This window comes from Alteromonas sp. 5NS40-0096 (assembly GCF_057544385.1).
In genome coordinates this window covers 692059-807401 of the sequence record NZ_BAAJLQ010000001.1, presented here as the reverse complement: position 1 = coordinate 807401, position 115343 = coordinate 692059, and the positions used below count along the sequence as shown (strand labels likewise).

General features: G+C 44.8%; 121 protein-coding genes and 5 tRNA genes (2 of these 126 only partly in view). 68 read left to right on the top strand and 58 right to left on the bottom strand.

Annotated features, from left to right (window positions below; all coding sequences use genetic code 11):
• Positions 1-641, top strand: the 3' portion of a protein-coding gene (gene add, locus AC27G9_RS03715; RefSeq protein ID WP_487071151.1) for an adenosine deaminase. It extends 358 nt beyond the left edge of the window; 641 of the gene's 999 nt are visible here — the last part of the coding sequence; its start codon lies beyond the left edge, outside the window; its stop codon occupies positions 639-641.
• A 60-nt stretch (positions 642-701) separates the two neighbouring features.
• Here the strand turns inward: add and fadE are convergent, their stop codons facing one another.
• The 4 genes from fadE to purM all read right to left on the bottom strand — a co-directional run bounded on the left by fadE (position 702) and on the right by purM (position 5720).
• Positions 702-3164, bottom strand: coding sequence for an acyl-CoA dehydrogenase FadE (gene fadE, locus AC27G9_RS03710; protein WP_487071149.1), 2463 nt, complete (start codon positions 3162-3164; stop codon positions 702-704).
• 162 nt (positions 3165-3326) lie between these two features.
• Entirely contained in the window at positions 3327-4070 is a 744-nt protein-coding gene (locus AC27G9_RS03705) for a DUF3108 domain-containing protein (RefSeq protein WP_487071147.1), read from the bottom strand.
• A complete protein-coding gene (gene purN, locus AC27G9_RS03700) occupies positions 4030-4680 on the bottom strand; it encodes a phosphoribosylglycinamide formyltransferase (protein WP_487071145.1) in 651 nt (216 codons plus the stop codon). Before purN ends, AC27G9_RS03705 begins: the two co-directional genes overlap by 41 nt.
• Before the next feature lie 2 nt (positions 4681-4682).
• Positions 4683-5720 carry a phosphoribosylformylglycinamidine cyclo-ligase gene (gene purM, locus AC27G9_RS03695; RefSeq protein ID WP_487071143.1) on the bottom strand — a complete coding sequence of 346 codons (1038 nt, stop codon included), beginning with the start codon at positions 5718-5720 and terminating at the stop codon, positions 4683-4685.
• Between the two features lie 288 nt (positions 5721-6008).
• Between purM and AC27G9_RS03690 the strand changes: the two genes are divergently transcribed.
• Positions 6009-7319, top strand: coding sequence for a DUF2066 domain-containing protein (locus AC27G9_RS03690; protein ID WP_487071141.1), 1311 nt, complete (start codon positions 6009-6011; stop codon positions 7317-7319).
• 3 nt (positions 7320-7322) lie between these two features.
• On the top strand, positions 7323-8066 hold the full coding sequence (hda, locus tag AC27G9_RS03685; protein ID WP_487071139.1) for a DnaA regulatory inactivator Hda: 744 nt from the start codon (positions 7323-7325) through the stop codon (positions 8064-8066).
• Between the two features lie 3 nt (positions 8067-8069).
• Here the strand turns inward: hda and AC27G9_RS03680 are convergent, their stop codons facing one another.
• From AC27G9_RS03680 to arsC, 6 genes are all read right to left on the bottom strand, one after another.
• Positions 8070-9683 carry a mechanosensitive ion channel family protein gene (locus AC27G9_RS03680; protein WP_487071137.1) on the bottom strand — a complete coding sequence of 538 codons (1614 nt, stop codon included), beginning with the start codon at positions 9681-9683 and terminating at the stop codon, positions 8070-8072.
• 74 nt (positions 9684-9757) lie between these two features.
• Positions 9758-11098, bottom strand: a complete 1341-nt coding sequence (locus tag AC27G9_RS03675; RefSeq protein WP_487071135.1) for a serine hydrolase domain-containing protein — start codon at positions 11096-11098, stop codon at positions 9758-9760.
• Between the two features lie 102 nt (positions 11099-11200).
• Positions 11201-13159 carry a hypothetical protein gene (locus AC27G9_RS03670; RefSeq protein ID WP_487071133.1) on the bottom strand — a complete coding sequence of 653 codons (1959 nt, stop codon included), beginning with the start codon at positions 13157-13159 and terminating at the stop codon, positions 11201-11203.
• A gap of 2 nt (positions 13160-13161) precedes the next feature.
• The gene (locus tag AC27G9_RS03665; RefSeq protein ID WP_487071131.1) at positions 13162-13578 is read right to left on the bottom strand and encodes a DUF2069 domain-containing protein; all 417 of its coding nucleotides are present in this window, start codon (positions 13576-13578) and stop codon (positions 13162-13164) included.
• Positions 13579-13588: 10 nt separating this feature from the next.
• Positions 13589-14185, bottom strand: a complete 597-nt coding sequence (wrbA, locus tag AC27G9_RS03660) for an NAD(P)H:quinone oxidoreductase (protein WP_487071129.1) — start codon at positions 14183-14185, stop codon at positions 13589-13591.
• Positions 14185-14535: an arsenate reductase (glutaredoxin) gene (gene arsC, locus AC27G9_RS03655; protein WP_487071127.1), complete on the bottom strand. Its 351-nt coding sequence runs from the start codon at positions 14533-14535 to the stop codon at positions 14185-14187. Before arsC ends, wrbA begins: the two co-directional genes overlap by 1 nt.
• A gap of 63 nt (positions 14536-14598) precedes the next feature.
• On the opposite strand from arsC, the gene AC27G9_RS03650 reads away from it, so the two are divergent.
• The gene (locus AC27G9_RS03650; RefSeq protein WP_487071125.1) at positions 14599-15129 is read left to right on the top strand and encodes a TlpA family protein disulfide reductase; all 531 of its coding nucleotides are present in this window, start codon (positions 14599-14601) and stop codon (positions 15127-15129) included.
• On the opposite strand, the gene bepA is transcribed toward AC27G9_RS03650, so the two are convergent.
• Complete coding sequence (bepA, locus tag AC27G9_RS03645) at positions 15126-16589, bottom strand: beta-barrel assembly-enhancing protease (protein ID WP_487071123.1); 1464 nt, start codon at positions 16587-16589, stop codon at positions 15126-15128. The two genes, AC27G9_RS03650 and bepA, sit on opposite strands and share 4 nt — an antisense overlap.
• A gap of 405 nt (positions 16590-16994) precedes the next feature.
• Between bepA and AC27G9_RS03640 the strand changes: the two genes are divergently transcribed.
• The gene (locus tag AC27G9_RS03640) at positions 16995-18062 is read left to right on the top strand and encodes an AI-2E family transporter (RefSeq protein ID WP_487071121.1); all 1068 of its coding nucleotides are present in this window, start codon (positions 16995-16997) and stop codon (positions 18060-18062) included.
• Positions 18063-18137: 75 nt separating this feature from the next.
• On the top strand, positions 18138-18650 hold the full coding sequence (locus AC27G9_RS03635) for a M23 family metallopeptidase (protein WP_487071119.1): 513 nt from the start codon (positions 18138-18140) through the stop codon (positions 18648-18650).
• 60 nt (positions 18651-18710) lie between these two features.
• Here AC27G9_RS03635 and bcp read toward each other — a convergent pair whose 3' ends face one another.
• The gene (gene bcp, locus AC27G9_RS03630) at positions 18711-19175 is read right to left on the bottom strand and encodes a thioredoxin-dependent thiol peroxidase (protein WP_487071117.1); all 465 of its coding nucleotides are present in this window, start codon (positions 19173-19175) and stop codon (positions 18711-18713) included.
• On the bottom strand, positions 19153-19713 hold the full coding sequence (locus tag AC27G9_RS03625; RefSeq protein WP_487071115.1) for a glycine cleavage system transcriptional repressor: 561 nt from the start codon (positions 19711-19713) through the stop codon (positions 19153-19155). The genes bcp and AC27G9_RS03625 overlap by 23 nt, the downstream gene beginning before the upstream one ends.
• Positions 19714-20019: 306 nt before the next feature.
• Here AC27G9_RS03625 and dapA point away from each other — a divergent pair, with 306 nt between their 5' ends.
• The 3 genes from dapA to purC are packed head-to-tail and all read left to right on the top strand — an operon-like array spanning position 20020 to position 22754.
• On the top strand, positions 20020-20904 hold the full coding sequence (gene dapA, locus AC27G9_RS03620; RefSeq protein WP_487071113.1) for a 4-hydroxy-tetrahydrodipicolinate synthase: 885 nt from the start codon (positions 20020-20022) through the stop codon (positions 20902-20904).
• A 12-nt stretch (positions 20905-20916) separates the two neighbouring features.
• Positions 20917-22020 (top strand): NlpB/DapX family lipoprotein, encoded by a 1104-nt coding sequence (bamC, locus tag AC27G9_RS03615; protein WP_487071111.1) that lies wholly within the window; start codon positions 20917-20919, stop codon positions 22018-22020.
• A gap of 20 nt (positions 22021-22040) precedes the next feature.
• Positions 22041-22754, top strand: a complete 714-nt coding sequence (gene purC, locus AC27G9_RS03610; RefSeq protein WP_487071109.1) for a phosphoribosylaminoimidazolesuccinocarboxamide synthase — start codon at positions 22041-22043, stop codon at positions 22752-22754.
• Between the two features lie 67 nt (positions 22755-22821).
• Here the strand turns inward: purC and AC27G9_RS03605 are convergent, their stop codons facing one another.
• Positions 22822-23280 (bottom strand): MarR family winged helix-turn-helix transcriptional regulator, encoded by a 459-nt coding sequence (locus tag AC27G9_RS03605; protein WP_487071107.1) that lies wholly within the window; start codon positions 23278-23280, stop codon positions 22822-22824.
• A 150-nt stretch (positions 23281-23430) separates the two neighbouring features.
• On the opposite strand from AC27G9_RS03605, the gene hppD reads away from it, so the two are divergent.
• From hppD to AC27G9_RS03590, 3 genes are read left to right on the top strand one after another with little or no spacing between them, the layout of a single operon-like run.
• Entirely contained in the window at positions 23431-24522 is a 1092-nt protein-coding gene (gene hppD / locus AC27G9_RS03600; protein WP_487071105.1) for a 4-hydroxyphenylpyruvate dioxygenase, read from the top strand.
• Positions 24522-25070, top strand: coding sequence for a VOC family protein (locus AC27G9_RS03595; RefSeq protein ID WP_487071103.1), 549 nt, complete (start codon positions 24522-24524; stop codon positions 25068-25070). The genes hppD and AC27G9_RS03595 overlap by 1 nt, the downstream gene beginning before the upstream one ends.
• Positions 25067-26077, top strand: a complete 1011-nt coding sequence (locus tag AC27G9_RS03590; protein WP_487071101.1) for a fumarylacetoacetate hydrolase family protein — start codon at positions 25067-25069, stop codon at positions 26075-26077. Before AC27G9_RS03595 ends, AC27G9_RS03590 begins: the two co-directional genes overlap by 4 nt.
• Positions 26078-26232: 155 nt before the next feature.
• On the opposite strand, the gene AC27G9_RS03585 is transcribed toward AC27G9_RS03590, so the two are convergent.
• Both AC27G9_RS03585 and AC27G9_RS03580 read right to left on the bottom strand, forming a co-directional pair.
• Positions 26233-28050 carry a HEAT repeat domain-containing protein gene (locus tag AC27G9_RS03585; protein WP_487071099.1) on the bottom strand — a complete coding sequence of 606 codons (1818 nt, stop codon included), beginning with the start codon at positions 28048-28050 and terminating at the stop codon, positions 26233-26235.
• A gap of 222 nt (positions 28051-28272) precedes the next feature.
• Positions 28273-29145 carry a LysR family transcriptional regulator gene (locus AC27G9_RS03580; protein ID WP_487071097.1) on the bottom strand — a complete coding sequence of 291 codons (873 nt, stop codon included), beginning with the start codon at positions 29143-29145 and terminating at the stop codon, positions 28273-28275.
• A gap of 93 nt (positions 29146-29238) precedes the next feature.
• Here AC27G9_RS03580 and AC27G9_RS03575 point away from each other — a divergent pair, with 93 nt between their 5' ends.
• From AC27G9_RS03575 to AC27G9_RS03560, 4 genes are all read left to right on the top strand, one after another.
• Positions 29239-29739 (top strand): lactoylglutathione lyase family protein, encoded by a 501-nt coding sequence (locus tag AC27G9_RS03575; RefSeq protein WP_487071095.1) that lies wholly within the window; start codon positions 29239-29241, stop codon positions 29737-29739.
• A 143-nt stretch (positions 29740-29882) separates the two neighbouring features.
• Entirely contained in the window at positions 29883-30437 is a 555-nt protein-coding gene (locus AC27G9_RS03570) for a hypothetical protein (protein ID WP_487072049.1), read from the top strand.
• A 1-nt stretch (position 30438) separates the two neighbouring features.
• A complete protein-coding gene (locus tag AC27G9_RS03565; RefSeq protein WP_487071093.1) occupies positions 30439-30900 on the top strand; it encodes a YybH family protein in 462 nt (153 codons plus the stop codon).
• Positions 30901-31000: 100 nt separating this feature from the next.
• On the top strand, positions 31001-31873 hold the full coding sequence (locus AC27G9_RS03560) for a DMT family transporter (RefSeq protein WP_487071091.1): 873 nt from the start codon (positions 31001-31003) through the stop codon (positions 31871-31873).
• Between the two features lie 40 nt (positions 31874-31913).
• On the opposite strand, the gene AC27G9_RS03555 is transcribed toward AC27G9_RS03560, so the two are convergent.
• Together AC27G9_RS03555 and AC27G9_RS03550 are read right to left on the bottom strand one after the other, a co-directional pair.
• A complete protein-coding gene (locus tag AC27G9_RS03555; protein WP_487071089.1) occupies positions 31914-32609 on the bottom strand; it encodes a helix-turn-helix domain-containing protein in 696 nt (231 codons plus the stop codon).
• Positions 32610-32729: 120 nt separating this feature from the next.
• Positions 32730-33626: a helix-turn-helix domain-containing protein gene (locus AC27G9_RS03550; RefSeq protein ID WP_487071087.1), complete on the bottom strand. Its 897-nt coding sequence runs from the start codon at positions 33624-33626 to the stop codon at positions 32730-32732.
• 241 nt (positions 33627-33867) lie between these two features.
• On the opposite strand from AC27G9_RS03550, the gene AC27G9_RS03545 reads away from it, so the two are divergent.
• Positions 33868-34935, top strand: a complete 1068-nt coding sequence (locus tag AC27G9_RS03545; RefSeq protein WP_487071085.1) for a cytochrome-c peroxidase — start codon at positions 33868-33870, stop codon at positions 34933-34935.
• Positions 34936-34939: 4 nt separating this feature from the next.
• Here AC27G9_RS03545 and yfaE read toward each other — a convergent pair whose 3' ends face one another.
• From yfaE to ubiG, 4 genes are all read right to left on the bottom strand, one after another.
• On the bottom strand, positions 34940-35212 hold the full coding sequence (gene yfaE / locus AC27G9_RS03540) for a class I ribonucleotide reductase maintenance protein YfaE (protein ID WP_487071083.1): 273 nt from the start codon (positions 35210-35212) through the stop codon (positions 34940-34942).
• Positions 35213-35223: 11 nt separating this feature from the next.
• On the bottom strand, positions 35224-36354 hold the full coding sequence (gene nrdB, locus AC27G9_RS03535) for a class Ia ribonucleoside-diphosphate reductase subunit beta (RefSeq protein WP_487071081.1): 1131 nt from the start codon (positions 36352-36354) through the stop codon (positions 35224-35226).
• A 70-nt stretch (positions 36355-36424) separates the two neighbouring features.
• A complete protein-coding gene (nrdA, locus tag AC27G9_RS03530; RefSeq protein WP_487071079.1) occupies positions 36425-38746 on the bottom strand; it encodes a class 1a ribonucleoside-diphosphate reductase subunit alpha in 2322 nt (773 codons plus the stop codon).
• A 424-nt stretch (positions 38747-39170) separates the two neighbouring features.
• Positions 39171-39887, bottom strand: a complete 717-nt coding sequence (gene ubiG, locus AC27G9_RS03525) for a bifunctional 2-polyprenyl-6-hydroxyphenol methylase/3-demethylubiquinol 3-O-methyltransferase UbiG (protein WP_487071077.1) — start codon at positions 39885-39887, stop codon at positions 39171-39173.
• Positions 39888-40169: 282 nt separating this feature from the next.
• On the opposite strand from ubiG, the gene gyrA reads away from it, so the two are divergent.
• The 10 genes from gyrA to AC27G9_RS03475 all read left to right on the top strand — a co-directional run bounded on the left by gyrA (position 40170) and on the right by AC27G9_RS03475 (position 50920).
• Complete coding sequence (gene gyrA / locus AC27G9_RS03520) at positions 40170-42872, top strand: DNA topoisomerase (ATP-hydrolyzing) subunit A (protein WP_487071075.1); 2703 nt, start codon at positions 40170-40172, stop codon at positions 42870-42872.
• Positions 42873-42963: 91 nt separating this feature from the next.
• The gene (gene serC / locus AC27G9_RS03515; RefSeq protein ID WP_487071073.1) at positions 42964-44049 is read left to right on the top strand and encodes a 3-phosphoserine/phosphohydroxythreonine transaminase; all 1086 of its coding nucleotides are present in this window, start codon (positions 42964-42966) and stop codon (positions 44047-44049) included.
• Entirely contained in the window at positions 44050-45342 is a 1293-nt protein-coding gene (aroA, locus tag AC27G9_RS03510) for a 3-phosphoshikimate 1-carboxyvinyltransferase (RefSeq protein WP_487071071.1), read from the top strand.
• Positions 45343-45473: 131 nt separating this feature from the next.
• Positions 45474-46148 (top strand): (d)CMP kinase, encoded by a 675-nt coding sequence (gene cmk, locus AC27G9_RS03505; RefSeq protein ID WP_487071069.1) that lies wholly within the window; start codon positions 45474-45476, stop codon positions 46146-46148.
• Between the two features lie 129 nt (positions 46149-46277).
• Positions 46278-47948: a 30S ribosomal protein S1 gene (rpsA, locus tag AC27G9_RS03500; protein WP_487071067.1), complete on the top strand. Its 1671-nt coding sequence runs from the start codon at positions 46278-46280 to the stop codon at positions 47946-47948.
• Positions 47949-48026: 78 nt separating this feature from the next.
• Positions 48027-48314 carry an integration host factor subunit beta gene (gene ihfB / locus AC27G9_RS03495; RefSeq protein WP_487071065.1) on the top strand — a complete coding sequence of 96 codons (288 nt, stop codon included), beginning with the start codon at positions 48027-48029 and terminating at the stop codon, positions 48312-48314.
• A 73-nt stretch (positions 48315-48387) separates the two neighbouring features.
• Entirely contained in the window at positions 48388-48675 is a 288-nt protein-coding gene (locus tag AC27G9_RS03490; RefSeq protein ID WP_487071063.1) for a LapA family protein, read from the top strand.
• 2 nt (positions 48676-48677) lie between these two features.
• Positions 48678-49847 (top strand): lipopolysaccharide assembly protein LapB, encoded by a 1170-nt coding sequence (lapB, locus tag AC27G9_RS03485; protein WP_487071061.1) that lies wholly within the window; start codon positions 48678-48680, stop codon positions 49845-49847.
• Positions 49848-49854: 7 nt separating this feature from the next.
• On the top strand, positions 49855-50550 hold the full coding sequence (gene pyrF, locus AC27G9_RS03480; protein ID WP_487071059.1) for an orotidine-5'-phosphate decarboxylase: 696 nt from the start codon (positions 49855-49857) through the stop codon (positions 50548-50550).
• Positions 50551-50563: 13 nt separating this feature from the next.
• Positions 50564-50920, top strand: coding sequence for a nuclear transport factor 2 family protein (locus AC27G9_RS03475; protein ID WP_487071057.1), 357 nt, complete (start codon positions 50564-50566; stop codon positions 50918-50920).
• Positions 50921-50990: 70 nt separating this feature from the next.
• On the opposite strand, the gene ald is transcribed toward AC27G9_RS03475, so the two are convergent.
• Positions 50991-52121: an alanine dehydrogenase gene (gene ald / locus AC27G9_RS03470; protein WP_487071055.1), complete on the bottom strand. Its 1131-nt coding sequence runs from the start codon at positions 52119-52121 to the stop codon at positions 50991-50993.
• Positions 52122-52253: 132 nt separating this feature from the next.
• Here ald and lrp point away from each other — a divergent pair, with 132 nt between their 5' ends.
• The 6 genes from lrp (at position 52254) to serS (ending at position 58968) form a co-directional block, all read left to right on the top strand.
• Positions 52254-52739, top strand: coding sequence for a leucine-responsive transcriptional regulator Lrp (gene lrp / locus AC27G9_RS03465; RefSeq protein ID WP_487071053.1), 486 nt, complete (start codon positions 52254-52256; stop codon positions 52737-52739).
• 140 nt (positions 52740-52879) lie between these two features.
• A complete protein-coding gene (locus tag AC27G9_RS03460; RefSeq protein WP_487071051.1) occupies positions 52880-55342 on the top strand; it encodes a DNA translocase FtsK 4TM domain-containing protein in 2463 nt (820 codons plus the stop codon).
• A 4-nt stretch (positions 55343-55346) separates the two neighbouring features.
• On the top strand, positions 55347-55979 hold the full coding sequence (gene lolA, locus AC27G9_RS03455) for an outer membrane lipoprotein periplasmic chaperone LolA (RefSeq protein WP_487071049.1): 633 nt from the start codon (positions 55347-55349) through the stop codon (positions 55977-55979).
• A complete protein-coding gene (locus tag AC27G9_RS03450; RefSeq protein ID WP_487071047.1) occupies positions 55976-57277 on the top strand; it encodes a replication-associated recombination protein A in 1302 nt (433 codons plus the stop codon). Before lolA ends, AC27G9_RS03450 begins: the two co-directional genes overlap by 4 nt.
• Positions 57278-57281: 4 nt before the next feature.
• Positions 57282-57665, top strand: coding sequence for a fluoride efflux transporter CrcB (crcB, locus tag AC27G9_RS03445; RefSeq protein ID WP_487071045.1), 384 nt, complete (start codon positions 57282-57284; stop codon positions 57663-57665).
• A gap of 10 nt (positions 57666-57675) precedes the next feature.
• The gene (serS, locus tag AC27G9_RS03440; RefSeq protein WP_487071043.1) at positions 57676-58968 is read left to right on the top strand and encodes a serine--tRNA ligase; all 1293 of its coding nucleotides are present in this window, start codon (positions 57676-57678) and stop codon (positions 58966-58968) included.
• A 55-nt stretch (positions 58969-59023) separates the two neighbouring features.
• Here serS and AC27G9_RS03435 read toward each other — a convergent pair whose 3' ends face one another.
• The 5 genes from AC27G9_RS03435 to AC27G9_RS03415 are packed head-to-tail and all read right to left on the bottom strand — an operon-like array spanning position 59024 to position 61082.
• On the bottom strand, positions 59024-59368 hold the full coding sequence (locus AC27G9_RS03435) for a TusE/DsrC/DsvC family sulfur relay protein (protein ID WP_487071041.1): 345 nt from the start codon (positions 59366-59368) through the stop codon (positions 59024-59026).
• Positions 59369-59617, bottom strand: coding sequence for a DsrH/TusB family sulfur metabolism protein (locus tag AC27G9_RS03430; RefSeq protein WP_487071039.1), 249 nt, complete (start codon positions 59615-59617; stop codon positions 59369-59371).
• Positions 59617-59970, bottom strand: a complete 354-nt coding sequence (tusC, locus tag AC27G9_RS03425) for a sulfurtransferase complex subunit TusC (protein WP_487071037.1) — start codon at positions 59968-59970, stop codon at positions 59617-59619. Before tusC ends, AC27G9_RS03430 begins: the two co-directional genes overlap by 1 nt.
• A gap of 1 nt (position 59971) precedes the next feature.
• Positions 59972-60361: a sulfurtransferase complex subunit TusD gene (gene tusD / locus AC27G9_RS03420; protein ID WP_487071035.1), complete on the bottom strand. Its 390-nt coding sequence runs from the start codon at positions 60359-60361 to the stop codon at positions 59972-59974.
• 55 nt (positions 60362-60416) lie between these two features.
• On the bottom strand, positions 60417-61082 hold the full coding sequence (locus AC27G9_RS03415) for a Bax inhibitor-1/YccA family protein (protein WP_487071033.1): 666 nt from the start codon (positions 61080-61082) through the stop codon (positions 60417-60419).
• 239 nt (positions 61083-61321) lie between these two features.
• Here AC27G9_RS03415 and AC27G9_RS03410 point away from each other — a divergent pair.
• The 11 genes from AC27G9_RS03410 (at position 61322) to AC27G9_RS03360 (ending at position 69721) form a co-directional block, all read left to right on the top strand.
• Positions 61322-61413: transfer RNA gene (locus AC27G9_RS03410), tRNA-Ser, on the top strand.
• Positions 61414-61766: 353 nt separating this feature from the next.
• Positions 61767-61858: transfer RNA gene (locus AC27G9_RS03405), tRNA-Ser, on the top strand.
• Positions 61859-62193: 335 nt separating this feature from the next.
• Positions 62194-62835, top strand: a complete 642-nt coding sequence (gene uvrY, locus AC27G9_RS03400; protein WP_487071031.1) for a UvrY/SirA/GacA family response regulator transcription factor — start codon at positions 62194-62196, stop codon at positions 62833-62835.
• Positions 62836-62838: 3 nt separating this feature from the next.
• Positions 62839-64656, top strand: coding sequence for an excinuclease ABC subunit UvrC (uvrC, locus tag AC27G9_RS03395; RefSeq protein ID WP_487071029.1), 1818 nt, complete (start codon positions 62839-62841; stop codon positions 64654-64656).
• A 76-nt stretch (positions 64657-64732) separates the two neighbouring features.
• The gene (gene pgsA, locus AC27G9_RS03390) at positions 64733-65299 is read left to right on the top strand and encodes a CDP-diacylglycerol--glycerol-3-phosphate 3-phosphatidyltransferase (RefSeq protein WP_487071027.1); all 567 of its coding nucleotides are present in this window, start codon (positions 64733-64735) and stop codon (positions 65297-65299) included.
• A gap of 183 nt (positions 65300-65482) precedes the next feature.
• Positions 65483-65558, top strand: a tRNA-Gly gene (locus AC27G9_RS03385).
• Between the two features lie 29 nt (positions 65559-65587).
• Positions 65588-65661, top strand: a tRNA-Cys gene (locus tag AC27G9_RS03380).
• A gap of 56 nt (positions 65662-65717) precedes the next feature.
• Positions 65718-65804 (top strand) — tRNA-Leu (locus AC27G9_RS03375).
• Positions 65805-66439: 635 nt separating this feature from the next.
• Positions 66440-67105, top strand: a complete 666-nt coding sequence (locus AC27G9_RS03370) for a hypothetical protein (RefSeq protein WP_487071025.1) — start codon at positions 66440-66442, stop codon at positions 67103-67105.
• Positions 67106-67118: 13 nt separating this feature from the next.
• Positions 67119-67778: a hypothetical protein gene (locus AC27G9_RS03365; protein WP_487071023.1), complete on the top strand. Its 660-nt coding sequence runs from the start codon at positions 67119-67121 to the stop codon at positions 67776-67778.
• A 23-nt stretch (positions 67779-67801) separates the two neighbouring features.
• On the top strand, positions 67802-69721 hold the full coding sequence (locus AC27G9_RS03360) for a hypothetical protein (protein ID WP_487071021.1): 1920 nt from the start codon (positions 67802-67804) through the stop codon (positions 69719-69721).
• 679 nt (positions 69722-70400) lie between these two features.
• Here AC27G9_RS03360 and AC27G9_RS03355 read toward each other — a convergent pair.
• Positions 70401-71282, bottom strand: coding sequence for a dienelactone hydrolase family protein (locus AC27G9_RS03355; protein ID WP_487071019.1), 882 nt, complete (start codon positions 71280-71282; stop codon positions 70401-70403).
• A 198-nt stretch (positions 71283-71480) separates the two neighbouring features.
• Between AC27G9_RS03355 and AC27G9_RS03350 the strand changes: the two genes are divergently transcribed.
• The 5 genes from AC27G9_RS03350 (at position 71481) to AC27G9_RS03330 (ending at position 74656) form a co-directional block, all read left to right on the top strand.
• Positions 71481-71807 carry a DUF2185 domain-containing protein gene (locus AC27G9_RS03350; protein WP_487071017.1) on the top strand — a complete coding sequence of 109 codons (327 nt, stop codon included), beginning with the start codon at positions 71481-71483 and terminating at the stop codon, positions 71805-71807.
• Between the two features lie 101 nt (positions 71808-71908).
• On the top strand, positions 71909-72166 hold the full coding sequence (locus AC27G9_RS03345) for a hypothetical protein (protein ID WP_487071015.1): 258 nt from the start codon (positions 71909-71911) through the stop codon (positions 72164-72166).
• Between the two features lie 227 nt (positions 72167-72393).
• Entirely contained in the window at positions 72394-73245 is an 852-nt protein-coding gene (locus AC27G9_RS03340) for a TIGR02285 family protein (RefSeq protein ID WP_487071013.1), read from the top strand.
• 167 nt (positions 73246-73412) lie between these two features.
• Positions 73413-73916: a hypothetical protein gene (locus tag AC27G9_RS03335; protein WP_487071011.1), complete on the top strand. Its 504-nt coding sequence runs from the start codon at positions 73413-73415 to the stop codon at positions 73914-73916.
• Positions 73916-74656 (top strand): DNA alkylation repair protein, encoded by a 741-nt coding sequence (locus AC27G9_RS03330; protein ID WP_487071009.1) that lies wholly within the window; start codon positions 73916-73918, stop codon positions 74654-74656. The genes AC27G9_RS03335 and AC27G9_RS03330 overlap by 1 nt, the downstream gene beginning before the upstream one ends.
• Positions 74657-74670: 14 nt before the next feature.
• On the opposite strand, the gene AC27G9_RS03325 is transcribed toward AC27G9_RS03330, so the two are convergent.
• Positions 74671-75066: a hypothetical protein gene (locus tag AC27G9_RS03325; protein WP_487071007.1), complete on the bottom strand. Its 396-nt coding sequence runs from the start codon at positions 75064-75066 to the stop codon at positions 74671-74673.
• A 117-nt stretch (positions 75067-75183) separates the two neighbouring features.
• On the opposite strand from AC27G9_RS03325, the gene AC27G9_RS03320 reads away from it, so the two are divergent.
• From AC27G9_RS03320 to AC27G9_RS03285, 8 genes are all read left to right on the top strand, one after another.
• The gene (locus tag AC27G9_RS03320) at positions 75184-75828 is read left to right on the top strand and encodes a MarC family protein (RefSeq protein ID WP_487071005.1); all 645 of its coding nucleotides are present in this window, start codon (positions 75184-75186) and stop codon (positions 75826-75828) included.
• Between the two features lie 55 nt (positions 75829-75883).
• The gene (locus AC27G9_RS03315; RefSeq protein ID WP_487071003.1) at positions 75884-76723 is read left to right on the top strand and encodes a sulfurtransferase; all 840 of its coding nucleotides are present in this window, start codon (positions 75884-75886) and stop codon (positions 76721-76723) included.
• A complete protein-coding gene (cobB, locus tag AC27G9_RS03310; RefSeq protein WP_487071001.1) occupies positions 76716-77426 on the top strand; it encodes a Sir2 family NAD+-dependent deacetylase in 711 nt (236 codons plus the stop codon). Before AC27G9_RS03315 ends, cobB begins: the two co-directional genes overlap by 8 nt.
• Before the next feature lie 38 nt (positions 77427-77464).
• On the top strand, positions 77465-78061 hold the full coding sequence (locus AC27G9_RS03305; protein ID WP_487072047.1) for a LysE family translocator: 597 nt from the start codon (positions 77465-77467) through the stop codon (positions 78059-78061).
• A 67-nt stretch (positions 78062-78128) separates the two neighbouring features.
• Complete coding sequence (locus AC27G9_RS03300) at positions 78129-78842, top strand: hypothetical protein (protein ID WP_487070999.1); 714 nt, start codon at positions 78129-78131, stop codon at positions 78840-78842.
• A gap of 13 nt (positions 78843-78855) precedes the next feature.
• Complete coding sequence (locus AC27G9_RS03295) at positions 78856-79644, top strand: glucosaminidase domain-containing protein (RefSeq protein ID WP_487070997.1); 789 nt, start codon at positions 78856-78858, stop codon at positions 79642-79644.
• A gap of 8 nt (positions 79645-79652) precedes the next feature.
• Positions 79653-80285 carry a DUF2987 domain-containing protein gene (locus AC27G9_RS03290; RefSeq protein WP_487070995.1) on the top strand — a complete coding sequence of 211 codons (633 nt, stop codon included), beginning with the start codon at positions 79653-79655 and terminating at the stop codon, positions 80283-80285.
• A 136-nt stretch (positions 80286-80421) separates the two neighbouring features.
• Positions 80422-80766, top strand: a complete 345-nt coding sequence (locus AC27G9_RS03285) for a low molecular weight protein tyrosine phosphatase family protein (protein ID WP_487070993.1) — start codon at positions 80422-80424, stop codon at positions 80764-80766.
• Positions 80767-80811: 45 nt separating this feature from the next.
• Here AC27G9_RS03285 and AC27G9_RS03280 read toward each other — a convergent pair whose 3' ends face one another.
• Positions 80812-81789 carry an NAD(P)H-dependent oxidoreductase gene (locus AC27G9_RS03280; protein ID WP_487070991.1) on the bottom strand — a complete coding sequence of 326 codons (978 nt, stop codon included), beginning with the start codon at positions 81787-81789 and terminating at the stop codon, positions 80812-80814.
• Positions 81790-81905: 116 nt separating this feature from the next.
• Between AC27G9_RS03280 and AC27G9_RS03275 the strand changes: the two genes are divergently transcribed.
• The gene (locus tag AC27G9_RS03275; RefSeq protein ID WP_487070989.1) at positions 81906-82814 is read left to right on the top strand and encodes a LysR family transcriptional regulator; all 909 of its coding nucleotides are present in this window, start codon (positions 81906-81908) and stop codon (positions 82812-82814) included.
• Here the strand turns inward: AC27G9_RS03275 and rssA are convergent.
• From rssA to ccoN, 12 genes are all read right to left on the bottom strand, one after another.
• Entirely contained in the window at positions 82811-83710 is a 900-nt protein-coding gene (rssA, locus tag AC27G9_RS03270) for a patatin-like phospholipase RssA (protein ID WP_487070987.1), read from the bottom strand. The two genes, AC27G9_RS03275 and rssA, sit on opposite strands and share 4 nt — an antisense overlap.
• The gene (ttcA, locus tag AC27G9_RS03265) at positions 83710-84660 is read right to left on the bottom strand and encodes a tRNA 2-thiocytidine(32) synthetase TtcA (RefSeq protein WP_487070985.1); all 951 of its coding nucleotides are present in this window, start codon (positions 84658-84660) and stop codon (positions 83710-83712) included. Before ttcA ends, rssA begins: the two co-directional genes overlap by 1 nt.
• A 105-nt stretch (positions 84661-84765) precedes the next feature.
• Positions 84766-85689, bottom strand: coding sequence for a universal stress protein UspE (gene uspE / locus AC27G9_RS03260; RefSeq protein ID WP_487070983.1), 924 nt, complete (start codon positions 85687-85689; stop codon positions 84766-84768).
• 119 nt (positions 85690-85808) lie between these two features.
• Complete coding sequence (gene fnr, locus AC27G9_RS03255; protein WP_487070981.1) at positions 85809-86546, bottom strand: fumarate/nitrate reduction transcriptional regulator Fnr; 738 nt, start codon at positions 86544-86546, stop codon at positions 85809-85811.
• 20 nt (positions 86547-86566) lie between these two features.
• A complete protein-coding gene (locus AC27G9_RS03250) occupies positions 86567-87241 on the bottom strand; it encodes a sulfite exporter TauE/SafE family protein (RefSeq protein ID WP_487070979.1) in 675 nt (224 codons plus the stop codon).
• Positions 87234-87437: a cbb3-type cytochrome oxidase assembly protein CcoS gene (gene ccoS, locus AC27G9_RS03245; protein ID WP_487070977.1), complete on the bottom strand. Its 204-nt coding sequence runs from the start codon at positions 87435-87437 to the stop codon at positions 87234-87236. The genes AC27G9_RS03250 and ccoS overlap by 8 nt, the downstream gene beginning before the upstream one ends.
• A 10-nt stretch (positions 87438-87447) precedes the next feature.
• On the bottom strand, positions 87448-89820 hold the full coding sequence (locus AC27G9_RS03240; protein WP_487070975.1) for a heavy metal translocating P-type ATPase: 2373 nt from the start codon (positions 89818-89820) through the stop codon (positions 87448-87450).
• A 5-nt stretch (positions 89821-89825) separates the two neighbouring features.
• Positions 89826-90308, bottom strand: a complete 483-nt coding sequence (locus AC27G9_RS03235; protein ID WP_487070973.1) for a FixH family protein — start codon at positions 90306-90308, stop codon at positions 89826-89828.
• Between the two features lie 163 nt (positions 90309-90471).
• Positions 90472-91425: a cytochrome-c oxidase, cbb3-type subunit III gene (gene ccoP, locus AC27G9_RS03230; RefSeq protein WP_487070971.1), complete on the bottom strand. Its 954-nt coding sequence runs from the start codon at positions 91423-91425 to the stop codon at positions 90472-90474.
• A 4-nt stretch (positions 91426-91429) separates the two neighbouring features.
• A complete protein-coding gene (locus tag AC27G9_RS03225; RefSeq protein ID WP_487070969.1) occupies positions 91430-91603 on the bottom strand; it encodes a cbb3-type cytochrome oxidase subunit 3 in 174 nt (57 codons plus the stop codon).
• A complete protein-coding gene (gene ccoO / locus AC27G9_RS03220; protein WP_487070967.1) occupies positions 91603-92208 on the bottom strand; it encodes a cytochrome-c oxidase, cbb3-type subunit II in 606 nt (201 codons plus the stop codon). Before ccoO ends, AC27G9_RS03225 begins: the two co-directional genes overlap by 1 nt.
• A gap of 11 nt (positions 92209-92219) precedes the next feature.
• Entirely contained in the window at positions 92220-93653 is a 1434-nt protein-coding gene (gene ccoN / locus AC27G9_RS03215) for a cytochrome-c oxidase, cbb3-type subunit I (protein WP_487070965.1), read from the bottom strand.
• A gap of 231 nt (positions 93654-93884) precedes the next feature.
• On the opposite strand from ccoN, the gene AC27G9_RS03210 reads away from it, so the two are divergent.
• Positions 93885-94349 carry a hypothetical protein gene (locus AC27G9_RS03210; RefSeq protein WP_487070963.1) on the top strand — a complete coding sequence of 155 codons (465 nt, stop codon included), beginning with the start codon at positions 93885-93887 and terminating at the stop codon, positions 94347-94349.
• A gap of 2 nt (positions 94350-94351) precedes the next feature.
• Here the strand turns inward: AC27G9_RS03210 and bfr (AC27G9_RS03205) are convergent, their stop codons facing one another.
• The 5 genes from bfr (AC27G9_RS03205) to AC27G9_RS03185 form a co-directional block, all read right to left on the bottom strand.
• A complete protein-coding gene (gene bfr, locus AC27G9_RS03205; RefSeq protein WP_487070961.1) occupies positions 94352-94819 on the bottom strand; it encodes a bacterioferritin in 468 nt (155 codons plus the stop codon).
• Positions 94819-95295, bottom strand: a complete 477-nt coding sequence (gene bfr, locus AC27G9_RS03200; RefSeq protein ID WP_487070959.1) for a bacterioferritin — start codon at positions 95293-95295, stop codon at positions 94819-94821. Before bfr (AC27G9_RS03200) ends, bfr (AC27G9_RS03205) begins: the two co-directional genes overlap by 1 nt.
• A gap of 108 nt (positions 95296-95403) precedes the next feature.
• Entirely contained in the window at positions 95404-96996 is a 1593-nt protein-coding gene (locus AC27G9_RS03195; RefSeq protein ID WP_487072045.1) for a cation:proton antiporter domain-containing protein, read from the bottom strand.
• A 184-nt stretch (positions 96997-97180) separates the two neighbouring features.
• Positions 97181-97792 carry a hypothetical protein gene (locus tag AC27G9_RS03190; protein WP_487070957.1) on the bottom strand — a complete coding sequence of 204 codons (612 nt, stop codon included), beginning with the start codon at positions 97790-97792 and terminating at the stop codon, positions 97181-97183.
• 85 nt (positions 97793-97877) lie between these two features.
• Entirely contained in the window at positions 97878-98819 is a 942-nt protein-coding gene (locus AC27G9_RS03185; RefSeq protein WP_487070955.1) for an alpha/beta fold hydrolase, read from the bottom strand.
• A gap of 222 nt (positions 98820-99041) precedes the next feature.
• Between AC27G9_RS03185 and AC27G9_RS03180 the strand changes: the two genes are divergently transcribed.
• Positions 99042-99470 (top strand): universal stress protein, encoded by a 429-nt coding sequence (locus AC27G9_RS03180; RefSeq protein WP_487070953.1) that lies wholly within the window; start codon positions 99042-99044, stop codon positions 99468-99470.
• Between the two features lie 109 nt (positions 99471-99579).
• Positions 99580-99951, top strand: coding sequence for a diacylglycerol kinase (locus tag AC27G9_RS03175; protein WP_487070951.1), 372 nt, complete (start codon positions 99580-99582; stop codon positions 99949-99951).
• A 54-nt stretch (positions 99952-100005) separates the two neighbouring features.
• Here the strand turns inward: AC27G9_RS03175 and hmpA are convergent, their stop codons facing one another.
• From hmpA to AC27G9_RS03160, 3 genes are read right to left on the bottom strand one after another with little or no spacing between them, the layout of a single operon-like run.
• Positions 100006-101187 (bottom strand): NO-inducible flavohemoprotein, encoded by a 1182-nt coding sequence (gene hmpA, locus AC27G9_RS03170; protein ID WP_487070949.1) that lies wholly within the window; start codon positions 101185-101187, stop codon positions 100006-100008.
• A gap of 12 nt (positions 101188-101199) precedes the next feature.
• Positions 101200-102366, bottom strand: coding sequence for an NnrS family protein (locus AC27G9_RS03165; RefSeq protein WP_487070947.1), 1167 nt, complete (start codon positions 102364-102366; stop codon positions 101200-101202).
• Positions 102363-102620 carry a hypothetical protein gene (locus tag AC27G9_RS03160; protein WP_487070945.1) on the bottom strand — a complete coding sequence of 86 codons (258 nt, stop codon included), beginning with the start codon at positions 102618-102620 and terminating at the stop codon, positions 102363-102365. The genes AC27G9_RS03165 and AC27G9_RS03160 overlap by 4 nt, the downstream gene beginning before the upstream one ends.
• Positions 102621-102772: 152 nt before the next feature.
• On the opposite strand from AC27G9_RS03160, the gene norR reads away from it, so the two are divergent.
• Positions 102773-104353 (top strand): nitric oxide reductase transcriptional regulator NorR, encoded by a 1581-nt coding sequence (gene norR / locus AC27G9_RS03155; protein WP_487070943.1) that lies wholly within the window; start codon positions 102773-102775, stop codon positions 104351-104353.
• On the opposite strand, the gene modC is transcribed toward norR, so the two are convergent.
• From modC to AC27G9_RS03135, 4 genes are read right to left on the bottom strand one after another with little or no spacing between them, the layout of a single operon-like run.
• Positions 104350-105429, bottom strand: a complete 1080-nt coding sequence (gene modC / locus AC27G9_RS03150) for a molybdenum ABC transporter ATP-binding protein (RefSeq protein ID WP_487070941.1) — start codon at positions 105427-105429, stop codon at positions 104350-104352. The two genes, norR and modC, sit on opposite strands and share 4 nt — an antisense overlap.
• Positions 105426-106118, bottom strand: a complete 693-nt coding sequence (modB, locus tag AC27G9_RS03145; RefSeq protein ID WP_487070939.1) for a molybdate ABC transporter permease subunit — start codon at positions 106116-106118, stop codon at positions 105426-105428. The genes modC and modB overlap by 4 nt, the downstream gene beginning before the upstream one ends.
• On the bottom strand, positions 106115-106798 hold the full coding sequence (gene modA, locus AC27G9_RS03140) for a molybdate ABC transporter substrate-binding protein (RefSeq protein ID WP_487070937.1): 684 nt from the start codon (positions 106796-106798) through the stop codon (positions 106115-106117). Before modA ends, modB begins: the two co-directional genes overlap by 4 nt.
• A 53-nt stretch (positions 106799-106851) precedes the next feature.
• Entirely contained in the window at positions 106852-107379 is a 528-nt protein-coding gene (locus tag AC27G9_RS03135; protein WP_487070935.1) for a DUF4136 domain-containing protein, read from the bottom strand.
• A gap of 128 nt (positions 107380-107507) precedes the next feature.
• On the opposite strand from AC27G9_RS03135, the gene AC27G9_RS03130 reads away from it, so the two are divergent.
• Entirely contained in the window at positions 107508-109070 is a 1563-nt protein-coding gene (locus AC27G9_RS03130) for a hypothetical protein (protein WP_487070933.1), read from the top strand.
• A gap of 167 nt (positions 109071-109237) precedes the next feature.
• Positions 109238-109960, top strand: coding sequence for a substrate-binding periplasmic protein (locus AC27G9_RS03125; RefSeq protein ID WP_487070931.1), 723 nt, complete (start codon positions 109238-109240; stop codon positions 109958-109960).
• Between the two features lie 115 nt (positions 109961-110075).
• Here AC27G9_RS03125 and AC27G9_RS03120 read toward each other — a convergent pair whose 3' ends face one another.
• Both AC27G9_RS03120 and AC27G9_RS03115 read right to left on the bottom strand, forming a co-directional pair.
• On the bottom strand, positions 110076-110822 hold the full coding sequence (locus tag AC27G9_RS03120) for a substrate-binding periplasmic protein (protein ID WP_487070929.1): 747 nt from the start codon (positions 110820-110822) through the stop codon (positions 110076-110078).
• Between the two features lie 97 nt (positions 110823-110919).
• A complete protein-coding gene (locus AC27G9_RS03115) occupies positions 110920-111339 on the bottom strand; it encodes an Lrp/AsnC family transcriptional regulator (RefSeq protein WP_487070927.1) in 420 nt (139 codons plus the stop codon).
• Between the two features lie 140 nt (positions 111340-111479).
• Here AC27G9_RS03115 and AC27G9_RS03110 point away from each other — a divergent pair, with 140 nt between their 5' ends.
• The 4 genes from AC27G9_RS03110 to AC27G9_RS03095 all read left to right on the top strand — a co-directional run bounded on the left by AC27G9_RS03110 (position 111480) and on the right by AC27G9_RS03095 (position 114919).
• Positions 111480-112595 (top strand): aminotransferase class I/II-fold pyridoxal phosphate-dependent enzyme, encoded by a 1116-nt coding sequence (locus tag AC27G9_RS03110; protein ID WP_487070925.1) that lies wholly within the window; start codon positions 111480-111482, stop codon positions 112593-112595.
• Positions 112596-112603: 8 nt separating this feature from the next.
• Complete coding sequence (locus AC27G9_RS03105) at positions 112604-113227, top strand: COG3904 family protein (protein ID WP_487070923.1); 624 nt, start codon at positions 112604-112606, stop codon at positions 113225-113227.
• An 8-nt stretch (positions 113228-113235) separates the two neighbouring features.
• Entirely contained in the window at positions 113236-114174 is a 939-nt protein-coding gene (locus tag AC27G9_RS03100) for an ornithine cyclodeaminase family protein (protein WP_487070921.1), read from the top strand.
• Positions 114175-114241: 67 nt separating this feature from the next.
• The gene (locus AC27G9_RS03095; RefSeq protein ID WP_487070919.1) at positions 114242-114919 is read left to right on the top strand and encodes a DUF3313 domain-containing protein; all 678 of its coding nucleotides are present in this window, start codon (positions 114242-114244) and stop codon (positions 114917-114919) included.
• A 10-nt stretch (positions 114920-114929) separates the two neighbouring features.
• Here AC27G9_RS03095 and AC27G9_RS03090 read toward each other — a convergent pair whose 3' ends face one another.
• Positions 114930-115343, bottom strand: the 3' portion of a protein-coding gene (locus tag AC27G9_RS03090) for a DUF418 domain-containing protein (RefSeq protein ID WP_487070917.1). It continues 774 nt past the right edge of the window; only the last 414 of its 1188 coding nucleotides appear in the window; its start codon lies beyond the right edge, outside the window — the gene reads right to left on this strand; the stop codon is at positions 114930-114932.

Here is a 115343-nt window from a genome sequence, read left to right as displayed (position 1 = left end):
TCGCGGGAGTAAAAGCGGGGAGTGAAGCATTTGGGGTGAAAGCAAACCTCATAGGTATCATGAGTCGAACCTATGGAACGACTCAATGCCAAAAAGAATTAGATGCGTTACTGATCTACAAAGACGCAATATGTGGACTTGACCTCGCAGGTGATGAAAAAAACTTTCCTGCTCGAGATTTTGTATCTCACTTTGCACAGGCTAGAGATGCAGGGTGGCACGTTACCGTGCATGCTGGTGAAGCTGATGGTCCTCAGAGCGTTTGGGATGCTATTGAGCTGTTAGGGGCAGAACGAATTGGTCATGGGATTGCAGCACAACATGATCGGCGTCTGATGGACACACTGGCAAATCGGGGGATCGGACTGGAAGTCTGTCCGACGTCCAACTACCAAACCGGTACCGTAGTGAACACGGCTTCTCATCCTCTTAAGGTGTTTCTAGATGCAGGAATTCAGGTTACGCTCAATACGGACGACCCCGGAGTGTCAGCTATTACCTTGGCAGATGAATACCGCTTAGCGCGAGATGTTATTGGACTGAGTCCAGCACAGCTAAAGCAAATTCAACAACACGGCGTAACGCAGAGTTTTCTTGATAACGAAGCCAAAAAGCGATTGATTGAAACGGCCGGATTCTGAATAACCCTAAAGCATAAAAAAGCCCGCTGATGCGGGCTTTTTGCTATGTTGTTGACCGTATTATGCAGCGTTAGCTTCTGCTTTTGTCTGCTCAGTGGCGCTAGATTGATAGGCGATAAGCTCTTCGTGGTCAAAGTCGTCCACGTTGATAGTGCGCAATCTTCCGGCTTCTGTGCGTTTAAGTAACGCTGCTTCTTCAGCTGTGATCCAGCCATTTTCCAGCGCTTCATCGGCTAACATAGATAGCTGAGTGAAAGGCAATTTCGCTTTTTTCAGTTCACAGATTTTTTCAAACACAGGTTCGCTAGCCAGCACATCATCCAACGTTTGTTCTAAATCACCAAACAAGTTGCCTTCTTCACGAGTCAGATATTGACCATCACCTAGGCGACTACGCGCGCTACAAGGTGTTTGCAACATTTGCGCAATCTTGTGTTCAATTTTGTCTGACGGTGGGGCAGTACGACGACCAAATAGCATAACGAGTACTTTGAGTGTTTTTGCAACCGCTTTGTTTGGGAAATTGTCGATGAAATTGATGATAGCAGTTTCGATATCAAACAATACATCTGCCATTGCCCAATGCAGTAGCGGTAGGTCTTCTTGTAAACGACCTTCTTCGTCATAACGTTTTAGTGTTGCACTGGCAAGATACAAACCAGACAGGATATCACCTAAACGAGCAGACAGACGCTCACGACGTTTGAGGTCACCGCCCAAAACACCCATAGAGATATCGGTCATTAACGCTAAGTTCGCACTATAACCTTGCAACGCTTTGTAATATTTAGCGGTTTGGTCATCAAATGGTGCTTTGTGGAAGACACCATTGGTCAATGAGAACCATAAACTACGGGTGGTGTTAGCGATAGCAAAACCAATATGCCCGAATACGGCTTTGTCGAAGGTTTCCAAGCGTTCCTTTTTGTCTTCGATTGCAGCAGCTTGAATCTCTTGCAGTACGTAAGGGTGACAACGCATTGCCCCTTGACCAAAGATCATCATGTTACGGGTAAGAATATTTGCACCTTCAACCGTAATAGAGATAGGCGCACCTTGATAGCCTCGGCCGAGATAATTATTTGGCCCAAGCATAATGCCTTTACCACCATGCACGTCCATCGAATCGTTTACGATCTGGCGCATACGTTCAGTGAGGTGGTATTTACAAATTGCTGAGATGACAGAAGGTTTTTCACCTAAATCAACACCCACTGTAGAGAGGCGAGTGACAGCGTCCATCATGTACGCGTTGCCACCGATACGGCCTAGCATCTCTTCAACACCTTCCATATGGCCTACAGGCATACGGAATTGTCTTCTGATACGCGCATAAGCGCCGGTTGCCAATGCTACTTGCTTAGCGCCACCAGCGGCAGTTGATGGAAGGGTAATACAGCGCCCTACAGATAAGCACTCAACCAACATACGCCAGCCATTCCCCGCCATTTTAGGGCCACCAATAATGAAATCGAGCGGAACGAATATATCATTACCGCGAATCGGACCATTATGGAAAGGAGTATTTAATGGGAAGTGGCGGCGGCCAATATCTAAACCCGCAGTATCACGAGGGATAAGGGCACAGGTAATGCCAAGGTCTTCTTCACCACCCAACAAACCTTCAGGATCTTGAAGTTTGAATGCCAAGCCTACGACTGTAGCAATCGGTGCCAGTGTGATGTAGCGCTTGTTAAAGGTAAGTTTCATACCCAGCACTTCTTCACCTTCCCATTCACCTTTGCAAACCACACCGAGGTCTGGGATAGCCCCCGCATCTGAACCGGCCTCTGGTCCTGTCAATGCGAAACAAGGTATCTCCAAGCCTTGGGCTAGGCGAGGCAAATAGTGGTCCTGTTGTTCTTTGGTACCGTAGTGCTGGAGTAGCTCGCCCGGTCCAAGAGAATTAGGGACACCTACTGTACTCGATAGTACGGCACTAGTGCCGGCCAACTTCTGTAAAACCCGTGATTGAGCATACGCAGAGAATTGTAAGCCACCGAATTCTTTTTTGATGATCATCGCAAAGAATTTGTGCTCTTTGAGGAAATCCCAAATCTCTTTCGGTAGGTCTGCGTCTTTGTGGTTGATTTGCCATTCATCAACCATGTTGCAAACTCGGTCGACCGGACCATCGAGGAAGGCTTGCTCTTCTGGGGTCAACCTACCTTTTGAAATAGCGTGTAATTTATTCCAATCAGGCTTACCGCTAAAGATATCACCATCCCACCATACTGTTCCTGCGTCGATCGCTTCTTGTTCAGTCCGCGACATTTCAGGCATTACTGCACGATAGAAAGCCAGTAGCTTGGTCGTGATGTATTGTTGTCGTAGTGATGGGGTCGCGAAAGGCACGGCTAGAGCAAGAAACACTACCCAGCCAAAAAAGCCAACATCGCCAAAGAAAGTGCCTACAACCATCACTGCTGCTGCGGCAGCAACGGCGTTGGTCAAACTAGTGCGTTTGTAGCTTGCGATTGCCAGGGTAACAACCACAAGTAAAAACCAAAGAAAACCAGACATATGTATCTCCTGAGCTTTAAAAATGGTCTGAATTCAGGTCAGACCAGATACGCTAACACTATATTTACATACGTGAAAAAGCAAGAAAAATGGACGGATTTTCGAGGGAAATAAGGCGATATTTGTTTACGGTATCGCCTCATAAACGCAATGGATAGTTGACTATAAAACGCGGAAAGCTTTTAGCTGAACATCGCCTTGTTCGTCGCCATTTTTAAATTGTTGCAAACGCACCATGTTGTAGTGCAATTCAGGGGCAAACCACGCATAGGTAACGCGTTTTTTGCTCTCCCTTGCAATTTTGACTTTGATGGCTTCAACCTTACCGTAGGGAAGAGACAGGGTTTCGCTTCCTTCCACTATGATACGATATTTTCGTTTTTCGCCGCGTGAATTGATGAAATCGTAGCTGATATCATCCTCACCATTGGCAAGCTTCTGAGGGATATCGAGTCGATAAAGTTGGTTGTCCCATTCTCCCAACCAATCCATGGCTTCACCGTCTTTGACTTCAATTTGCTGTTGTTTAGCGTTGAAAGCAAGCTCCAAGGATTTATCGGAACCGGTCCCTGTTCTGGAGTAATAGTACTCTTTAGGCGTGAAGTGCCCATCGTTAAAAGAGAAAATCGAGTGTTCCTTTCGCTTGTCGGAGTAAAAGAAAACCTTCGCTTTCGAAAAATAGGTGAGCGAATACGTATTTGCAGCGAGATGCTCGAGCTTAAGTGTGGCGGTGCCAACGTTGTTGCCCCATCTGATGCCGGTATATTCGGCTTCAAATGGCTGTAGTTGAAAAGTATCGGATGCGGCATTGGCCACAAAAGCAAACGCCCACAGCAAACATGCTGCAAGCGTTGATGTCAAAGAGTTAATCGTTTGCGTATCCCTGTTCAGGAAGTACTTGATCATCCAGTATCGCCTTGTTTTGATTCATGGTTAATCGACCTTCACAAAACCACCGAAGCACTAGCGGATATAAATCGCGTTCTTGTTCTTGAACTCGAGATGCCAGTGTCGATGAATCGTCATCCTCGAACACCGGGACGCGGCTTTGGATAATCACCGGACCACCATCTAATTCAGGCGTAACAAAATGAACGCTAACACCGTGCTCGGTATCGCCATTGTCGATTGCGCGTTGATGGGTATTTAACCCTTTATACTTGGGCAACAAAGATGGATGAATGTTCAGTAATTTTCCTGAAAAATATTCAACAAAATCCGGAGTCAGTATTCTCATGAAGCCCGCAAGCACAACACAATCAGGTGAGTACGCTTCGATTTTTGCTTTTAAGGCACGATCGTAATCTTCTCTGTCAGGATACTGAGTATGGTCGATACAAAGGTTTGGGATACCGGCATTTTTAGCCCGCGTTAAACCGAATGCGTTAGGCCTGTTAGAAATGACGCAGGCGATCTCGGCATTGAGTTTACCAGCATCAATGTAATCGATCATTGATTGCAGGTTGGACCCATTGCCGGATATCAAAACGCAAAGTTTTGGTGTCTTTTCTGCCATGGCTATTTGATTTCCACTTGGTCATCGCCGTTGCGAGTGGCTATTTCACCAATTAACCAAGCGTTTTCACCTTCACCTTTGAGGATGTTCAATGCAGAATCGACATCTTGAGAGTCAACCACAATGACAAGACCAACACCACAGTTGAAGGTACGGTACATTTCGTGACGAGTGACGTTGCCGTTGTCCTGTAACCAGTTGAATATCGCCGGCCATTGCCAGCTAGCTTCATCAACGATGACTTTAGCATCGTCAGGTAGTACGCGAGGAATGTTTTCCCAAAAACCACCACCAGTAATGTGAGAAATGGCGCTGACATCAATACTTTCCAGCAACTTAAGTACTGGCTTAACATAGATTCGAGTGGGCTCAAGCAAGTGTTCGATAATGGGTTTGTCTTCGAGTTCTGCGTTGACATCTGCACCACTGACTTCAATGATTTTTCTGATAAGCGAATAACCATTTGAGTGAGGGCCAGAAGATCCCAGCGCAATGATCGACTGTCCAGGTTTAACATTTGAACCGTCGATAACCTTGTCCGCTTCAACAACACCCACACAGAAGCCTGCAATATCGTAGTCGCCATCTTGGTACATGCCCGGCATTTCTGCCGTCTCACCACCAATTAGAGCACAACCTGAGAGTTCACATCCGGCGCCGATGCCTGAAACCACATCCGCTGCCACGTCAACGTCAAGTTTTCCTGTTGCGTAGTAGTCAAGAAAGAACAACGGCTCGGCACCTTGGACGATAAGATCGTTTACACACATACCTACGAGATCAATGCCGACACCGTGGTGTTGTCCTGCATCCATCGCCACGCGAAGTTTGGTACCGACACCATCAGTACCTGAAACGAGTAGGGGCTTGTTGTACTTCTCAGGAATCGCACAAAGGGCGCCGAAGCCTCCCAATCCGCCTTTTACTTCCGGACGATGAGTCCGTTTGGTAACGTGCTTAATGCGTTCGACCAATTGATTACCGGCGTCGATGTCGACACCTGCGTCTTTGTAGCTAAGAGAAGTTTTCTGTTCGCTCACGGTGGGGCCCTGATGCTGTTCTTTAAAAAACGCGGATTCTACCAGCAACAGGGCTCAAGTCCAATTGCAACACCTCAGATTTTGCTAAATTTACGAAATAAGTTTTATCGGCCGGTTTTTATCACTTTTCCAGTGTTGTTTCGGTGCGCCGAGCGTCGTTTACAAGATATGATAGCTGTAGAGCAAACGCAGGACGATTTATGATAAAGAACGTCGAAAATGCTGGAAATGATCCCTTAAAGTCTTTATCTTTTCTTGCGACGGATTTTCTTTTATTTACGGTAGTTCATGGAGTTGCGAAACATTTTAAAATCGTTCTTCAACGGTAAGCGCAAGCACAGAGCGTTTATACACAGCAGTGCGTTTATTTCTTCGGTGCTATGCACATGCGTTATGCTCTCCTTGTCGTCTGTGTCCCATGCCAGTGTTTTGGTTGAGACCACCATTGGGCGGACGCCAGTATCCGATCAATCGGCTTCTGGTCAACAACAGGCGATTCGAAAAGCAATGGAAAATGCCCTTGTCAAACTGACCGGTAAAAGTGATGTTGCTGATTATCAGGGCGTTGGTGCAATTGTTAAATCAGCAGACCGTTATTTGCGATCCTACTCATTTGACGCCGTCGACAATCAGCTGTTTTATACGGCAGAATTTGACCAGACGATGTTGGAAAGTGATGTCGCCGCACTTGGTCTACCCATTTGGGGTAAACGTCGACCGGATTCTGTCTTGTGGTTTGCTTTCGAAGATGAAAATGACGAGCGCACTGTTCTTGGTGAATCGTCAGCAAGTGAATACAAAGATAGACTCGTTGCTGCAGCCTATGACAGAGGCATGCCCCTAAGTTTGCCGCTATTGGACTTAACAGACACCCTTCAAGTTTCAATTTATGATGTGTGGGGGTTGTTCTCGACGTCTCTTGAATCAGCAAGCGAGCGATACGGCGTCGACTATGTACTCGGAGCACGGCTATATAAGAATTCAGCGTCAACATTGGCGTTACCACAAACCCCTCAAACTAGTTACGCGTTACCAAAAGTGACCTTGCCTGCATTCGCTTATGGCGATATGGCCAGTGTTGACTACCATATCGAAATGGCGCTGGGGAGCAGCGAAGAAAGTGGTCCCAGTTTCACTCAGTCAGAATTCAATGCATTGTCAAAAAGAGTACGGCAAGGGCGTTTCAGCCTCGATTGGTTAATCGACCGCGATGGTGAAGTGTCCCGCGGCACCCTGTTTGGCGATGACACGGGTAGCTTAATCGCCAAATTTATCGATGCCGTTGCCGATGATTTAGGTAATGCTTACGCTATTCTACCTTCTTCAATTGAAGGCGAGGGAAAGACCGTAACCATGGTGGTGAATAACTTAGACAGTTATAAGAAGTACATAGACGTTCAAGCTTATATCAACAGTTTGAGTGTTGTCGACTCAGCGGCACTGACGAGGCAGTACGGTGCCACATCGGAATTCACGCTGTCGTTGTTGGGAACGGCCGCCGACTTAAACAACGTTCTTCGTTTAGAATCGCGGCTGCGGCCTCAAACCGATACCTTTGGGCAACCGCTTGAAGGTTTTCAATTCAGCTGGCGGGATTAATCGATGCAACTGCCGCTACCAGTGAGTTTGCCGACATTAGAGACCTTTGACAGTTTCGTCTCAGGTGGCAACGAGGAACTGGTAGCGGTACTAGAGAACCTGTCTCGGCAATTGCCATTAGATGACAAAGACAAGGATAGTGACTTGGTTCATTTATCATTGCCTTTGGTTAATATTGTTGGCGCAGCTGCAAGAGGGAAGAGCCACCTGTTGTATGCAATTTGTCACCAGATGGCCAAACGAGACGTACCACATCTGTATTTGAATATGGAAGAAGCCCACGATTGGTCTCCATTGATATTTGATGGCTTAGAGCTACTGCCATTGGTATGTTTGGATAATCTCGATGCCGTGGCGTCTGAGCCATTGTGGGAGGAAGCTGTGTTTGATTTCCTCAATCGAATTGGTGAGACTCGAAAAACAGTATTGGTCACAACATCGCGAATAGGCCCTCAACACCCTGAATTTTTATTGCCTGATCTGCGCTCTCGTTTGGGGTGGGGAGTGACTTATCATTTGCATCACTTAGACGACCAACAACGTCAATCGGCATTGAGTTATCGCGCCAGTCAAATAGGCTTGTCGTTTTCAGAACAGGCAATTCAATTCTTGATCAACCACTGTGAGCGAGACATGGGGAGCCTGATGAGCATGCTTTCGCGTCTAGATAAGCGCTCATTGCAAGAGCAAAAACGCCTGACTGTGCCCTTGGTCAAGCGCGAGCTTGGCATAGTAGACAAACCCTGAATATTAATTGGGTTGCGAATCTTTAGCCAAATATACCGTTTGCGAGGGGAAGGCAAAACCGCTTCGCTTATTCACGATTTCGTACATCCCTAACAAGAGATCTTCTTGTCTTGCTAAAAACTCGTCGTAATTGGATGCTTTTAAATACGCGTATATTTCAACATCGAGAGAGGCACTACCATAGCTGATAAATCGCACTCTCGCCCCGTCCTTAAATACGTAAGTTGCCTGACTTAAGTGTGCTCTGAGTTCTCCTAGCAGGGTTTGGAGTGCTTTGGGTTCAGTTTCATAACGCAAATTGAGAACTGTGCGCAATAGGAACTTACGGCGCATCGTGTAATTTTCAATTCGTTCTGAAGACAACAAACCATTTGGCAAGGTAACCACGGTATCCGCCAGCGTGCGTATGCGTGTAGAGCGCAAGCCAATGTTTTCTATTGTTCCTATGACATCACCGATTTGGCAAAAGTCACCAACTCGTAAAGGTTGGTCGGTGACAATGATGATGCTGCCGACTAGATTTTCTATGGCTTTTTGTGCGCCTAATGCCAATGCAATACCGCCAATTCCCAGAGCAGCAAGTCCTGTTGTAACGTCAATACCATTTGTGTTGAGTACTAAAATTAAGGCTAGAACGAATAAGCAAACCTTAGCAGATGCTCTAAAGAAAACGACAATTGATAAGCTACCGACGCGGTTTCGTTCTCTGAGGATTTTCTCCCCGCGACTGGATAGGGTGTCGATCAAAGACCACAAAAAGACAAATAGGGCGACCCACAAAACAGTTATGATGGCAAAACTGAAGTCTTGCCTGATCAAAATAGAAAACTCTAAGTAACGCTCAACAAACAGAAAACTAAAGGCAGCGAACGTTAAACCGGCAGGTATCGATAGCGCGGTAGATGCTTGTGCTATTTTCGAATCGGGATGTTTATTGAGATAGGCGGTAGTGGCTAGTCGGCCTAGCTTAACCACCAGCCAACCCAGTACAGCGGCGACAATTGAAAGTAGTGCAGCGGCAATCCACTGGCCGATATTGGCACCACGCCACTCAGGCGTTTTTAACGCGCTGGGCAATAACTGGTCGATTTTAGAAGTGTCTAGCGCTTCAACGGCTTGGGAAAGCAACACTATGGTGTCTTGAGAAATGAGCCATTTTTTTTCATTTTGGCTGACAGAAACTCGCTCCAATAAGATGTCGAATTGTCGGTCTTCAATCCTAAATGTCCCAATTTTTTCTTTGTCTAAGCCATACTGTGGATTTTGCGATCCTTCAGGTTTATCAGAAATTAAACCAATTGGCTGCAGTCCGCCTTGAGTATCTAGGAGTGTCGCAAAGCGATCGATAACCAGAGGAGCGTTGACTTGCTTCAATTTGAACGTCGGGCGCAAATCAAAAAACATGGTCATGGGGATGGCCGATGCGCCTGACATCACGCTTAACATTTCTCTTACCGCATGCCTGGGCGAGTCATTTTGATTGACGCTGGCCTCATTGCTGTTGTCAATATCTGTGGTCGGTGGCGTTTGCCCGTATGCAGACGATGTTGTCATCGCAACAAAAAACAGCGTGGTTAACCAAAGTGTCAATATTGGCCTAAGTCTTTGTTTTTTCATATTGTACCCTGTTTTTCATACTCGTTACTCAACACTCAAAAAGTGTAGTCGTGATTTTAGGGCGTATTGTGTTTTTATTGCTTATCTTCACTTATACTCAACAGGTAACGACCTACAGCCTCATAAGCTGGCAAAGAGGTAGGATCGATTACGCCATTAGCGGCACTTGGATGTGAAGCGAATCTGACAATTACCATTTCAGCGGTTGGGTCGATATAGATGGTTTGCCCGTGCACCCCTCTGGCTGCGAACGCGCCATGAGCATTGTGGAAGTGCCACCACATGCTTCTGTAGCTGCCATTTGGCATCGTGCTAAAACCTGCAGCGCGAAAGGCATCTTGGCTGCCGGGTGTTCGGATACTGGCGACGGCACGCGCAGGCAAAACTTGCTTGCCATTTATTTGCCCCATATTTAATACCGTAAGTCCTAAGCGTGCCAAATCTCTCAATGTAGCGCTTAGTCCACCGCCGGCAAAGGGTGTCCCTAATCCGTCGACCGTGATATCAGCACCATAGGCAGCGCCAATAGGTTGCCATATTAATTCACTGGCGACATGGTTGTATGGCTTGCCTGAAGACTTAGCAATTAGCCAACCCAATACATCGGAATTTACCGTTTTATAACCGAAATTCGAACCGTGCTCGCCTAACTTTTTGACGTTTTGTAGGTATTCAAAATAGCCTACTGGGCCAGTGTAATCTTTGGGTTTTGGCAATGGGTTGGCGGCGTAACTATATTTCCAAATATCGGCATTTGGGTCGGCGTAGTGTTCGTTGTAATCCAGCGATGTGGTCATATCCATAACCTGCCTGACGGATGCATCCGCAAAAGCCGAACGTTGAAGTTCAGGAATGATAGTGGACACAGACGCATTTTCATCTAACTGGCCTTGTGCAATCAAAACTTCGGCGATTAACCCAGTTAACGACTTCGTCATCGACATTGCCGCGTGGTTAGTCTGTGGTGTCAAACAACCTCGATAATCCTCGTATACGATATGACCTTTGTGCAAAATCAATATGCCATCCGTGTAATTGGCCGCTAGGCTGTCTTTCCATGTCATTGACGTTTTACTATTTAAAGGCTTGAAAGTGATCCCATCGATTTTCTCATCGACCTTCTTTGAAAGAGGCGTAAATGTATCAGGCGCACGCTGAATCGCTGCTGTTGGTAACAGTTCTCTCATGTGGCATACCGACCATCTCAGGTTGGGAAAGCTGAAAAACACTGAATCGGGTAGCGTTACACGCTTGTTTTGAGGGGGTGGAAAGCCTTGCATTAACCCAAGGTGTTTGGGGTCAGATTGGGCATCTGTTAACACCGATTGGGAATGGTCTACCTCATTTTCGCTTGCGTCGGTTTGGATGGTAAACAACGCCCATAAAACAAGGAGGTGAGATAGGTATCTGATCACGATGATGTCCTTTCACTAAGTGCCTGTTATTCCTATATGCAAATAAACCAGGAAAGGATCGGTATTGGATAGAAAACGGCCTCTGATTGAGGCCGTTCGAACTTAATTGGTTAATTTGAGGTGATTTGGGTGCCACCTGTGGTGTTCACTGAGCGGAATTCCGATAGGTTGAGCTTGCTCGACTGTAGACTTTAATGGAGTGGGGGGCTGTTCGAAAGATGCAAAGTCAAACCATGAACGGCCAGGAGTCAGTTGTTCCGGAGCGGGTAACGCAGCCTGCGCAGTATTTAGATTGATGGATGGTAAAATATTGCGCACAGTAAATGCCGTTCTGGCGTCCAAAAGTGGGTCGCTAATCCGATCTCTTTGCCCCCATGTCACTATATCTGTACCGTCGGCAATAACACCAACATCCGCACTTACGCCAAGTCGATGAAGCATCATGAAGCGTTCAAACAAGGTGGCGTAGTCTTCTCTTTCGGTAAAATAAGAATAAAACGCAGGCGCTTGATCCGTGACGAAAAAGCTCGCAGCGTCATCGGCAGTATAGGCCCGCTGAACGGCAGTAGCATCCGTACCGCCAAATGCGACTTGGGCGAGGCCATCAAGTTCTTGAGACTGTAACGGATACAATGCCGTCATCTCATCTGAACGAGGGGCATTACTTCGAAAGTTACTCAACGGGTTATCGGCATCACTCAACGACGCCCATTTTGTATAATCAAAAAAATCATTAGCGTGAGCGAGTTCGTGATACATCAACCAAGCCAGTGCTGCTTCGGTTTGTGCACTAGTCCGAGACTGCCTGCTAGCGGCGGTTAATCCGCGCTGAGGAAAATAATAAACATTATCTCGCACGTATCGCCAAAAGATACCAAACTGGAGGTCGTTGCCGAAGTTACTGCGAAAATCAGGGGCCGTATTTAACGTGTCTCGTTCTTCTGGTGTTTGCCAAAAGTTATTGCCATCTAAGTAGATTGCGCCAGTGGCGACCCAGTAGAATGACGGTCGGACATCATAAGAAATGACAATCGCTGTAGTGGCACCGAGTAGTTGCAACATATCTTCACTGGTGGCAGAAGTTTCCAAAAATGCTTTGAACCTATCGCCCATCCATTGATGGGAGACTAAAGTGCGGTCCAAAATATCATCAATGGTGGGATTGGCCGTCACTTGGCCAATCAGCGGCAAGCGACCGAACGAACAAGTTTGTTCAATGACGTTATTGTAAACGCATTCCTGTAAAGCTCTGGCATAGGGGCTGTCGGCGTTGTAAGGCATCATATCAGCCGTGACAATATTGTTTGCCGCACTTGGAAAGAAGCCTTCATCGTTAATATTGCTATCTTTCACCATCAAAAACGACAAATCCGAACCGGTGGACCCATCTTCGAACGTTACCTCTGCCTCGTAAACAATGACTTCATCTCTTGATACCCGGGGCGCGTCGAAGAACAAACTTTGTTGAGGTCCGTCATTAGAGTCAGACCCAAAGCGGATATTGGTTGGTGTTGGGCCAGATATCTGTTGCCATACAACATTGGATATTGCCGAAGTCTCCGAGCTATCAACCCTTAACGAGACCCGACCTCCCTCGGTTGCCGCATGATCTAAACGAATATCAACGTCAGGATCGGATGGCGCCACTACGTCTAGTGTAAAATTAAGCGTGTGCTGTTGGTTGTTGGCTAGGGTAACGTTTGCTGTTAGCGGGATCTGTCCTACATCACTGACATCAAAACCAATAGCTTGCGTGTGAGGGGCCAAGATATTGACTGTCGTATTTGTCGTCGACCAATTGATTGACCGAACGGCTGTGCCATCATCACTACGCAAGGCAAAGCCGACCGCTTCGCCAACTTGAGCACTGAGCTGGCCAAAAACAAGTAGACCGTTTTCACTGAGAATCGGTGTAACAGCATCTGGAGATGGTGCTGGAGTCGGTGGGGTTGGTGTAGAAGGCGGTGCTGTTATGCTGCCATTTCCGCCACCACCGCCTCCACCTCCACCACAGGCGGAGAGCCCCAATAACATTGCCGAGATCAGTGAAATTCGCTTCATCGCTAGTCCCCTTCAAATCGTTGCTTTTCTTCCTGCATTTCTTCTTTTAATTTCTTCAGACCTATACCTAATTCTCGACCTTTCAACCGAGCGTAAAGGCTACAGCCGACAAACATCATAGTGGCCAGAATCAGTTCGACAACGCCGTACCAAAATTCACTTGGCTCTGCATACATCACTGTTAGGCTGTGCAAAAAATACAGAAGTACAACAAAGTTCGCCCAAGCATGAGTGTAGGGTTTGCCTTTGACTATACCCCAGAAGGGGAACAGCAGAGGTACCACGTATAATGCGACACCCAACCATTGGCCGTACTTCGCATCTTGTTCAAAAACAAATTGCCATAGTGTCATCCAGACTAGTAGGCCTAAAAAACCTGAAAGTGCGAGATAACGGTAAAACTTTACATCTTTAAACATGACAGGTTTCCTAACTAGAAAATTTCGTTGCTGAAGCGGCGCGGGCAAATTCTGCTAGCCTGACGCCTTGTACATGACACAACTTGGCTTCGTCTTCAGTAATTTGTGGGCCATTGGTTGCCGTATGCGATACGCCGTATGGCGTTCCTCCACTTGTTGTGGTGTGAAGCGTTGGCTCGGAATAAGGCAAGCCCAGGATCACCATGCCGTGGTGCAAGAGGGGTAACATCATCGTCAATAAGGTGGTTTCTTGTCCACCATGCATGCTTCCCGTACTGGTAAAGGCGCAGGCAGGCTTATTGATTAAACTGCCTGCCAACCACTCTTTTGAGGTTGAATCAATAAAGTGTTTCAGGGGGGCCGCCATGTTACCAAATCGAGTGGGGCTACCAAGCGCTAATCCACTACAGTTTTTTAAATCATCAATACTGACGTACGGCGCACCTTGTTCAGGTATCGCTTTGGCGTCATCGATTCCTGTGCCTACGGGGGGGACTGTGCGAATCATCGCCTCAACCCCCGTAGATTCAATACCCCGTGCAATATGTTCAGCTAGTTGTTTAGTCGCGCCTTCGCGACTGTAATACAACACTAAAATAGGTTGCATTAGAGAATATCCAAAACTGACTCAGGTGGGCGACCAATTTTTGCTTTGTTGCCATTGATGACCACAGGTCGCTCAAGCAGTTTAGGGTAGGAAACCAGTGCGTCAAAAACCTCTTCATTTGAGCTGGCTTTGCTCAAGCCGGCTTCTTTAAACTCAGCTTCTTTGGGACGGATCATGTGATGCGCGCTTTCAATGCCTAGCTTTTGAAAAAGTGACGTTATGTCGTCGCGGTTCAAAGGTGTTTTCAGATACTCGACAACAGTGGGTGAAATACCTTGTTCTTCCAACAACGCAAGGGTTTGTCGGCTTTTCGAACAACGAGGATTGTGAAGAATGGTAATACTAGACATGGAGTCGCTCATTATGTTGTTATATTTGCCGTCGTATAATCCAGATCTAACAGGTTTTATCAAGTGAAAAACGCAGCAGTATCGCAATTATCAGGCCGCCAACAAGCTAATGTTCGTTCTTTGCTCACATGGTGTGTGATATTACTGGCGGCTTTGGCGGGCGTGTTTACTTATCGTATTACCACTTACGATTTTAAAACCCTAGATGATCAAAAATATACGTGGAATGAATTAAAAGGTGATTGGGTTGTGGTCAACTATTTCGCCAAATGGTGTGCCCCTTGTTTACGAGAAGTCCCTGAATTGAATGCGTTTTATGAAGCCAGTCAAGGGGATGGTGTGGCTATGTTTATGGTCAGTTATGACCCGTTATCGGCTCAAGAGCTCACGTCCATACAACAAGAATACAAAATTAGTGTTCCCATCATAGTGCCCAGTGACAACGTGGTGATGCCAAACACGCATCCGCGTTTCTTACCGGCCACTTTTATCATAAACCCTCAAGGTGGCGTTGCGATGGAATTGTTTGGCGAGCAGACCGCACAATCACTCATGACCACCTTAAAGGCCTTACAAGAAACAGAATCTACTTAAAGTCGTTGTAAACGCTCTTGTTCCTCTCGGAACTGCTTGATCCGGGCTCTGATGCGCTGTTTGGACAGATAACTATCCCCAGTAAAATTGTAAGCGTGTTGCATTTCGTCAATCGCTCTGCCGTAGGCACCATAGAGCGCATAGACCTCTGCATTTGCTTGATGCATATCCAGAGGCTGTTTTGCGTATTTATAGGCATCAGCGATCAGTTGATAGGCAAGCAAATCGTCATCTTTCACAAGAATATAATCTTTAAGCGTACTGATCGCCTCTTCGTAGCGTTCAGCCGAGATGTACGCGTTGGACAAGTTTAACACCAAGGTCGCGTTTCTTGGCTTTACCGCCAGCGGCTTCTGTAGGCGCGTTATAGCTTCATCATATTTTTCAAGCGCGATTGAGACATCGGTTGCTGTATCCAAATAGAACAAGTTATTTGGCGATGTAGCGAGTAATTCTGAAATCAAGGCTTCCGCCTTTTCAGGCTGGTCGTTTTTCAGATAAGCGGCTGCTAGACCGTATTTTGCGGCTTGAGGCAATGGATAGCTTTTACTGCTAACAGCCGCTTCGAAGTATTCGACCGCATATTTGTCACTAAAGACATAATTGGCCTTTACTCTTGCGCGAGCCAAATGAAACGATTCACTTGGCGGCAAGTTAACTGGCTGAAAGTTTCGCGCTCGTGACCTAGCGTCTGCAATCCTTGTTTCGGTCAACGGGTGAGAGAGTAGCCTGGCTGGGGGTCTAGAAACCAATCGATATTGTTCAGCGAGCGTACCGAAAAATGTTGCCGCACCATTCGGGTCAAAACCGGAGCGGGCGAGCATGGCGATACCTATTCTGTCAGCCTCTTTTTCGTTAGAGCGGGTGTAATCGATAGACAGTTGCGCATTTGCCGCTTGACCAGCCGAAATCGCGGCTAATCCTGCCTGGGGGTTGGCAACTGCAACTAGTAGCCCACCTAACAGCGAGGCAAGTTGTAAAGGCGAGGCTTTTTGTTGTGCTAATACCCGACGGGCGATGTGGCGCTGAGTTACGTGCGCAACCTCGTGAGCCAAAACCGATGCTAATTCACTTTCGTTTTCTGAGCGGTATATCAAGCCCGTATGTACACCTATATGGCCACCGAAAAAGGCAAAGGCATTGATTGCTTTGTTGTTAACCCAGAAAAATTCAAAGGGAAACTTCACGTTGTCCGCGTTGGCTACCAGTCGATTACCGAGATCTTGAAGGTATTCAGTAAGCACAGGATCATTGACGAGCGGTGACTGGCTGCGCATTTGACGCATAACCGCATCACCGATCAGAACTTCTTTATCCAGAGAGATGGCTTCAGACGCCACAACGCCAATTTCAGGCAGTGCGTTTTTGTCGTTGTAAGGCGTTTCTTGGGACGCTGCTGAAAAAGCGACAGCGGCCAACAATGCAAGCGCTTTTATCCGAGTGGGCTTTTTTAATGTCATTGAACTCTTTTTTGTTAATTGCACTAATTCACCTACTTAGAACTAAGCTTAGACCACTGAGTTTCATTTTTTATCGTATTATTTGTGCGATGTATCTCACACATTACAATTTATTTTCATTACCTAGTGTATATCGGGATAAATTGTAATAAATTCAACATGCATATGTGGATAATGTCACATAAATACGCAGTGTTATCAATCGTGGTTCGATACCCTAAATGCGGTTTTGTAAAATGTCAGTGTTTTTGTATTAAACACGCTTTGTTACTTGTACCGTGTTTTTTAATATTGTCTTTGTTGTAAATTCAGATACCTAATATGTCGGCGTTTTGATTTGGTGACAGTGAAGTTTTCCAAACAATAAGTCAATCTGTTAGGTGACCTAAAGGATAGGAAGTAACTATGCTCAATGTGTTTGGTCGTTGGTACCGACGCAAATTCTCTGATCCGGATTCAGCCATGTTATTGGTATTGATAACCGTATCTTCTGCCATTGTTTTGATTTGGGGTGAGCTTATCATGCCTGTTCTGGTGGCGGCGGTCATTGCCTATCTGTTGGATTGGCCTGTTTCGCAGTTGAGTCGTCTCGGTATGGGGCGGGGCGCAGCGTGTGGACTCGTGCTAACCGCCTTCTTATTGGTCGTGACCTTTATCCTGATAGGCCTGATTCCGGTCATGTCTAAACAGGGTATTAACCTGATTCAGGAGACGCCTCTCATTTGGCAAGAGGCGCAAGAGTGGGTAGCGACACTGCCTGAGAAATACCCAGATTACGTTCACGCGGACCAAATACAAACCATGATGGCTGGCTTGAATGAAAAAATGGTATTGCTAGGCGAACAAATTATATCTGCGTCGTTCAGCTCAATTGGTGGATTAGCGGCATTGCTCGTTTATTCTATCCTTGTCCCGTTAATGGTCTTTTTCATGCTAAAAGACAAAGAGTATTTCTTTCAGAGCATTTCCCGTGTTTTGCCAAAGGAGCGCCGACTTATCACTCAAGTGGGTCAAGAAATGAACTCTCAAGTGGCCAATTATATTCGTGGCAAGGTGATAGAGATCGTCATTGTCGGTGTAGTGTCTTGTATTACCTTCGCCCTGATGGACCTGCGCTACGCGTTGTTACTTGGCGTGTTGGTAGGCTTGTCGGTACTAATTCCATACATTGGTGCAGCAGTAGTTACGATACCTGTCGCTGTGGTAGCAATGTTTCAATGGGGGATTACCTCAGAGTTTGGTTATCTGATGGTAGCGTACGGCATCATTCAAGCTTTAGATGGCAACGTTCTGGTTCCCATTTTGTTTTCTGAGGCCGTCAGCCTGCATCCGCTTTACATTATTGTTGCCGTGTTAGTCTTTGGAGGCATGTGGGGGTTCTGGGGCGTATTCTTCGCGATTCCACTTGCGACCTTAGTAAAGGCTGTGATTACCGCTTGGTCTTCAACGCCACCAGAAGAACATACTGCATAACAGGAGAGGGCACTTGTAAAGCCAGTGCCCGATACGCTCTTGTGTAAGTTTGTGCTCAGAGATAAAGGAAAGGCATTGCGTGCGTTAAAATACTCATTACTGTTGTTGCTATTTCTTCTCGTTGTTGGACTATTCCTTCCTCAAAAAATGGTGATCCCTGTCAGTGATGCGACGTCGTCTGATTGGAATCACAACACCTTTTGGTATGAGCCTTGGGGCAGTTCGATTGTGCACAAAGGCATAGATATCTTTGGTGACAAGGGGCAAAGTGTTATCGCTGCGGAGCGCGGTATCGTGCTCTATGTTGGCACCTTATCGAAAGGCGGCAATATCATTGTTGTTCTCGGCCCCAAATGGCGAATACATTACTATTCTCACCTACAACAAACAGATGTCTCAGCGTGGCAATGGGTAGCAAAGAAGCAAAAAATTGCGACATTAGGTGATAGTGGTAATGCGAGAGGAAAAGCACCCCATTTACATTTTTCCGTTGTCTCTTTGATTCCGATACCTTGGGAAATAACAACGCAAACTCACGGATGGAAGCGCATGTTTTACCTCAACCCACACGAATTACTGCAAGATTGACGGTAAGCTCTAGCTGACTAAACAGAGACAGTAAAAAGGACCGCGAACGGTCCTTTTTTCTTATTGATTGAGATAATCTAATACGACTTGGTGATGGTCTTTAGTCTTAAACTTGTTGAAAACGTGTTCTACCGTACCATTTTCATCGATAAGAAAACTGATGCGGTGAATACCATCGTATTCCTTACCCATAAACTTCTTAGGACCCCAAACGCCAAACGCGTCAGCGACCGCATGATCCTCGTCAGACAGTAGCGTGAAATTGAGATTTTCTTTCTCGATGAATTTTGGAAGACGTTTAACGGCGTCTGGACTTACACCCAAAACAACAACATTGCGTTCATCAAGGGCATCTTTGCTGTCACGAAGACATTGAGCCTGCGTTGTACAACCAGGTGTCATTGCTTTTGGGTAAAAATAAACCAGTACTTTCTTACCCGCGAGGTCTGTTAAAGCAACAGGGTTGCCGTCTTGGTCAGGAAGTGTGAATTGAGGGGCTGGGTTACCAGCTTGAAGCATGTTCATGAGAATCCTTTTGATGTTTCACCGTGATTTTTCCTTCTAGGCCGAGTTCGCCTAGAAGCCCATTGAAATCGTTTGCTATACCTTCAATATCGCCGCTTTGAGGGACATTGACGACTAGCTTACAGCGCATCATTTCGTTTCCCGTTGCTGGGCAGGGGAAGGTCTTTTGTCTAAATGCACTGATGGAAGCACTGCGTGTTGCAAAGAAGCTCGAAACCGTTGATATGAGGCCAGCCGCATCGACACCGCTAAACTCCACATCCAATAACACTTCGAGATTTTGTTTTTCGTGTTGGCTGGTACGTTTCATCATGGAGAGCAGATCAAATTGCTGACAAAAAGTCGGGATAGAGCATTCGACGCGTGTGATGGCTGGCTGAGAACCTTCGATTATCATAGTGAGGCTGAATTCTTTGCCATAAACAGCTTGGCGACTGTCTAGAATATTGCATTGATTCTCAGAGACCAGTTTGGCGATCTCACTCAAAATACCCGTTTGATCTGTGCCAAGTATGGTCACGATAAGTTGTGGTGTCATGATTGCTCTCGAGGACCGCTTACTGCAGCGCCAATCTTTACCAATAAAACGGCGCATATTAAGCCAAATTTAACTTATTCGCTACACGATGGGCAAAAATGTTTGTTTTTCAATGTAGTTTTATCTTTCTAACCAGCGAAAAACTACGCTGAGTGGCTACCGTCTTGCGCATAAAATGCGCAATTTTGCGCCTTAATTTCCAATATTAAAAAAAGAACGAAAAATAAAAGCGGTTTAACCCTAAAGGTGACTTGAGTTTAGAGGGATACAACTCTAATATGTGCGCTCACAAAATGCGGAGAGACTATGTTTACTGGTAGTTATGTAGCGCTCGTTACGCCAATGGACGTTAACGGCAATATCGATTATTCCGCACTAGCTAAGTTAGTGCAATTTCATATAGATCAGGGCACTCACGGAATTGTATCAGTTGGTACAACCGGTGAGTCAGCAACATTACCTTTTGATGAACACATTGAAGTAGTGAAACGCACTGTTGAAATTGCCGACGGAAAAATACCAGTTATCGCCGGTAGTGGCGCGAACTCGACCGCTGAGGCCATCTTTCTAACAGAAAAAATCGCACCGCTAGGTGTCGATGGCTTTTTGAGTGTCGTCCCGTATTACAACAAACCGCAACAAGCCGGTATGGTTGCCCATTTTGAAGCGGTAGCCAATGCAACTGACATCCCGGTAATTCTCTACAATGTGCCTGGTAGAACTGTCGCTGACATGATGCCAGAAACGGTGGCCAAGCTCGCTGAACATAAAAACATCATTGGTATTAAAGACGCCACTGGTGATCTTTCGCGTTTGCAACAAACCCAAGCGTTGGTGCCTAGCGATTTTCTGCAATTTAGCGGTGACGATTCAACCGGTGCGGAGTTCATGTGTATGGGCGGACACGGTGTCATATCGGTGACTGCAAACATAGCACCGGCCGTGATGTCAAAAATGTGTGAAGCGGCATTTGCTAAAGATTTTGATGCTTGTCGAGCACTCGATGCAACGATCGAAAAGCTTCACAGTGGCTTGTTCGTAGAGTCCAGCCCGGTCTTGCCTAAGTGGGCACTTTACAAAATGGGTTTGATGGCTTCGCCTGAATTGCGATTACCTATGGTATTGCCGGAACTAAATAGCCAAAAACATATCGAAGACATATTAAAAGAATATGGGCTGCTTGAAGGCTGATAAAGGATAATTATGAAAAGAACACTGGCACTGGTAAGTGGCATCGCCGCTGTAACACTTGCAGGTTGTGCAAGCCAGGTAGAAAATAAGACGGCATCAGGTGAGTTTACTTACCTAGAAACTCAAGAACGTGCGTCTTTTGTTGTACCGGAATCGGTAGATTCACCGGAATTTTCCGACGAATATGATATCCCTTCTGTCGGCGAAAGTGCCGATAAAAGCTTAGTAGGTAGAGCGGTTTATGTTCAATCGCCAAACCTTGTTTTGCCGGTTGTATCTGGGTCATTTGTAACAGAAGGGACGCAAAACGCTACGGTTTCATTTGACCAAGTCGACGATAGCCAACCTTTGGACAGAGCTATTTGGAACTCCTTGCTGAGCTACTTGGACAAAAACAATGTTGGTGTTGTGTCGTTTGATGAAACCAAAAGAGAATTAGTGACAGATTGGATTGAATTCAGAGAAGTCGTGAGCTCGTCATGGTACACGTTTACCGATATTGAACGAGTAACCAGAAGCCGCTTTAAGTTTACGATGGATGTTAAATCCCACGGGCGCTCTGCAGCACTTAACTCAGAATTACTTGACCATGAAGAGCAGTCGGGCAGCAGAGAAATCAAAACTGACCTCAATGCGCTACAAACCCGTCGCCAAGAAATCGAAATTTTAAATAAAGTCATTGGTCACTACGAGAACCAAATACGCCAAGAAGCTATAAGTCGTATCGCAGAAATACGTCAAGGTATCCGTACTGAGATGGGCTTCGATGACAATGGTGAGCCAGCCTTCGTGGTCAATGCTAAATATGACATCGCATGGCCTCGTTTGCTGCTGGTGTTGCGTAAATTGGGCTTTAACGTAAAGGATCTTGATAAATCGACTGGACTTTTGTTCGTCTCATACATTGGAGAAGAGTCGAGTTGGTGGAATAACTTTTGGTCGAGCGATGATAAATTGCTCGATGAAAGCGATTACCGATTGCGGGTTCGCGATTTAGGCGCGAAAACGTCAATTACTTTCATGAATGAAGAGAGTCAGCCGTTTGGAGCCAACCAAGTTGTTGATCTATTTGAGCCATTCTCTGAAATCATGTCAGAAGATAACTTAGATATCTAAACACACGAGAAGCACACACAATGGAAAAAAGGCAAGAACTTTACCGCGGTAAAGCAAAAACGGTTTATTTTACCGATGATGAGAATAAATTGATTTTGCATTTTCGCAATGATACCTCAGCATTTGATGGTCAAAAAATCGAACAGCTTGACCGCAAAGGTGAGGTAAACAACAAGTTCAATCATTTTATTATGACTAAGCTGGAAGAGGCTGGAATCAAGACGCAAGTAGAGTCATTGATCTCAGATACAGAAAGCGTAGTTAAAAAGCTGGATATGATTCCTGTTGAGTGTGTGGTGAGAAATGTGGCGTCTGGCTCATTGGTTCGCCGTCTTGGTATTGAGGATGGTCTAGAACTGACCCCGCCATTGTTTGAATTCTTCCTTAAGAACGATGAGTTACATGACCCGATGGTAAACGATTATCACATCGTTTCATTCGGCTGGGCCACCGAGGCGCAGATTGCCGAAATGAAGGCGCTCACGTTTAAAGTGAATGATGTGCTCAAAGCGATGTTCGATGATGCCGGTATGATCTTGGTAGATTACAAGCTAGAGTTTGGTGTCGACGTTGATGGCAACATCGTACTTGGCGATGAGTTTACGCCTGATGGCTGTCGTCTATGGGACAAAGAGACCAAGAAGAAAATGGACAAAGACCGTTTTCGTCAAGGCTTGGGTTCAGTGGTAGAGACCTACATTGAAGTTGCAGAACGCCTAGGCCTCTCTCTCTAATCCCATATATACGAAAAAAGCGCTACTTAGGTAGCGCTTTTTTACTTTCAGACGGGTTATTTGCAATTTATGCCTTATCAATACCAGTCTTCTCTGCGTGTTGGTACAAACGGTTTAAATATTCGTCAAACTGCGCTTTTTCTTCCTCACTGAAGCAACTCATTAATTTTTCCTGATACGCCAAAGAAATGGGTACGATATCTCGATAAACGGATTGCCCAAGTTCCGACAAGTGCAAAATAGACCGCCGTCTGTCGTTTTCCGCAATGTCTCTTTCAATTAACGTTCTGCTCAATAACTTGTTTACAGAACGACTGAGTATGGATTTTTCAATTTGGGTTTTGGCAGACACATCATCTGCCGAAATGCCCGGATACTCACCTAACACAGCCATAATCCTCCACTCCGTTACTGATAGGGCGAACTTGTTCTTATAGGTTTCAGCAATGGTTCCACTGACGCGGTTCGATAAAATCGAGAGACGATAGGGAAAGTAATTTTCTAGTTGGAGTGTTTTGGTGTCCATATTTGTGAACAGTTTTCCTGTGGCAGACGTTGTGAATATTGTGCCTTGAATGTTAATCAATTGACAATAGTTGTAGTTGCAACTAAATTAGTTGCAATTACAACTAAATGCGCAACTGTACATCAGCGCACGTTTAAGGAGACCGTTTCCATGGCAGATTTATTTGAAAACCCAGCTGGACTTGATGGCTTTGAGTTTGTTGAGTTTACCGCACCAGAGAAGGGCATTTTAGAGCCTGTGTTTGAAGCGATGGGATTTACCAAAGTAGCGGTACATAAATCTAAGGCAGTGGAGCTTTGGCGCCAGGGCGATATTAATTTTATCACTAACTATGAAAAGGATAGCCCAGCCCATTACTATGCTGAAGAGCATGGCCCATCTGCATGTGGCATGGCGTTTCGCGTAAAGAATGCACAAAAGGCTTACGCTGAAGTACTCGAAAAAGGCGCTCAGCCAATTGAAGTGAATACTGGACCGATGGAGCTGAGGCTACCCGCCATTAAGGGTATCGGTGGTGCAACGTTATATCTAATTGATCGCTATGAAGAAGGTAAGACAATCTATGATATCGATTTCGATTGGATCGAAGGCGTAGATCGTCATCCTGAAGGTTGCGGATTCCATACACTTGATCACCTTACGCACAATGTTTATCGCGGTCGTATGGATTATTGGGCGAATTTCTATGAGACTTTATTCAACTTCCGCGAAATCCGCTATTTTGATATCAAGGGCGAATACACAGGCTTGTTGTCTAAAGCTATGACAGCACCGGATGGTAAAATCCGCATTCCATTAAATGAAGAAGCTGCTGGCGGCGGTGGTCAAATCGAAGAATTCTTGATGAAATACAACGGTGAGGGTATTCAGCACATCGCGTTCGCCTGTGATGACCTTCCTGCGTGTTGGGACCGTTTGAAGGCGAAAGGAATGAAGTTCATGACGGCGCCGCCTGCGACCTACTACGAAATGCTTGAAGAGCGTCTCCCTGGACATGGCGAACCAACTGATGAGCTGCAAGCCCGAGGCATTTTGTTAGACGGCACGACCGACGGCGGCCAACCTCGTTTGCTTCTGCAAATTTTCTCTGACACTTTACTTGGTCCTGTGTTTTTTGAATTCATTCAGCGCAAGCAGGACGAAGGATTTGGTGAAGGTAATTTTAAAGCCTTATTTGAATCTATCGAGAGAGACCAATTGGCTCGCGGAGTTATCGGCGACAACGGTGATGAGGTAGCCTAATGGACATTAAACGTATCCACCATGTGGCCTACCGCTGCAAGGATGCCAAAGAAACCGTGCAATTCTACAATGGCCTTTTGAACATGGATTTCCAACTGGCTATCGCTGAGAATCAAGTGCCTTCGACTAAGGCGCCTGATCCCTACATGCACGTTTTTTTAGATGCAGGAATGGGTAATGTGTTGGCATTTTTCGAGTTGCCTAATTCACCTGAAATGGGCCGAGATGGTAATACCCCCCAATGGGTTCAGCACATTGCGATGGAAGTCGAAGACATGGACGCGCTGCGCAGTGCCAAAGCGACACTTGAGGAAGCAGGGCTTGAAGTATTGGGGCCTGTTGATCATACGATTTTTCAATCGATTTATTTCTTTGATCCTAACGGGCATAGAATCGAGTTGGCCACAAACACCAGCACGCCTGCTATGATGAAAGAACTTAAACGTGTGGCCCCCGATATGCTTGATGAATGGGCTGTGACTAAGAAAGCCCCCAAGCACGCTGATTGGCTGCACAACGGAGAAGGCTTTAACGGGAGTGAAGAATGAAGTTAGCGAGTTTAAACCAGGGTAGAGACGGCAAACTGGTTGTGGTTTCCGATGATCTTTCGAGAATGGTCAGCGCTGATTCGATTGCAGCGACTATGCAGCAAGCGTTGGACAACTGGATAGAAGTAGAAGATCAGCTTCATGCGCTAGCCAACGAGTTAAACAGTGGTGTAATCGCCGGTGATGTTTTTAACCAAGAAGCTTGTGCGTCTCCTTTGCCAAGAGCTTATCAATGGGCTGATGGAAGTGCATATGTCAACCATGTTGAACTAGTTCGTAAAGCGCGCAATGCTGAAATGCCTGAGAGTTTTTGGACGGATCCTTTGATGTATCAAGGGGGCTCTGATAGTTTCCTAGCACCAAGAGCTCCTATCGTCATGCCACAGGCCGAAGGTTTCGGTATTGACTTTGAAGCGGAAGTTGCCGTAGTGACAGGTGATGTGCCTATGGGCGTTTCTGCCGAAGAGGCGCTAAAGTACATTCAATTGGTAATGATAGTGAATGACGTTTCTTTGCGTGGTTTAATCCCCGGTGAACTAGCGAAAGGCTTTGGCTTTTTCCAATCAAAGCCATCAAGTGCGTTTTCACCCGTTTGTGTGACACCTGATAGCTTAGGTGATGCGTGGAAAGACGGTGTTCTTCATTTGCCATTGGTTTCTCATTTGAATGGCGACAAATTTGGTGAGCCAAACGCTGGCGTCGACATGACCTTTAACTTTGGTCAACTCGTTGCACATGCGGCGAAAACGCGCCCATTGTGTGCTGGCACAATCATAGGTTCAGGTACGGTGTCTAACAAGCTCGATGGCGGTCCAGGAAAACCTGTTGCTGAAGGCGGCGTTGGCTATAGCTGTATTGCCGAAGTCAGAATGATCGAGACTATCCAAAATGGTAAGCCAAGCACACCATTTATGGCGTTCGGTGACCATATTACTATTGAGATGTTTGATGGCGAAGGTCAAAGCATCTTTGGCCAAATCAACCAAACAGTAGAACAGCAAGCATAGGTCTAAATCTGACTTTATTCGCTAAAGCCTTACAGGAAACTGTAAGGCTTTTTTTGTTTCAAAATGGAGTGAACGCTGAACTACAAATTAATCTAGCAGAGGATAAATGTATCGCAGGTCAGCACTGTTACTAATTGCAATTGTAGGTTTAGTGCTCAAATTTCGTTACAGGGAGCTATTCTCATCGTTCCGTCTTTAGACAAGAGTATTGAACCACCTCTCAATACATTTATTAACAACTCTCTTGTCTCAACAAACCACGAAGATTGAGGAGACCCCGGTAGTTTTATCCATTCTTGTGCTGTCCAGCCACTATTTTTGTCGTAGAAAAGTTTGAAAATCATGCCACTGTTGCTTCCCAAATGTGCTAGACCCGTAGTGGCTATGATTTCATCTCCTAGTTGATAGATGTCCTCTATGTTCGCAGAGAGAACTCTGACTTTTGCGCCGTCATCGCCTATGAACACTAATTCTCCTCCCCATTCACCTCTATTGGAACCTACGAGCCATCCTCCCTCTACTCGTAGGGCCAGATCTGGAACTTGTTCTAGCGAGGTTTTGTGTTCGATTATATTTTCAGGAGTAACTTCTATCACCTCTTTACCACTAAGTATCTGGTTCGTTTCGTCACTTGCTCCATAACTTAAAACATGTGTGTCATAACTAAGGCGTTTTAAATCATCTGAGTGGTTTGTTTGATACAACTTTACGCTATTGAGTTCCTCTAGTTTTGTTAGCGGGACATTGTTGCAGATGTTTTGAGTTAAATATTCAGATTGCGTCAATGAGTAATATGAGCGGAAGTTTGACATGTTTTCCGGAACGCTTGCTTGCTCATTAATCATTTCGATCGCGTCTTTGGCTGCCATTCTCACTGGTGGATACCAATGACTATCTTGAATTAATGCAAGTGGTGCCAGCGCCTTTTTTGACTTTAAAACCGCCAACGATTGAGCAGAAAAAATACTTATTACTACATCATTGTCATTATTGAGCATTGATATTAAGTGTTCTTCAGCAATGAGATTGCCCAGGAGTCCAAGCGTTCTAACGATGACCCGCTTTAGTTCAAAACTTTCGAGTTTTAACAGCTCTAAAAGCACTGGTGCGGCAGATTTTGCTCGATGCCCGTACTTTGCAAGTTCAAATACCATGTACGGGGTAGGTTCCTTTTCTATAGCGTCTATGAGTAACTCGATACCTCTATCTGTTCCTATTCGAATGAAGGCTCTGTTTAGAGTTTGCTCAAGTTCAGGCTTTTCTTCTAAGAGACGAGTCAAGAATGGTTCAGCGCTTAACGCATCGTTTTCCATAAATGCGAGTATATCGATTGCCCCCATAATTGCATGATCAGTGATAGATGCATCAGAAATTACTTCTTTTAATGCCTGCACTAGAGAGCTTTTTTCGACTTCTAGTTCGGAAATCAAAACCCCGAAGTTATAAACGTAGTTCTCTGGGCAGTCAGCTTTGCATCGAATAAAATCCATTATAAAAGGTACGGCTCTCTCTCGCGAAAGCTTTACCGCATAAGCCTCTCCATTGTGAGGCGCACTACTTGATACTGAATACCTTTTGACGGCCTCATATGCGGCTTCTGGAGAGCTTACACGTCCAAGCGCTCTGACTAACCAAGGTGTGGTATCAATTGCCCCTTTTATGTCGGTGAGATATTTTGGATCGATTTGGTTGACGCCTTGTAGCGTATAACCAGCGAGTCTTCTCACCCCAAACGAGCGATGTTTAAGTAATTGGACGAGCATTTCAGTAACATCTGAATCCAAGCTTCGCGTCGCTTTAGCGATACTTGAATCTACCCGTGACATACCATACTTGTCTGCTTCTCTTTTTAACCCTTGTTCTATTATTGCGTTCTTGCATTCGTTTAAAGTTGAGCAAACCTTTGTTTCCGACGTTGCGTATAATGAGGTTAAAGAAAATAGTAAAGCGATAAAACGTATAAAAATCCTCAAATTTCACTTCCTAGCTGGTGCGGTTGCCCGCATTTCCATTTACATTTTTTGTCGACGAGTTGTTAACTGCTAATTGCAGGACCCAATTATTTAATCGGGAATATGATGCATCTACCTTGTCAGGTTAGCACACAACAGATGCAGAACAATTAATTGTATATGGAACCAAAACCTGTGCCAGAGAGCACGCAGTAGTCTCTAGGCTTTGCCTGTTAATTGTTTTTATTGCAATACCTCTATACAAGCGTGGATGGCGGTGTTTACGTGAGGCGGCACAGGATGATCTGAACGTTTGAGTAAGTAGATGGTCTCGCTAACACTGTGGCGAAGCGGCCATACTTTTATTCTGGTGTGATCAGCGTAGGCAGAAACCGCGTTTTGTGGCAACACAGTAAAGCCTAGTCCCTGAGCCACCGGATCGAGAATTAAGCTGATTTGATTCGAAAACCCTGTTATGGGTAGTTGGCTAAACCCATCAAACTCTTCGTAGTTTTGTGATAGAAATTGTGTCACATGGTGTCGGCCGTCAGGGTGATTGATTAATCCTAATGATAATAGTGTCTGCCAATCGGCGTGTTCTACGAAATCAGGAGTGACCAAGCAAAGCGGCGCAGTAGCGACTGTCTCGTATATCACTTCTGGTGCCAGAGGTTGCGCAGTGGTAAAACCGAAATCCGCTTTTGCGTTGATTACCGCTTGTTCCACTCCCTGATTTGACGTAAACCGGCAATCGACAACGAACCCTTTGTGTTGAGTTTGAATCGAAAGGAGAGCGGGGTAAATTGTTAAGCCAACGCTCCCAGGCAAAACAAGACTGACCAAACCGGTAAATGGATCGTCATTTTTTACTTCAAGTTCGATTTTTTCGAGTGAGGCAAGAATCGCCAAAGACGACTGATACAACTGTCGTCCCGCATGGGTAAGTGTAAATTGTTTACCGTGTCGTTCGAGTAGTGGTAGTGCGAGATGCTGCTCCAATTTCTTTATATGTTGGCTGACACCTGATTGCGTCATGTGCAGTTTTTCAGCTGTTTGAGTGAAGTGATTTGTCTCTACTAGTGTACAAAACGTTTTCAAAAAAACGGGATTAATCATAACGATTTATACTCATTTTAATAATTATAGATAATTTTACGTTATGTGTTTGAGCTTGTAATCTATTATTTCAACTGCACTACGGAGCGAATTATGAATAACGTTTACCCAAGAACCTTTTCTCACATCGGGATATCAGTGCCTGATCTAGAAAAGGCTGTGGCGTTTTACACTCAGGTTCTAGGTTGGTATTTGATAATGGAGCCAACATTGATTGAAGAAGATGACAGTGCCATTGGTGAAATGTGTACTGACGTGTTTGGGGCGGGGTGGGAAAAATTTAAAATTGCCCATTTATCAACTGGTGACCGAATTGGTGTTGAGCTTTTTGAGTTCAAGAATCAAGAAAACCCTGAAGATAACTTTGAGTATTGGAAAACTGGTATTTTTCATTTCTGTGTTCAGGATCCAGATGTAGAAGGGCTAGCAGAAAAAATTGTCGCTCATGGCGGTAAAAAAAGAATGGAAAAACCTCGGTACTACTATCCGGGAGAGAAGCCTTACCGCATGATTTATATGGAAGACCCTTTTGGCAACATTTTAGAAATCTATAGCCACAGCTATGAATTGATTTATAGCGCGGGCGCTTATTAAAAAATACACGCCGGATTCGTGTATATCGGATTTTTAAACGGTAAGATGGTGCGCTATTGAATGATAAGCTAAAGCTTTAAAAAGGCTGTAGTGTTGCTGTAAAGGAGCTTGCAATTGAACATAACGGTAGCAACTTGGTAATCGTGCTTTCCGATATTTATGGCTTGACCGAGGCGTTTAGGCGCCTTGCTCAGTCTATTCACAAAGACGCCATTGTCATTGGGCCGTATGATAGTGACGAAGTGGTATTTACGGATGAAACCAAGGCTTATACGTATTTTAGCCAGCAGACCAACGTCATAGATTATGCAGCCAAAGTTCAGTCGTTTCTTGAGAACAGCGGTAAAGCCGCTTTTATCGTTGGTTTCAGCGTTGGCGCCTCCGCCCTGTGGCACCTGAGTGCACAACACCCACAATGGATAGTCGCGGGTATAGGGTACTATGGTTCGCAAATTCGCAATGCTCTTGAATTAAGGCCTTGTGTACCAGTGGATTTTGTTTTTCCTAAATATGAGGTGCATTTTGATGTTCAAGATGTAATTGAATGTTTGCGCAAATTGAATAATGTCACAGTGTCTCAAGTCCCGTATTTGCATGGCTTTATGAACGCTCTGTCCCCGCATTTTGAACAGAGCGGCTGTATTGCCGAGATGAGCCGTATTCGTCAATTAGTGACAAATATTGAAAAGGAAATGTAGTGTGAAAGTCGAACTCAAAATGTGGATGGTGTTGGCGTTAATTCTCGTCGGTAAAAGTTCAGAGGCTTCTGATATACCTCAGACAGAACTTGAAGTTGTCGCAGCATTTGAACAACTGGTTGTTGCATCCAAACGACGAGATATCGAGGCGTATTTTGAGCTCATTGACGAAGAAAAGTTTATTGGCCTAAACAGTGATGGCACTAATTTTAACAATGCCGGTGCGCTTCGGGAGCTTGTCAATTCAGGGTTCAATGCCATAGAGCGTGTCAATTGGCTCGACTTCACCAACGTGAAGGTTTCAGTAATAGACAGCAATACTGCGATACTTGTTAATGAGTATGAGCAAACGGTGACATTGCGTTCGGGTGAGCTTGTCAATTTCAGTGGTGGAGGCACCCAAGTATGGTCAAAGCATTCTGGGGTATGGAAGTTGGTGAGCATTTCCGCAAGCAATAAGTGAATGCCATTCTATGCTCGAGCAAATTACTTGTTTTATTGAAAGAAAACACGCTATGTAACGTGTCTATTCAAGTGCCCAATTTTACACAATAGGTTGTCTTTTGAGTTTGTACCAGCAGTCCCTCATTTTACTCTCATTAATCGCATTTGCCGGGAATTCCATTCTTTGTCGGCTTGCTCTTGCAGACGAATCTATTGACCCCGTGAGTTTCAGCTTGATACGGCTCATCAGCGGAGCGCTCTTTCTAAGTGCTCTAATAGTGATGAAAGGGCAAAGCACTTGGTCAAAACCGACAACGAAAACACTAGCCGGCGCATTTTCTTTGTTTATTTATGCGTTTGGGTTTTCATTGGCTTATGTGTCATTACCCGCTGGATTAGGTGCGTTACTGTTGTTCGGTTTCGTCCAAATTAGTATGTTGAGCTGGGCGATGCTCAACAAAGAAAGGTTCAACTTATGGCAGTGGGGGGGATTTGGGATCGCCGTATTCGGAGTTACATGGTTGCTATATCCTCATTCTCAATCAGCGCAAATGCCGATTACATTCTCCTCTGTCTTTTCTATGATAATTGCAGCAGTGGCGTGGGCGGCTTACACGCTCATTGGCAAAGGGGCGCGAGATCCCATTCTGGAAACTAGCCAGAATTTTGTATGGAGTACTCCATTTGCGATGCTTGCTTTTGCTCTATGGTTCTCTCATCAGGGTGTAAATGCAAAAGCCGTGGGTATCTACTTGGCTATCGCCTCCGGAATCATAACATCGGGTATCGGGTACGCAATTTGGTATACGGTATTACCTAAGCTTAGTGTTAATGTTGCAGCGACATTGCAGCTCAGTGTGCCAGTCATTGCAGTGCTTGGTGGCGTGCTATTTCTCGATGAATCAATTACTTTTGACCTTGTCATATCGAGTACCGCCGTACTTGGTGGTATTTTTCTCGTGTTAAAAATGAAACCTAGTTCGTCTCAGTGATGCCGCCTCTGCGTTTGCATTGATTGTCTCGGTTTGGCTTTTACACGCTTTGATTCGCCGATTGTATTCGTAACATTCGCTCCATTTTACGTCTAAATGGGCGGAACCATAACTCGACAAAGCATACTGCATACAAGAGTGGTTTGGCAGTAACCGTGATAAACCAAGCCGTGTCCTCACTCATGTCACGAGCATGGACTAACAAAGTGATCGCACTGAAGAACATTGCAATTGTGCCCACCGTGTAAGCGTGTTTGATCAAAGTATGAGCTTGGCGAATTAATGTGGGTAAATTGTTAGCGTACACAGGGTAACGGACAATCCAAGACGTTTTATCAAATAGACGATAAGTCTCCCTAATGCCATTTGATACTAATGATAGGGCAACCGTTAACCCCATAACCGTGAAAAAGCTAATTAATTCCCACATTCCATTCGTGCCCGTAAACAACACAATGCACACAAAAGCCAATGCAAAGAGAAACAGGACTACTGCACCTGTCCAATCGTTGTGCATCTTGACATCTTGATTCTCATCTAGTGGTTGGCTTGCAATGTCAGCGGGAGGTACATCGAAAGCGCTAGCAAGGGCAAGTTGAGTGTCAAGAGAGCAGTTCCCGCCTTTTTCTACTCGTTGAATTGTACGTTCGCTCACACCACTCATCGCAGAGAGTTTTTCCTGCGACCATCCTCGGTGCTTACGCATGTATACAATCTTTTCTGGAGTGACTGGCATCGTTTTGTCTCCGGTATTTCTGGTGCACTAACGCTGACTTAATTCTCGATTTACCACCACGACAGTTCGCCGCCAAGTGTCCGTCAGTGAGACGTCAACCTCTAATAAATCACCTTATAATCAGTGATTGCGGTATTGGGTCGGAGTCATACCGACTTTATTTTTAAACAGTCTAGAGAAGTATTGCGGGTACTCGAAACCCAACGCGTAAGCAATGGTCGCGACGGAATCGTCTGAGCCAAGCAATAGATTTTTGGCGCGTTCAATTTGGAATTCATGGATGTTTTCCAATGCGGTTTTGCCTGTTTCAATTTTCAAACCATCACTCAAGTAGCGCGGTGTAACATTGAGCGTTTTGGCTACGTACTCGACAGTGGGAATGTGATCATTGGATATGCTTTTTAGCTGGGATAAAAAGCGTTCTCGAAGTGTGGTTTCGCCTGTCTCCATTCTTTGCTGAAATTGCCTGCGATAAAAGCGTTCAGCGTATGTCAGCAGCGTATTGAGCTGTGAAACCATAATATCCTTACTAAAGGCATCGTGATGTTGTTGATACTCCATCATTAAGGTATCGAAGACTTGCCTCACAACCATTTCTTCTTTAGGTGAAAGGTGCAATGCTTCGTGTATGGCATAGGAGAAATAACTCGCATTTTCAAGGGTAGACTGAATTGCCGTATTGCGAATAAAATCCTCATGAATCAGTATTAAAATCGCATCGGCTTTTGCTTCAATACCGTTTAAAAGCACGGTTTGTCGGGGGGAGGTGCAAATGAGACTACCCGAGCGGAAATCATACTTGGTTCTACCGTAATGAATTTCACCGCTCAGTATATGCTTTAAGCTAATCGCGTAAAAATCACTGCTAATTTCCATATTGCCATTTAAACATGCAAGACTGTCACCAGCGACATTGGCTTTTAGGACAGTAATAGAAAACTGTGGGTGTTCCGGCGCACCTAAACCCAAGAACGTATGGTAGTCGTGCAAGTTGTCAAAGTGATGTTTAGCTATCATTTTTGTTTTCCTCGTACTCTGTGCATCAGCCGTAGTGAACAAACCTGAACCGCAAAGTTTAACGAGCACTAGTATGCGTGACATCTATTGGGTTTTGAATATACAAATCCGCAAAAACATTATACATAACTGCTCAACACAAGACGTATAACAAGACTACGTCGACGACACAGTGTTGCCTGACATTTTTGGGACACCCTATGTGAGACGCTATCTGCTCGTTGTTTCTTGAGGAATGGTAATGCGAAGCTTATATATTGGTGTGACATTGGTGTCGCTGTTAAGTGGGTGTAATGACGACGGTATTCCAGCAGATCCTGTGTTGAGAGATTATTCGAGTACATTTACCCCTTTGCCAAGTGAGTCGATTTACCCTGAGAGTAATCCTTTCTCAGTGGCAAAATCGGAACTGGGTGAGTTGTTATTCTGGGACCCGATTCTTTCGGGCGATCAGAATGTCGCTTGTGCAACATGTCACCATCCAGACTTTGGCTGGGCTGACGGGCGTCAAACATCAATTGGTTCTGATGGTATTGGGTTAGGGCCGAACCGATTTGGAAATCAACTAACCGACATGCATTCACCGACGATTTTGAATGTGGCGTTTGCGGGGTTGACAGTGAATACAGTAACAGAGGATTTTGAATCTGGTGGCTATTTTTGGGATTTAAGAGCCAACACGCTAGAGGCTCAAGCACTTCAGCCGATATTGAGCGATATCGAAATGCGTGGTTTTAATGTGAGCGAGTCACAGATTGTAGAGGAGGTGCTGACAAGGTTGAAGTCGAATCCCGAGTATGTGCAACGATTTACCGACGCGTTTGGGGGAAGCGACCCAGTTACTATCGAAAACCTGGTAAAAGCGATTGCCACCTTTGAACGTCAAGTCGTCTCAAACCAAACTCGTTTTGATGCGTTTTTAAGTGGTAACACGTCGGCGTTAACAGAAGCTGAAATTATTGGCTTGAACAAATTCATCGACGGGGGATGTGCACGGTGTCATTCAGGCCCTATGTTAGCGGACAATCAAATTCACGAGGGTGAAAGAGTTGTAGGGGAGCAAGTTGTCCGAACACCAACGATGCGTAATTTAGCGATAACAGCGCCTTTTATGCATGATGGTTCTCGTTTGTCGCTACGCGATGCAATTGCCGCTTATGAGGACCGCGGTGACCTACAGGTTACCCTTGGTGAGGGAGATTTTGGCGATATTGAGAGGTTTTTAAACACGCTTGATAGCACTGGGTTTTATCGGCACATTCCCGACACCGTTCCAAGTGGACTTCCAGTAGGTGGTGACATTCAGTAGCGGATTACTGTTGTACTTTAATCTTGATATTTGAAGAGGGGACGCAGCAGCAAGGGAGGACTTCGTCATCATCAAAGTAGGCTAGGGGATCTGTGGTGTATTCTACTTCCCCCTCTACGAGGGTAGAACGACAGGCGCCACAAAACCCTTCTCTGCAGTGATAGTGGATGTGTATACCATTATCCTCCAGGCTCTCGAGCAATGTTTTGTTTTGAGTAGCATCTATGCTTCCCACATCAATAATATCGATGTGGAAAGCATCATCTGATTTGCTCATGAATGGGGTGTTTAGAGTTCGAAGTCTGCGAAATCTTCTTCACTGACAGCTGCATCAATTTGCCCAACGAGATAAGAGCTGATTTCTGACTCTTGTGGTGCAACTTGTACATTGTCTGAATTTAAGTAGTTATTCATCCAAGGAAGGGGATTACTACTAATATCGAAAGGCTGACCCAAACCGATAGCTGCCATGCGTTGATTTGCGATATATTCAACGTATTGGCAAAGGATGTCGCGGTTAAGACCGATCATTGAACCGTTCTGGAACAGGTAATCTGCCCATTCTTTTTCTTGCTCTACCGCCTTCATGAAGATTGCCAACGCTTCTTCTTTACACTCTTCTGCTATTTCTGCCATTTCTGGGTCATCTTTGCCCTTGGCCCAAATATTGAGGATGTGTTGAGTAGAGGTTAAGTGAAGATTTTCGTCACGTGCAATCAATCGAATGATTTTCGAATTGCCTTCCATCAACTCGCGTTCTGCAAAAGCAAAGGTACATGCGAAAGACACGTAGAATCGGATCGCTTCAAGTGCGTTGACTGAATTCATGCACAAATACAATTTCTTCTTCAGTTCGCGTTTTGTTACCAAGTAGGGTTGGCCATCAACTTCGTGCGTGCCTTCCCCACGTGTTTGCCACAACTGCGTTGCAAGAATAAGGTCATCGTAATACTGAGAGATGTCCGTTGCACGGCGTTTGATTTCGTCGTTAACAACGATATCTTCAAATATATCGCTCGGATCGCTAAACAGGTTTCGCAAAATATGCGTGTAAGAACGAGAGTGAATCGTTTCGAAGAACGACCAAGTCTCAATCCAAGTTTCAAGCTCGGGCAGTGATACAATAGGTAGCAGCGCGATATTCGGGCTACGGCCTTGTACCGAATCCAACAGAGTTTGATACTTAAGGTTAGAGATAAATATATGCTTCTCTGACTCAGTCAAACCTTGAAAGTCTACGCGATCTTTCGATACGTCAACTTCCTCTGGTCGCCAGAAGAAACTGATTTGCTTTTCGATTAACTTCTCAAAAATTGAGTGCTTTTGCTGATCGTACCTAGCAACGTTGACCGGATTACCGAAGAACATTGGCTCGGCCAAAGGATTAATGCTTTTTTGGTTAAATGTTGTGTATCTCATCGACTGACCACTTTAAAACGAATCGCTTGTTATAGGAGTTCTTGCTGCGTTTCTCAATTTGGGGTGCATGCTAAATTTTGCATGCACCGCCTTCACAACCATCATCTTCTTCAATCACAACCTCTTGCGCTTGAGGTTGTTGTGCTTGTTGTTTTACTTCAAGTGAAGAGGCATCAGCTGCACCATCACGCGTGTTGTGATAATAAAGCGTTTTGACACCGAGTTTGTACGTTGTCAGCAAGTCTTTTAACAACAACTTCATTGGAACCTTGTTGTTTTCATACTTGCTTGGGTCGTAACTAGTGTTTGCCGAAATAGTTTGGTCCACAAACTTTTGCATAATACCCACTAGCTGCAGGTAGCCGTCATTTGACGGAATATCCCACAACAACTCGTATTTGTCTTTTAAGTTTTCGTAATCTGGAACGACTTGTTTCAGAACGCCATCTTTACTCGATTTAATACTGATATGGCCACGTGGTGGTTCAATACCATTTGTTGCATTTGAGATTTGCGATGAGGTTTCTGAAGGCATCAAGGCAGACAGCGTAGAGTTACGCAAACCGTGCTCTAATATGTCCTTTCTCAAGCCTTCCCAATCGTAATGCAGAGGCTCATTGCAAACTTTGTCCAAATCTTTTTTGTACGAATCAATCGGTAATACGCCCTGAGAATAGGTTGTCTCATCAAACTTAGGACATGCCCCTTTCTCCTTCGCCAAGTTGTTCGACGCCTTCAGCAAGTAGTATTGCATCGCTTCAAATGTGCGGTGGATAAGCCCATTTGCACTGAAGTCGGAATACTTCACACCATTTTTGGCGAGGTAGTAAGCAAAGTTAATAACACCAACACCTAGCGTACGACGATTCATGGTCGCGTGGTACGCCGCTGGCACCGGATAATCTTGATAATCCAATAGGCTATCGAGGGCTCGTACGGCAAGATCCGCTAGCTCTTCGAAATCGTCTAAAGACTCGATGGCGCCTAAGTTAAATGCTGACAATGTACATAATGCAATCTCACCATTCTCGTCATTAACGTGTTGCAATGGCTTGGTTGGCAGGGCAATTTCTAAGCATAAGTTGCTTTGACGAACCGGTGCCACTTCAGGGTTGAACGGGCTATGCGTATTACAGTGGTCGACATTTTGGAGATAAATGCGACCTGTGCTAGCGCGTTCCTGCATGAACAAGCTGAACAGTTCCATCGCTTTGATGCGTTTCTTGCGAATGCTTTCATCTTGCTCGTATTTCACATACAAGGCTTCAAACTTGTCTTGGTCAGCGAAGAAAGCATCGTACAGTCCTGGGCAGTCAGACGGGCTGAACAATGTGATGTAATCGTCTTTCATCATGCGCTGATACATGAGCTTGTTAAATTGCACACCATAATCGAGGTGACGCACACGGTTTTCTTCAACACCACGGTTGTTCTTGAGTACTAGTAATGACTCGACTTCCATATGCCATAGCGGGTAGAAGAGGGTAGCTGCACCGCCGCGAACACCACCTTGCGAACAGCTCTTAACCGCTGTCTGGAAGTATTTATAAAACGGAATACAACCCGTGTGGAATGCTTCACCACCGCGAATGGGGCTACCAAGCGCACGGATACGGCCTGCGTTTACACCAATACCTGCGCGTTGGCTAACGTATTTTACAATGGCGCTTGCAGTAGCATTGATAGAATCAAGGCTATCACCAGTCTCAATCAGGACACATGAGCTGAACTGACGAGTTGGCGTACGTACACCTGCCATGATTGGGGTAGGTAGAGATAGCTTAAAAGTCGAAGCCGCGTCGTAAAAGCGCTTAATGTAATTCAGTCGCTCGGCTTTTGGGTACTTAGCGAACAGACACGCCGCAACCAAAATATACAAGAACTGGGCACTTTCGTAGATTTCACCCGTTACGCGATTCTGGACTAGGTATTTTCCTTCTAGCTGCTTAACCGCTGCATAGCTAAAGTTCATGTCGCGCCAATGGTCAATATACTCGTCCATTTCCGCAAATTCAGCCTGCGTGTAATCGGCGAGTAAGTGTTCATCGTACTTGGCCATTTCGACCATTTTCTTAACGTGATCAAATAGAGCTGGTGGCTCAAACTGGCCATACGCTTTTTTGCGAAGGTGGAAAATGGCTAAGCGAGCGGCTAGGTATTGGTAATCTGGTGCGTCCGTTGAAATGAGATCTGACGCAGATTTGATCAATGTCTCGTGGATGTCTTCAGTTTTGATACCGTCGTAAAACTGGATCTGAGCTTTGATTTCAACCTGTGAAACCGATACGTTATTCAATCCTTTGGCGGCCCATTCTACGACCTTGTGAATTTTATCCAGATCGATGGATTCTTTTTCACCATTACGCTTGGTGACGTATAGATTATTATTCATTGATACTGACCATGTTGTCTGTTAGCGCTTGAAGCGTGGGTTTGTTACCCATTTTTTTGTTTTGCTATCTATTTTAAGCACTTGTGTGTGTGCAAATATCCAAACGCACGATCGCGATCTAATGTTGTTGCGTTTTTATGACAGATCGTTGACAGAAATGCGTCGGATAAGACACAAGATAGTGAGGTTTTGATCATATTGCAACCCAATATCTGGTGCTAAAACCATCGATCTGGGGCGGTTAAAAAATAGGTTAGTACTGACTCACCTAACAGCAATCAAATTTCGCCATTTTTAGCGAATGCAAGTAGTTTTAATGCAATAAAAAAACAAAAAATTATTTTGCTTGTCTTTCTAACGAAAAATGGTTAAGGGGAAACATCTAGTGTCTATTTTGATAAGGCAACACTAGATGTTGTGTTTGTTACAGTGCGGGCTCGCAATGTAACAAATAGTTCACATCGATATTCGAGTCAGATAAATAGAAGGTTTGATTCAAAGGATGCATGTGCAAGCCAGTCGCATGCCTGGTTAGTAGATCGGCGCGATCTGCCATATCGATCAGTTCGGCGGGCTTAATAAAACGTTCGTGTTGGTGTGTGCCTTTGGGAACGAGATTCATGATGTACTCTGCACCCACTATGGCAAACAGATAAGACTTGATATTGCGGTTCAAAGTGGAAAAGAACACATGCCCACCCGGTTTTACGAGCTTCGCACACGCAGCGACGACGGAAGCTGGATCAGGCACATGCTCTAACATCTCCATGCACGTGACGACATCAAATTTACCTTCGTGGCTTTGCGCGTAGGCTTCCGCAGTCGTTTGCTCATAATTCACTTGAATGCCGGACTCTAACCCATGCAGCTTTGCCACTTCCAGCGAAGCTTCTGCCATATCAATACCGGTGACATCAGCCCCCATCTTCGCCATAGCTTCGGCCAGAATGCCACCACCACAGCCCACATCTATTGCAGTTAACCCATGTAAGCCACCTGTGTGTTGTTGTATAAAATCAAGTCTTAGTGGGTTGATGGCATGAAGTGGTTTGAATTCCCCTTCCATATCCCACCAGCGGTTCGCTAATTCAGCGAATTTGTTGATTTCATTGTGGTCTACGTTTTGAGTGCTAGTTTCCATGGGCGCTACATTTATTGTTCACGTTCTTATATAAAGAAGGAAAGGTTAACTCAGATTGACACTTATTGGCACGGCAAAAGCGAAATTTGATGACTGGTTGCGCGTTTTTTCGCCGCTTGTCGAGATCCGCGGCCGATAATCGCATTAAGCGCTACATTATTTGTAATACTGGTGGTAGTATCAAGTGTTACACAACGACCCATATAAAGAGTGTGAGGGCGCAGAATGTAATCCATCTCTGTTCTTCGCGCAATAAACCAAGATAAAGGGACTAACCAGTTTATGACTGATAACGCTAACGAAATACTCCCCGTTAATATAGAGGAAGAACTCAAAACGTCTTACCTCGATTATGCGATGAGCGTTATTGTTGGGCGCGCCTTGCCCGATGTACGTGATGGCTTAAAACCGGTTCACCGCCGCGTTCTGTTCGCCATGAACGAACTTAAAAACGACTTCAATAAACCATACAAAAAGTCGGCTCGTGTAGTCGGTGACGTTATTGGTAAATATCACCCGCACGGTGACTCAGCGGTATACGACACTATCGTTCGTATGGCACAGCCGTTTTCTCTTCGCTACATGCTTGTTGATGGCCAAGGTAACTTTGGTTCGATTGACGGTGACTCAGCGGCGGCAATGCGTTACACCGAAATTAGAATGGCCAAGATTGCCCATGAGTTATTGGCAGACCTTGACAAAGAAACCGTTAATTTCGTACCTAACTACGATAACCAAGAGCAGATCCCAGAGGTATTGCCTACCAAGGTGCCAAACCTTCTTGTAAATGGTTCTTCCGGTATCGCCGTTGGTATGGCAACAAATATTCCTCCGCACAACCTAACAGAAGTTATCAACGGTTGTATTGCGCTTATCAACAACCCTGATATGGCGATTGATGAGCTGATGGAATACATTCCCGGTCCCGACTTCCCGACCGCCGCATTGATTAGTGGCCGCAAAGGTATCGAAGAAGCTTACCGCACAGGCCGAGGCAAAATATACCTGCGCGCGAAAGCGGAAATCGAAACGGACAAAAATGGCAAAGAAACGATTATCGTTCACGAAATCCCATACCAAGTTAACAAAGCGCGTCTGATTGAAAAGATCGCTGAACTGGTAAAAGAAAAACGCATTGAAGGCGTTTCTGCGTTGCGGGATGAATCTGATAAAGACGGTATGCGCATCGTTATTGAAGTGAAGCGCAACGAGTCAGGTGAAGTGTTACTGAACCATTTGTATGCCAATACCCAATTGCAGACGGTATTCGGAATCAATATGGTTGCGCTAGATAATGGCCAGCCAAAGATTTTTAATCTTAAAGAGGCACTAGAAGCCTTTGTACTGCACCGCCGCGAAGTGGTCACCAGACGTACTGTCTTTGAATTGCGTAAAGCTAGAGACCGCGCTCACATTCTTGAAGGCTTGGCAATTGCTCTGGCGAATATCGACCCGATTATCGAGTTGATTAAAGCGTCTCCTAGTCCAGCGGAAGCGAAACAGGCGCTTGTCGCTCAAGGTTGGAATCTTGGTGATGTATCAGACATGCTTGAACGTGCCGGTGACGATGCAGCACGTCCTGATTGGCTAGAGCCTGAGTTTGGGATCCGCGACGGTAAGTACTATCTGACCGAACAACAAGCTCAAGCGATTCTAGACCTTCGTCTGCACAAGCTTACTGGTCTAGAACACGAAAAAATTCTAGACGAATATAAGCAATTGCTAGACATCATCGCCGAGCTGCTTCACATTCTGGCTAGCGCCGAGCGCTTGATGGAAGTTATCCGTGAAGAGCTGGAAGCTGTGCGTGATGAATTCGGCGACGAGCGCCGTACTGAAATTACGGCGGCAAGCCACGATATAGATATTGAAGATTTGATCGAACAAGAAGACGTTGTTGTAACCTTGTCTCGTGAAGGTTACGTCAAATATCAGAAGCTAAGTGAATACGAAGCACAGCGTCGTGGCGGTAAAGGTAAATCAGCTACCAAAATGAAAGAAGAAGATTTCATTGAAAAGCTGTTAGTTGCTAATACTCATGATCATATCTTGTGTTTCTCAACCCGAGGCCGATTGTATTGGCTCAAGGTTTATCAGTTACCATTGGCGAGCCGCAATGCGCGAGGCCGCCCAATAGTGAATATTTTGCCACTTGAGCAAGATGAGCGCATCACCGCTATTCTTCCAATTAAAGAATTCGAAGAAGGCAAATATGTGCTGATGGCTACGGCAAACGGTGTGGTGAAAAAGACCGATCTAAGTTCATACTCACGTCCTCGTTCTAGCGGTATTATTGCACTCAACTTAAATGATGGCGACGAGCTTATCGGTGTTGACATCACTGATGGTAACGATGACATCATGTTGTTCTCAGATGCGGGTAAAGTTGTTCGCTTTAATGAGAAGCAAAAAGACGCTGAAACGGGTGAAGTTAAGCGCGATCCTGAAACCGGTGAAGAGCTTTATGCACTTCGTGCGATGGGGCGGACTGCGACGGGTGTACGTGGTATTAAGCTTCAGGACGGGCAAAAAGTTGTCTCTCTCATCGTGCCGAAAGGTGATGGTGCTATCCTGACTGCGACCGAAAACGGTTTCGGTAAGCGCACACCAATAAGCGAATATCCAGCGAAGAGCAGGGCAACGCAAGGTGTCGTGTCGATCAAGGTATCTGACCGAAACGGTAAAGTCGTTGGTGCAGTACAAGTTGACGAAGAGCACGAAATCATGCTCATCAGTGACCAAGGCACTCTAGTGCGTACGCGAGTCAACGAAGTCTCTACCGTTGGCCGAAATACCCAAGGTGTCAGACTGATTCGAACGGCTGAAGACGAACACGTTGTTGGTCTTCAGAAAATTGAAGAAGTCGAAACCGATGAATTTATAGAAGATGAAGCAGAAGAAAACGGGGAAAACACCGTTACTGCAGAAGCCACTGAAGACAATTCAGTGGACAACAACGATAACGAAACGACGACAGAAGAGTAAGCTGAGGGCTGCTCCGGTGGCCTTCATCTAGTTTAAGTCATTAAACAAGCGGCTATATGCCGCTTGTTTTACTAACAGTGTCGAAAAATTCATGGAAAAAAATTTCAACTTTAGCGCAGGTCCTGCGATGCTACCCGCTGAAGTCATGCAACAAGCACAAGGTGAATTTGTTGACTGGCATGGTACAGGTAACTCTATCATGGAAGTTAGCCACCGAGGTAAAGACTTCATCGCCGTGGCGGCGGAAGCCGAGCAAGATTTGCGAGACTTACTGGCTGTACCTGATAACTATAAAGTCTTGTTTTTGCAGGGTGGTGGTCGTGGGCAATTCGCCTCCGTTCCCCTTAATCTGTCTCAGCCAACCGATACATCATTGCACTTGGTAACGGGGTCTTGGTCGAAAGGCGCGGTAGCGGAAGCAAATAAATACAATCAAGCGAAAGTGATTGGCGAGTCGACGTTAAAAGAGGGGCTGCGTTACGTTCCTAAAGTCACTGAGGCCGATGTAGACCAAACCGCAGCTTATTTGCATTTTTGTCCCAATGAAACCGTCGATGGCGTGGCCTTTGACTGGCTTCCAGAAGCTGGCTCGGTACCTTTGGTGTCGGATATGTCGTCAACTATTTTATCTCAACCTCTCGACGTTGCTGCCCATGGTGTCATTTATGCGGGAGCACAGAAGAACATCGGGCCAAGTGGTCTTGCAGTCGTGATTGTTAGGGACGACCTGATTGGCAAAGCGCAATCGGTTACGCCTTCTATTTTTGACTACGCCAAGGCCGCGAATGCTGACTCAATGTATAACACACCACCGACATACTCATGGTATCTCGCAGGATTGGTGTTTAAATGGTTGAAAGCCAATGGCGGTACTGAAGGGATGGCAAAGCGCAATGCAGAAAAAGCGCAAACGCTTTATGCAGCGATCGACGCCTCTTCATTTTATAACAACAGTATACATCCAGAGAATCGTTCAAAGATGAACGTACCTTTTCAGCTTGCTAACCCTGAACTAGATGGTTTGTTCTTATCACAAGCCGAACAGGCGGGTTTGTTGGCGCTCAAGGGTCACCGCAGTGTCGGTGGCATGCGAGCGAGTATCTACAATGCTATGGAGCTTGAGGGTGTGCAAACCCTAGTATCTTTCATGCAGGAATTCGAAAGGGTAAATGGATAAATGACAGTTGAACAATTAACACTTTCACCTATTCACAACGTTGATGGTGTCGTCAATGTACCGGGTTCGAAGAGTTTATCGAACCGCGCATTATTGCTGGCTGCGTTAGCAGAAGGCGAAACGGTTTTAACCAATTTACTCGACAGTGACGATATTCGCCACATGCTCAAAGCGCTAGGGCAGCTCGGTGTTTCAGTGAGTCTTTCTGAAGATAAAACTGAATGTCGTGTTGTCGGTTGTGGAGGCGCGTTTAAAGCACAAGGCGATATCGAGCTGTTCTTGGGTAATGCGGGTACAGCAATGCGTCCATTGTGTGCCGTATTAGCTGCATCAGATGTGTCTGTTACTTTGACCGGCGAACCTCGAATGGAAGAGCGGCCCATTGGTGATCAAGTCGATTCATTGAGACAAGCTGGCGCGGATATCACCTATTTAAAAAATGAAGGTTATCCGCCTCTAAGTATTCAAGGTAAATCCCTTGTCGGTGGCGAAATTGAAGTTGACGGTAGCGTTTCTAGTCAGTTTTTAACTGCACTATTGATGGCTGCGCCTTTGTTCGTTGGCGATTCTGTTATACGTATTAAAGGCGAGCTTGTGTCTAAACCGTATATCGACATTACCTTGGACACAATGTCGAAATTCGGCATCCAAGTGACAAATAATGATTACTCGTCTTTCGAAGTCACTGGCGGGCAGGTATATCAGTCACCCGGGCGATTCATGGTAGAAGGTGATGCCTCATCTGCGTCGTATTTCCTTGCCGCCGGCGCTGTTAAAGGTGGCACTGTGCGAGTGACTGGCATCGGTAAAGGCAGTATTCAAGGTGATATTCGCTTTGCTGAAGTGTTGGAAAAAATGGGCGCGCTGGTTACGTGGCACGACGAGTATGTTGAAGTCACAGGGCGGCCTCTCAAAGGCGTAGACCTAGATCTCAATCATATACCGGATGCGGCGATGACAATTGCAACCGCGGCGTTGTTCGCAAAGGGCACGACCACAATACGCAATATCTACAATTGGCGCGTGAAGGAAACTGACCGTTTGTTCGCCATGGCTACCGAATTGCGTAAAGTTGGCGCGACGGTAGAGGAAGGTCACGATTACATTACGGTAACACCGCCAGTTGAACTCAAACACGCTGCGATTGATACCTATAACGACCATAGAATTGCGATGTGTTTTTCTCTGGTCGCATTAAGTGATACACCGGTGACAATCAATGACCCTGGTTGTACTGCAAAGACGTTCCCTGATTATTTCCAACGATTTGAAACGATCTGCCATAACGGCTAACCCAGGTTATCAAAAATTAACCTCGTTAAATCAAAGGCAATGCTGAACACAAGTGGTTCGGCATTGCTTATTCATTTCTGTGGCGTATAATTGCGCGCGATTTTTTTGTTTAACATTTATGTGGAGCAGGTATGCATCCAATTCCCGTGGTCACGGTAGACGGTCCCAGTGGTGCCGGTAAAGGTACACTGAGCAGTTTGTTGGCCGAGCAGTTAGGTTGGCACTTTTTGGACAGCGGTGCCATTTATCGCGTGTTGGCGGTAGCAACGCTACATCATGATTTGCCTATTGAAGACGAAGAAGCCATTGTGCCTTTAGCAACCGGCTTAGATGTGAGTTTCAACACCGATTCGAACGGCACGAGAATCATCTTAGAAGGTGAAGACGTAACTGACGACATCCGCACGGAGCAAGTTGGCGCTGTGGCATCTAAGATTGCGGCGTTGCCGCGAGTAAGAGAAGCATTGTTGAGAAGGCAGCGAGCATTTCAACAAGAGCCTGGCTTAGTAGCAGATGGTCGAGACATGGGAACGGTTGTTTTTCCTGACGCGATTGTGAAAATCTTCCTTACAGCTAGCGCAGAAGCTAGGGCTGAGCGCCGGTATGCTCAGTTGAAAGAAAAAGGGATGGATGTTAACATTGCGCGCCTTTTGACCGATATCAAGGCTCGCGACGAGCGAGATACGCAACGAAGTGTTGCGCCATTGGTACCAGCAGAAGACGCTGTAACACTCGATTCAACGCACATGGATATTAACCAAGTGTTTGAAAAAGCAATGGAAATTATTAAGTCGCGAGTGTCGTAAAAACGCCTTGGCGCAACGGCAGACTTCGTATTTTCGAACCAAGTCAGCACAGGATGAGCTGATAGTGAACAATAACCCCACATTAGCAGGACAGTGATGTGGATGTATATATTTTGAATTAAATTACTTATGACTGAAAATTTTGCACAACTTTTTGAAGAAAGCCTACAGGAACTAGAAACACGCCCAGGCGCGATTGTTAAAGGTACTGTTGTATCAATTGATAAAGATATCGTTCTTGTTGATGCGGGTCTTAAATCAGAAAGTGCGATCCCAGCAGAACAGTTCAAGAACGCTGAAGGCGCGCTTGAAATTGAAATTGGCGATACTGTAGACGTAGCGCTAGACGCAGTTGAAGACGGCTTCGGTGAGACTATCCTTTCTCGCGAAAAAGCTAAGCGTCATGAAGCTTGGGTTGAGCTTGAAAAAGCTTACGAAGAAAAAGAAACAATCAAAGGTGTTATTAACGGTAAGGTTAAAGGCGGTTTCACTGTTGAAGTTAACAGTGTACGTGCGTTCCTACCTGGTTCTTTGGTTGATGTTCGCCCAGTACGTGATACTGCTCACCTTGAAGGCAAAGAGCTTGAGTTCAAAGTTATCAAGCTTGACGCTAAGCGTAACAACGTTGTTGTTTCACGTCGTGCAGTTATCGAAGCTGAAAGCAGCGCAGAACGTGATACGTTGCTAGCGAACCTTGAAGAAGGTCATGAAATCAAAGGTATCGTTAAGAACCTTACTGACTACGGTGCGTTCGTTGACCTTGGCGGCGTAGACGGTCTTCTTCACATCACTGACATGGCTTGGAAGCGCGTTAAGCACCCAAGTGAAATCGTAAATGTTGGTGACGAAATCAATGTTAAAGTATTGAAGTTCGACAAAGAGAAGCAACGCGTTTCTCTTGGTATGAAGCAAATGGGCAGCGATCCATGGCAAGAAATTGCTGCACGCTACCCAGAAGGCACTAAGCTTAGCGGTTCAGTAACTAACCTTACTGACTACGGTTGCTTCGTTGAAATCGAAGACGGTGTTGAAGGTCTTGTTCACGTTTCTGAAATGGACTGGACTAACAAGAACATCCACCCATCTAAAGTGGTTAACCTTGGCGACAACGTTGAAGTTATGGTTCTTGAAATCGACGAAGAACGTCGTCGTATTTCTCTTGGTCTTAAGCAATGTATTGCTAACCCTTGGGAAACATTCGCTGAGTCACACGAAAAAGGTGACAAAGTGTCTGGTAAGATCAAGTCAATCACTGACTTCGGTATCTTCATCGGTCTTGACGGTGGTATCGATGGTCTTGTACACCTTTCTGACATCTCTTGGAACAAAGCAGGTGAAGAAGCGGTACGTGACTATAAGAAAGGCGACGAAATCTCTGCAGTTGTACTACAAGTCGACCCAGAGCGTGAGCGTATTTCTCTAGGCGTTAAGCAAATTGAAGAAGATCCTTTCAACAAGTATCTGACAGATAACAAGAAAGGTGCTATCGTTACTGGTACAGTTACAGCTGTTGACGCTAAAGGCGTTACAGTTAGCTTGGCTGAAGAAGTTGAAGGTTACGTACGCGTAGCTGATCTTTCTCGCGACCGCGTAGAAGATGCTTCTGAAGAAGTAAGCGTTGGTGATAGCATCGAAGCGAAATTTATGGGCGTTGACCGTAAGAATCGCGTAGTTAACTTGTCTGTTAAAGCGAAAGACCAAGCTGACGAGAAAGAAGCTATTGACAAAGTGAACCAGCAAGAAGACGCTGGCTTCGCTAACGCTATGGCTGAAGCTTTCAAAGCTGCTAAAGGCGAGTAATTTAGCCTATGAGGTGTGCATTAGCGCACCTCGTTAACGTTGTAGCTGTTTGGATTAATTTTTGACATCGAGGTTTACATGACCAAGTCGGAACTAATTGAGCGGCTCGCGGATCAGGCTCGTCACATTCCCGCGAAGGAATTGGAGTCTGCTATCAAAGAAATTCTTGAACAAATGGCGCAAACTCTTCAAAAGGGTGATCGCATTGAAATTCGAGGGTTTGGTAGTTTTTCTTTGCATTATCGTGCACCTAGAGTGGGCCGTAACCCCAAAACGGGTGAACAGGTTGAACTTGATGGTAAATATGTACCACACTTCAAACCTGGCAAAGAACTTCGTGATCGCGTGAATGAGTCAATAAGTTAAGAAGAAGGCACTGTTTTTACAGTGTCTTTTTTTATTTCTAGATATAATCCTGTGTTACTTTTTGGTATTCTCAGTGCATACTGAGGAAGCAAGGGTTGATGGATTGAAACGCATCATTTCTTTTATAGTAATATTGTTTTTGTTACTTGTAGCGCTCGTCGTCGGGTCGCAAAATGACGCCGTGATCACAGTAAATTATGTGATTGCCCAAGCGGATATACGGATATCTACCTTAATCGCTATTGTCCTTGCGATGGGAATTCTGATTGGATTCTTGTTAATGACCACCACGTGGTTAGCGATGCGTGTACAGGTAGCCGGCCTCAAATCTAAACTTAAAAACGTGACCAAAGACGCTTAAACATGCTTGAACTGTTGTTTTTACTTTTACCCGTAGCAGCAGGTTATGGTTGGGTAATGGGGCGAAATAGCGTGCGCCAAGCGCAGCGCAAGCAGTCGAGTATTCTCTCGAAACACTACTACAAAGGCCTCAACTTTCTCCTTTCTGACCAGCCAGACAAAGCTGTCGATACGCTTATTAAGATGATTAACATCAATAGCGATACGGTTGAGACTCACATTGCAATGGGGAATTTTTTCCGTCATCGCGGTGAAATAGACAGAGCAATTAAAGTTCACCAGAGTTTAGTTAGTCGTGAAGAGATTCAGCCCAGTCAGCGCGAAACGGCATTGAAAGAACTGGGAATGGACTATACGCAAGCCGGTTTCTTAGAACGGGCTGAAAATGCTTACCTTCAACTGTTAAACAGCGAAAAGCACTACCTAGTTGCGCAACAGCAACTGTTCAGTATCTATCAAACCACGAAAGAGTGGGATAGAGCGATTGAGTTGGCTGAGCGCATGGTGGAATGTCATGGCGACAATGACGACGTCAGCAGTCGGCTTGCACACTTTTATTGCGAAGAAGCGCAAAAAGAGCTCGATAACAATAATATTGGCAACGCAAGTGAATTGCTTCAAAAAGCCGTAAACGCAGAAGAGCATGCCGTTCGTCCTTGGTTAATGCTAGGCTCACTCGCATTTTCTCAAGGCCATTTAAAAGACGCCGTGCGTTATCTCGAAGAAGTCGCTAACCGCGATTTAAAGTGGTTCAGCGAAGCTATCCCCATGCTTGAGCAAATTGCTGAAGCGACAGACGATTGGGATGGATTAGAACAGAGTCTAAAAAGCCATTGGCAACAATGCGCGACATCCTATATTGCCTTAGTCAACGTATACGTTCATCAAGGTAGGATGGAAGACGCTAGAGAGTTTTTGTTAGAGCAAATTCGAAAAACACCAACAATGAAAGGGTTCAAGACTCTAGTTGGCTTATATATTGACGATCAGATGGATGAAACTTCAGCCGAAAGCTTGAGGTTATTGAAGTCTCTGGTTGAAGAACAAATACAACAACGCCCCAAATACCGTTGCAACAGCTGTGGTTTGTCTGGGCGCAAATTATACTGGCTGTGCCCATCCTGTAAAAAGTGGGACACGGTAAAACCCATAAAAGGCTTAGACGGAGAGTAATCCCCATATGCAAGACCCAAAAGTCGTTATTGCTCTGGATTTTGATGATGCGGAAGTGGCATTGTCATTTATTGATACGGTAGATCCGGCACAATGTAAACTGAAGATCGGCAAAGAAATGTTCACTTTATTCGGTCCTGAGTTTGTCAAACGTATTGTAGCGAAAGGCTTTGACGTTTTTTTGGACCTAAAATTCCACGATATTCCCAATACTGTTCGCAAGGCCTGTAAAGCGGCCGCAAACCTTGGCGTATGGATGGTGAATGTACATGCTTCTGGCGGAAAAGAAATGATGATGGCGGCCAAACAAGGCATTGCCGAAAGTGCGCATCCCAATACCAAATTGATTGCCGTCACCGTCCTAACCAGTATGGACAAAAATCAGTTGAATGACGTTGTGCCCAATATAGAGCCTGCTGATCAAGTGAAGAAGCTTGCACACCTAACCAGAGAGGCTGGGTTAGACGGTATCGTATGCTCAGCTCAAGAAGCCATCATGTTGAGAGAGCAGTTCGATCAACGTTTTCTACTTGTGACGCCAGGGATACGCCCCGAGGGCAGTGACAAAGGCGACCAAAAAAGGGTAATGACACCCAAAGATGCAATGGATGCAGGCGTTAGTTACCTCGTAATGGGTAGACCAATCACACAAGCTGATATTCCTCTTGATGTGCTGAAAGCCGTCAACGAAAGTATTGCTTAACACCGAGAAAAACATGAGCCCGAAACGTATTGTCGAGTCGTGGGTTGACGCATTTAACCGAGCTGATGCTAACACGTTGGCATCATTTTACGCTGAAGATGCGGTGAATCACCAAGTCGCAAACGAGCCTGTGGTTGGACGAAAGGCTATTTTTGACATGTTTTCTCAGGAGTTTGCGAGTGCCGAAATGGTCTGTATTGTTGAACACATATTCGAGGACGGCGATTGGGCGATTCTAGAATGGAAAGACCCACTTGGCCTGAGGGGATGCGGTTTCTTTGAAGTGAAAAACGGCCTTATCCAAAACCAGCGTGGTTACTGGGATAAGCTGAGTTTTCTCAAAGCTCACAATTTACCCATCCCCAATTAAATCACGTAGTAAGACATTTCAATAAGAACAAAAAAGGGCCTTTACGGCCCTTTTTTCGTCATATTACCGCTTATTGTGCGAGTGCTTCTTCAGCCGGCGTGTAGGTTAGACCTAGCTCGTCGCCTAGGGCATCAACTACAGCTTTGTATGTCACCATACCTTTGTGTACGTTCAAGCCGTTAAGTAAATGCTTGTCTTCTAACATGGCTTTTTCTGGGCCTTTATTCGCAAGCGCAAGACCGAAAGGCAATGTTGCATTGTTGAGAGCCATGGTTGATGTACGAGCTACACCGCCAGGCATGTTTGCCACACAGTAGTGAACCACATCGTCGATTACGTATACAGGGTCTTGATGGGTCGTTGCTTTCGCCGTTGCAAAACAGCCACCCTGGTCGATTGCGACATCAACAACAACAGAGCCTTTCTTCATATTTTTGATGTGTTCTTCAGTAAGAAGCTTCGGCGCCGCTGCACCTGGAATCAATACTGCGCCAACAACAAGGTCTGCTTTCGCTGAGTAATGCTCAATCGCGTCAACCGTAGAAAAAACCGTTTTTACTTGACCACCGAAAATATCGTCTAGCTGGCGTAGGCGAGGTAACGAGCGGTCTAGAATCGTGACGTCAGCACCTAAACCGAGTGCCATTTTGGCAGCGTTAGTCCCAACGACGCCACCACCGATGACAAGTACTTTACCCGGAGCAACGCCAGGCACACCACCAAGAAGCGTACCGCTTCCACCGTGGGCTTTTTCTAAGTAATGTGCGCCCGCTTGCACTGACATGCGACCAGCGACTTCACTCATAGGGGCAAGCAGTGGCAGACCGCCAAAGTTATCTGTCACCGTTTCATAAGCGATACAAGTCGCACCAGACTCAACTAACAGTTTCGTTTGAGTTGGGTCAGGAGCTAAGTGCAGATAGGTGTAAAGTGTTTGACCTTCACGAAGCATTTTACATTCGTTTGGTTGTGGTTCTTTTACTTTCACTATCATTTCAGCAGCTTCAAATACGGCTTCTGCATTGGGTGCGATCGTTGCACCAGCAGCGACATACATGTCGTCATCAAAACCGATAGCAGCACCAGCATTCGTCTCTACTAGCACGGAGTGGCCGTGAGTTGTGAATTCTTTTACGGCTGCAGGGGTTAAGCCGACACGGTATTCATGGTTTTTTATTTCTTTTGGTACACCAATTTGCATAGCTGCCTCTATTTACGTTTTGTTAACGAAGAATTGCGAAGCAGTATAGGTGAAGAAACAGCAAACTATCTGCTGAAGTTTACTAAAGTGTGGAATATAATATCGCAGATAGTTAGTTTGGAAGAATATTATATGCTGATAAAGACCCCGAAACATCTCGACAGAATAGACCGTAACATTCTGATAGAACTACAAAAAAATGGAAAAATATCGAATGTTGAACTGGCGAAAAATGTAGGGTTAAGTGCGAGCCCTTGTCTCGAACGCGTAAAGAGGCTTGAGCAACAAGGCTATATTACTGGATATCATGCGACTGTAGACCCAGAGAAGCTCGGTGCCGCTATGTTGGTTTTTGTTGAGATTACGCTGACTAAAACATCAGTTGATATCTTTGCCGAATTTTCTGCTGCTGTGCAAGACCATCCCGACATTCAGGAATGCCATCTGGTATCGGGTAATTTTGATTTCTTGTTAAAAGCCCGCGTGGCCGATATGGGGAGTTATCGCAAACTGCTCGGTGATACTCTGTTGCGGCTCCCTGGTGTAAGTGAATCACGCACTTACGTGGTGATGGAAGAGGTAAAAAGTACGACGGCGTTGAGAATTCAACCAAAGTAGACATAAAAATAGGTCTGCTATTCAGCTTATGTTAGGCTTAGTTATACAATAATAAAAAGTCATTATGCTCTTGAATAAGAGTATGACACGGCATCGCTCTGGGTCGTTTGGAACAGAGCCACTGTAAGTTATTTAGGGTTATGGCGCGATTATCTGGAATTCAACGTTTGTGGGAAACGGGCATGATGTTAGCCTGTGCTTTCGCATTTTTTCTACTTTTAGCTCTCGCTTCTTTTCATCCCGGTGATCCCGGCTGGAGTCAAGCGGGCCTTCAACACGACGTTCACAACTGGGTTGGCTCTACGGGGGCTTGGGTAGCCGATCTGCTGTTTTTTACGTTTGGCTACCTTGCTTGGGCATTGCCCTTTACATGCGCTTTTGTTGGTTGGTTTGCCTTTCAACATATTCGTACGCTGACTGAATTAGATTACCTGACAATAGGGCTTCGCATTATTGGCGCCTTATTACTCGTGTTGGGCCTCACTGGTATCGCGAGTATCAACTTTGATGACCTATTTAATTTTTCCGCAGGCGGCTTTGTTGGTGATGTAATCAGTGCCGCACTCATTCCTTATTTCAATACCGCAGGCACCATTTTGTTGCTGCTTTGTTTCTTCTGTACGGGTTTCACGCTGATGACAGGCGTGTCTTGGCTGACAATTATTGATGGCTTGGGCGGTATGACGCTATGGACGGGGCGCAAAGTCATTGAAGCTCCCCGTTTATTGGGGGATTGGAATATGCCTCAGCTGGCTTTGACCAACAAAAGCAGCCAACCGTCAAGCAATGACGCTTCTGATGAACTTAACATAACAAGCTTGCGAGTAGAGCCATTGCCGGAAGACGAGGTTAGCCAGGAAGCGCAAGAAGTGTCTTTCACCGCCAATGATCGCCAAGAGCCAACGATGACAATACCGGACGATGTGTTTGACGACGAAGCCCCGCCGTTTGACGTACAGCCTTCAGAGCCGGTCGTGCCTACGATGAATATCGAAGATGAACCGGTGCCTATGGCGCCAATACCAGCGAAAACTCAGCCTAAATCAAAGGTTGAAAAGCCAAAAACGGTTTTGTCTCCGGTGAAAGGGGAGGGCGCAGAGCCGGCAGAAGGCCCTATGCCATCTTTTGAGTTACTCGATCGCGCAGACAAAAAAGAAAACCCGATTAGTCCCGAAGAATTGGAGGCGATTTCGCGCTTGGTCGAGGTCAAACTGGCTGATTTTAATATCGAGGCGAAAGTGGTGGGAGTATTCCCAGGACCTGTCATTACCCGATTCGAATTAGACCTCGCACCAGGTGTGAAGGTCAGCAAAATTACGTCCTTGTCTAAAGATTTAGCCAGAGCGATGTCTGCTATCTCTGTGCGAGTAGTAGAAGTGATTCCAGGTAAGTCAGTGATTGGACTCGAATTACCAAATAAACACCGTGAGATGGTGCGCTTAAGTGAAGTGATCAGTTGCGATAGCTTTCAATCAAACGCGTCTAATTTAACCATGGTGCTGGGCGCTGACATCAGCGGCAAGCCAGTAGTCGTCGATTTGGCAAAAATGCCTCACTTACTTGTGGCTGGTACAACGGGGTCGGGTAAATCAGTCGGCGTGAACGTCATGATTCTGAGTTTGCTGTACAAGTCGACGCCAGAAGATGTTCGCATGATAATGATCGACCCGAAAATGCTCGAATTATCTGTGTATGAAGGTATTCCGCACCTATTAGCAGAAGTTGTTACCGACATGAAAGAGGCTGCCAATGCCCTGCGATGGTGTGTTGGAGAGATGGAACGTCGTTATAAATTAATGGCTGAATTGGGTGTGCGTAACTTAAAAGGTTATAACGCCAAAATTATGCAAGCTATTGCCGATGGTGAGCCAATAAAAGACCCGTTGTGGCGCTCGGAAGAGAGTATGGAACCAGAAGCGCCAGACCTAGAGAAGCTACCTAGTATTGTTGTGGTAGTGGACGAATTTGCCGATATGATGATGATTGTAGGCAAAAAGGTAGAAGAGTTAATTGCGCGTATCGCACAAAAAGCACGAGCGGCGGGAATTCATCTGGTGTTGGCGACTCAACGACCCTCTGTCGATGTAATCACCGGACTTATTAAAGCCAATATACCGACGCGCATCGCATTCCAAGTTTCGAGTAAAATCGATTCGAGAACCATACTCGACCAACAAGGAGCGGAAGCGCTATTGGGTATGGGCGATATGTTGTATTTACCACCTGGCAGCCCAGTTCCTACCCGTGTTCACGGCGCATTTGTAGACGATCACGAGGTTCACGCGGTTGTGGCAGACTGGAAAAAGCGTGGTGAACCTGAATACATTGATGAAATTCTCAATGGCGAGGCGACAGCCGAAGTCTTGCTTCCAGGCGAACAGCCAGAAGGTGCAGACCAAGAATTCGATGCGTTTTACGATGAAGCAGTGGCTTTTGTTACGGAAACTCGTCGGGCAAGTGTGTCAAGCGTGCAACGCAAATTCAGAATTGGTTACAATCGCGCGGCGCGATTGGTGGAACAGATGGAACAAAGTGGTGTCGTAAGTTCACCGGGTCATAACGGCAACCGAGAAGTATTGGCGCCACCACCGCCTAAGGATTAGTAGTATGAAGAAACGTCTTTTAACCATGTTAACTGTCAGTGCGTTTTTACCAACAATGGCTTTTGCTGATGAGTCGAGTCAATTGGCACTGCAAACACAACTCGAATCAATGGCGAACTACCAAGCGAGTTTTACGCAAGTTGTGACGGATGTTGAAGGAGACCTTGTCAACGAAGCTGAAGGTCAACTTTGGCTCGCTCGCCCAAATAAAATGCGTTGGGAAACGGCGTTTCCTGAAGAATCATTGTTAATTGCCGATGGCAATGCCGTGTGGAATATCGACAACTTTGTTGAGCAAGTTACGGTTTTCGAACAAAACGCCTCGATAGCAAACAACCCGTTTATTCTGTTAACGACGAGTGATAAAGACACTTGGTCTTCGTTTACTATTGAGCAAACCGTTAATGAAGGTGGTAACAATACGTTTGTGATAACGCCGTTAGAGGAAGGTGGCCAAATTCAATCACTGACATTGCACATTAGAGATAATACTTTAGTGTCTTTGGAAATGTTTGATGCGCAAGAGCAAAAAAGTGCATTGGCATTTTCTGATATCGACACCTCAACAATTCCAAAAAGTGAGTTGTTTACGCCAAACATCCCAGATGGCTTTATCGTGGACGATCAACGTCAATGACGATTAGTGCACATGCACCCTTAGCCGCTCGGATGCGGCCGTCAACGGTAGATGAATACGTAGGGCAACAACATTTACTTGGCCCGAATAAACCGTTGCGAAAAATGCTCGAAGCAGGCGCGAGCCACTCTATGGTATTGTGGGGGCCGCCGGGTACAGGTAAAACCACATTGGCAGAACTCATCGCCAATTACGCCGAAGCTAATGTATTGCGGATTTCTGCGGTAACTGCCGGTGTCAAAGATATCCGCCAAGCAATGGATCAGGCTGAAGCGGATGCGAGATACAATCAACGAACCCTGTTATTTGTTGACGAAGTCCATCGCTTCAACAAGAGCCAGCAAGACGCTTTATTGCCGTTCGTTGAATCCGGCGTCGTCACCTTCATTGGTGCCACGACCGAAAACCCGTCTTTTGAGCTCAATAATGCCTTGTTGTCGCGGGTGAGGGTTTATGTGCTGCAATCACTGACCGAAGGTGATTTAGCCGGGCTGCTGCAACGCGCTCTGACGGACGAGACTAAAGGACTGGGTGAACGTCAACTCTCATTGACCCAAGATGCGCAAAACGCTTTGATTGGGTTATGCGGCGGCGACGCGAGACGATTATTAACCTATCTTGAGCTCGCATCAGATTTTACCAGTTCCAATCAGATCGCCTTGAGTGATGTCGAGCAGGCTGTTGGTGAAAAAGTCGCGGCCTATGACAAACAAGGCGACGCGTTTTACGATTTGATATCGGCATTTCACAAATCCGTTCGAGGGTCAGACCCCGACGCGGCTTTGTATTGGTTTGCGCGCATTTTAAACGGCGGTGGAGAACCCTTGTATGTTGCTCGCCGTTTGTTGGCTATTGCATCTGAGGATATCGGTAATGCGGACCCCAGGGCAATGCAATTGTGCGTTAATGCTTGGGACGTCTTTCACCGAGTTGGTCCAGCAGAAGGCGAACGCGCAATTGCGCAGGCCGCGGTATATTGTGCTTTGGCACCTAAAAGCAATGCAGTATATGACGCCTTTAAATCTGCAATGGCACTTGCCAAGTCTGCGCCAGACTACCCGGTGCCAAATCACCTACGTAATGCCCCAACAGCCTTAATGAAAGAGATGGGGATGGGAGCAGAATACCGCTACGCCCATAATGAGGCTCATGCATTCGCCGCAGGAGAATGTTATTTCCCGCCTGAATTGGCCGAAACACGCTTGTATCAACCCACTGACCGAGGGTTGGAAAAACAATTGAAAGCCAAACGCGAATTCCTCGATAATTTGAATCAAAATAGTCAGCTAAAACGGTAATTTTATGCAACAAACATGGATGCTCTATCTCTTTATTGGCACTGGCGGTGCTCTGGGTGCTTGTTTGCGTTATTTCTTTACCACGACAATCGATTCTTGGTTTGGAAAACCGCTGCCGTTTGGTACACTTACCGTCAATGTTGTGGGGTCGTTTTGCCTCGCGCTACTTTATGGTTTTATTGAACGTGGTGATTTAGCCGAATTTCCCTATCGCGCTTTAATCGGGGTGGGGCTATTAGGCGCGTTTACGACGTTTTCTACATTCTCCGTTGAAACTTTAGCGTTGCTCGAAAATGGCCTTTGGCAACGAGCTTTACTGAATGTTTTGTTGAATGTTGGTACTTGCCTGTTGGCCGCATGGCTCGCAGTTGAATTAATGAAAGGATAAGAATAATCGCATGTTAGATCCAAAGTTTTTGCGTAGCGACATAGAAAATACCGCCGCTCGCCTGGCAACACGAGGCTATACGCTGGATGTTGAAACTTTCAACGCGCTTGAGGAAAAGCGCAAATCCTTGCAGATCAAAACGCAAGAATTACAAAATGAAAGAAACGTGCGAAGTAAGTCCATAGGTAAAGCGAAAGCACAAGGCCAAGATATTGCACCATTGTTAGCGGAAGTAGGCCAGTTAGGAGACGATTTAGACGCAGCGAAACAAGAGTTGGATGTTGTTCTGGCTGAGATTACGGCGTTTACTCAACAAATACCAAACTTACCTAACGAGTCTGTTCCTTCAGGTAAAGATGAAGAAGACAACGTGGAAGTCAGCAAGTGGGGAACACCACCTTCGTTTGACTTTGAAGTGCGAGACCATGTTGATTTGGCTGATGGCTTAAATAAAGGCTTGGATTTTGAAACAGGCGTGAAGTTATCTGGTAGCCGTTTTGTGGTTATGCATGGTCAAGTAGCAAAACTGCACCGCGCACTCGCTCAATTTATGTTGGATATTCATACGCAAGAACACGGTTATCAAGAAACTTACGTACCGTTACTGGTGAATGAAGATAGCCTATATGGTACGGGCCAGTTGCCTAAGTTTGGTGAGGATTTGTTCCACACTAAACCTGCAACCGAGGAAGGCCAAGGTTTATCTTTGATCCCGACTGCGGAAGTTCCATTGACCAACATTGTTCGCGACGAAATCATTGCCGCTAACCAACTACCGGTAAAAATGACCGCACATACACCGTGCTTCCGTAGTGAAGCTGGGTCGTACGGTAGAGATACTCGAGGCTTGATCCGTAACCACCAATTCGAAAAAGTTGAACTGGTGCAAATCGTTAAGCCTGAAGACAGCTTTGATGCACTTGAAGCATTGACTGGCCATGCCGAAGTCATTCTGCAACGCCTTGGTCTAGCTTACCGTAAAGTCCTACTATGCACTGGTGATATGGGCTTTGGTTCATGCAAAACCTATGACTTGGAAGTGTGGTTGCCAGCACAAGATACGTATCGCGAAATTTCTTCTTGTTCAAATATGTTGGATTTCCAAGCGCGAAGAATGCAAGCGCGCTATCGCAACCCAGAAACGAATAAGCCTGAACTCGTTCATACCTTAAATGGTTCTGGTTTAGCCGTAGGTAGAACACTAGTCGCTATATTAGAGAATTATCAGCAGGCCGATGGCAGTATCAAAGTGCCAGAAGCCTTGGTGAATTACATGGGCGGTGTTACTGAATTAAAAGCCTAAGAGCAAAATTGAAAAAGCCCCGAAAGGGGCTTTTTTTTGACAATCCAATACTCAATTACAAGCACTTAGCCGGCTTAGGCAAGCCTGCTAGCTTTGTCGCTTGTTTTGCTGGGCCTTTGGGAAATAGCCTGTGTAAATAGCGGCTATTGCCTTTTTCTGGACCAAACTTGTTGGCCATGGCTTTGACCAACGCTCGAATTGCTGGACTGGTGTCAAATTCTAAATAGAAGGCTCGGACAAAACGCACCACTTCCCAGTGAGCATCAGTCAACGTGATGTTTTCTCGCTCGGCGAGAAAAGGCACTAACGATTCATCCCAATCTGTATGATTTAACAGATAACCCTGTTTATCGGTGGCTAAGGTTTTACCCTGCCATTCAATAGAAAAAGACTCACTCATTTATAATGTTACCCATGGGTTATGCGCAGTCGTCAATGCGACGAGTTGTGATTGTGTAATTGTCATTTCAGTTGTTAAGCCTCGAGCTCGAGCGTCTTCTTCCATCACGTAGACTTTGGCTTTACCAACGTTTGATAACACCTCTGCGAGTTTATACGTTGCATTTTCGCCGAGCACGACAACGTCGGTTGCAGACAATGAATGCAAACGTGATGGATCAATAGGTAAAGTACGAACAAACAATAGCATCAGAAAGTTACCACGTGTTTGGCTTGATTGATCAGGTCTGTTACCTGTTGGTGGCTTAGTGTTACCCCATCGACATTCACAAGGTTGTCAGGCGACAAGTGTCTGGATTCAAGGCATGGCTTACTTATGTATACGTCCTCAATGTCATACAAGGGCATCATCTTTAACCGTTTAGCGTGATTCTTTGCGAAAGAAGGCGTCTGCTCAACATGTAATTGATAAACGCCATCGCCTGTAAATAAAACCGCAACGTCATGGCCATAATTGGTCGCTGCCAGCACAAAGTCTAAACCGTCTTCGGCATCACTGCCTGAGTAGGGCGGTTGTGTAAACTGTACGAGAATATTGCTCATATTAAAATTGCACCAAGTGGTCGCTTTGATGAAGCTTCGCAAAAAACTCGCCGATGCCAACTTGTTCGAAAGGCGCGGTAATATTAAACCCAGATTTACCCAGTTCTTGCGCTTCATGTTCAGATATGACACCCCGCTTAGCCGCGGCTGTAACACACACCCACAAAGGTACATCGAGTTGGGCTTTCAACTCTACCCAACGCTGGTACTGATTTGATTGGTTACCCGGCTCATGAGCAAATTCATTCGCGTGATATACACCTGCTTGGTAAAAGAAGATTTGATCGAGTGTATGGTCAGCTTCAATGAGGGCTTGCGCAAACTCAATAGGGGACGTACCACTCGTTTGGTCAAAGGGAGAGGAGGTAATAAGTAGTGAATAATGTGCCATATAAACAAAACACCCCGCAATAGCGGGGTGCGTCTCTAATTACTTTTGATAGTGATTAGTCGTCGCCACCGAACGCACCCAGAAGGTGTAGTAACGAAGTGAACAAGTTGTACAGGTTAAGGTACATAGAGACTGTTGCACGAATGTAATTCGTTTCACCGCCATTGATGATACGGCTTGTGTCATAAAGGATAAAGCCAGACATAAGGAACACAATCACAGCGTTAAGTGCAAGTGAAACCGCAGGTACTTGGAAGAAAATGTTAGCGAACATCGCAATAATGGCCATCACCAAACCGACAACCAAAAAGCCGCCCATAAAAGAAAAGTCTTTTTTGGTCGTGAGTACATAGCCTGAAAGTGCAAAGAACACGATAGCCGTTGCACCAAGTGCTTCCATTATTAGACCAGGGCCACCAACACCAACGTAGTAATTAAGGGTGTAGCCTAATGAACCGCCTAACAAACCAGTGAACACAAACACCCATGCGATACCGGATGCGGATTCCGCTGTTTTATTTAAAATAAACAGTGTTACGAAGGCACCAATTGTCATGCCCAGAGACATAATCGGGCTGATGCCAACAGCCATTGCGATGCCAGCACACACAGCACTGAAAAGAAGCGTCATTGCTAACAACATATATGTGCTACGAAGCACCTTATTCGTCTGTAGAACAGACGGTTGAGATGCACTAGAGTACATTGAACGTGGATCCATTGTTCCCTCCAATAGGAAAAGTCAATCTGAGTAAGATACTCACTTATATATTAGGGTAGTTGTATGGCTTTTGGTTCAATTTTTCAAGTAGTTTTGCGATATCTAACAAGGGATTGGTGATACTTTGTCGATTTCGCGTAATTTTTGCTCGCGATCGTTTAAATATCAGGCGCTTAATCACTTTTTTAATATTTATGCTTTACATCGATAAAATTATCATTACTATACGCAACACTTCAGGAGAGTTGGCAGAGTCCGGTTGAATGCACTTGACTTGAAATCAAGCGAAGGGTCAAACCTTCCGGGGGTTCGAATCCCTCACTCTCCGCCATATTAAGAGAAAGCCCACGCAAATGCGTGGGCTTTTTCGTTTCAGAATCGTGTAAACCTGTAGTGGACTAAAAAGCGCTCGTGCGTCCACCATATCACGAATAAATCCATATCGTTATTTCTTGCTATCGATGACGTGTTTGAGGTCTCTTTGTCGTTTTGCTAGTGCACAGGTAAAACCAACGTCGCTAATTTAAGAAATGACAATTCAACGATAAATAGCAATGCTCATTTAAAATTTGAGCATTTTGATGGATATGTGAGCGAACAGTCGCAATTTGATCACAGAATAAGCAAACAGGTTATTTAGGGCTTTACAGCATCAAAATAATCATTATTATACGCAGCACTTCAGGAGAGTTGGCAGAGTCCGGTTGAATGCACTTGACTTGAAATCAAGCGAAGGGTCAAACCTTCCGGGGGTTCGAATCCCTCACTCTCCGCCATATTGAGAAAAAGCCCACGCAAATGCGTGGGCTTTTTCGTTTCCAATTCAATTTCGAATTAACGGTTCTTTTTATTTTGGTCTTGTTACGCACGACATGTGTTGCATACGTATTTTCCTGCTTTTCTATGTGATTTGCAGTCCAGACACCGTAAAAACTTGTTAAGATACTGATATTACGTCTATTAATATGGCATCGTCGGTGGGCAAATAGTAATCGAACAAATTCGAATACAGGCTATATTTGTTCTAAGACGAAAATTGACGTGGTATAATTCTGTCCCTAAACGCACTTGTGTAGTTTAGAACGATTATAAAAAGTAGTGAGCAACACACGTGATAAAAATATTGTTAGCCGATGACCACGAACTCGTTAGAAATGGCGTTCGTAGAATTCTAGAAGACGTAAGCGACTTTACAGTTGTAGGCGAAGCTAACGATGGAGAGGATGCCGTCAAACTAGCTAGAAAGCTTAACCCCGACGTAATATTAATGGATGTTAATATGCCGGGCATGGGCGGGCTAGAAGCAACTAAACAAATCTTGCGTATGGGTGAGAACATGAAAGTGCTCTGTTTATCCATGGTGAAAGAGCACCCAGTGCCCGCGCAAGTTATGGAAGAAGGCGCTACAGGCTTTATAACTAAAGACGCTGATCCAAACGACATGATTGATGCCATTTATAAGGTGCATAGTGGCCAACGCTATTTGCCTAGTGATCTTGCGCAATCTATTGCACTGACCAAGCTAACCAAAGCAGACAATCCCTTTGATTCATTGTCGACACGGGAACTCAACATCGCGATGCGTTTGACGCAAGGCGAAAAGGTTCCTGATATCGCATCCAACTTAAACATTAGCGCCAAAACGGTTAACACATACCGCTACCGAATGTTTGACAAACTGGGTGTCACTACCGATGTAGAGCTGACTCACTTAGCGCTGCGCCACAAACTTATCACCACGGATTACCTATAATCGATGAGTGATTTCGACGTAACGTCGTTTCTAAAACACCTCACGCAACAGCCAGGTGTTTACCGCATGTACAACGCCGACGAAGAGGTAATCTACGTCGGCAAAGCAAAAAATCTCAAGAAGCGGGTCTCTAGTTACTTTCGAAAGCAAGTAGACAGTGCTAAAACCAAGGCCTTGGTGGCACAAATTGCGAATATTGATGTTACGGTGGTAAATAGTGAAACCGAAGCGTTTTTACTCGAAAACAATTTCATCAAGAAATACAAGCCCAAGTACAACGTTCTATTGCGGGATGACAAATCTTATCCTTTTATCTTTCTATCAGGCCACGATCATCCAAGGCTAGCGTTTCATCGCGGTCCACAAAGGCTCAAGGGTGAGTATTTTGGGCCTTATCCCAATTCTTGGGCGGTTCGGGAAAGTTTGCGTACGATGCAAAAGATTTTCCCCATTCGTCAGTGTGAAGACAGCTATTATCGCGCGAGAAGCCGCCCTTGTTTGCAATATCAAATGAAACGTTGCAGTGCACCTTGTGTGCCCGGCTATGTATCGGACGACGAGTACCGAGAACAAGTCAATTATGCACGACTATTTTTGAAAGGTAAGAACCAGCAAGTCATTGGATCTTTGGTTGAGAAAATGGAAAACGCCAGTGAATTGCTCAATTTTGAAGCTGCGGCGCGTTATCGCGACCAAATCAATGCCTTGAGGCAAGTACAAGAGCGCCAGTTTGTCGCGGGTACTCAAGAAGAAATGGATGTGTTTGGTGTTGCGACAAAAGGTGGCATGGTGTGTGTACAAGTCATGTTTATTCGCGATAGCCAGTTATTGGGCAGTAAGTCTTTCTTTCCAAAAGTGCCTAATACCTTGTCAGAAAATGAAATTTTTGAGTCATTTTTTCTGCAGTTTTACTTGGCGGGCAACAAGCGAATTCCAAAGCAAATCGTCATGCCAATGGAATTAGAAGATGAAAATAGTATTAGTGACTTACTCAGTGCTGAAGCCAATCACAAAGTGCAGTTATTCAAAGGTGCGCGAGATGAAAAACGCCGTTATCTGCAGCTTGCCAATGCCAACGCCCAAAATGCATTAGATGCCCAATACATCGAAAAGAAATCAGTACACGGCCGATACCTTGCTCTAGAAGAGGCGTTAAATTGGGATGAACCGATAAAACGTATGGAGTGTTTCGATATTTCCCATACCTCTGGCCAGCAAACCGTGGCCTCATGTGTGGTGTTTAATCGCGAAGGCCCATTAAAATCTGACTACCGTCGTTATAATATTGAAGGTATCACGCCCGGTGATGACTATGCCGCAATGGCACAGGCTTTAAAACGGCGTTACAAGCCATCCTCTGACGACGATAAGATGCCAGATATCTTGTTCATTGACGGTGGTAAAGGGCAACTCGCGCAAGCTGAGAACTTTTTCGATGAATGGCAAGGCAATAAAAAGCCATTTTTGATCGGCGTAGCGAAAGGCACGACCCGTAAACCTGGATTAGAAACCTTAATTCTCGGTGGTTCTCATGAGACCTTGCCAGTGGCGAGTGACTCACCGGCAATTCATTTGGTCCAGCACATACGCGACGAATCACACCGGTTTGCCATTTCTGGGCACAGAAACCGTAGACAGAAAGTCAAAACCACTTCCACATTGGAGAGTATTCCTGGAGTAGGGGCCAAACGCAGGCAATCATTGTTGAAATTTATGGGGGGCTTGCAAGGTCTCAAAAAAGCCAGCAAAGATGAAATTGCCAACGTGCCTGGGATAAGCGACGAGCTCGCTGAAGTGATCTACGATCACCTTCATCATTAATAACGGTAGTCACAACCCGTTCCCGATGGCACAATAAGCGCTGTTTTGCGTTAGTGCCCTGATAGAGAAGTAATTTATGTGGACGATACCCAATATCATAACAATGTTCCGAGTCGTGCTTATTCCGGTATTCGTCATTGTATATTTTTTAGATTGGAAATGGGCTCATGAAGCGGGCGCCTTTATTTTTTGGCTCGCTGCAATAACAGACTGGTTTGATGGTTATCTTGCGCGAAAGCTCAAGCAGTCGACACCTTTCGGTGCCTTCTTAGATCCCGTTGCCGATAAATTAATTGTAGCGGCGGCCCTGTTAATGATTACCCATTCATACAACACTCTTTGGATTACCGCCCCTGCGATAGTCTTGTTGATTCGCGAAATTTACGTTTCAGCGTTGCGCGAATGGATGGGACAACAAGGAATGCGCGACACAGTGAAAGTCTCTTTCATTGGAAAAGCGAAAACCATGGCCCAAATGTTAGCCTTGATTGGATTATTATCGGGGTTAGAAACCTTTATGGGTTTCCCTATTTATTGGGTAACCTTGGGTTATGGGCTGTTGTATATCGCCTCTGTGTTGTCAATGTGGTCAATGTTGGTTTATACAAAAGCCGCATGGCAAACCTTAAAGGGAAGCAATTAATCCGCTTATTGGTTAAGGCATAATCAAACCGAATAAAAAAGCTGCAAACGATTCAAAAAAGGAAGAATTCTCGACATTTAAGGCGTTTTTGGTGTTGACAGTTTCATTCGTGTCGGTAGAATGCACCCCACATTCGACGAGGCAGTAACACAGCAAACGCGAGTTACAGTTTCAAAGAAATACGCGGGAATAGCTCAGCTGGTAGAGCACAACCTTGCCAAGGTTGGGGTCGCGAGTTCGAATCTCGTTTCCCGCTCCAATTTCTTGAATGACGACGAAAGTCAATTTGGCGGAATGGCAGAATGGCTATGCAGCGGATTGCAAATCCGTGGATCTCGGTTCGACTCCGGGTTCCGCCTCCATCTTCTCGAAAGAGAGTAGGGTTCCAACCCACACCTATCGTTAAATCGATATCCCTGCCCGGGTGGTGAAATTGGTAGACACAAGGGATTTAAAATCCCTCGCTGGTAACAGCGTGCCGGTTCAAGTCCGGCCCCGGGCACCATTTTATAAAATCGGGTTCTACCCCATAAAAGCCATTTCTTTATTCCGTTCAAAACCCTAAATTGAGCCACTAATTTAGGAATTCTAAAGAAGTTCGATACATTTCATAATATGGGTTATTTGTGTACTGCATTTTGCTATTTTTTCTTTGAATATTAGCTTACATGTTTCCAATGAATCTATGCGTTTTTCATATGCTCCAATTACAACTGGGCTGTTTGATTCAACCATGCAAGATAGGGCAATATTTGTATCACCTTCACGTTGTTGAAACTCTTGCTGGAGGTTTTCGTTGTTCTCGTTAAGCTTTTTACCTTCGTTTTGCAAAAGGTCTTTACGAATAGATTTACCAAGTTAACTTATTGAAAATATTTTAAAAAGTAATTTAATCCACACATTTACCCAGTTAAAAACGTTACATATCTATCTATCTATCTATCTATCTATCTATCTATCTATCTATCTATCTCTCATTGCCAACAAAATACTTTGTAAGCGCACATCGCTGAATATTATGCAATATTTCGACAGAGAAAAGCTTTGCATGGTGAGAGAAAATGTACATTAAAATCACTTTCTGACAGTATGATAAGTAAACAATTGATACTAATGATTTTTACAGTACCAGGAGTAAAAATGGAAAGTGCACTCATACTGATTGGCGGTGTATTTTTTTTGCTGCTCATTTATTTGAGCGTTTTTCGTTTACAGGCCCCAGACCAGTCTCTAGGGTTACCGAAAGGCAGTGTTAGAGCAATACTGGCTTTAATGGTTATTATCACTTTTGTGTCAGCGATCGTAGTCGTTACTGATGCGTCGACGTCCCCTTATAAAACTGAGATATACAAAAATGTCAGTGCAGAACGTTTGCAATTACTTGAAAGAAACCCGGAAATTCAGGTGCTTAATGAGGGAAAACTAATTGGAGAATATTATGAAGAAGTGTATATAACCCGTAAGTCAGCTCCTGATTTAAGTGATCAGTTAGACTTATTGTTTGGCGCACTTATAGCATTGGTTTCCAGTCTTTCGGGCTATTATTTTGGCAATAAATTTGAATTGCCAAAGCTATTGCAATCTAAGATTAAAGAATCAGTCTCAGGCAACCAGACGGCTCTAATCATGGAAGAAATAGAACTGCTTAATTATGAAATCATTATGTCAGAGTCTATCTCTCCTGAAGAATCCCGACGACACTTACTTGAGTTGAAAAAAGCCAGAGAAGCATTAGTAAAAAGTGACATTGCAACTGCCATGAAAATTGTTGAATCAGTTGAGGCGCAAAAATATGTTGTCAACTAAATAGAGATTCGTTATGCGCTACGCTTTAATAACTAACATGACCTATGACGGGAATTTACGCCAGCTGGCAAGTGGAAGAAATCAACATCTGATCAACGGTGAAAATACTAGATATTTTCGTTTACCAGGTTCGTTTGAAAGACTAACGAGTCAGGCACAGTTCATCAGAGGGATTGATGCAAAAGACAATGAACATGGCAAAAGTCAAGCTTTGCTAATTCTTAGCCATGGCTTACCTGACACGGTTTTATTGTCACATACAGGTGATGTTTCGGCCCCTTCTGAACATAAAGTACTTTTGTCACCTGACCTTGATCAAGGCGATTTAGAACTTATTGCCCATGGCAGAGACATTTATATTTGTGCGTGCAAAGTAGCTCAAGGTGAAGCAACTTTACTTCGCTCCCTCAAAAAAGCTGGAGCTGTTTCTGTGACTGCTTTTCAGGACTCTCCCAAATGGAATACATCAGAAGGACTCACACTGTGGCAAACAATTGACGGTACACTATGTCGAGCTGCCGCTGAAACAGGTGGTGTTGCTGCCATGCGGAATGCTCAGGAAACGGCACTGAATATTATTAATACTGCATTAATTGGTCGTCTGACCGATGAACGGTTTAAAACAGAAATAGAAGCAATACACGACGCGGTTAAAAACATATTGATTATCTGAATAAATGCAAAGAAGGAAAGATTGTGAAACCAGTAAAATTAGCATTGCTGAGTCTGTCTGTTATCAGTGTCATGAGTTGTGCTTCAACTCCTGATCAAAAGCAAGAAAAGGATGACGAGCAAGAGACGCCAAAAGAAGTGACAAAATTTAAGCAAATGGGTTACTACCTGCCTGCTACGGCGTTTAACGCTGAAGCGTCTTTAACGTTTGAACAACGTAGTGTGGCTTTTAAAGAAAAAGACGACTCAGGAGTTCTTCATTGGAGAGCGGATTCCTGTAAAGTTCAATGGATGGTTGATAAAGCTGTAGCTATAACTCCTATTACTGTAGCTGACACAAGCCATTATTATGAACTGAATCCACACTCAAGCTTCTTCAACCAACTTGAGTACACAATCAATTTTACTGAAGATGGCCGCCTTGCCGGTATCAACTCCACTTCAAGCGGCAAAGCAGGTAGTTTTCTCACCTCTATAGGCTCTTTTGTAGGCCGTGTCCTGCCTTTCCTCACAGGTGTGTTGAGTGGGGAAAAGGCAAAATCAGTTTATGATTTTAATGCTGCGTGTAATTCGCCAGATAAGGCAGAAGCGAATGCAAAAATCTGGTTTGACGAAGTTTTTGAAAAAGATGACGGAAGCAAGCCCCTGACAAATCGTCTTAAGGAACTTAATGATGCGCTGGAAAATGCACGAAATGGCCGTATTGCTCTGCTGAAATCTATTGACGCAGAAGTCGATAATCAACTGGCTGCTACTAATGCTTTAAAACAAGTATCAATTCTGGAAAATGTTACTGCGCAACTTGAGAAAGAATTGACTAGGACCAAAGCATTGAAAGAAGCTGCATTTACGCAGTTTAAAGCTTCCAAAAAAATTCGCAGTCAAAGAACAACAATTAACCGCAAAAAGCAGTTTACTGCCAATGAATTACTTAGTTTTGCTGAAGTCGATTTAGCTGCACCAAAAATAGAACAAGCTATAGATCTGGGTTTATGTGAAGAACCACTTTCTTCTTTACAAGAGCTTTGGGATTGCTCGGGTTCAGTGCCAAGGCTTATTGTATCGTCAACTTTTTCGGCTGGTAGTGCACCAACACCTGACGAAGTGAAAGTAAAGAGTACAAATAAGGCATTAGCCATAGTTTCTCGCACACCGGTCCCTATGCGTCTGGAAATCATCGAAGCTACTTCGCTACCAGATTTTGACGGTGGTTCTGCTAAAACGGTTTCAGCTGTAAAATCAGCTGCACCAATAAATGTGTTTGTTGCCAACTCTGCAGCCAATTTACACGTGTTAGATAAAAATGTGTGGGAAAAACAGAGTTTAGAACTAGTATTCACCGACAATGGCGCAGTAGAAAAAGTAGTCGCGACCGAAGGTGGCGGCGCAGATGTGTTGGCTCAATCATTGGACGAAGCGTTGAAAAGTGGACTGACAGCTTACCAGGAAACTTTGACCAGTGTAAGCGCAATAAAAACAAAAGAAGCAGAGTTGGCAATAGCTTCGGACAAAGCTAGGTTAGAACAAATCAAGCTTGATAAGCAGTTACTTGAAGAACAGATTGCGTTAGATGGCATTGATGCAACTGATGAAATGGTACGGAAAAAGGCCGTTCTGGATGCGCAATATGCGTTACTTGAGTCCAGACAAAAAATTGCGAGTACTAACCCAGAACTGGCAAGTAATACTGCCCGCCTAAAAGCAGAACTTGAAATGCTAAAAGCACAAGCAGAACTGAATAAATTTAACAACCCAGCTCAAATGTCGGAAATCGATATTATTAGGACAGAAGTGGAATTACTGCAGCAGCAAGAAATACTTGCAGGCCTCAAAGCACCGCCCACGCCACCTACTCAGGCAGACTTATTGCGACAACAATCTGAAATACTTCAACTTAGAGTAACAATTGCAGAGCTACAGAAAAAACTGGCCGGTGAAAATTAGTCAAATTTCTGGTTGAATAACGCTCTAATATTAAGGGCGTTATTTTTAGTTTTTACGTTCTATGCGCAGTTAACATTCGTTTTAAAGCCGTTGTCATGTTTTCCTCTATCTCTCTTCTAAATATTCATTCGACTCAGCCAGTTTATTGAGACTTCCTTCACGATAAATTGGAAAATTTATTTTTGAGACAGAAATAGCTCTTCGTTCAATTCATCAAAAGGGAATTGAACCAAAAGTGGCCAAGATACAGGCTTAATATGGTTTATTTTGGAGCAGGGTAGGCTCCTTTTAAAATACTCTCTTAGTTAGCTAGTGTTGCAAATAAAACAGCAAAATCTTTAACACTATAGTTCGACTTAGATTCGCTATTGGGCACCATTTATTTTTCAATAGACCAAAACTAGCAAAAATGATAAGGGAAGCGCTATCAACAGTCAGTTTTCAATTATCTCCTCGTATTTTTTAAATCTGTTTCCGTTTCGGCAATGGTTTTTGTTAATAGTTTTTAGTTTGAATCAACAGTTTTTAGATAGGCGATACAATAAGTTTGTATTGAAAATCGAGAAAATAGTACTTCGTAAGAAAACGATAGCAATGAGTCTCGAAGACACGAAGCACCTTTTCTACCTCGTTGCCGAATCTATGTTTGTTTGTCCGCTATCCACTTTGGCCCAACAGGTCAGGCTAAAGCGTTTTTAAACAAGTGTAACATTCGGCTCCATGCTCTTTCGGCTTGTACTGCATGATAGCCATGGAAGTCTGGGGTACACCATCCATGAAGCGTGTTCTCGTATACCTCTATTTCAGCTGCAAGTCCTGCAGTCTCGTACGCTTTTCTAATTATATTTTTGGTTTCAGGAGACCTTTGATCGTCCTTTTCCGCGACAGCATGAAACGCCTGTGCGGACGACTTTGATATGAGAAGGTGTGGGCTTTCAGGTCCATCACTAACGATGCTTCTACTACCATGAAAAGATGCTATAGCTCCGACACGATTTGGACAAGAAGCGGCTGTCAGAACAACGAGCTCGCCCGCCATACAATAGCCAAACGTACCCGCTTTGCGCTTGATATCAACGCTAGGGTGATTATCGAGAAAGTGTAAATAAGCTGTTGCGTCAGACATTACGGCTTGTCGAGTGAGTTTGTCAGACATAGCCCATAATCGTTCCATTGTATCGGGATTACCAAGACGCGCACCCGGATCAACTACTGGCGCCTTTGCATCCCGATAATACGGGTTCACTAGCAAGACTGCATAACCAATTTCAGCCAGTCGCTTCGCTATTGCTTCGTATATCGGCCTGCGACCTTTTATATCCGTCCACATGAGGATTCCCGGGTACTTTCCTTTAGCTGGGTGGGCAAAATAACAATCAGCAATACCGTCAGGTGTTCGCACGTCTACGGTCATTTCTGAAACTGAGCCCGCAAACGCCGTTTGAGGCATTAAACCCGCCAATAAAGCTGTGACACTCAACTTATTAAACTCGCGACGATTGATTTTTCCTTTGTTTAGTAAGAATTTCTTATTGTCCTTTTCTGTCCATTCATCACACATAAGCATTCCTTTTATATTGATCGACCAATAGCAAATATTGCTTCATCTGACGGTCAATTGGCGACTTTAAATATTCTTTTTTATAAAACAACAGAGGTACGTAGATTTTACAATATGCTCACGATGAACTGTTTATCCAGTGTGATATATTGCAATGTACCGATGCTTCAACATTACCCCCAATTGGAGTTTGTGTTAATGCGAAATGATTACATGCTAACAAAAGACCAGATTGTCGACGTGGCGCAGGGCCATGGTGCGTGCATTGCATTCAACATGATTGCTGTTGAAGGATGCAAGGTGGGTTATATGTATCGTGATGAACCTAATAGCCCTTTCAATGGTTGGATATTTCTGTCAGGCAATGAATCTCAAACATATCTGGATGATTCAGAGAACTTAGCAATGTTTGATACTAATACTATTGCAAACTACGATTCTGATATCGTTCCCTTTTTGACTTTACCAGTAGGCACTGAGTGCGAACGAAACGGCAAAGGGATACTTATTGAAGTGGTTAAGTGACTATATCTCTATAATTTGCTCAGGGATCAAACGTGTGTTGATTGCTGTCGTTATGCGCTATGACTGCACCTCAAGAATGGCAGGTAAAAATAGAGGCTGGTATGAATATTGAAATATGGCATGTTGCTCTCGCTACAGCACTGTTGTTGAATTTGATAGTCACGGTATTACTGGTAAAAAGCGATGAACTCGATGCTTTTCAGAAAGGCGCACAAATAATCTTGGTGTGGATAATCCCATTTATTGGCGCTATTGGGCTATGGTTGTTTAACCACAGCCAAAGCCAACCCCCAAAACAGACGAAACTTTTCGGCGGTGGCCCTCGAGATAGCAGCAACGCTGGCTCTGCAGGTGACTAGCTTGTCGCGCCTCAATATCATGTCGCTAGTCACTCAGCATTGAGGCTGAATTGTGTTGAGTCTATCTGATGAAATACACGTTAGTCATAATGTTAGTTCTTTAGTCTAGAAAATGGATTATGACTTGCGCTGGCTGTCTTACCAGAACACACTTAGCAGTTATAACGTCGATCGCTATTACTTCACTGTTGTTAGCAAACGGTTGAAAATAGTTAGGAGCAAAGCGTGTGAGATTATTAGGCTTATTATTAGTACTCTACGTCCCTTTTCTTACCTGTGCTGAACCACTAAAAACCGTATATTGGTTTTATTCCGAAATGCCTCCAGCATATATACAGCAGGGGGAGCACAACAACACAGGCTACGCCGACCAGACCATGCAATTATTGATGGATAGGCTTACCAATTACCATCACGTCAAAGTACCAGCCAACTATAAAAGAAGCTTAAACGAGATTAAAGAGCATGAAAATGTCTGCCATGCCGCTTTGTTAAAAACACCCGACAGAGAGGCTTTTGTAATATACAGTGAACCAGCTTACGTCTTAGGTTCGAATCAATTGTTTGTCAGAAAAGGTAACGACACCCAGCTTGCAGGTTACCTGTCTGCTGATGGTAGCGTTGATTTGGAGGGATTATTGGCTAATGAACGTTTTATGCTTGGTGTTAGCAGTGGTGCTAAGTATGGGGAGTCGGTTGACGAGATACTCAACCTTTCGTCAAGCCAAGACAATTTAGTCTTTCGTTCTGCCATCGATCATTACTCTGGCTTGTCGGCAATGCTGAAGAAAAGCACGAGGCTTGACGGCTTTTTGGGGCTACCCATAGAGAACAAATTTCACAAACAACCCAATTCATCTCTTGCAAATGAATTGAAGAGTTATCCTATTTCTGGGAGCGATGAGTATTTACTCGGTTATGTTGGGTGCTCTAATTCACATCTGGGGAGACAGGTCATTAACGCAGTTAACGACGTGGTGGTAGCCGAAAGGAAAAAAAAGATCAGCGGTTTTTATCAAAGTTGGTTACTAGAGGATGATGTTATATCTCACCAAAACGCTGTCGACAGTCGATTTTAGATGGCGCTAAAGTGATTTAGTTACTACGCATTGTTAAGGTTTGCGATAGAGACTTAGCCGTTTACTTTACACCTAGTCTGAAAAGTTCGCTTATCCGTCGATATTGTCATCACCACCGCGTAGATACGCTATAGTGGGGTGATGCCAAATCGATTGAGAAGCTAGAAATGAAACGCAAAATTATCATCCTGCTGTTATCTTTACTGCTGAGTGAGCTAGCGTTCGCCCAAAGTGCTTGCGATATTCCAGAACATCGACAATTCGATTTTTGGTTAGGAAAATGGAATGTTACTGGGGCAAATGGTCAGATTGCGGGCCAAAATAACATCACCGCTATTCTAAACGGTTGTGTTGTCGCCGAACATTATGTCACCCCTTCGGGTTTCGAGGGACGCAGCCTCAATGGATATGACAAGCAACGCCAAGAATGGGTACAAACCTGGATGGATAATTCTGGGTTAGTATTGCGTTTAGCGGGCCAATTCAAAGACGGCGCAATGGTGCTAAGTGGTGTTGGAAAAGATGCGCAGGGTAGGGATGTCGACCATCAAATCACCTGGTCGAGCAATAGTGACGGAACCGTCCGACAACATTGGCAAATGCGGTTGCGTGGCCAAGATTCATGGTCGACTTTGTTTGACGGTACTTACACAAAAGTTACTTCACAATAATGCCGCAAAAACCCAAACATTATGAATTGATAATCGCTCAGTTGGCGGCGCAAAAAGATGTAAGTGTAGCAACGAGTATGCAGCGCTTTTTTCCGACGCCAATCAAGGCTCTGGGTGTATCGGCTAAACCTATCGATGAGCTTGCAACGCGTTTCCATAAGGAGAACTCTCAACAGAGTGTCGAAGAGGTAATAGCCCTTTCCAATTGGATAATTGTGCACCATCAATACCACGAGGAAGTCTTACTCGCATTTGCTTTGCTCAACAAAGTAATAGGTAAGGCTCAAGGTAGTGAGGTGCTGTTATTGGCTCGGCATTGGTTAGAGCATCACGTTAGCAATTGGGCTCAAGTTGATAGCCTCGCGATGAAAACCTTAAACCGTTACTTGATTAAAAACCTCAATGAAGTCATGACACTCGATGTATGGTTAGAGTCTAACAGCCCATGGTGCCGCCGCGCGGCGTATGTGGTTTGGCTGAAGTTCGTACATCAGAAAATCGGTAAACAGACCTACCAACTACCAGTTGATTTTATATACGCACAATGTGACAGAGGGCTAAGCGATGGTGACGACTACGTGCAAAAAGCCATTGGCTGGTTGTTAAAAACCCTATCCAAAACCCAACCGGAATCTGTGATTGACTACCTGATAACCAACAAGAACAAGATACGCAAATCGACGTGGCGTTATGCCATTGAAAAATTAAGCCCTACGCAAATCGCAAGTATGTCTTTGTAAAATAAAATTTTTTGTTAAGGACGAATGTTGATAATCCTCACCGGCCCATCGAAAAAGAAATAATGCCATTCTCCAGATGCACTCCCATCTGCCTGTAGGCTAAGGGTAATACTGCCGCTGTTTTCATCGGTTTGATAACTGCCTTCAACGACCATGGTATCACCGTCAAATTCATCGAGGGTAACTATGCCATTTAGATATTCGTGATGAAATACAAAGGTTTTGTCGTCACTAAAATATGCCTTGTTGATTTTGTATAGACCAACGTCACCGAGGTCGTAGATGTAATTTTCAGGGTGATCGACAATGCGTTCTAGGGCTTCTTTTATTGCAGGGTGGGAGTTGTCTGATGCGGCGACCAACCAAGGTAAAACGCTTAATATCGTGATGAAACCAACACTAGATTTCATGACATCTCCTTCTCTGCTAGATAGTGGCAATAAAAATAGACGCCATTTTGCCTAGCGCAAAGCAGCATTGCCAGCGCTTGTGTTAAAATAGCAAAAAACGATAGTAATGAGATAGCCATGCAGGAATTATTGCCTTTTGCTTTACTGTGTTTCACGTCATTCTTTACGCTGATCAATCCGCTAGGGGTGATGCCTATTTTTATGACGTTAACCAGTGAACTGGATCCCAAACAGCGAATCAAAACGGCCCGTAAAGCCCTAATTGTGTCGTTTATCACGATTGTCGTTTTTGCAATGGCTGGTCAATTGTTGTTTTCATTCTTCCATATTTCGGTCAATAGTTTTCGCATAGTTGGCGGTATCATCTTTTTGATCATGGGAATGGATATGTTGCAAGCGCGACTTGCAAGAATGAAGGTCGCGGAGCATGAGGTGAAAAGTTACGTTGAGGATATCTCCGTGACGCCCTTAGCCATCCCAATGATCTGTGGGCCCGGCGCATTAACGAATGCTATCGTTCTTATGGAAGATGCCGTTACCCTTGATAAAGAGTTCGTATTGTTTGCCAGTGTCTTTTTGGTATTGTTTATTACCTATTGGGTATTGTTTTTCTCTAGTGCCATTATCAAACTGCTGGGGGAAACTGGTATCAAAGTCATGATGCGACTGATGGGATTAATCATTATGGTTATTGCCGTCGAATTTATCGTTGCGGGGCTAAAACCCATTATTGTTGATATTGTGGCATCGCTGCCTGCCTAGTGATGTCAATATTTCTATGTTACTGTTTTCACTATTCTAATTTGGTGTGAAACTTATGTTTGTTGATGTTAAAACTGCGATGCATGCCCTGCGTGATCACAGTGTAAAAGTCATTCATGTGGAAATGGTTAACCCAGTATCTGGAGCGACTACAACTACACCCAAAGGCTTTATTCCGGGTGCTGTGACTATTGATCTAGATAAAGAAGGTAGCGATCATAGTTTTGCCGCGCCACACCGACGACTCACAACCACAGCGTTTGCTGCGTTATTGGGTAAGCTGGGTATTACTAGCAAAGACACCGTGTATGTATACGACAACTTTGGCATATTTTGCGCCCCAAGGCTGTGGTTTATGCTCAAAATGCTGGGTCATCAAAACGCTTTCGTAATAGACGGTGGACTGCCTGCATATATTGGGGAAGGTCACACAGTCGAAGACAACAACGCTAACGACCAATGTGAACCTACTGTATACGAATCTGCACCTGCACCAGAACTAACACGGTTTGTTGACGCTGATGAGGTTGTAACGGCCATTAACAATCAACAGCAAATTCTTGATGCAAGAGCCGCTGGGCGCTTTCTCGGGCGAGTAAAAGAACCTAGAGCTGGCGTCAGAAGTGGCCATATGCCCGGCGCCATTAACCTGCCTTACACGAACTTGTTAGAAAATGGACGTTTGGCAGATTCGTCTGTTCTAAAACAAGTGTTTGATGAAGCTGGTGTTGATTTATCCCAAACGATTATCACCAGCTGTGGTTCAGGTATTACGGCTTGTGTCATTGGTATGGCAGCTTTGCAGTTGGGGGCTCAAAACGTGAAGATCTACGATGGATCATGGACAGAGTGGGGAAGTAATCTAGAATACCCAGTGGAGGTAGAAAGTGCCTAGTCCCTATGTAGTTGTGCTCACTGGCGCGGGCGTATCGGCTGAATCTGGGCTAAAAACCTTTCGCGAAAACGATGGTCTTTGGGAAAATCATCGGGTGGAAGAGGTCGCAACGCCTGAAGCGTTCGAGGCGAATCCAGATTTGGTTTATCGGTTTTACAACGAAAGACGAGCTCAACTGGTAAGTGGAGACGTCAATCCCAACCTGGCTCACGATGTGCTAGTAAGGCTCGAACAAGCACTCGGTGATCGTTTTGTTCTTGTTACGCAAAATGTCGATGATTTGCATGAGCGAGCTGGCAGCAAACAGGTCATTCATATGCATGGCGAATTACTCTCTGCACGATGTGTCAAGAGCGGTAAGACTCTGCCAGCTAACGCAAGCTTTGATGCAAATACTGAGTGTCAATGCTGCCATCCACCAAGCCAATTAAGGCCTGATATAGTTTGGTTTGGCGAAATGCCTTTGGCAATGGAAACGATTTTTCAACACTTAGCTAAAGCCACATTATTCATCGCCATCGGCACCTCCGGCCAAGTCTATCCCGCCGCTAACTTTTACCAAATTGCTGCTGCAAATGGAGCAAAAACGGTCGAACTTAATCTTGAACCGAGTCACGGTGCGAGTTTTTTTGATGAGGTCGTCAATGGCCCCGCAACAAAAGTGGTACCCGCATACGTCAATCAGCTAATTACTGCGCTTTAACAGGAAATCAAACCTTGTATTTAGAAGAATTTATAACGATGGCGGTGGTGCATCTTATTGCCGTTGCCAGCCCTGGGCCTGACTTTGCGATTGTAGTTCGCAACAGTATTGCATATGGTCGTCGTATTGCCCTTATTACCAGTATTGGTGTTGGTGCCGGTATTTTACTGCACGTAGCCTATTCTCTATTGGGACTGAGCGTCCTTATTCAAACGACCCCATGGTTGTTTAAGTTGTTTAGCTACTTAGCTGCCGCTTATTTGTTGTACCTCGCTTATGGAGCGTTGCGAAGCGGTCCACCAGACAACGAAGAAACGTTCGATGATCAGCACAAATCAGCGATTAGCGCTAAGAAAGCCTTTTGGAATGGCTTTTTAACCAATGGCCTTAATCCAAAGGCAACCTTGTTTTTCCTGTCTTTGTTTACTGCAATCATCAGTGTAGAGACACCCTTTATGGTGAAGCTTGGTTACGGCTTTTATCTCGCGGGCGCAACAGCTGCCTGGTTCTGTTTTTTGTCATATATCGTCAGCAGTGCAAAAGTTGCCAATTTTATTGGCGCGAAAGGGTATTGGTTGGATAGGGCAATGGGCGTATTGTTGATTGCATTGGCCATCAAACTACTTTGGGGCTAGCAGAGTATTCAACTATACTCGAATGAGAATCATCAATGTGAGGCGCTGTTGTTAAACACGCCCTTTTATGACTAACTCTTACCCAAAACAGTCATTCTCCCCAAAACGGCCAAAGCGAGCTTTTAATCTCAGCCGTATTTTGGCCCAAGCGAATGAAAAAACGCAGGATAACTTCGTAACTTGGTCATTGGCGGCTAGCGTATTCTTGTTGGTAGTCGCCATTGTAGTATTGACGTTATCAAGGCTAATCAGTATTGAAGCATTGGCCAATCTCAGCTTTTCAGATGGCTTGGTGATAAGTTATTTGTGTGCTGTCTTATTAGCGCCTTTCACTGCAGGTATCTACCAAATGGGAATTCGGTGCGCTCAAAACCAATCTATTGCCACGCTAGATATTGTCGGTTGTTTACCTTCGATATTGGGTTTGGCATTGGTACAACTCATTGTCATTTGGCTGGTGTCAATTGGGCTATTACTGTTGGTATTGCCTGGCTTGTATTTACTGATTGCAACAGCGTTTGCTATGCCGTTAGTTGCAGAGCGAAACTGTGGTATTTTCGCATCAATTCTTTTATCCATCACCACTGTTAATCGTTACTTGGGGCAATTTGTTTTGCTGTTTATGATGTTCTTTGCTTTGAGTATGCTGGCGTTTGCCACTTTTGGTGTTGTGCTTTTATGGGTTGTTCCGTTTTATTATTGCGTGTTGGGCTTGATTTATGTAGAGCTGTTTGGGTATGGTGAGGGCGTTTCGACTTCTAAGCCAATGTCGCGTCTGTAGGAGATAAGGTTATATGCACAAAAGGGAGACGACGGCGATCGTTGTCACTATGTTGGTCGTTATCGCTATTATTGTTGTGTTTGCATGGCGAGTAACAACCCAAGAACCTGATGTGCTAGATGTGCCGGAAACGCCATCCTCCGCATTACCCGTTCCTAAATTTGGTGAGATAAGCGATGTAAAGGAAAAGAAAACCGCGTTTTTTTCCTATCTAAAACCTGAGGTCGATCAACAAAATCTGTATTTGTTGACCCTACGTCATTATTTACTAGAGCTTCAGCGAAAAATACAAAATAATACCCCGCTAGACGATCACGACCGCGAACAATTTGATTGGTTGATCAGCGAGTACCGAGTTGACAAGGAACTTGTTCCAAAAGAGCAGGTAGCGCAACTTCTTGTTAAGGTCGATATTATACCTGCTGAGCTCGTGTTAGTGCAGGCTGCTAACGAGTCTGCTTGGGGGACAAGCCGTTTTGCCCAAGAGGGCTATAACTTTTATGGACTGTGGTGTTACCAGAAAGGCTGTGGGTTTGTACCCGCTAGGCGGAATTCAGGTGCGAAACACGAAGTGGCGAAATTTAATAATGCGTCAAGATCAACCTATACCTATATGCGCAACCTAAATCGTCATGATGCATACCGCGAATTGCGCGAGATCAGGCGATCACTTAGAGAAAATCAAAAACCGATAAGTGGCTACGCGTTAGCTGAAGGGTTAATTCATTATTCTGAGCGCGGGGCGGCCTATGTGGAAGAGTTGCAAACGATGATGCGCTATAACAAAGAGTATTTAAATTGAAAAATAGAATGACAATAAGCGCAGCAATGGGCTTGTTACTAAGTTGCCCAGCGGCGTTTTCCGATACCATTGAAGTGGAATACAAGCGTTTCTACAGTCATGTAAGAAAGCTCAATGACGATGATACCCAGGGTTTACAATTTGCCTTTGGATTTATGCATGTGACAAATAAAACGCTGTGCACTATCAATAAGGCAGATATCGTTACCCAGAAGAAAACAATTCCTTTGGAAGTTACACCAGAATACCGATTTACGGTACCGGCAGAGCGCGCACTTAACTTAGCGGATGCCAAGGTAACGATTGACCTTGAACAGCCCTCTAACCAATGCGATATGTCGGTACAATTAGAAACGAAGCCCGAATGGTTAAAGCAAGAGTATTCCCCGCAAGACCTTGCATTCATTCACCAGCAGTACTCTTCGTTCTTTAATGAAATGGGCAGCTTTTTGTCATTTATGATGCCCAGCGTGTCAGGTTTGATGATTCATTTCGAAGACTTACACTATGATGCACTCGTAGAAGGGGCGCCAGCTATCAATAAAGGCACGATGCTGATAGATGAAGAATGGTTGGAAAAGGGCAAACCTTTGGTTTTACCTCGTAAGCCGTTACGCGTAACCGCACTCACGTCCAAGTAAAGTCAATATAGATGTGGCATTCAGCGAATTTTAACTAGCTTATGGCACTGAGTGAATATGGTCGCTCTGTCATTCTGTTTTAACGCTAGTAAGACCATTGGGAGCGCGACTGTTAATCAGTTAATCAATTGAATACATGAAACAGCACACGCATTTATTGTTTATTTGTAGCAAAAACCAATGGCGTAGTCCCACTGCCGAAGCTGTCTGGCGAAAACGCATTGGCTATCACGCACGCTCGGCGGGGACGAGCTCAAAGGCTAAAAAAACGGTAAGCGAAGCCGACGTTATTTGGGCTGACATGATTTTTGTCATGGAGAAAAAACACAAAAGTCGTTTGCGCGCTGAGTTTGGTCACTCGCTCGGTTCAACTCCTCTTTTTGTATTGGATATTCCCGATGAATATCAATACATGGACGAGGATTTAATTGCTGAATTGGAAGACAAAGTTAGTACGTTGCTATCAGGCCACCTAGCGTAAAACGAGCAGGCACATAGAGGTGTGCCTGCTAAAGTCATGCTACCTTTATGATTCAACGGGAGAGGCTAGGTAGCGATGTATCGTTGGTTTGTCATTCTCATCCACTGATACAGTCCAGGTTTCGTTAACTAAAACATTTAGTGAGTTACCTTTGAATTCTGACATAGGCGCAGTTTCAGCGATGAAACGGATTCTGAGGTTTAATTGGTATTGCGAACCATTTGGGTCGTTTTCTATTGGCTCAACTTCCACTTGTTCCACAATGTGTTGTGGGCCTGGCAGAAAAGTGTTTCTGGCAATCTGGTACCAATCGTTGAAACCTGCGTGGCCTGTGAAGGTATCAGCTCCCATCTCCCAATGAATATCTTCAGCGAGAAACGACAGAAAATAACCCGCATCTTCAGGTAACACGTCAAATTCTGAAAACCACTGATGAACAAACTTGGTCAACAAATTGGTTTTGTCTGACTGGATAGATTTTATTTGATCAATTAATCGGTTGGCGTGATCGTTAGCTCTGCCTATCACATCTTCTAGCTCATTATATACACCTGGTATGTAAACCATTTGGTGGGTATATACCGGTTGGTGGTATACCATACCGGCCAAATAGGCTGTCTGCTGCAACGGTTTGACTAGATCGCCAATTGGGAAATGATTGTATCCGAGGGGCGTATACGAGGATTCCGGCCCACCAACAGTAAACGACAAAATGAAATCTTTACCTTTGAGTTTGTCGCCTTTTGCACCAAACGCAAAATCATAGCTAAAAACATCATCAATCCATTTTTTCAATAACGCAGGTACTGAGTACCAGTAAAATGGAAATTGAAGAATAATGATATCAGCGTTAATCAGTGCTTTCTGCTCTTGCTCTATATCGATTTGGTAATCGGGGTACAGTGTATCGAGTCTACGAATTTCTGTACTTGATAAGGAGCCCTCTAACTGCTTTATGATCGCAGAATTGGTGTATGAATGGGCTAGATCAGGGTGACCAGAAATAACTAATACCTTACTCATCGTGTCCTCGTAGGTGATTCAATTTAAAGTCTGTGTAGTTTACTCCTTGACACTAATAGTTTTTAGGCGGTTAAATTAACTAAGTCTGTTAGGTTAATGTTTACAATGAGGTGCGTGTGAAAGGCGCAACGTACAATCAATTGGCGGTTTTCAGTACAATCGTAAAAGAAGGCAGTATTCGAGGGGCGGCGAGACAGCTTGAAATTGCCGCACCCTCGGTCAGTCAATCACTCAAGTCGCTTGAGGCAAAGATAGGCATGCCTCTATTTAGCCGAAGTACGAGGCGAATAGAATTAACGCAGGCTGGACAACTGTTATACGAGCGTATTGGTGATCATCTGTCGAGTCTAGAACTCGCAGTCGATAGCCTGCAAGATCTCAATAAGGCACCTTCAGGCCGCGTTCGCATTACGCTTCCAAAGTTTGTTTACGATTTTTTGCTCAAGCCTTACTACGCCCAATTCTGTCATCTTTACCCCGACATTGAACTGGAAATATCGATTAGCGACAAAGTTGTCAATATTTTGGATGAAGGTTTTGATGTGGGTATTCGTTTTGGTCATCGTATTCAAGATGGAATGGTGGCAAGACCGTTAACATCGCCAATGAAAGAAGCACTGTTTGCTTCTAAGGATTATTTGGCGAAATACGGCTTACCGAAAACACTCTCAGACGTCAGTGAACACAAGTTTATTCAGTACCGCTTTATTGGTTCTAATCAAATAGCGCCACTATTACTCAATGATAATGGACAACAGCATACCGTTAGAGGAAAAACCGCGTTAATTGTCAATGACACTGATGCAATGATAGACGCTGCAATTAAAGGTCTTGGTATCGGAAGGATCGTCACACCGATGATTGAAAATCAATTTACTGAGGGGCAGTTGTCGCCATTACTAGAGCAATACTGGGATGAATACCCAGGTTTGTACATTTACTTCATGCAAAACTCGCAAAAAGCGAGGCGGGTGAGGGTGCTTATCGACTTTTTGCTCGACAGCACCACACATTTTCGGGCTTAACTCAGTAACAACTGGTAGCGAATCTGCTCTTCGATACGAGACACCGTTTGTTTGCCTTTTTCAAACAAGTCTTCGGCACGATGAAATTCCATGATACCCACGTCAGTGAGTTGCGGTTCGAGCAATATATCCGGCGGATCGCCTGCTAAACGAGAGCGGGTGACACGCGCTTGAAGAATTTCTAGTGCACTGCTCATCACACTGAAGATACCAGGTGGATTTTCGTTCTTCTCTGCAGTTGTCTCAGGTGAAAACCACTGGCGTAGCACGTTTTGACTTTTTGAGAAAAAATCGTCTGTCTTGCGATTCGCTGCTTCGTGCTCAAGGCGAGTTTGTACCAAACGCTGTGGTCTAAAGTCAGCATTTAAATTGACGGCGATAACAAAATCTGCCCCAAGTTGGCGGCACAAATTAACCGGAACGGGATTGACTACCGCACCATCTACCAACCACTTACCGTCCTTTGCGACGGGAGAAAACAGGGCGGGAATCGCACAAGAAGCTTTGACAGGTTCCCCTACGTCACCTTTTTTAAAGATCACTTCTCTGCCTGTCGAAAGATCAGTCGCGACGCAACCAAATGGTAAATCCATCGACTCAAATGTCGGCGCACTGAAGTCTTCTATCAGTTTATCAAATACTTTCTGGCCACTCGCAATTCCCCCTTTTCGGATACCAACACCCATAAGGGAGAGTACCTGCCATTCGGAAAGCGAGAACGCCCATTCCTGCAATGCTTCTAGTTTGCCGCTGGCATACGCTGCACCGACGTAAGCGCCGATGGAGCAACCTGCCACTACGTCGATTTTAATACCCAGCTCTTCAAGTGCCTTTATGATGCCAATGTGGGTCCATCCGCGAGCTGCGCCCGCACCTAAAGCTAGGCCTATTTTCATTACTGTTTTGCTTCCATGATATTGACGATTGGAATAGCATCTTCCATGTTTTCTTGTGCAACTTCAAATGTTGGTGCATCAAAACCTATGTCACCATCTTTTACCGGCGCTCCAGTAGTTTCAATGCTTTTAAAGTCGTGTAAGTTTTTATCTGCAAGGTGTGTAGGTGCCACGTTCTGAATAGAGCGAAACATGGATTCAATGCGGCCAGGGAACCGTTTGTCCCAGTCTTGCAACATCGCTTTGATATGTTTTCTTTGCAAATTTTCTTGTGAACCACAAAGGTTGCACGGGATGATAGGAAAATCGGCAATGTTTGAGTATTTAACAATATCCTTTTCGCTGCAGTAAGCCAAAGGGCGGATTACGATATGTTTACCATCATCACTGACTAATTTAGGCGGCATTGATTTCAGTTTGCCACCGTGAAACATATTCAAAAACAGGGTTTCTAACATATCGTCCCTGTGATGTCCCAGCGCAATTTTGGTTGCGCCTAATTCGGTAGCCGTTCGGTACAAAATGCCTCGGCGCAATCGAGAACACAAAGAACAGGTAGTCTTACCTTCCGGGATCTTGTCTTTGACAATAGAGTAGGTATCTTCTTCTACGATCTTGTATTCAACACCGACACTCTCGAGGTATTGGGGCAGAATATGTTCTGGGAAGCCCGGTTGCTTCTGGTCTAAGTTGACCGCGACGATATCAAAGTCGATAGGAGCTATCTTACGCAAGAACATGAGGATATCGAGCATGGTGTAGCTGTCTTTTCCTCCGGAAAGACAAACCATGATTCTATCGTTTGCTTCAATCATGCCAAAGTCTTCAATCGCTTTACCGACATTTCGTCGTAGGCGTTTTTGTAATTTATTGAAGTTGTACTTGGCTTTTTGTTGTGAACTGGTTGAGCCGGATTCTGTCAACTTGGCTTCTACTGCGTTCTGATTCATGCGCGAAACGTGCTCTATTACTCGAAAAGCGGGCATTATACAAAATGCCCGCACCTGCGCATAGCCTTAGTTCTAAACAGAGTCAGCGCGTTTATCCATTGGATATTAGCGTATTGGGGATTGGAAACCGTCGGGTTTGATCGCAAGCACGTCACACTGCAAACTATCGATTACATGCTCAGCGGTGTTGCCAATTAACGCCGCTGATAGACCAACGCGACCCACGGTGCCTATGATGACGAGTTCCGCATCAACGGCGTCTGCAATTTGTGGTATCACGCTTTCCGGCAAGCCTTCTTTTACGTGACATCGTTCAAGCGGAATATCGTATCGATTAGAGTGACGTTCTATCTCTTGTAGATGATGATTTCGCACAGAATCATTGTAAGTCGTTGGGTCAAACTCTGGGACCTCTATCGCGATGTTGAGCGGTGTACTGGGGTAGCAGTTAACCAAGTTAACCTTGCCAATCAGCAAGTCTGCATAGTCTTTCGCAATCACGGTGAGTTTGTCGTTGAGCTGCGCATGCTCTCTGTCTTCGGTGCCGACGTTGACGGCTGCAATAATGTTACCATCCTCAGGCCAATCGTGGTCTTTTACTAACAACACCGGAGAAGGACATTTGCGTAACAAATGCCAATCCGTAGGCGTAAAAATGACTGAAGTCAGATCATCGTGAGGTTTTGTGGCCTTTACAACGATGTCACAGCTGTGTGCCATGGCAAAGCGTATAATGGATTCATAGGCGCGATTGTGCCATTCAACAACCACCTTTATTGCTGCGTTACTTTTGTAGTGTTTTAACTCATCCTCCAACCAAGCTTGACGATCTTTGATTACGGCTTCTCGCATGGCTTCTCGTTCATCTGATGAGAGCATGGTTGTCATTTCGTACGAGAAATCGTAGATCACCATGTATGCCGTAATGCTGGCTTCCGTCTTTTCGGCAAGTTCGATCGCCCGGGATAGGGCAGGTTGATTGTCTCTATCAGGCTCAATGATAGCGAGTAAGTGATTGTAGTTAATCATATGCGACCTTCCCTAATGCAATAGTCATTAAACACAACGAACCAACGTTAGTGTTGCCTCTTTACATAAGTGTAGGTCGAATATAGAAAAATGTGATTTGTTTTGGATCAAAAAGAGGCTTAAATCACCTCTTTTGTTTGCACGCCCATATTGTTGAGTTTGTCTTCCATCGCGTCGAAATCCGTGATGGTAATAAGCTTACCGTCAACCTGAATAATGCCTTCTTTTTGAAAACGCGTAAGTAAACGGGAAATCGTTTCGACCGTAAGACCCAAGTAGTTTCCAATCTCGTTTCGGGTCATTGATAAATTAAATTCTCGAGATGAGAAGCCCCGTTCTTCAAAACGTTGCGACAATTGCGCGATAAAATAGATCAAGCGTTCTTCTGCGGTACGCTTGTTTAACAACATCATCATTTCATTGTCTTGCTTTATCTCTGCACTCATAAAACTCATGATTTGGTGGCGCAGCTTAGGTAGTTGTACCGACATTTTGTCTAATGTGTCGTAGGGCAATTCGCAGACCATGGCGGTTTCTAGGGCTTGGGTGTAGCTTTCATGGGTATTGTTGCGCAGCGCATCAAAGCCAATAATGTCACCAGGAAAATGAAACCCTATGATTTGCTCTTCGCCATCTTTGGCACTGACGAACGATTTGAACGAACCGCTTCTCACCGCGTACAAGGCTGTGAAGCTGTCACCAGAACGAATTAACTTATCATTTTTATGCAGTGGCTTTTTTCGTTCAACAATGTCGTCCAATGACTCAATTTCTGTTTTATTGAGCGCAACTGGTAAACACAGGTGACTGAAACTACAGTTTTGACAATGTATTGAAAAATCGCTGGTCTTGCTCATAGTCGTTCCGGGTCCTTTGCCTAAGCGTTATAGATACTATTGTAACCATTATAAATCAAGAAAACTGCATATATTGCGACTAAAGTGGCAATGCATTGTTTAACAACGGGGTGCCGAAAACCTTTGACCAACCATTGTGCGGATAAACTGGCTGCAAAGAGTGTTGGCAGCGTGCCCAAGCCGAACGCTAGCATGATGGCAGCGCCGTTTAGGGCATCGCCAGACGCCATTGACCATGTCAGTGTAGAGTAAACCAGCCCACACGGTAGCCAACCCCAGATCATGCCGTAACCCAACGCTTTACCATAGGAATCAACTGGCAAAAACCGTTTAGACAAAGGCTGGATTCGCTTCCAGACCCGAGAACCGAGCGCTTCGATTGCGGTTAATATTCGCCACCAGTTACCCAAGTAACAAGCGAGTAGCAAGAGTATAATGCCGCTTACAATAGATAGATAAACTAATCCATTACGCAGTGACAGCGATACAACGCCTCCCAAAAAGCCGGTGATGCCTCCAGCAACCGTGTAACTTAATATTCTACCGAGGTTGTATAACGCGATATAAGCGTTCTTAGGGTGATGAGACGGAATCGTTGCGCCAAACGCCGTAGCAATACCACCACACATACCAACGCAATGTACGCCGCCTGCTACACCAATAAGAAACGCAGAGAATACGTTAAAGTCAGTCATTCTTGGTTTGAGAGTCCGGCTGCTGTACGTCGGGCTGTCGTCTTTGTTCTTTTGGTAGGTCGTCGTCGAACAAAATGCTATATCCCTGACGCTCTAAGTCTTCAAATTGGTTTGATTTAACAGCCCAAAAAAAGACGCCAATCGCAATTGCCACGATAATGACAGCCAGAGGGATCAATACGTAAATAATACTCACTATGCTAGCCCTATTTTAACAAACGGGTCGAGTTTGAAACGACAATAATACTACTCAATGACATGCCAATCACTGCGAGCCATGGTGTCAGCATGCCAGATACAGCGAAAGGTAATATCAGTACATTATACCCAACTGCCCATGCAATGTTCTGCTTGATTTTTAGCTTAGTGGCGCGAGCAGTTTCTAGAAGTTCGGGGACGTTATCTAGTTCATTAGACAGCAAGATAACATCTGCAGCATTCTTCGCTACGTCAGTAGCGTTGCCGACGGCAACCGAGACATCAGCACTCGCGAGAACAGGCGCATCATTGATACCATCGCCTAACATCATTACATTGTGCCCTTTGGCCTGTAGCGCTTTTACCGTTTTGTACTTGTCCTCGGGGGTTTGCTCGGCGAACAAGGTGTCGATATTGAGTGTATTGGCGACTGATGAAACGTGTTGTTGAGTATCACCGCTTATCAAGCATAGTGTGTAAGCGTCTAGGCTTTTCAACACCTCTGCAATACCGTCTTTGATATTGTCTGTGACTTCAAAAACGGCAAGGCATTGGTTTTGTTCATTACACAGATAGACATTTCCCCAGTGCTGTTCGGTTTTCGCGCCTGCAAAATGCTTTGACCCCAATCGGTATTTCTCTTGGCCGATACTACCCTCAACGCCTTTTCCTGGCACAACCTTGAAGTCTAAAAGCTGAGGTAAAGCATTTTGTGAGGTAAATGCGCTGGCAATGGGGTGTTCTGAGCGCGCTTCTAAAGTACAAACAATGTCGTAAAGCAAAGCGCTGTCAGTACCGTCGGCATACCAGGCTTTTGTCACTGAGAACTTTCCTTGCGTTAACGTTCCCGTTTTATCGAGTGCAATAGTATCTATCGCAGTGAGCTGTTCGAGTGCGTCGGCTCGCTTGAGTAAAACCCCACCGCGATTGAGTTTTGCCATAGCACATGTCAACGCCGAAGGCGTTGCAAGACCCAAAGCGCAAGGGCAGGTGGCAACTAGCACTGAAATCGTGATCCAAAATGCGTCACTACTACCCTGAAACGACCAAAATCCGAAGGTGAGGGCGGATAATCCTAGCACCGCCATAACAAAGTAACGTGAGAAGGTATCGGCTGTCGCCGCGACTTTGGGCTTGGTTGCCATTGCAGAAGACTGCAATCTGATGATTTGACTTACTAATGCATTTTTTAAGGTTTGGGTCACTTCGATTGTTAATGCACCAGTCTGCGACACTGTGCCACCGTACACCGCGTCACCACGCGATTTGGACACCGGTTTGAACTCGCCTGTTAGCATAGACTCATCGACCGCACTGATTCCATCAATGACTTGCCCATCGACAGGGATGATTTCCCCTGCTTTAACCAGTACGGTTTGCCCTGTTTGTAGCTGTTTTGCTAAACACTGATCTAAATTGCCATTGTCAGAGACCAACGTGGCCGTGACAGGCATATGCTGCATCATATTTGCGGAGATTTGAGCGGCTTTGTGTCTTGAACGGTGTTCTAGGTAGCGGCTGAGTAATAACAAGAATACGAACATGCAAATCGATTCAAAATAGACGTCACCAGACTCGCTTAGGACTGACTTAATACCCGCTACATAGGTTCCAAAAATCGCGATCGTGACCGGAACATCCATATTGACCGTACGTGCTGACAGTGCCTTGGACGCTCCAACATAGAAAACACTTCCCGAATACAAGACAACAGGCGTAGTGAGAACTGCCGCGATCCAATGGAAGAATTGTTTGGTCTCATTTTCAATGGCACCAAACAAATCAAAATACATGCCCGCCATTAACATCATGACTTGCATCGTCATTAAACCCGCTAAGCCAAGTTTTTTGAGATATGTTTTTTGCTCTTTCTTGTACAGTGACTCATGCTGATCGGGTTGGAACGGCAAAGAAGGGTAGCCAATTTTGTTTAAAGCCTTGAGTACACCAGAGAGGTTAACCGAATTGTCATTCCAAGCTACCATAGCGCGTCGTTCTGCAACATTTACAGCAACTTGGCTGATGCCTTCAACTCGAGATAATTGTTTTTCAATCAACCAGCCACATGCAGCGCACGTGATGCCTTCGACGGTAAGTTGAATCTCCTTGAGCTCGCCTTGATCATGAACAAACTCTTCTTGCAATGCAGGCTCATCATAAATCGCTAACTTAGCTAGCGTGTCATCAAGAGCTTGATCACCTTGTTCTGCAGGCGCCGTGCGGAAACGATAATAATCTTCTAAGCCATTTGCCACTATCGTTTCAGCCACAGCCTTGCAGCCAGGGCAGCACATCACCCGTTCTTCGTCGAGAACGGTAGCACGGAAATTATCGTGCGTTTCGGCGGGTAAACCGCAATGATAACAATCGACGACAGCCATAAGCGCTAGGGATTAAAGGTAAACCAACCTGTTCTGGGCAGGCCGAGAGTGCGCTGTACTTTCCAGCTTTCATCAAGTGGAGTAAGTGTGATCTGCCATTTACCCTCTAACGAGGCTTCGACAAAGCCGCGATAAACGCCATTGGCATCACGAGAGAGCAAAACACTGGTGTCTCTGTCTTCTATCGTCGTGTGATAAAACGCCAGTTTAAGTGCCGTGCCGTCTTGTGGAATACCTGAGTGAAACTTTAGCGCGACTGCGCCATTATCAATCATGAGTTCCGTTGTGATACGCAAACGCTGTGCTTCATACACTTTGTCTAATTTGGCGTTAATTGCCTTGCCTTCTTTGTAGTAATCATCGACCACTAAGCTGTCTGAAGTATCAATTGACAGGCTAATAACAATATAGCCCACAATAAAGGAGCTAGTAGGAATGGCAATTAAAAACCAAGGCCAAAACTGTTTATACCAAGGTACTACTTTCATCAAACTCACACTACTTTGGTTAGGGTGACAACCTGGGTTAACAGGGTGTCCAAATGAACTATTAGCAATTTTTGCTACGAAAAAACTAGTAATAATTCACTGGTGTCTAGGGTAAAAAAGCCCCGACGATGCGGGGCTCTTTTCAAGATACATTGCCGATGGCTTAATTCGACAAGCTATATACGTATGTCGCCACCACGTGGATTTTGTCTTCACCCAAGGTTTTCTTGAACGAAGGCATCACACCGTTACGGCCATAATTTAGCGTTTCGATAATCGCACGCTCACTGCCGCCATATAGCCAGATATTATCTGTTAGGTTAGGGGCACCAAGAAGTTGATTACCTTTTCCATCCATACCGTGACAGGCTGCACACGCTGCGAATTTCGTTTTACCTGCTGCTGCAAGGTTAGCGTCAGCATCTTCTCGTCCGCTCAAACTCATTACGTAATGTGCAACTTCTTTCACACCTTGCTCGCCGAATGCATCTAACCATGCAGGCATAGCTGGCGTACGACCAAGAAGTAGCGTTTCCTTGATCTTGTCGCCTGAACCACCGTACAACCAATCGTTGTCAGTGAGGTTAGGGAAACCACCATTTTGGCCTCTTGCATCAGAACCGTGACACTGAGCACAGTTTTGTAGGAACAAACGCTGGCCTACTTTTACTGCTTCTTCATTGTGAACAAGTTCTTCTACAGGGACCTTAGCGTAATCTGCGAAGATTGGGTCAAAACGCTCGGCGGCGAAATCTAGCTCGCGGTCATATTGTACCAACAAACCATTTTCTGCTGCGTCTTTACGCGCTTGTTCCGACTCTGCACGGGTTAACACACCTTGGTTTGAACTCTTCCAGCCAAAAAAGCCTTGGAAAGACCCTAAGCCTGGGTAGAGCGCCAGGTAGAAGAAACCCCAAATAATTGTGATGATGAAAAGGATAGTCCACCACTTAGGTAAGCCGTTGTTAATTTCAACGATACCATCGAACTCGTGGTCCATTTCCTCGCCTTCGGGAATACCTGTTTGGTTACTCAAGCACCAACGTAGTAACAGGTAGCAACCGATAATGGAGCCCAGTGTGATAACTGAGATCCAGATTGTCCAAAACATACTCATTAGTTTAAGACTCCTGCTTATCTTTTTGTGATTCTTGTTTGTCTTCGTCGGCAAATACTAGATTTGCTGCTTCGTCGAATCTGTCTTTGTTGCGTTTACTAAACGCCCACCAAACGATTCCTGCGAAAGCGACGAAGACGATGACAGTAAAAATGCTGCCTATAATTCCCTGGTCCATTATTTAAAATGTGTCCCTAGAGATTGTAGGTAAGCAATTAGGGCTTCAATTTCAGTTTTACCCTCTACTGCCGCCTGAGCACCTGCGATGTCTTCATCTGTGTAAGGCACGCCAAAATCACGGAAGACTTCCATTTTACCTGCTGTCAACTTGCCATCGAGTTTGTTCTCTGCAAGCCATGGGTAACCAGGCATGTTCGATTCAGGAACAACGTCTCTTGGGTTGATAAGGTGTACTCTATGCCATTCATCACTGTAACGACCGCCAACACGCGCTAGGTCAGGACCAGTACGCTTTGAGCCCCAAAGGAAAGGGTGCTCCCATACGGATTCACCAGCTACACTGTAGTGGCCATAACGCTCTGTTTCAGAGCGGAATGGGCGAATCATCTGGCTGTGACAACCTACACAACCTTCACGAATGTAGATATCGCGGCCTTCAAGTTCCAATGCCGTATACGGTCTCAATCCTTTCACCGGTTCAAGTGTTTCTTGTTGAAACATAAGCGGTGTGATTTGCACCATAGCCCCGAAACTGATCGCAATAAGGATAAGAATCGTCAGTAGGCCGACATTTTTTTCAATAATCTCGTGTGGATTTCTCATTGTTCGTCTCCTTATGCTGCTTGAGCTTCTGGCTCAGCGGCGATGCTACCTTTTGGAGCGCGAATGGTTTTGTACGTGTTGTAAGCCATGATAAGCATACCAGCTACAACAAATAGGCCACCAATAAAGCGTACTACATAGAAAGGCTTAGATGCTTCTAGTGCTTCTACGAAGCTGTAAGTCAACGTACCGTCAGCATTGATTGCACGCCACATCAGACCTTGAAGTACACCAGACATCCACATAGCAACTATGTATAGCACTACGCCAATCGTCGCGAACCAGAAATGTACGTTAACTAACTTAGTGCTGTACATTTTAGGTTGACCGAAAAGAATAGGGATCAAGTGGTATACCGAACCGATTGATACCATCGCAACCCAGCCTAATGCGCCAGAGTGTACGTGACCAATAGTCCAATCCGTGTAATGAGAAAGCGCGTTTACTGTTTTAATCGCCATCATTGGACCTTCAAAGGTAGACATACCGTAGAAAGACAATGAAACGATTAGGAATCGAAGTACGGGGTCTGTGCGAAGTTTATGCCACGCACCCGATAGGGTCATGATACCGTTAATCATACCACCCCAGGATGGCACAAATAGAATCACCGACATCACCATACCCAATGACTGCGTCCAGTCTGGAAGCGCCGTATAGTGAAGGTGGTGAGGACCAGCCCAAATATACAAAGAAATCAAAGCCCAGAAGTGAACGATTGATAGGCGATATGAGTAAACAGGGCGACCTGCTTGCTTAGGAACGAAGTAATACATCATACCCAAGAAGCCTGCTGTTAAGAAGAAACCTACAGCGTTGTGACCGTACCACCATTGCATCATTGCATCCACAGCACCCGCGTATAGCGAATATGACTTAGTGAATGAAACAGGAATTGCCATACTGTTACCGATATGAAGGACCGCAACTGTCAACATAAAGGCACCAAGGAACCAGTTTGCTACGTAAATGTGAGAGGTTTTACGAATAACCAGTGTTCCAAAGAAGTTGATGATGTACGCCACCCAAACCAAGGTGATCAGGATATCGATTGGCCATTCTAGCTCAGCGTATTCTTTACTACTGGTGATACCAAATGGCAAAGAAACGACAGCGGCAACGATAACAGCCTGCCAACCCCAGAAAGTGAAAGCCGCTAGCTTGTCACTAAATAGGCGTACTTGGCATGTACGTTGAACAATATAGTAAGACGTCGCGAACAACGCACAGCCACCGAAGGCAAAAATAACGGCGTTTGTGTGTAGAGGACGTAGTCGGGAGTAGGTTAACCACGGAATATCGAAGTTAAGCGCTGGGGCAAACAACTGCGCTGCAATAAACACCCCAAGGCCCATACCAATGATACCCCATATAATGGTCATTACGGTAAACTGCCTAACTACTTTGTAGTTGTAGTCAGGTCGTGCTTGGCTTATTTCACTCATTTTTATGAATCTTCCACTTCAAATGAAAAGTTTATCCAATTGCTTCAGTATAGCGAGTTATCACGTGATTGCGGCTTCACATGATGCCTGAATTTTGACTAATTCTTGTGACTCAGGCCAATTGGTACGCGGATAATAAGGTTTTTAAAAGCAAAAAGATACCTTAAACTGTGCGGACTTGATCTTGGTCAAAAACTCACACAAATAATTTACAAAATGTTAAAAAATTGTATGTCAAACAATACACATAAATTACAAAAAGCCTTTCCTGTGATCAGTGTTATTTTAGCTGCGATTTTGGTTTTTACCGTATCGCAATTCGCGGATGTCAAAAGCGACGCTTATAGTACGGCTGAAAGTGAGGGAGCGTGTGTATTAGAAGGCACTGCGTGCCAGGTGTTCATCAGTGATGGGCTGCGCATCGACGTCAAAGTGAATCAGACCATTACTATTGAAGAGGCAATTGATATTGAATTTACCACAAGCCCGGGTATCGAAATTGAAAGCGCGTGGGTAGAGGGGGTGAATATGTTCATGGGTAAGGTGCCATTGTTGTTGGAAACCGTCGAGCCTGATACACAAAAAGGATGGTTCATGTTAGGGGCTTGCTCAGAGCCAAAAATGCAATGGCGGATGACCATAAACATCAAAGGCCGGGAAACCCCAGCCTTTATATGGTTTAGTACGCAGCTTTAGCGCTACATTTGAGACTGCAAGTAGTTCGGCAACCCCAGCATTTTTATTAAACGCAGTTGTTGTTCTAACCAATATGCGTGATCCATCTCTGTGTCATCAAGCAGGGTCACTAGCATATCACGTGTAACAAAGTCTTCGTGTTGCTCGCATAGTGCAATGACTTCTTTGAGTTTGGTATCAACCTCAATTTCCACACGAAGATCACTTTCTAACATAGAGGGGACGTCCGTACCGACTTTGTAGCCAACGCGCTTTTCCATATTAGGGGTGCCTTCCAAGAACAGCATGCGTTCGATTAGCTTGGTCGCATGACCTTTTTCGTCATCAAACTCGTGATTTATACGCTCGTAAAGTTTGTTGAGGCCCCAATCCAGGTACATTTGAGAGTGAATGAAATACTGGTCCATTGCAGCCAGTTCGTAGGCGAGTAATTCATTCAATGAGTCGATAATTAACTGATTGCCTTTCATTATTCAGTCTCCATCATTTGTGCTTGAAGATAGTTCTCGATGCCCATGTTGTCGATTTGATACTCTTGGGTTTCAATCCAATCAAGATGCTCTTCTTCGTATTCTAGAATGTCAGCGAGTAATTCACGGCTGACGTAGTCTTGCTGCTGTTCACACAACGCGATCGCGTCTTTTAGCAAAGGTATGGCTTCCAATTGAAATTTCGCATCGCAAGACAGCATTTCTTTGGTTTCTTCGCCGATATAAAGCTTCCCAAGCGCTTGTAGGTTGGGCAGCCCTTCTAAAAAGAGGATGCGTTCAATCAAAGCATCTGCTTGCTTCATGTCTTTGATTGATTTCTTATAATTCTTTTCGTTGAGCTCTGTTAAACCCCAGTTCTTAAACATTCTTGCATGCAGAAAGTACTGGTTAATAGACGTTAGTTCACTTGTCAGAACCTCATTCAGTTTGGCAACGACTTGTTTATCACCTTGCATGTTATTTACCTGATTTTTCGACTGTGAACAGGAGTCTAGTACATATTTTGATTTAAATCAAAAAAATCTTTATAAAACAATGGTATACAAATGTTAATGGTTCTCACTTTAACCTTTGTTATTGTTTGTTTTGTTGTTAATGCCAACAAACTGTAAGCTCTCTTCTGCAAAGCCGACTCCGGCTTCAGCAAAGAAGTTAAATACTTTGTCTACGCCACGCTCAAGGAGCTCCGTCACCTCGTCTTCATACCGAGCAATCGCTGCGACTTTACCTGTATATCCCGCGATCGAAAGCTGCTTGGTGATATTAGCTGCATCTTCAATTGAAGGCAGGGCGAGCAAAACCAGTTTAATATTGTGAATATCAATGTTGTCCCACAAATCAATGTCTTCACCGTCACCCGTAATTGTTTTAATGCCTTTGTTATTAAGTTTGGCAACTTTTCTAGTGTCAGCGTCCATTCCCCATACTTTGTCGCCGACGACTCGAGTGAGTGAAGAATAGGCCCCGGTACCAACGCGCCCCATACCCACAACGAGAAATTCGACGTTTGGCAAGGTAGGGTAAATGTCTTCTTTTAAACGCTTCGGTTTCTCGTACTGTTTGAGAACGCGTTTTCGTTTCGCGTATTGGTTGTGTGAACTGCGATAAACGATGCTAGTAAAAACGAATGAGAATGAAACGGCGAGGGCGATCGTCACCAGCCAGTACTCATTGAGTGCACCTACACTCACAGCAAGTGCGCCGACGATAAGCCCAAACTCACTAAAATTACTCAACACAATGCTACTGAGGAACGCTGTTCTCGCGCGCAAACCTAACAATGTACCTAAACCAAAATATAAACTTGCTTTTAGCGCGATAAAAACGCACAGCACCAGCGCCGCGCCGACCATATCGAAGCTCGGCAAGGCGGTAAGCCCTATGCTTAAGAAAAAACCAATTAAAAAGAGATCTTTGAAGGCAAGTAATGACTTTGACAGCTCTGATGCCTTTTTATCAGACGCGAGTAAAACGCCTGCGATTAACGCGCCCAAATCACCTTTGACGGAGAGTAACTCGAATAGATGATAGCTTCCTAATGCAAATACGAACCCTGTTAGTGGTAGTAGTTCACCATGACCAGACTTCGCGAGAATTCGCTTGAAAATAGGTGTAAGTGGCAGAAGCAATAGTAGTGCGGGGGAATACAAACTGGGTATCTTACCGGTTGCTACCACGAGATAGACAACTGCAAGAATATCTTGCATCACTAAAATACCAATTGCCAGACGACCATGTCGCGTTTTCAATTCGCCACTTTCCTCAAGCACTTTCACTACACAAACTGTGCTTGAAAAACTGAGCATAAAGCCGATCAGGATAGACTCTTGCATTGAAATACTGGGGAATATCACAGGGACGGCAACACTTAATCCGCCGATAGCCAGAGAAATGGCCGCTATCCACACAACGGTGAAGCTGGCACAAACCCCCCATATTTCTACCTTTGCCAAGTCTCGCACATTTAGTTTCAAACCAATGGTAAACAGCATGATCGTAATGCCAAGATCAGCGATCTCTTGAAGTGTGGGGCTTAGCGTATAGCCAGCGAAATTAAGCACAAAGCCAGCAACGAGGTAACCAACAAGCGGTGGAACATTGAATTGCTTAAAAACGAGCCCGAAGCCAAAGGCAACTAAAAGAATCGAAATATCCATATTGAGTGTGATTGAGATACAACTGGTTGCAATTGCCATGACGTTAACATCTTATGTCACAATTACAAACTGTTGAAACGTGGGTTTTTGATCTGGATGCTAGGGTGAGTGTCTATTCTGGGATTTAAAGAAGCGCTTGTATGTACGTTAATTATTGTGGACAGTGCAAGACAACACTGCTTGATTAGTGGCGGTTACCACCGAGTTTTTCTGAGAGGGCGTTGAGCTCTTGAAGTAGGGCGTGTTCACGGATTTTCATTGAACCCAGTTCAAACGTAATTTCTGCTTCCCGTTGTTTGACTTGTTCATAGGTCATTTCTTCCGGCAACACCGGCATGCTAGGCGCATTTGCTTTCAACTCGTTAAGCGCAGATTCAATAACTTGTGGCATCTCAGCAAGGGCGTCTTGTTGTAAAGCCATGTTGAGTTCTGCATTACTGACGATTTCTCGTGGTTGCGAACGTGGCGTTTCAGCACTTCGTTGTTGTGCTGGTGACGCGGCAATCTCCAAGTTTGATGCTTGCTCGTAACGTGGCGATGTGTTGGGTTTTGCTGCGGGTTGCCTCTGCGTCGGAGCGCGTGTAGTTTGCGGTTTAGCTTGGGCCTGAGGTTTGCTAGCGTTACGACGATTGCGCTGACGCTCGGCTTTGTCTATGAGCTCTAGTTTCGCTGCAAAACGACCTAGGGCTACACGGTTTACCTGTATCCCAAGCTCGACACATTGCTCGAATGTTCGATCACATTGTTCATAATTGTTCGCTCGGATTAAGCGTTTTACAATATCGACCTTTTCCATCGCTTTGTGTGTTTTTTATACAGCCTATTACTACAATACGGCAGAGTTTATGCGATTTCTACAGTAAAAAAAATTCTACTTTTGTCTATGACTTTAATTTTTCGATAAAAAATTGAATGGCAAAACTGGTCCGCGCAGGAATTTCCATCATTGGCATGTGGCCTGCATCATAAAATGGCTGGAATTCGACAGCGTCTGATTGTCGCCAGAAATCGATAGTAGCGGTGGAGATGATGTCGTCTTTCATGCCAAATATAAGTAGCGTAGGCACTGTCATAGTTTCAATCTTGTCGTTGAATATTGATGCGTCATTAAAACAACAAGCGAAGAACGATTCGTAGTTTGCACTACTGGCGATGTGGTTGTCAGCAAGTGCGTCGACAACGACTTTTGGCATCAGCGGTGGTCTTGCCATTGACAACGTAAATAATGTGCTGAATTGTTGCCTAGAACGGGTAAAAAACGGATTGACGCCGTTTTTCATCATCGCCATGAATGGCGTAGGTTCGCTTTCATTCGCGATCCCCGCGGGATTAATCAATACGTTGCCTAAAATAGTGTCAGGTACCATCGTACCCATTTTTGCAGCGGTTAAACCGCCGAGAGAATTACCGGTAACAAAATAATGTTCTACTCGGATTTGCTCCATCAGGTCGATAAAGCACTCAGCTAAAGCGTCGAGGGAGAATGAATCATAATTTGGTGTTTCTGAGTCACCATGTCCGGGCATATCAGGGATAACCAAACGAAAATGATGACTGAGTTGCACAGCCGCCTTTAACCAAACTTGCTTATCAGCCGTAAAGCCATGTAACAATAGCAAAACCGGTCTGTCATCGATCTGTTGATATTGAAGATTGTCATACCAAACAAGATTTTTACCTTTGACTACAGTGGCATGCTTGGTCAGTGAAGCTCGCCGACAGTGGATGTAATTATCGAAAGCTTGAAGATAGATTCCCGCGCGAGGATAGGTGTATAGATAAACGGCGATCACTAGCACCAAAAAAATTAGCAAAATCCACATGAAAACCTACTCCTTATTACGCTGGTGTCCATTATAAGATGAACCAACATTCAAGGGAACCAGTGAAATGTCGAATAACGGTATAGATATCATTTGATTGGAATCAAACACGGGTTTTAAATTAAGGCTAAACTCTACTTATACTGAATTCGTTTTTTCTAGTGCGTGTCGACCTAAATTGTGAGTTTAGGTCATAACAAAGCCTATATTTCGGAGTGACCAATGCAAGATTACGAAACCATACTCGTCGCGGTAGATGTTTTCTCTGATTATCAACCCATCATTGAAAGGGCAATGAAGGTAGCGGGAAATCCAGTAAAGATTACGCTGCTTTACGTTGCTCATCCTCAAACCAATTTCGAACCTTATGGTTTGTTTTTAGAGCGTGACTTTTCAGAGGAAATTCGCGAACAAGCCAAAATAAAACTTGAATCTATTGCTCATGCCAATGGTATTCCCAAGCACCATGTTCACGTTGAAATTGGCGCGGCGGCAGAGGAGATACGTCATGCAGCCGATAAAATTGGCGCAGATCTAATCGTATTGGGCACCCACGGTACCAGTGGAATTCAACTTATTATGGGTTCAACTTGTAGCTCGGTCTTACACGGGATAAAGAGTGATTTGCTTGCCGTGAGGGTGAGTGATTAAAAATCAGTAACGCAATATTTTGGTGATTGGCTCAGGTTTGTCATATTCGCCTGCTAGACTGCGTCATTCGCTGCAAAAATATGGTTTTTAATCACAAGGAACAAAAGAAATGCAAGCAAAGAACACTGGGATCAAGCGTATTGTGATGGCAACGTGGTATTCATTGAAAGGTTTGAAAGCGGCTTTTAAAAGTGAAGCGGCAATACGACAAGAGTGTTTCGCAATCGCAGTGCTACTACCGATCGCCATTTTAGCCGACGTTACTCTGGTCGAGCGCCTGCTTTTAATACTTACTATGTTCTTGGTTCTGATAGTCGAGTTACTGAATACCGCAGTGGAAACCGTTGTCGACAGAGTGAGTTTTGATCAACATGAATTGAGCGGAAAAGCCAAGGATATTGGCTCTGCCGCTGTATTCATCAGTATTTTAATCGCCTTAGCAACCTGGGTTTCAATATTGTGGTTGGGTGCGTCTATGTGAAGCCTTTCAACCTAAGCGCTCATACACAAAGGTTTAAGCGCTTGGGCATTGGTTTTACAATTCGTTGTGAGGGCCAAAGACTTCGTAGTGGATTCGGTCTTTGGTTACCCCTAAATCGACGAGTTGGTCACGACAAAAACGCATGAATGGGATGGGACCACACAAATAAAATTCTCCTGTTTTAATTGGCAGCTTTAATTCCTTGTCTTTGACATTGATGAATCCGCTTTTTGCATCCAAATCTCGGCCCACCTGTTCATACCAATAGTGGTACTGTAACTGTTCATGGTTTTCGTTTAATGCTGCCAACTGACGTTTAAACGCATGATGTGCATCGTTGATACAGGCGTGTAAAAACGTCACGTTTGTATTGTGTTGTAACGTCGCTTCTAACATGGCTAACATCGGCGTGATACCGACGCCAGCAGAGATAAATACATTGTCGGCCATCGGGTCCTTAAGCACAAAATCACCGGCGGGCGATATCAATTCAATGACACTTCCAATTTCCACCTGGTCGTGCAAAAAGTTTGAAACCAAGCCTAATGGCTCAGTAAGTTCACGTTTGACAGAGATCCGGTATTGCGATTTATCTTTGTACTGCGATAAGGAGTATTGCCGTTTCTGTTCGTATTCAAAAGCTGATTTGTCAATGTTAACTGTGATGAATTGACCTGGGCTAAAGTCACTTATACCTTCTCCGTCAGTGGGCTTAAAATAAAAACTCGTGACTAATTCTGACTCCTTCACTTTATTGACTATTTCAAACTGACGACGCCCATTCCAGCCACCAGCCTTTTCTTTTTGTGCGTGATACATCGTTGATTCGACGTCGATAAAGGCATTAGCGAGAAATTGATATGCTTGCTCCCATGCTGCCAGCGTGGGGCCATCAAATGTCTCAGGTGCCAATTCTCCTAAGGTTGCGAGTAGATGTTTACCAACGATAGGGTAATGCTCTGCTTGGATATCAAGGCTCACATGCTTATTCGCAATTCTAGAAACCATAGACGCTAATTTATCAAGATCGTCAATGTAAGTAGCGTAAGCGGCTAATGCATTAAACAAGGCGAATGGTTGTGCACCGCCTTGTTGGTTGGACATATTAAAGACGTGCTTTAATTCTGGGTTGTGCTTGAACATTCTGTCATAGAAATGTTGCGTGACTGCTACGCCTGCATTGGCAAGAACAGGAATAGTTGATTTTACTGCAGCGATGGTGTCTTGAGACAACATAGATTAAAAACCTCACTTATTAACGCGTTGAGAAAAATAGATAGGTGTAAAAAGATAAACAAACACGGCAAAGCCCAGCGACCAAAGCGCACCACTGAGTAATAGTGTTTGAGGATAGGGGATAAGCCAGTGGCCTAATGACCTGACTAATCCGGCGAGTACGATACAAAGAAAATAAACGGCGAAACCTCTAGGCGCGACCAGCTCACGACCCGAATGGCCGAGAGAGACACGAGTTGCAATCGCGATGACCATGGCAGAAAGGCAGCTTATCGCTAGCAAATGAATAGGTCCGCTTGTATTGAGACTGCCTATATGGCTTGCTCCTAGCCAAATTAGGCCCAAGGACAAAACACAATAGGGCAACAGTAACGACCAAAGTAACGGATAGTTGAATACCGCTTTCTTGACCCATGTCATTAGCCTAATGCCATGAAGGACTCCTACAAGACACATCATCCAACCTGGGTTAGGTAAAACGGTGTCGAGTTGAGACAGTAATAAACCGGCGATACCAAGAACAGAGGCTATAGTAATTGCGAAATTAAGCGTCGGAGATGTAGATATTGCCAAACCTGTTTGTCTTGAGATAAAGAACGGGATGACCCTGGTGCTGATTAATCCAGTCAAGAGCAAGATGACGAGTAGTGAGACCTTATTCAACAGTATTGCTTGATTGGCCTGTCCAATTATTGCTGATGCGGATGAAGCCACGTTCAAACTTCCTATCGCAATAATAATAATAGGGAAAATGAGGTTTTTCTGGTTACGCGTTACGGCTATTGGGAGGGTGATAAAAACGAATAACGTCAACCAGAATAGGCCTTGTAGCGCAGTTTGATAAAAGTGCATTGGACTGTCACCAAAAAGCCAAGGTAAAAAACGGTTGAGTATCCAAATAGCCGTTAACATAGCAACTTTTACGGGCGATATTGGATTGGTGTTTGTCCAATTCGGCACCGCAGTGAGCAAGAAGCCTGCGATGGCAGCGCCCAAAAAGCCAAACAACATTTCATGCATATGCCAAAGCCTTGGGGGCATTTGGCCTGGAGCGGGTAGTTGCAAATACAAAATAGACAACCAAACCATTATCAGGCTAATTGCCCCAACACCAGCGAGAAGGAAAAAACTGCGAAACGGGCTACTGAATAAATAATGAAAGTGAAAGCGAGATTTCATGCTACCTCGCGATTGAGTTGTTTTAAGGCTACACATCGCGTGACATAAGCGATTTTGATAAAGGTTGCGCTGAATATCATTGTCATATGCCCGATTACCAACTGATTGATAGAAAACATACTTTCTAGGGGGTAACAGACCACGATCGTTAGGCAAAAAATGGCAAAAAACAGTGCAAGAGCAGTATTGGCGCCTTTTAGCAGAGCTACTGCAGACAAAGAACTCATTTCAGGCTGAATCGGTTGTAGTTGCATGGTTTACACTCCTGTTTAATTCACTTTTACATATCAGGATATATGCCAATCTTTATCTGTTTGTTTTATATGAGTTTTATTTTCTTTGTTAGATTTGAAGTGTCAATTTGACTCATCTATAATTGTGTCGATATGACACGTATGGGTAAAATATGTCTTCAGAGAACTTAAGTTTATTGATTGAAATGGCTCTCGACTTTTCAAAGAGTGTTCGAGCGCAGGACACTGAACAAGAGCTAATCAGTGCGGTGAGAAAGCTGGTGCCTTGCGACGCTATCGCAATACTCGATGCGAAGGATGATTCACTTGTGCCCAAAGCGGCGCAGGGCCTTTCTCTCGATACGCTTGGTAGGCGATTTGCGATATCTGAACATCCGCGCTTTGCCGTATTGTGCAAAGCAAAAAGTCCTTACGTTTTTCCACCTGATTGTGAACTACCGGATCCTTACGATGGGCTTTTGATGTCGAGGAGTGGTGATCTGCCAGTCCATTCTTGCCTTGGGATTCCACTTCGCAAAGGAGACGATTTAATCGGACTCATTACGATAGACAGCCTCGATACTGAGGCTTTTTCTAGCATATCCCATAAAACGCTAGAAGTTATTGCAAATTTAGGCACTCAGGCACTGTTAAATGCTCGTCTTGTCGACACTTTGAAAACACAAGCGGATACCGCGCAAACCATAGTTCAAGAGCTGAATGAGGAAGCACTGTTTAGTGGTGGTGGCGAGATCATAGGAGCGAGCAGGTCAATCATTAAACTAAAACAAGATGTAAGCCTGGTCGCTGGTTCAGAGTTCAATGTATTGATCACAGGCGAAACGGGCGTCGGTAAAGAACTCGTCGCGCGAACATTGCATCATCAATCAAACCGCCGCATGGCACCTCTTGTGCACGTTAATTGCGCAGCGTTAACAGAATCGCTTGCAGAGGCTGAACTGTTTGGTCATACAAAAGGCGCGTTTACCGGCGCAGATACGGCAAGAGAAGGCAAATTTAAGCTGGCTGACAATGGCACACTCTTTTTAGACGAAGTGGGAGAGCTGCCGCTGAGCATTCAGAGTAAATTGCTTCGCTCTATCCAAAGTGGCGAAATTCAGAGAGTAGGCGAAGATAAAGTATCCTACGTCAACGTCAGAGTGGTGGCAGCGACGAATCGAAACCTAGAACAAGAGGTGGAGTTAGGTCGGTTTAGGGCAGATTTGTATCATCGCTTAGCAGTGTACCCGATTCATGTTCCTGCATTGAGGGAGAGGGATACAGATGCAGTGCTAATCGCGGGCTATTTTATAGAGCGTACGCGCAGAAATTTAGGATTACGGCAACTCAAACTCTCGCCAGAAGCGTCGGAACGCTTGGTTTCATATGTGTGGCCGGGTAATGTTAGGGAACTAGAACACATGATCAGTCGAGCATCTCTCAATGCAAAAGCGTCACAAGGACAAAACGACATTGTTGTGATTAGAGATGATTTGCTTGAACTACAGGGAGGCAGATTGGCTAGCACTAATTCGTTGGATTCACCATCTGAGAACGATGCAGAGTGGGAAGGTCAGAGTCTGAAAACAATGACAGAGTCCTTCCAGCGGCAGCAAATCATGCGAGCTTTATCCCAACATAAGGGGAATTGGGCAAAAGCCGCGTCTTCGTTGAGCCATGACCGAGCCAATCTAATGCGCTTAGCAAAACGACTTGGGGTAGTTGTTGAAAAGTCGGTGAGAGTGACAGATTAACTGAGGAGCACCGCTGACTTAATTTGAGCAAACACCAACATACCGGTATTGAGGTTTAAATCATTTGCCGCTTTTCTGGTAATTCTCGACAGTAAAAACTGGTTTCCAATTTGTAATTTCACTATCAAAAGTGCAGGGTGTTGATCAGGCTTAATTTCCACTACTTGGCACGATAGACGGTTTTGGATACTCGAAGCGTCAGAAGGCGTCAATGCGATGCTGACATCTTGAGCTAAAATGCGAAGCCCTACTTTTGTTTGCTGAATGTCGGGATTCCCTAAAATGAAAATTGATTGGCGCTCGACTTGCACTTCGTTAAGTGACCATTGCTCGCAGTATTGACCTGCAACACCGCGCAATACCACGCCCAACTGAGAACCAAAATCGATCGGTAAATCAAGGTTGGCTAGTGTTGAGTTGACTTCACCTTGGCATATCGCTTTGCCATCTTGTAACACCACCATATGATCGGCTAGCCGCACGATTTCATCAATGTCGTGAGTCACGTACAAAATCGGAATGATAAGCTCATCCTTTATTTTTTGAATAAACGGCAACAAGCCTTGTTTCATCGTGATATCGAGTGACGACAGAGGTTCATCCATTAAAAGGACATCTGGTTGAATCAATAGGGCACGAGCAATGGCGACTCGCTGCTTTTCGCCACCAGAGAGAGAGTCTGTTTGTTTATCGAGTAAGTGGCCAATCTCGAGAAGAGAAACAATATCGTCAATATTGAAATGTGGATCATTGCGCTTGTTGCGGTTTACTGCAAACGCCAAGTTCTTCGCGACATTCAAGTGTGGAAACAGGTTGGCTTGTTGAAAGACGAAGCCTAACGGCCTGTTGTGCGCAGCCATAGCCCCTTTGTCATTGTGCCATACGGTATCATTAACAATGATATTGGCGGTGACGTTGTCTTCCAGCCCCGCAATACATCGCAGAAGGGTCGTTTTTCCCGATCCTGATTGGCCAAAAATAGCGGTTAAGCCTGTATTGGGTAAATTCAGGTTAACAGACAAGGCAAATCCGGACGCTCGACGAATATCGATTTTTGCTTGAATCCCATTAGTCATTTACCCGGCCCTCTAAATAGCCCTGGCTTGCCGGAACGACGATACATGACGAGTAATACCACAAAAGCAAAGGCGACCATGAACCCTGCCAATCCGTGAGCCTTTGAATATTCGAGTGCTTCTACGTGTTCGTAGATTTTTACTGACACTACCTGAGTTTCGCCGGGGATATTCCCACCAATCATCAAAATCACGCCGAATTCACCAATAGTATGGGCAAAACCCAGTACAAAAGCAGTAATGTAACCCGGTCTCGCCATTGGTAATACAAGATTGAATAAACGATCTATCGGGCCAGCTCTCAATGTCATACCGGCTTCAATAGCGCCTTTATCAATCTGACTAAATGCATTTTGAATAGGCTGCACCACAAACGGAAGAGAATAAAGCATTGACGCTATCACTAACCCCGTAAAGGTAAACGCAAATGGGCCTAAGCCAATCGAAGCTAGGAATTGCCCAACGCTATTCTGTGGGCTCAACAGTAGAAGAACGTAAAAGCCAAGGACTGTGGGGGGCAATACGAGTGGTAACGCCACTACGGCATTAATAAACGTAGCAAATCGACTCTTTGTATTGGCTAACCACCAAGCTAATGGCGTACTAATAATGATAAGCAATGACGTAACGACCAGTGCCAGTTTTATCGATAAGACAATGGCTTGCCAATCATCGTAAGCTAAATTCATTCGTATCCTAAAGTTTTGATTAACGCTTGAGACTCTTGAGATAACAAGAAATCGACAAAGGATGTTGCTGCAGGACTCGGTGCTAATACCACCAGGTCTTGGGCAATCGGCTCATAAAGGTCTGTAGGGACAACCCAGTATTGACGTTGAGCTAGTGCTTTATTCGCGAGGACTTGGGAATAAGCAACAAACCCTAAGTCTGCGTGTCCTGTAATTGTAAATTGATAGCTTTGGGAGATATTTTCGCCTTTGACAAGTTTGTCTGGGGAGTAGGCCCCAATGCCTTGCATCACCGCTATTGCGGCACTGCCATAGGGGGCCAGTTTGGGGTTTGCCACGGCAACTCGATTAAAGTCACCCGCTAGTAGGGCTAGCTTTGGGTCGACAATTTTGCGACTTAACAACACCACTTTCCCCTTTGCATAGGTGGCTTGGCTACCTTGTTGCGCTAAGTTGTTTTGGACAAGTTTTGCAGGTTTTTCAGAATCGGCGGACAAAAATACATCGTATGGTGCGCCATGAAGAATTTGAGCATACAGTTTCCCTGAGCTGCCGAACGCCAGGATAAGTTGTGTATCATGTTCTTTTTCGTAGGCTTGTTTGATCTGTTTCATCGGCCCAATAAAGTTGGACGCAACAGCGATTCTTATCGTCTCTTTTGCCGCTATGCTTGCGGACATACAGAGCAAAGTAACCAGTATAAGTAGCCGAGTAACTCGCATATAATTGATGCCTAATTCCTCTGTATTAACGGGAAAGGCGCTAAGACTTTTTCTACTAGGGCTTTTTGTTGTTCGGGATAGTTTGCAAGATCGTTTTTATTGATGTTGACTCTATCGGCGTTAAACCAGATCTCCTTGCCTTCTTTTGTCATGCTGACATTTAAGATTAAAGGTGCGATGAGGTCATTGCCCACGGGTACAGAAAATATAGATCCAATAGAAATAGAACCAGAACGACTGACGCTGCCTGTTCCTAACCCTATCGATAGCGTACTTGGGTCTTGTTCTTCGCCAAAATAAAGAGAATATCGCACAACGATATCGCCGCCATCGCTTACCGGACGTAACCCTTTTTCAACCATTGATTGAGCAATAAGATCGAGAAATAGCGTTTGCGAGGGTAATTCCACAGGCGCATTAACAGGTTTGACGGAAAACGTTTTTAGCGACTGGAAATCGATTTGGTCATCGACAATCAAGTTCGACGTGGTTGTGCAACCGGCAGTGACTAGGATGAAAAACAATAAAAAAATACGCATAAACCCGTCCTTTATACTTTCGTAGCAATATAGCCCTGATTGGGTTGTAGTTAAACAATTCTATTATATCTTGTGAATCGGCTTTCTTGGAAGTTACAACTAAAACAATAATTTAAGTAAGGGAATTTATGTTACAAAACAATCGAAGAGCTTTTATCACGAAGGCGGCAATAGGACTTGCAGGAGCATCTGTCGCCAGTACAGCGGTGGCCAGTTCCATTACTTCATCCACTTCAGGTTTCGTGTTTGCCTCTGATTATGGCGCAATCGGTGATGGGATCGCAGATGATACTCAAAGCTTGCAAGCCGCTATAGACAGCGCGGGTATGCAAAACAAAACACTGTTACTTGGCTCTAACCACAGAGTGACAGAGTCATTATTACTAAACAACAGTATCGCGATTAGCTCGCAAGGCTCATCGAGTACTTTCAGTACACAGGGTCTAGACACCTTATTTGTCAGCCACGCAAATGATTTGCAGATAACCAATATTGTTACAACAGGCGTTACTCTCGTGGAAGCAAAAAGCGACTTTAACCAGATGCTTATTTCACATTGCCAACTGACTGGTCTACCTGACTCGTTAAACCAATATGTAGTAACAACCAAAGATGTGCCATTACAATTTTCTAAACTCGTTGTTGAAAACAACACGACACTGTATATGTCCGGGATATACGGGAATGGGCTAAACGGTGGCGAAATTTTCTTTCAAAACAACACAATGAAAGACGCTGTGCGCTTTATTGTCAGAGCATTAGCATCAGGGACTTTGGCGCCCAAGCAAGTCACGGTGCTAAACAACCGCATCATCGGAATGAACAGAACATTGTCTGATACTTCGGTTGCTGCTAGGGTCGTCCAAGTTGACGCGATGGATACTGTGATTGTATTAAACAATGAAGTAAGGGATCTTTACACCAGTACCGCGGCAAATTTGGTGTATCTTCGCAGTGGTGATCTCATGTGCACTGGAAACCTTTGCTACAACGCACATGGCACTGAAGCTTGGATTCATGATAAAGGTGTATCGAAGGGGAACCACATGATTAAGGGTAACCTTTTCGACCAATCGGGTGTGACCTCGTATGATCTAGATAGCGTGATAAAAATATATACTGGACATAATTTTACTGTTACTGACAATGATTTTATTGGTTTACGTTCACCTGCTTGTTGGGTTTACGAGTCTTATGACCTGCAAGATAAAATACCAATGAACAATGTCATAATGAACAACACAGTTCGAGATATTCAATATCCATTTGCTTTTAAACTTGTACAACCATCAAGCCAAACGCGAATTTCTAGTAATACCGTGATAAACCTGAGTAATCCAGACAACCAAGTGTCACATGGAGAGACTAATCCGAAGTTTGTTTTTATTTATGTGTCATTTAGCAACGGTAAAGACATTGAAAACGTCTCCATTGATAACAACGTAGTAATGGGGGCAACACCAAGTGCGGAATTTGCAGAAATCTATCGCCACAATATCGCTGCAACATCGGACATAAAACAGATTTCCTTGATCGGGAATGTCGCTCTAGATGTGGCTACACTGTGCCGATTCACGGGGCGGTCGATTGACAGTTGTATCTTGGCAAACAATACACTAAAACCCGGTTGCAATGAGTATGTCGGTAGCCAATTGCCACAAACACTCCGCACTCAAAATAACTTAAATTAGAGGTTACTTACACTTGGGAATTACAGCACAAAAAGCGGAAATTGAGCTGTAATTCCAAACAGTGCTAGCTCCAAAGTCTAATAGGTTTATGGCAAGCTAAACACTACACTAATAGTGTTTGTTGAGGTCTCAACCCTAACGAGTTAGCCAGATCAAAAGAGGTAACAATGCGTTTTTGGAGTATGTGTTTGGCGTTTGGTGCTTTGAGCACGCCTTGTGCTGCTAAGACCCAAGTGCAGGTAATGACCGAAGACTTTCCTCCCTTTAGTTATCAAAAGCAGGGGCAATACGTGGGTATTGCCACCGAGCGCGTCGTTGAGATTCTTACCTTGGCCAACTTAGACTACGATATTCATATGTATCCGTGGGCTAGGGCGATGCACAAAGCTACAACAGAGGCCAACACATTAATTTATCCCATCTATCGCACACCTGACCGTGAACCTTTGTATCACTGGTTTTGCCCGATATATCCGGCAACGCCAGTGTTTATATTTGGGCTGGCGAGCGATAATTTGGAGATTACATCGTTAGAACAACTCAAAAGCAAAGTGATTGGTGTTACTCGCAAAGACAATAGTCATAATTATCTGTTAAAGAAAGGTTTTACCGATGGACTCAATTTAGATGTAGTGGGCAGACCGCTGGATAACGTTATTAATTTAGCGGCGGGGCGTATTGATGCTATCGTTCAAACCGAACCATCTTTGACTTACCGCGCTGACATCATCGGCGTGCCTTTCTCAAAATTCAAAATCCTCCATGAAATTCATCGCAAAAACAAAAATGAACATTGTATTGCGCTCAACATAAACTCAGAGTCCCGCGTGATTGAAGCTCTGCAAAGAGGGTTTTCATTGTGGCAAGCTCAACAGACGCCTGCAAATTAGCGTGTGTCGAATCTGTTGGGTTTAGTGCGAATTTCTGTTTTGTAAAGCCAGTACCGTTAGATCAACGCCTTCTGATCAAGAGAACGTTTAGGCAAAAAAGGGAGTAGCAATACACCTAGTGTGCGTTGCCGATATAGCTTTCTATGACTTCTAAATCGCGGCTTTCAGCTTGGTACTGGAGTAGAGCTCGGTTGAATGCATCCCTTACTGCTGGGTCATGAAAGCCCGCATACGCGTTGACTTCAGGGATGATGGCATTTGATACGACCAGTTGGCGGTTGTAGTCGTCAATGTTTTGTTTGGCATAGTAATGGAAAATATAATAATCAAGCACCACAACATCCGCGCGTCCTTTAAATAACATGCTAGGCAGTTTGGACATATCGTGCATTTCTCGGTACATAGGACCAGAAGCATTGGCAGAAAATTCAGTACCGAAATAACCTGTCGCGCCTTGAAAGGTACAGATTCGAAGGCCTTTTAAATCGTCCAGAGATTGTAAATTAATGTTTGAATCTGCCAGTGTAAACACGGTAGGACGGTATTGGATGAAAGGTTCTGACATAAACAGTTTACTGTCACTATCTAGAAACGTCGGGATAACAACGTCGGCTTGTTTGTCCTTGACCATCATTGATGCTCTGCCGAGGGGGGCGTATGTCACTTTGGTTTCATAACCGGCAAGTCTTAACACATCTCGGGCGATATCAATATCGATACCAGAATCGGACCGCTTTATCATGTGTGGTGGGCCGTCATCGGTTACTATCGTTAGTTCCCCCGAATCTGCTACCGCAGCTACCGAAAGCGCCGTCAGATAGAACGAAAAGACGAACAAAAGAATGTGTTTAAAAATTTGCATAATCCCTGTCGATGACAGCAAAACTACTTTCAGTGTAACTCACGTATTTGAATTCGTACACCTAGCGCGCAATTCACTTTCATCGCGTTAAACAACATCACGTCTTTTCTATTATCGAAGACAACACAATCATCGAGTTTGTCTCAGATATTTCTGAAAATTCTTCTAACAAGCTGTCGAGAGCTTTCATTGTTGCAACCGCCACTTTCATGATGAACGCTTTTTCTCCAGTGACATTGTCGCATTCCACAATACAAGGTGTGGCTCTAACAAGAGAGATAAAGTCTTTTTCTTTACCTAGGAATACACGCGCTTGAATATGGGCAACAATCGGTAAACCCACAGCATCTAAGTCGACTTGTGCAGCGTACCCCTTAATTACACCGGATTCTTCGAGGCGTTTAACTCGCTCTGCTACAGCCGGAGCTGAAAGATGAACTTGTTTTGCTAACGCGGCGAAAGGAATGCGCCCGTTACTTTGCAAAATTGATAAGATTTTTTGATTTATTTTGTCCAACTTTCGATCCTAAGGCCAGTGGCATGTATTTCGTTATTTTCTAAAGTAAACGATAGCGATTTCTAAAGTTTCATCATTCGATTCTATCGTGAAGCAGCCTATCATGGTAATGAATTCACATCGTTTTGAGAGCCCGTATTATGAAACTAGAAGAGTTTACACTTGAACGAATCCAATCGCTGTATGAGAACTTAGTAGAACTGAATTTATCAGATAGTGGCGTTCATCCATACAAACTCAATGAGCTTTTGAATGCAGAGCAACAAGAAGCCGTGTTAGAACTTGAGCTAGGCTACGGCTGGACTAATGGTTTTACCGAACTACGTCAAACGATTGCTAATTTGTACGAGGATCGCACTAGCGACGAGGTAATCGTTACCAACGGTTCTGCTGAAGCTAACTTTTTGATGACAATGAGCGTTTTAGAACCCGGTGATGAACTCATCGTTGTCGTGCCTAACTATTTGCAAATTGCCGGTTGGGCAAAAGCTATTGGTGTAAAAGTGATAGAAGCGCCATTAATTCAATCACTGGGATGGTTGCCAGACTTAGACGCGTTGGATAAGCAAATTACGCCGAACACCAAAATGCTAACAATATGTCATCCCAATAATCCAACGGGCTCGACGTTGCCTGTCGAACAAATTCACAAGCTTGTCGAGTTTGCCAAGAAACATGATATTTATTTGCATGCGGACGAAGTCTACAAAGGGGCAGAGTTTGATGGCAAAGAGTTACCGAGTTTTGCTGATTTGTATCACAAAGCAATAGTTACCTGCGGTTTGTCTAAGGCGATGGCGATGCCAGGATTACGGCTGGGATGGTTAGTTGGTCCCGCCAAAGACATTTATCGGACTTGGCAAAGTAAAGACTATACGAGTATCACGACGTCTAGTGTGAGCGAATATGTCGCCAATCTTGTGTTGCAACCTGATATGCGTAAACAGGTGTTGCAACGAAGTAAAACACTTCTTTTAGAGAACCTTGCTATTACCCAGCAATGGGTCAATGACAATCAAGACTGGGTATCGTTTGTGCCACCGAAAGCCGGAGGCATGGCGTTTATTAAATACGAGTTAGATGTCAATTCTACAACGCTTGCCCATGAATTTAGGGAGCACTTGAGTGTATTTGTACTACCTGGCGATGTGTATGGCATGGATGGTTATTTTCGAGTGGGAATTGGCGCGCCAGCTGCTCACCTTGAGGAAGGTTTGAAGCGAATTTCACACTATGTAAAAACCAAGTACTTGTAGGAATACCGATGTTTGTGGTTCGTTTTGTTGTTGTACTCTTTACGATACTTTTTGTAGCGAGTTGCCATCAAGGTTGGCAAACGCCGGAAGAGCAAAAGGCCATGTTAGAAGCTGAAGGCGATCAGGTTGCGACATTTAACGTCAACGCCGATAAACCCAGTGAGCTACTAATGAATGGTGTTATATATAGCAATACACTGAACGATTTAGTTGCCGTACTCGAAGCCAACCCTCAAATTGAGACCTTGGTAATGATAGAAGTACCGGGTTCGATTGACGATGACGTAAATCTGCTTGCCGCTCGTGAGATTCGTCTCAGAGGTATCAATACCCATGTACCTGAGGGCGGTTGGGTGGCATCTGGAGGCACTGACTTGTTTGTTTCGGGTGTGAGACGCAGCGCTCACCCTTCGGCCAAATTCGGTGTACATGCTTGGGGAGAAGGTCACATGAGTGCGAACGATTTCGCACCGAGTGATCAGGTACATAAGATTTACACAGACTATTATCAGGATATGGGAATTCCGTCGGCATTCTATTGGTTTACATTGGAAGCAGCACCTGTAGACGGCATGCATTGGATGTCTCATTCCCAATTGCGTCGATACCAACTAATCAACACCGTCGAGTAAGCTAGCTAATGAGACTAATTTCTAAACCACAAATCGATGAAATTGTCCGAACTTTGGATGGGTATGAGGCGATTACACAAGGGTTTATCGCCTACAGTAACGGAGACTGCGTGGTACCGCCCGTAGGCGAGTTATTGTTAGATGCCGGTGAAGTGCATATTAAATATGGTTACATTCGTGACCAGCAATATTACGTTGTAAAGATAGCGTCTGGTTTTTACAACAACCCAGCTTTGGGTTTACCTTCAAGCAATGGACTAATGCAGGTTTTTCGCCAAGATACAGGAGAATTAAGTGCAATTATTTTGGATGAAGGGGCGTTAACTGATCACAGAACCGCCATTGCTGGCGCTGTTTGTGCTGCACATTTTGCTCGAAAGGACATCACCCATGCCGCCATTGTCGGCACTGGTACACAAGCGAAACTACAAGCGCTTCACCTCAACCGATATCTGGGTATCAAACATTTTAGAATATGGGGTAGGAGAGAGGAACAAGCGCGTGCGCTTAAAACTGCATTGTCCGAAATGGGCCTCGAAGCGAGCGTCAACGCATGCTTAGAGGACCTGTGTCGAGATAGCAATTTAATCGTGACGACTACACCTGCCCGAGAACCATTGATTAACGCAAAATGGATACAGGATGGCACCCACATCAATGCCGTAGGTTCAGATACGCCTGATAAACAGGAACTCGAAACGGCACTGCTTGGAAAAGCCTCACTCGTTATTGCAGATAGCGTTTCGCAATGTAAATTGCGAGGGGAGATTGCCCATGCCTTGCAAGCTGGGGACATCAATCAAGATGATGTGGTTGAATTAGGAACGTTATTAACTAGCTCCTATCCTCGAGGCGACTCTGATATTACGGTTTGTGATCTGACTGGCGTTGCAGTGCAAGATTTAAAAATTGCAGAACTGGTGTTAGAAGCCGCAAGGAATAACTAACGTCAAAAGTGGACGTTCTTTTATTGTATGTCTATGTTCTTAATACTAAGGTGTTCAGGGACAATACATGAAATACTGCTTTTTAGTCTTGCTGTGCAGCGCAGCGCTTACAGGGTGTAATTCGACACCAAATCATACCCAGTCCGGCTTTTTGACCAGTTACGAACAGTTGGAGGCGTCAAAAGAATACCCAGATGCCCGAATTTATGTGTCTCCCACATTTGATAAAGCGCGTTTTGGCAACTTAGATAATGTCTACATCTATCCTTTTGAGATTTGGTTAAAGCCCGAAGCGCTCACCTTTTTGGGGAGTCAACAAATGCCCCTTGCAACGGCTTATTTTCATCAACAATTGCGTGCGAAATTGGGCGTACATTACACCATAGTCGAAGCGATGGAAGAGAATACACTTGGTATTCGAGGGGCATTTACGAATGTATCGTTAACCTCCCCAGGGATGTCGCCGACAGACGTGTTGCCTTTCAAGGTGGTAATGAATGCCGGAAACCTTGCTTATCTCGAAGCAACAGGTCAACAGGATCTCGTTACTGAGGCTGGTATCGAAGTCGAGTTCACGCTGGATACCGAAGACAACGTGGTTTTCGCGATGACGAGTGTAAAGCAACTCGATTTGACGGTAGATAAGGGCATGGAAGGAAACATCCAAGCACTAAAAAACGTGATCGACATTTGGGTTGATAATTTTGTTACAGCGTTGGAAAAGGCGAGGGCGCGAAATCGCTAATCAACCCGTGTTAATGCTTTTTTAACGGGTACCAACGCATATACGAACCACAACGCCATAGCCATTCAAACGGACCGTATTGAAAATGGCTAAGCCATAATCGACTAAAAATAGACTGCAATATAAAACTAGCGAACGCAATGACCAAACACGTAATTGGGCTTAAGGACTCGTAAAGCGAAAAGCCAACGCTTGTGAATAGCACTAGGCCTATCATACTTTGTAGTAAGTAGTTGGTTAATGCCATGCGACCCACTGCCTCAAACATTACCAATAGCCGCTTCACACGAGTGAAGTGCCACAACCATGCCATTAACCACAAGTACCATAAACCAAATGCAATATCACTCAAAAACATGAGTTTGAACCACAAGGGTCTCAGCATTTCATTGCGGTAAATCGGGAATTCGGGTAACACCCATAA

Excerpts from the sequence above, each read along its gene's own strand:
- modA (WP_487070937.1), bottom strand. The coding sequence starts at position 106,798 with ATGTCCGCAAGCATAGCGGCAAAAGAGACGATAAGAATCGCTGTTGCG.
- AC27G9_RS03460 (WP_487071051.1), top strand. The coding sequence starts at position 52,880 with ATGGCGCGATTATCTGGAATTCAACGTTTGTGGGAAACGGGCATGATG.
- AC27G9_RS03605 (WP_487071107.1), bottom strand. The coding sequence starts at position 23,280 with ATGGACACCAAAACACTCCAACTAGAAAATTACTTTCCCTATCGTCTC.
- AC27G9_RS03165 (WP_487070947.1), bottom strand. The coding sequence starts at position 102,366 with ATGAAATCTCGCTTTCACTTTCATTATTTATTCAGTAGCCCGTTTCGC.
- AC27G9_RS03125 (WP_487070931.1), top strand. The coding sequence starts at position 109,238 with ATGCGTTTTTGGAGTATGTGTTTGGCGTTTGGTGCTTTGAGCACGCCT.
- AC27G9_RS03415 (WP_487071033.1), bottom strand. The coding sequence starts at position 61,082 with ATGGATCCACGTTCAATGTACTCTAGTGCATCTCAACCGTCTGTTCTA.
- uvrC (WP_487071029.1), top strand. The coding sequence starts at position 62,839 with ATGAGTGATTTCGACGTAACGTCGTTTCTAAAACACCTCACGCAACAG.
- uspE (WP_487070983.1), bottom strand. The coding sequence starts at position 85,689 with ATGATTAACTACAATCACTTACTCGCTATCATTGAGCCTGATAGAGAC.
- AC27G9_RS03190 (WP_487070957.1), bottom strand. The coding sequence starts at position 97,792 with ATGGAAAAGGTCGATATTGTAAAACGCTTAATCCGAGCGAACAATTAT.
- AC27G9_RS03100 (WP_487070921.1), top strand. The coding sequence starts at position 113,236 with ATGAGACTAATTTCTAAACCACAAATCGATGAAATTGTCCGAACTTTG.
- aroA (WP_487071071.1), top strand. The coding sequence starts at position 44,050 with ATGACAGTTGAACAATTAACACTTTCACCTATTCACAACGTTGATGGT.
- AC27G9_RS03550 (WP_487071087.1), bottom strand. The coding sequence starts at position 33,626 with ATGATAGCTAAACATCACTTTGACAACTTGCACGACTACCATACGTTC.
- lrp (WP_487071053.1), top strand. The coding sequence starts at position 52,254 with ATGCTGATAAAGACCCCGAAACATCTCGACAGAATAGACCGTAACATT.
- AC27G9_RS03095 (WP_487070919.1), top strand. The coding sequence starts at position 114,242 with ATGAAATACTGCTTTTTAGTCTTGCTGTGCAGCGCAGCGCTTACAGGG.
- bamC (WP_487071111.1), top strand. The coding sequence starts at position 20,917 with ATGAAAAGAACACTGGCACTGGTAAGTGGCATCGCCGCTGTAACACTT.
- AC27G9_RS03370 (WP_487071025.1), top strand. The coding sequence starts at position 66,440 with ATGGAAAGTGCACTCATACTGATTGGCGGTGTATTTTTTTTGCTGCTC.
- AC27G9_RS03430 (WP_487071039.1), bottom strand. The coding sequence starts at position 59,617 with ATGCTATTGTTTGTTCGTACTTTACCTATTGATCCATCACGTTTGCAT.
- AC27G9_RS03300 (WP_487070999.1), top strand. The coding sequence starts at position 78,129 with ATGACTAACTCTTACCCAAAACAGTCATTCTCCCCAAAACGGCCAAAG.
- AC27G9_RS03325 (WP_487071007.1), bottom strand. The coding sequence starts at position 75,066 with ATGAAATCTAGTGTTGGTTTCATCACGATATTAAGCGTTTTACCTTGG.
- ccoO (WP_487070967.1), bottom strand. The coding sequence starts at position 92,208 with ATGAGAAATCCACACGAGATTATTGAAAAAAATGTCGGCCTACTGACG.
- AC27G9_RS03350 (WP_487071017.1), top strand. The coding sequence starts at position 71,481 with ATGCGAAATGATTACATGCTAACAAAAGACCAGATTGTCGACGTGGCG.
- AC27G9_RS03105 (WP_487070923.1), top strand. The coding sequence starts at position 112,604 with ATGTTTGTGGTTCGTTTTGTTGTTGTACTCTTTACGATACTTTTTGTA.
- AC27G9_RS03225 (WP_487070969.1), bottom strand. The coding sequence starts at position 91,603 with ATGGACCAGGGAATTATAGGCAGCATTTTTACTGTCATCGTCTTCGTC.
- tusD (WP_487071035.1), bottom strand. The coding sequence starts at position 60,361 with ATGGCACATTATTCACTACTTATTACCTCCTCTCCCTTTGACCAAACG.
- AC27G9_RS03345 (WP_487071015.1), top strand. The coding sequence starts at position 71,909 with ATGAATATTGAAATATGGCATGTTGCTCTCGCTACAGCACTGTTGTTG.
- modB (WP_487070939.1), bottom strand. The coding sequence starts at position 106,118 with ATGAATTTAGCTTACGATGATTGGCAAGCCATTGTCTTATCGATAAAA.
- ald (WP_487071055.1), bottom strand. The coding sequence starts at position 52,121 with ATGCAAATTGGTGTACCAAAAGAAATAAAAAACCATGAATACCGTGTC.
- purC (WP_487071109.1), top strand. The coding sequence starts at position 22,041 with ATGGAAAAAAGGCAAGAACTTTACCGCGGTAAAGCAAAAACGGTTTAT.
- ihfB (WP_487071065.1), top strand. The coding sequence starts at position 48,027 with ATGACCAAGTCGGAACTAATTGAGCGGCTCGCGGATCAGGCTCGTCAC.
- lolA (WP_487071049.1), top strand. The coding sequence starts at position 55,347 with ATGAAGAAACGTCTTTTAACCATGTTAACTGTCAGTGCGTTTTTACCA.
- AC27G9_RS03185 (WP_487070955.1), bottom strand. The coding sequence starts at position 98,819 with ATGTGGATTTTGCTAATTTTTTTGGTGCTAGTGATCGCCGTTTATCTA.
- AC27G9_RS03435 (WP_487071041.1), bottom strand. The coding sequence starts at position 59,368 with ATGAGTGAGTCTTTTTCTATTGAATGGCAGGGTAAAACCTTAGCCACC.
- hmpA (WP_487070949.1), bottom strand. The coding sequence starts at position 101,187 with ATGTTGTCTCAAGACACCATCGCTGCAGTAAAATCAACTATTCCTGTT.
- AC27G9_RS03320 (WP_487071005.1), top strand. The coding sequence starts at position 75,184 with ATGCAGGAATTATTGCCTTTTGCTTTACTGTGTTTCACGTCATTCTTT.
- AC27G9_RS03665 (WP_487071131.1), bottom strand. The coding sequence starts at position 13,578 with ATGTTTAAAGATGTAAAGTTTTACCGTTATCTCGCACTTTCAGGTTTT.
- fnr (WP_487070981.1), bottom strand. The coding sequence starts at position 86,546 with ATGAGCAAGACCAGCGATTTTTCAATACATTGTCAAAACTGTAGTTTC.
- nrdA (WP_487071079.1), bottom strand. The coding sequence starts at position 38,746 with ATGAATAATAATCTATACGTCACCAAGCGTAATGGTGAAAAAGAATCC.
- purN (WP_487071145.1), bottom strand. The coding sequence starts at position 4,680 with ATGGCAGAAAAGACACCAAAACTTTGCGTTTTGATATCCGGCAATGGG.
- AC27G9_RS03365 (WP_487071023.1), top strand. The coding sequence starts at position 67,119 with ATGCGCTACGCTTTAATAACTAACATGACCTATGACGGGAATTTACGC.
- AC27G9_RS03690 (WP_487071141.1), top strand. The coding sequence starts at position 6,009 with ATGGAGTTGCGAAACATTTTAAAATCGTTCTTCAACGGTAAGCGCAAG.
- ccoN (WP_487070965.1), bottom strand. The coding sequence starts at position 93,653 with ATGAGTGAAATAAGCCAAGCACGACCTGACTACAACTACAAAGTAGTT.
- AC27G9_RS03160 (WP_487070945.1), bottom strand. The coding sequence starts at position 102,620 with ATGCAACTACAACCGATTCAGCCTGAAATGAGTTCTTTGTCTGCAGTA.
- AC27G9_RS03250 (WP_487070979.1), bottom strand. The coding sequence starts at position 87,241 with ATGACTGACTTTAACGTATTCTCTGCGTTTCTTATTGGTGTAGCAGGC.
- gyrA (WP_487071075.1), top strand. The coding sequence starts at position 40,170 with ATGACTGATAACGCTAACGAAATACTCCCCGTTAATATAGAGGAAGAA.
- bepA (WP_487071123.1), bottom strand. The coding sequence starts at position 16,589 with ATGACATTAAAAAAGCCCACTCGGATAAAAGCGCTTGCATTGTTGGCC.
- AC27G9_RS03595 (WP_487071103.1), top strand. The coding sequence starts at position 24,522 with ATGGACATTAAACGTATCCACCATGTGGCCTACCGCTGCAAGGATGCC.
- modC (WP_487070941.1), bottom strand. The coding sequence starts at position 105,429 with ATGACTAATGGGATTCAAGCAAAAATCGATATTCGTCGAGCGTCCGGA.
- rssA (WP_487070987.1), bottom strand. The coding sequence starts at position 83,710 with ATGAAAATAGGCCTAGCTTTAGGTGCGGGCGCAGCTCGCGGATGGACC.
- lapB (WP_487071061.1), top strand. The coding sequence starts at position 48,678 with ATGCTTGAACTGTTGTTTTTACTTTTACCCGTAGCAGCAGGTTATGGT.
- AC27G9_RS03305 (WP_487072047.1), top strand. The coding sequence starts at position 77,465 with ATGGCGGTGGTGCATCTTATTGCCGTTGCCAGCCCTGGGCCTGACTTT.
- AC27G9_RS03335 (WP_487071011.1), top strand. The coding sequence starts at position 73,413 with ATGAAACGCAAAATTATCATCCTGCTGTTATCTTTACTGCTGAGTGAG.
- crcB (WP_487071045.1), top strand. The coding sequence starts at position 57,282 with ATGCAACAAACATGGATGCTCTATCTCTTTATTGGCACTGGCGGTGCT.
- AC27G9_RS03285 (WP_487070993.1), top strand. The coding sequence starts at position 80,422 with ATGAAACAGCACACGCATTTATTGTTTATTTGTAGCAAAAACCAATGG.
- AC27G9_RS03580 (WP_487071097.1), bottom strand. The coding sequence starts at position 29,145 with ATGATTAATCCCGTTTTTTTGAAAACGTTTTGTACACTAGTAGAGACA.
- AC27G9_RS03110 (WP_487070925.1), top strand. The coding sequence starts at position 111,480 with ATGAAACTAGAAGAGTTTACACTTGAACGAATCCAATCGCTGTATGAG.
- AC27G9_RS03625 (WP_487071115.1), bottom strand. The coding sequence starts at position 19,713 with ATGACACCACAACTTATCGTGACCATACTTGGCACAGATCAAACGGGT.
- AC27G9_RS03290 (WP_487070995.1), top strand. The coding sequence starts at position 79,653 with ATGACAATAAGCGCAGCAATGGGCTTGTTACTAAGTTGCCCAGCGGCG.
- AC27G9_RS03640 (WP_487071121.1), top strand. The coding sequence starts at position 16,995 with ATGCTCAATGTGTTTGGTCGTTGGTACCGACGCAAATTCTCTGATCCG.
- AC27G9_RS03450 (WP_487071047.1), top strand. The coding sequence starts at position 55,976 with ATGACGATTAGTGCACATGCACCCTTAGCCGCTCGGATGCGGCCGTCA.
- AC27G9_RS03120 (WP_487070929.1), bottom strand. The coding sequence starts at position 110,822 with ATGCAAATTTTTAAACACATTCTTTTGTTCGTCTTTTCGTTCTATCTG.
- bcp (WP_487071117.1), bottom strand. The coding sequence starts at position 19,175 with ATGAACATGCTTCAAGCTGGTAACCCAGCCCCTCAATTCACACTTCCT.
- wrbA (WP_487071129.1), bottom strand. The coding sequence starts at position 14,185 with ATGCAACCTATTTTAGTGTTGTATTACAGTCGCGAAGGCGCGACTAAA.
- AC27G9_RS03355 (WP_487071019.1), bottom strand. The coding sequence starts at position 71,282 with ATGTGTGATGAATGGACAGAAAAGGACAATAAGAAATTCTTACTAAAC.
- tusC (WP_487071037.1), bottom strand. The coding sequence starts at position 59,970 with ATGAGCAATATTCTCGTACAGTTTACACAACCGCCCTACTCAGGCAGT.
- AC27G9_RS03475 (WP_487071057.1), top strand. The coding sequence starts at position 50,564 with ATGAGCCCGAAACGTATTGTCGAGTCGTGGGTTGACGCATTTAACCGA.
- arsC (WP_487071127.1), bottom strand. The coding sequence starts at position 14,535 with ATGTCTAGTATTACCATTCTTCACAATCCTCGTTGTTCGAAAAGCCGA.
- dapA (WP_487071113.1), top strand. The coding sequence starts at position 20,020 with ATGTTTACTGGTAGTTATGTAGCGCTCGTTACGCCAATGGACGTTAAC.
- ccoP (WP_487070971.1), bottom strand. The coding sequence starts at position 91,425 with ATGAGTATGTTTTGGACAATCTGGATCTCAGTTATCACACTGGGCTCC.
- rpsA (WP_487071067.1), top strand. The coding sequence starts at position 46,278 with ATGACTGAAAATTTTGCACAACTTTTTGAAGAAAGCCTACAGGAACTA.
- AC27G9_RS03555 (WP_487071089.1), bottom strand. The coding sequence starts at position 32,609 with ATGCCAGTCACTCCAGAAAAGATTGTATACATGCGTAAGCACCGAGGA.
- serC (WP_487071073.1), top strand. The coding sequence starts at position 42,964 with ATGGAAAAAAATTTCAACTTTAGCGCAGGTCCTGCGATGCTACCCGCT.
- norR (WP_487070943.1), top strand. The coding sequence starts at position 102,773 with ATGTCTTCAGAGAACTTAAGTTTATTGATTGAAATGGCTCTCGACTTT.
- AC27G9_RS03240 (WP_487070975.1), bottom strand. The coding sequence starts at position 89,820 with ATGGCTGTCGTCGATTGTTATCATTGCGGTTTACCCGCCGAAACGCAC.
- AC27G9_RS03575 (WP_487071095.1), top strand. The coding sequence starts at position 29,239 with ATGAATAACGTTTACCCAAGAACCTTTTCTCACATCGGGATATCAGTG.
- AC27G9_RS03315 (WP_487071003.1), top strand. The coding sequence starts at position 75,884 with ATGTTTGTTGATGTTAAAACTGCGATGCATGCCCTGCGTGATCACAGT.
- yfaE (WP_487071083.1), bottom strand. The coding sequence starts at position 35,212 with ATGAGCAAATCAGATGATGCTTTCCACATCGATATTATTGATGTGGGA.
- ttcA (WP_487070985.1), bottom strand. The coding sequence starts at position 84,660 with ATGAATCAGAACGCAGTAGAAGCCAAGTTGACAGAATCCGGCTCAACC.
- fadE (WP_487071149.1), bottom strand. The coding sequence starts at position 3,164 with ATGTCTGGTTTTCTTTGGTTTTTACTTGTGGTTGTTACCCTGGCAATC.
- pyrF (WP_487071059.1), top strand. The coding sequence starts at position 49,855 with ATGCAAGACCCAAAAGTCGTTATTGCTCTGGATTTTGATGATGCGGAA.
- cmk (WP_487071069.1), top strand. The coding sequence starts at position 45,474 with ATGCATCCAATTCCCGTGGTCACGGTAGACGGTCCCAGTGGTGCCGGT.
- AC27G9_RS03280 (WP_487070991.1), bottom strand. The coding sequence starts at position 81,789 with ATGAGTAAGGTATTAGTTATTTCTGGTCACCCTGATCTAGCCCATTCA.
- bfr (WP_487070961.1), bottom strand. The coding sequence starts at position 94,819 with ATGAAAGGCAATCAGTTAATTATCGACTCATTGAATGAATTACTCGCC.
- pgsA (WP_487071027.1), top strand. The coding sequence starts at position 64,733 with ATGTGGACGATACCCAATATCATAACAATGTTCCGAGTCGTGCTTATT.
- serS (WP_487071043.1), top strand. The coding sequence starts at position 57,676 with ATGTTAGATCCAAAGTTTTTGCGTAGCGACATAGAAAATACCGCCGCT.
- hppD (WP_487071105.1), top strand. The coding sequence starts at position 23,431 with ATGGCAGATTTATTTGAAAACCCAGCTGGACTTGATGGCTTTGAGTTT.
- ubiG (WP_487071077.1), bottom strand. The coding sequence starts at position 39,887 with ATGGAAACTAGCACTCAAAACGTAGACCACAATGAAATCAACAAATTC.
- nrdB (WP_487071081.1), bottom strand. The coding sequence starts at position 36,354 with ATGAGATACACAACATTTAACCAAAAAAGCATTAATCCTTTGGCCGAG.
- AC27G9_RS03545 (WP_487071085.1), top strand. The coding sequence starts at position 33,868 with ATGCGAAGCTTATATATTGGTGTGACATTGGTGTCGCTGTTAAGTGGG.
- bfr (WP_487070959.1), bottom strand. The coding sequence starts at position 95,295 with ATGCAAGGTGATAAACAAGTCGTTGCCAAACTGAATGAGGTTCTGACA.
- AC27G9_RS03175 (WP_487070951.1), top strand. The coding sequence starts at position 99,580 with ATGCAAGCAAAGAACACTGGGATCAAGCGTATTGTGATGGCAACGTGG.
- AC27G9_RS03590 (WP_487071101.1), top strand. The coding sequence starts at position 25,067 with ATGAAGTTAGCGAGTTTAAACCAGGGTAGAGACGGCAAACTGGTTGTG.
- AC27G9_RS03330 (WP_487071009.1), top strand. The coding sequence starts at position 73,916 with ATGCCGCAAAAACCCAAACATTATGAATTGATAATCGCTCAGTTGGCG.
- AC27G9_RS03235 (WP_487070973.1), bottom strand. The coding sequence starts at position 90,308 with ATGAAAGTAGTACCTTGGTATAAACAGTTTTGGCCTTGGTTTTTAATT.
- hda (WP_487071139.1), top strand. The coding sequence starts at position 7,323 with ATGCAACTGCCGCTACCAGTGAGTTTGCCGACATTAGAGACCTTTGAC.
- AC27G9_RS03705 (WP_487071147.1), bottom strand. The coding sequence starts at position 4,070 with ATGATCAAGTACTTCCTGAACAGGGATACGCAAACGATTAACTCTTTG.
- AC27G9_RS03135 (WP_487070935.1), bottom strand. The coding sequence starts at position 107,379 with ATGCGTATTTTTTTATTGTTTTTCATCCTAGTCACTGCCGGTTGCACA.
- AC27G9_RS03680 (WP_487071137.1), bottom strand. The coding sequence starts at position 9,683 with ATGAAAAAACAAAGACTTAGGCCAATATTGACACTTTGGTTAACCACG.
- AC27G9_RS03295 (WP_487070997.1), top strand. The coding sequence starts at position 78,856 with ATGCACAAAAGGGAGACGACGGCGATCGTTGTCACTATGTTGGTCGTT.
- AC27G9_RS03180 (WP_487070953.1), top strand. The coding sequence starts at position 99,042 with ATGCAAGATTACGAAACCATACTCGTCGCGGTAGATGTTTTCTCTGAT.
- AC27G9_RS03670 (WP_487071133.1), bottom strand. The coding sequence starts at position 13,159 with ATGAAGCGAATTTCACTGATCTCGGCAATGTTATTGGGGCTCTCCGCC.
- AC27G9_RS03210 (WP_487070963.1), top strand. The coding sequence starts at position 93,885 with ATGTCAAACAATACACATAAATTACAAAAAGCCTTTCCTGTGATCAGT.
- AC27G9_RS03130 (WP_487070933.1), top strand. The coding sequence starts at position 107,508 with ATGTTACAAAACAATCGAAGAGCTTTTATCACGAAGGCGGCAATAGGA.
- AC27G9_RS03195 (WP_487072045.1), bottom strand. The coding sequence starts at position 96,996 with ATGGATATTTCGATTCTTTTAGTTGCCTTTGGCTTCGGGCTCGTTTTT.